At 33.6% G+C, this 115343-nt stretch carries 110 protein-coding genes, 4 pseudogenes, 1 riboswitch and 2 other annotated features (1 of these 117 running past the window's edge); of the genes and pseudogenes, 30 read left to right on the forward strand and 84 right to left on the reverse strand.

What is annotated here, in order from left to right; translation table 11 throughout:
• A partial coding sequence (locus AC1DMU_RS18835; protein ID WP_476941543.1) for an exosporium leader peptide-containing protein occupies window positions 1-272 on the reverse strand: 272 nt, incomplete at its 3' end.
• A 210-nt stretch (window positions 273-482) separates the two neighbouring features.
• Between AC1DMU_RS18835 and AC1DMU_RS18840 the strand changes: the two genes are divergently transcribed.
• Window positions 483-1034: a BclA C-terminal domain-containing protein gene (locus AC1DMU_RS18840; protein WP_088063351.1), complete on the forward strand. Its 552-nt coding sequence runs from the start codon at window positions 483-485 to the stop codon at window positions 1032-1034.
• A 407-nt stretch (window positions 1035-1441) separates the two neighbouring features.
• Here the strand turns inward: AC1DMU_RS18840 and AC1DMU_RS18845 are convergent, their stop codons facing one another.
• Window positions 1442-2056: a helix-turn-helix domain-containing protein gene (locus AC1DMU_RS18845; protein WP_097908792.1), complete on the reverse strand. Its 615-nt coding sequence runs from the start codon at window positions 2054-2056 to the stop codon at window positions 1442-1444.
• 58 nt (window positions 2057-2114) lie between these two features.
• On the opposite strand from AC1DMU_RS18845, the gene AC1DMU_RS18850 reads away from it, so the two are divergent.
• Complete coding sequence (locus AC1DMU_RS18850) at window positions 2115-2699, forward strand: LysE family transporter (RefSeq protein WP_088063349.1); 585 nt, start codon at window positions 2115-2117, stop codon at window positions 2697-2699.
• Window positions 2700-2927: 228 nt separating this feature from the next.
• Here AC1DMU_RS18850 and AC1DMU_RS18855 read toward each other — a convergent pair whose 3' ends face one another.
• Window positions 2928-3665: an N-acetylmuramoyl-L-alanine amidase gene (locus tag AC1DMU_RS18855; protein WP_088063348.1), complete on the reverse strand. Its 738-nt coding sequence runs from the start codon at window positions 3663-3665 to the stop codon at window positions 2928-2930.
• 283 nt (window positions 3666-3948) lie between these two features.
• Here AC1DMU_RS18855 and AC1DMU_RS18860 point away from each other — a divergent pair, with 283 nt between their 5' ends.
• Complete coding sequence (locus AC1DMU_RS18860; protein WP_061672984.1) at window positions 3949-4209, forward strand: hypothetical protein; 261 nt, start codon at window positions 3949-3951, stop codon at window positions 4207-4209.
• Window positions 4210-4512: 303 nt separating this feature from the next.
• Here AC1DMU_RS18860 and AC1DMU_RS18865 read toward each other — a convergent pair whose 3' ends face one another.
• Together AC1DMU_RS18865 and AC1DMU_RS18870 are read right to left on the reverse strand one after the other, a co-directional pair.
• On the reverse strand, window positions 4513-4638 hold the full coding sequence (locus AC1DMU_RS18865; protein WP_255294011.1) for a hypothetical protein: 126 nt from the start codon (window positions 4636-4638) through the stop codon (window positions 4513-4515).
• 41 nt (window positions 4639-4679) lie between these two features.
• On the reverse strand, window positions 4680-4853 hold the full coding sequence (locus AC1DMU_RS18870; protein WP_176551435.1) for a hypothetical protein: 174 nt from the start codon (window positions 4851-4853) through the stop codon (window positions 4680-4682).
• 145 nt (window positions 4854-4998) lie between these two features.
• Here AC1DMU_RS18870 and AC1DMU_RS18875 point away from each other — a divergent pair, with 145 nt between their 5' ends.
• Both AC1DMU_RS18875 and AC1DMU_RS18880 read left to right on the forward strand, forming a co-directional pair.
• Entirely contained in the window at window positions 4999-5214 is a 216-nt protein-coding gene (locus AC1DMU_RS18875; protein WP_088063347.1) for a spore germination protein, read from the forward strand.
• A 456-nt stretch (window positions 5215-5670) separates the two neighbouring features.
• Window positions 5671-6456 carry a sulfotransferase family 2 domain-containing protein gene (locus AC1DMU_RS18880; protein ID WP_088063346.1) on the forward strand — a complete coding sequence of 262 codons (786 nt, stop codon included), beginning with the start codon at window positions 5671-5673 and terminating at the stop codon, window positions 6454-6456.
• Between the two features lie 324 nt (window positions 6457-6780).
• On the opposite strand, the gene AC1DMU_RS18885 is transcribed toward AC1DMU_RS18880, so the two are convergent.
• The 5 genes from AC1DMU_RS18885 to AC1DMU_RS18905 all read right to left on the reverse strand — a co-directional run bounded on the left by AC1DMU_RS18885 (window position 6781) and on the right by AC1DMU_RS18905 (window position 13009).
• Window positions 6781-8577 (reverse strand): ABC transporter ATP-binding protein, encoded by a 1797-nt coding sequence (locus AC1DMU_RS18885; RefSeq protein WP_088063345.1) that lies wholly within the window; start codon window positions 8575-8577, stop codon window positions 6781-6783.
• Window positions 8570-10324 (reverse strand): ABC transporter ATP-binding protein, encoded by a 1755-nt coding sequence (locus tag AC1DMU_RS18890; RefSeq protein ID WP_088063344.1) that lies wholly within the window; start codon window positions 10322-10324, stop codon window positions 8570-8572. Before AC1DMU_RS18890 ends, AC1DMU_RS18885 begins: the two co-directional genes overlap by 8 nt.
• A 222-nt stretch (window positions 10325-10546) precedes the next feature.
• Window positions 10547-11143: a DUF1349 domain-containing protein gene (locus AC1DMU_RS18895; RefSeq protein ID WP_001027689.1), complete on the reverse strand. Its 597-nt coding sequence runs from the start codon at window positions 11141-11143 to the stop codon at window positions 10547-10549.
• A 33-nt stretch (window positions 11144-11176) separates the two neighbouring features.
• Window positions 11177-12061, reverse strand: a complete 885-nt coding sequence (locus AC1DMU_RS18900) for a GNAT family N-acetyltransferase (protein ID WP_476941544.1) — start codon at window positions 12059-12061, stop codon at window positions 11177-11179.
• Between the two features lie 261 nt (window positions 12062-12322).
• On the reverse strand, window positions 12323-13009 hold the full coding sequence (locus AC1DMU_RS18905) for an MOSC domain-containing protein (RefSeq protein ID WP_001045580.1): 687 nt from the start codon (window positions 13007-13009) through the stop codon (window positions 12323-12325).
• Between the two features lie 262 nt (window positions 13010-13271).
• Here AC1DMU_RS18905 and AC1DMU_RS18910 point away from each other — a divergent pair, with 262 nt between their 5' ends.
• Window positions 13272-14174 (forward strand): LysR family transcriptional regulator, encoded by a 903-nt coding sequence (locus AC1DMU_RS18910; protein ID WP_088063342.1) that lies wholly within the window; start codon window positions 13272-13274, stop codon window positions 14172-14174.
• A 102-nt stretch (window positions 14175-14276) separates the two neighbouring features.
• Here AC1DMU_RS18910 and AC1DMU_RS18915 read toward each other — a convergent pair whose 3' ends face one another.
• The 3 genes from AC1DMU_RS18915 to AC1DMU_RS18925 all read right to left on the reverse strand — a co-directional run bounded on the left by AC1DMU_RS18915 (window position 14277) and on the right by AC1DMU_RS18925 (window position 16924).
• Window positions 14277-14540, reverse strand: a complete 264-nt coding sequence (locus tag AC1DMU_RS18915; RefSeq protein ID WP_142291730.1) for a hypothetical protein — start codon at window positions 14538-14540, stop codon at window positions 14277-14279.
• A 66-nt stretch (window positions 14541-14606) separates the two neighbouring features.
• Window positions 14607-15713: a C45 family autoproteolytic acyltransferase/hydolase gene (locus AC1DMU_RS18920; RefSeq protein ID WP_088609719.1), complete on the reverse strand. Its 1107-nt coding sequence runs from the start codon at window positions 15711-15713 to the stop codon at window positions 14607-14609.
• A gap of 167 nt (window positions 15714-15880) precedes the next feature.
• Window positions 15881-16924 carry an aspartate-semialdehyde dehydrogenase gene (locus tag AC1DMU_RS18925; RefSeq protein WP_088063340.1) on the reverse strand — a complete coding sequence of 348 codons (1044 nt, stop codon included), beginning with the start codon at window positions 16922-16924 and terminating at the stop codon, window positions 15881-15883.
• Window positions 16925-17053: 129 nt separating this feature from the next.
• Between AC1DMU_RS18925 and AC1DMU_RS18930 the strand changes: the two genes are divergently transcribed.
• Entirely contained in the window at window positions 17054-17920 is an 867-nt protein-coding gene (locus tag AC1DMU_RS18930) for a LysR family transcriptional regulator (protein ID WP_060488742.1), read from the forward strand.
• Window positions 17921-17978: 58 nt separating this feature from the next.
• Here AC1DMU_RS18930 and AC1DMU_RS18935 read toward each other — a convergent pair whose 3' ends face one another.
• On the reverse strand, window positions 17979-18605 hold the full coding sequence (locus AC1DMU_RS18935; RefSeq protein WP_116300182.1) for a PRK06770 family protein: 627 nt from the start codon (window positions 18603-18605) through the stop codon (window positions 17979-17981).
• Window positions 18606-18793: 188 nt separating this feature from the next.
• Here AC1DMU_RS18935 and AC1DMU_RS18940 point away from each other — a divergent pair, with 188 nt between their 5' ends.
• Window positions 18794-19555 carry an arginase family protein gene (locus AC1DMU_RS18940; protein WP_088063339.1) on the forward strand — a complete coding sequence of 254 codons (762 nt, stop codon included), beginning with the start codon at window positions 18794-18796 and terminating at the stop codon, window positions 19553-19555.
• A gap of 36 nt (window positions 19556-19591) precedes the next feature.
• Here the strand turns inward: AC1DMU_RS18940 and AC1DMU_RS18945 are convergent, their stop codons facing one another.
• Window positions 19592-20233, reverse strand: a complete 642-nt coding sequence (locus AC1DMU_RS18945) for a DEAD/DEAH box helicase family protein (protein WP_088063426.1) — start codon at window positions 20231-20233, stop codon at window positions 19592-19594.
• 17 nt (window positions 20234-20250) lie between these two features.
• Complete coding sequence (locus AC1DMU_RS18950) at window positions 20251-21147, reverse strand: CPBP family intramembrane glutamic endopeptidase (protein WP_060488737.1); 897 nt, start codon at window positions 21145-21147, stop codon at window positions 20251-20253.
• Between the two features lie 371 nt (window positions 21148-21518).
• Between AC1DMU_RS18950 and cspD the strand changes: the two genes are divergently transcribed.
• Both cspD and AC1DMU_RS18960 read left to right on the forward strand, forming a co-directional pair.
• Window positions 21519-21722, forward strand: a complete 204-nt coding sequence (gene cspD, locus AC1DMU_RS18955; protein WP_000176365.1) for a cold-shock protein CspD — start codon at window positions 21519-21521, stop codon at window positions 21720-21722.
• A gap of 86 nt (window positions 21723-21808) precedes the next feature.
• On the forward strand, window positions 21809-21994 hold the full coding sequence (locus AC1DMU_RS18960) for a cold-shock protein (RefSeq protein ID WP_000286202.1): 186 nt from the start codon (window positions 21809-21811) through the stop codon (window positions 21992-21994).
• 38 nt (window positions 21995-22032) lie between these two features.
• On the opposite strand, the gene AC1DMU_RS18965 is transcribed toward AC1DMU_RS18960, so the two are convergent.
• Window positions 22033-22584, reverse strand: a complete 552-nt coding sequence (locus AC1DMU_RS18965) for a GNAT family N-acetyltransferase (RefSeq protein ID WP_046954301.1) — start codon at window positions 22582-22584, stop codon at window positions 22033-22035.
• A gap of 487 nt (window positions 22585-23071) precedes the next feature.
• Here AC1DMU_RS18965 and AC1DMU_RS18970 point away from each other — a divergent pair, with 487 nt between their 5' ends.
• A complete protein-coding gene (locus tag AC1DMU_RS18970; protein ID WP_088063338.1) occupies window positions 23072-23620 on the forward strand; it encodes a hypothetical protein in 549 nt (182 codons plus the stop codon).
• 51 nt (window positions 23621-23671) lie between these two features.
• On the opposite strand, the gene AC1DMU_RS18975 is transcribed toward AC1DMU_RS18970, so the two are convergent.
• From AC1DMU_RS18975 to AC1DMU_RS18995, 5 genes and pseudogenes are all read right to left on the reverse strand, one after another.
• Window positions 23672-25072, reverse strand: a complete 1401-nt coding sequence (locus tag AC1DMU_RS18975) for a protoporphyrinogen oxidase (RefSeq protein WP_088063337.1) — start codon at window positions 25070-25072, stop codon at window positions 23672-23674.
• Between the two features lie 60 nt (window positions 25073-25132).
• A pseudogene (locus AC1DMU_RS18980) lies at window positions 25133-25859 on the reverse strand (alpha/beta fold hydrolase).
• A 114-nt stretch (window positions 25860-25973) separates the two neighbouring features.
• Entirely contained in the window at window positions 25974-26123 is a 150-nt protein-coding gene (locus tag AC1DMU_RS18985; RefSeq protein ID WP_000424361.1) for an aspartyl-phosphate phosphatase Spo0E family protein, read from the reverse strand.
• A 167-nt stretch (window positions 26124-26290) separates the two neighbouring features.
• Window positions 26291-27238, reverse strand: coding sequence for a hypothetical protein (locus AC1DMU_RS18990; RefSeq protein WP_088063336.1), 948 nt, complete (start codon window positions 27236-27238; stop codon window positions 26291-26293).
• Window positions 27239-27272: 34 nt separating this feature from the next.
• A complete protein-coding gene (locus tag AC1DMU_RS18995) occupies window positions 27273-27833 on the reverse strand; it encodes a helix-turn-helix domain-containing protein (RefSeq protein WP_000581036.1) in 561 nt (186 codons plus the stop codon).
• 171 nt (window positions 27834-28004) lie between these two features.
• Here AC1DMU_RS18995 and AC1DMU_RS19000 point away from each other — a divergent pair, with 171 nt between their 5' ends.
• Window positions 28005-28892 (forward strand): DMT family transporter, encoded by an 888-nt coding sequence (locus AC1DMU_RS19000; protein ID WP_088063335.1) that lies wholly within the window; start codon window positions 28005-28007, stop codon window positions 28890-28892.
• A 39-nt stretch (window positions 28893-28931) separates the two neighbouring features.
• On the opposite strand, the gene AC1DMU_RS19005 is transcribed toward AC1DMU_RS19000, so the two are convergent.
• The 3 genes from AC1DMU_RS19005 to catA form a co-directional block, all read right to left on the reverse strand.
• Window positions 28932-29444: a GNAT family N-acetyltransferase gene (locus AC1DMU_RS19005; RefSeq protein ID WP_088063334.1), complete on the reverse strand. Its 513-nt coding sequence runs from the start codon at window positions 29442-29444 to the stop codon at window positions 28932-28934.
• A 152-nt stretch (window positions 29445-29596) separates the two neighbouring features.
• Window positions 29597-30523 carry a GNAT family N-acetyltransferase gene (locus tag AC1DMU_RS19010; protein ID WP_088063333.1) on the reverse strand — a complete coding sequence of 309 codons (927 nt, stop codon included), beginning with the start codon at window positions 30521-30523 and terminating at the stop codon, window positions 29597-29599.
• A 221-nt stretch (window positions 30524-30744) separates the two neighbouring features.
• Window positions 30745-31395 (reverse strand): type A chloramphenicol O-acetyltransferase, encoded by a 651-nt coding sequence (gene catA, locus AC1DMU_RS19015; protein ID WP_088063332.1) that lies wholly within the window; start codon window positions 31393-31395, stop codon window positions 30745-30747.
• Between the two features lie 185 nt (window positions 31396-31580).
• Between catA and AC1DMU_RS19020 the strand changes: the two genes are divergently transcribed.
• Window positions 31581-31763, forward strand: a complete 183-nt coding sequence (locus tag AC1DMU_RS19020) for a DUF4021 domain-containing protein (RefSeq protein WP_000998381.1) — start codon at window positions 31581-31583, stop codon at window positions 31761-31763.
• A 47-nt stretch (window positions 31764-31810) separates the two neighbouring features.
• Here the strand turns inward: AC1DMU_RS19020 and AC1DMU_RS19025 are convergent, their stop codons facing one another.
• Window positions 31811-34042, reverse strand: coding sequence for an MMPL family transporter (locus AC1DMU_RS19025; RefSeq protein ID WP_088063331.1), 2232 nt, complete (start codon window positions 34040-34042; stop codon window positions 31811-31813).
• 117 nt (window positions 34043-34159) lie between these two features.
• Here AC1DMU_RS19025 and AC1DMU_RS19030 point away from each other — a divergent pair, with 117 nt between their 5' ends.
• Entirely contained in the window at window positions 34160-34783 is a 624-nt protein-coding gene (locus tag AC1DMU_RS19030) for a TetR/AcrR family transcriptional regulator (protein ID WP_088063330.1), read from the forward strand.
• Window positions 34784-34907: 124 nt separating this feature from the next.
• Here AC1DMU_RS19030 and AC1DMU_RS19035 read toward each other — a convergent pair whose 3' ends face one another.
• From AC1DMU_RS19035 to AC1DMU_RS19060, 6 genes are all read right to left on the reverse strand, one after another.
• Window positions 34908-35510: an MBL fold metallo-hydrolase gene (locus AC1DMU_RS19035; RefSeq protein WP_252196041.1), complete on the reverse strand. Its 603-nt coding sequence runs from the start codon at window positions 35508-35510 to the stop codon at window positions 34908-34910.
• 269 nt (window positions 35511-35779) lie between these two features.
• The gene (locus tag AC1DMU_RS19040; protein ID WP_088063328.1) at window positions 35780-36187 is read right to left on the reverse strand and encodes a GNAT family N-acetyltransferase; all 408 of its coding nucleotides are present in this window, start codon (window positions 36185-36187) and stop codon (window positions 35780-35782) included.
• 585 nt (window positions 36188-36772) lie between these two features.
• Window positions 36773-37243 carry a DMT family transporter gene (locus tag AC1DMU_RS19045; RefSeq protein WP_088063425.1) on the reverse strand — a complete coding sequence of 157 codons (471 nt, stop codon included), beginning with the start codon at window positions 37241-37243 and terminating at the stop codon, window positions 36773-36775.
• 19 nt (window positions 37244-37262) lie between these two features.
• Window positions 37263-37955 (reverse strand): Crp/Fnr family transcriptional regulator, encoded by a 693-nt coding sequence (locus AC1DMU_RS19050; protein ID WP_142291729.1) that lies wholly within the window; start codon window positions 37953-37955, stop codon window positions 37263-37265.
• 19 nt (window positions 37956-37974) lie between these two features.
• Window positions 37975-38400: a DMT family transporter gene (locus AC1DMU_RS19055; protein WP_060488717.1), complete on the reverse strand. Its 426-nt coding sequence runs from the start codon at window positions 38398-38400 to the stop codon at window positions 37975-37977.
• Between the two features lie 181 nt (window positions 38401-38581).
• Window positions 38582-39067: a DUF2798 domain-containing protein gene (locus AC1DMU_RS19060; protein WP_088063326.1), complete on the reverse strand. Its 486-nt coding sequence runs from the start codon at window positions 39065-39067 to the stop codon at window positions 38582-38584.
• Window positions 39068-39279: 212 nt separating this feature from the next.
• On the opposite strand from AC1DMU_RS19060, the gene AC1DMU_RS19065 reads away from it, so the two are divergent.
• Both AC1DMU_RS19065 and AC1DMU_RS19070 read left to right on the forward strand, forming a co-directional pair.
• The gene (locus AC1DMU_RS19065) at window positions 39280-39882 is read left to right on the forward strand and encodes a DUF2441 domain-containing protein (protein ID WP_088063325.1); all 603 of its coding nucleotides are present in this window, start codon (window positions 39280-39282) and stop codon (window positions 39880-39882) included.
• Window positions 39883-39915: 33 nt separating this feature from the next.
• Window positions 39916-40857: a nucleoside hydrolase gene (locus AC1DMU_RS19070; protein WP_476941545.1), complete on the forward strand. Its 942-nt coding sequence runs from the start codon at window positions 39916-39918 to the stop codon at window positions 40855-40857.
• 163 nt (window positions 40858-41020) lie between these two features.
• Here AC1DMU_RS19070 and AC1DMU_RS19075 read toward each other — a convergent pair whose 3' ends face one another.
• The 4 genes from AC1DMU_RS19075 to AC1DMU_RS19090 all read right to left on the reverse strand — a co-directional run bounded on the left by AC1DMU_RS19075 (window position 41021) and on the right by AC1DMU_RS19090 (window position 44367).
• Window positions 41021-41887, reverse strand: coding sequence for an MBL fold metallo-hydrolase (locus AC1DMU_RS19075; protein ID WP_088063323.1), 867 nt, complete (start codon window positions 41885-41887; stop codon window positions 41021-41023).
• Window positions 41888-42023: 136 nt separating this feature from the next.
• Entirely contained in the window at window positions 42024-42839 is an 816-nt protein-coding gene (locus AC1DMU_RS19080; RefSeq protein WP_106383287.1) for an Imm26 family immunity protein, read from the reverse strand.
• Window positions 42840-42867: 28 nt separating this feature from the next.
• Window positions 42868-43530: an immunity protein Imm33 domain-containing protein gene (locus tag AC1DMU_RS19085; protein WP_088063320.1), complete on the reverse strand. Its 663-nt coding sequence runs from the start codon at window positions 43528-43530 to the stop codon at window positions 42868-42870.
• Between the two features lie 48 nt (window positions 43531-43578).
• Entirely contained in the window at window positions 43579-44367 is a 789-nt protein-coding gene (locus AC1DMU_RS19090; protein ID WP_088063319.1) for a class I SAM-dependent DNA methyltransferase, read from the reverse strand.
• Window positions 44368-44502: 135 nt separating this feature from the next.
• Between AC1DMU_RS19090 and AC1DMU_RS19095 the strand changes: the two genes are divergently transcribed.
• On the forward strand, window positions 44503-45240 hold the full coding sequence (locus AC1DMU_RS19095; protein ID WP_476941546.1) for a ZIP family metal transporter: 738 nt from the start codon (window positions 44503-44505) through the stop codon (window positions 45238-45240).
• An 82-nt stretch (window positions 45241-45322) separates the two neighbouring features.
• Window positions 45323-47023: a pyruvate oxidase gene (locus tag AC1DMU_RS19100; RefSeq protein WP_088063317.1), complete on the forward strand. Its 1701-nt coding sequence runs from the start codon at window positions 45323-45325 to the stop codon at window positions 47021-47023.
• 442 nt (window positions 47024-47465) lie between these two features.
• Here AC1DMU_RS19100 and AC1DMU_RS19105 read toward each other — a convergent pair whose 3' ends face one another.
• The 8 genes from AC1DMU_RS19105 to AC1DMU_RS19140 form a co-directional block, all read right to left on the reverse strand.
• The gene (locus AC1DMU_RS19105; protein WP_088063316.1) at window positions 47466-48311 is read right to left on the reverse strand and encodes a DUF2785 domain-containing protein; all 846 of its coding nucleotides are present in this window, start codon (window positions 48309-48311) and stop codon (window positions 47466-47468) included.
• On the reverse strand, window positions 48308-49060 hold the full coding sequence (locus AC1DMU_RS19110) for an alpha/beta fold hydrolase (protein WP_316245556.1): 753 nt from the start codon (window positions 49058-49060) through the stop codon (window positions 48308-48310). The genes AC1DMU_RS19105 and AC1DMU_RS19110 overlap by 4 nt, the downstream gene beginning before the upstream one ends.
• 114 nt (window positions 49061-49174) lie before the next feature.
• Window positions 49175-50179, reverse strand: coding sequence for an ABC transporter permease subunit (locus AC1DMU_RS19115; protein ID WP_088063314.1), 1005 nt, complete (start codon window positions 50177-50179; stop codon window positions 49175-49177).
• A gap of 1 nt (window position 50180) precedes the next feature.
• A complete protein-coding gene (locus AC1DMU_RS19120) occupies window positions 50181-51047 on the reverse strand; it encodes an ABC transporter permease subunit (RefSeq protein WP_060488707.1) in 867 nt (288 codons plus the stop codon).
• A 53-nt stretch (window positions 51048-51100) separates the two neighbouring features.
• Window positions 51101-52387: an MFS transporter gene (locus AC1DMU_RS19125; protein ID WP_088063313.1), complete on the reverse strand. Its 1287-nt coding sequence runs from the start codon at window positions 52385-52387 to the stop codon at window positions 51101-51103.
• Window positions 52388-52601: 214 nt separating this feature from the next.
• The gene (locus AC1DMU_RS19130) at window positions 52602-53633 is read right to left on the reverse strand and encodes an alpha/beta hydrolase (protein WP_088063312.1); all 1032 of its coding nucleotides are present in this window, start codon (window positions 53631-53633) and stop codon (window positions 52602-52604) included.
• A gap of 273 nt (window positions 53634-53906) precedes the next feature.
• The gene (locus AC1DMU_RS19135) at window positions 53907-55790 is read right to left on the reverse strand and encodes an FtsX-like permease family protein (RefSeq protein WP_088063311.1); all 1884 of its coding nucleotides are present in this window, start codon (window positions 55788-55790) and stop codon (window positions 53907-53909) included.
• An 11-nt stretch (window positions 55791-55801) separates the two neighbouring features.
• Window positions 55802-56569, reverse strand: a complete 768-nt coding sequence (locus AC1DMU_RS19140; RefSeq protein ID WP_000106412.1) for an ABC transporter ATP-binding protein — start codon at window positions 56567-56569, stop codon at window positions 55802-55804.
• 389 nt (window positions 56570-56958) lie between these two features.
• Between AC1DMU_RS19140 and AC1DMU_RS19145 the strand changes: the two genes are divergently transcribed.
• Entirely contained in the window at window positions 56959-57441 is a 483-nt protein-coding gene (locus AC1DMU_RS19145) for a DUF2975 domain-containing protein (protein WP_046959368.1), read from the forward strand.
• 118 nt (window positions 57442-57559) lie between these two features.
• Here AC1DMU_RS19145 and thrS read toward each other — a convergent pair whose 3' ends face one another.
• The 4 genes from thrS to AC1DMU_RS19165 form a co-directional block, all read right to left on the reverse strand.
• A complete protein-coding gene (gene thrS / locus AC1DMU_RS19150) occupies window positions 57560-59479 on the reverse strand; it encodes a threonine--tRNA ligase (RefSeq protein WP_088063310.1) in 1920 nt (639 codons plus the stop codon).
• Window positions 59480-59523: 44 nt separating this feature from the next.
• Window positions 59524-59747, reverse strand: a binding site (T-box leader).
• A 35-nt stretch (window positions 59748-59782) separates the two neighbouring features.
• Window positions 59783-60006, reverse strand: a binding site (T-box leader).
• A 125-nt stretch (window positions 60007-60131) separates the two neighbouring features.
• Complete coding sequence (rluF, locus tag AC1DMU_RS19155; protein ID WP_001222161.1) at window positions 60132-60839, reverse strand: 23S rRNA pseudouridine(2604) synthase RluF; 708 nt, start codon at window positions 60837-60839, stop codon at window positions 60132-60134.
• 183 nt (window positions 60840-61022) lie between these two features.
• Window positions 61023-61643 (reverse strand): YdbC family protein, encoded by a 621-nt coding sequence (locus AC1DMU_RS19160; protein ID WP_088063309.1) that lies wholly within the window; start codon window positions 61641-61643, stop codon window positions 61023-61025.
• Window positions 61644-61849: 206 nt separating this feature from the next.
• Window positions 61850-62215, reverse strand: coding sequence for a hypothetical protein (locus AC1DMU_RS19165; RefSeq protein ID WP_098133849.1), 366 nt, complete (start codon window positions 62213-62215; stop codon window positions 61850-61852).
• A gap of 132 nt (window positions 62216-62347) precedes the next feature.
• On the opposite strand from AC1DMU_RS19165, the gene AC1DMU_RS19170 reads away from it, so the two are divergent.
• From AC1DMU_RS19170 to AC1DMU_RS19180, 3 genes are all read left to right on the forward strand, one after another.
• Window positions 62348-62923 carry a hypothetical protein gene (locus AC1DMU_RS19170; RefSeq protein ID WP_046955749.1) on the forward strand — a complete coding sequence of 192 codons (576 nt, stop codon included), beginning with the start codon at window positions 62348-62350 and terminating at the stop codon, window positions 62921-62923.
• 208 nt (window positions 62924-63131) lie between these two features.
• Window positions 63132-63252, forward strand: a riboswitch (glycine riboswitch).
• A gap of 107 nt (window positions 63253-63359) precedes the next feature.
• Window positions 63360-64727, forward strand: a complete 1368-nt coding sequence (locus AC1DMU_RS19175) for an alanine/glycine:cation symporter family protein (RefSeq protein WP_000451054.1) — start codon at window positions 63360-63362, stop codon at window positions 64725-64727.
• Between the two features lie 226 nt (window positions 64728-64953).
• Window positions 64954-66147 (forward strand): S8 family peptidase, encoded by a 1194-nt coding sequence (locus tag AC1DMU_RS19180; protein WP_046955748.1) that lies wholly within the window; start codon window positions 64954-64956, stop codon window positions 66145-66147.
• 99 nt (window positions 66148-66246) lie between these two features.
• Here AC1DMU_RS19180 and AC1DMU_RS19185 read toward each other — a convergent pair whose 3' ends face one another.
• Window positions 66247-66771, reverse strand: a complete 525-nt coding sequence (locus tag AC1DMU_RS19185) for a DinB family protein (protein WP_046955747.1) — start codon at window positions 66769-66771, stop codon at window positions 66247-66249.
• A 14-nt stretch (window positions 66772-66785) separates the two neighbouring features.
• A complete protein-coding gene (locus tag AC1DMU_RS19190) occupies window positions 66786-67553 on the reverse strand; it encodes a DUF3891 family protein (RefSeq protein WP_046955746.1) in 768 nt (255 codons plus the stop codon).
• A gap of 204 nt (window positions 67554-67757) precedes the next feature.
• Here AC1DMU_RS19190 and AC1DMU_RS19195 point away from each other — a divergent pair, with 204 nt between their 5' ends.
• Entirely contained in the window at window positions 67758-68030 is a 273-nt protein-coding gene (locus AC1DMU_RS19195; protein WP_001043960.1) for an HU family DNA-binding protein, read from the forward strand.
• Between the two features lie 39 nt (window positions 68031-68069).
• Here the strand turns inward: AC1DMU_RS19195 and AC1DMU_RS19200 are convergent, their stop codons facing one another.
• The 10 genes from AC1DMU_RS19200 to AC1DMU_RS19245 all read right to left on the reverse strand — a co-directional run bounded on the left by AC1DMU_RS19200 (window position 68070) and on the right by AC1DMU_RS19245 (window position 84724).
• Window positions 68070-68612, reverse strand: a complete 543-nt coding sequence (locus tag AC1DMU_RS19200) for a cold-shock protein (protein ID WP_088063307.1) — start codon at window positions 68610-68612, stop codon at window positions 68070-68072.
• A gap of 35 nt (window positions 68613-68647) precedes the next feature.
• Window positions 68648-69397, reverse strand: coding sequence for a 4'-phosphopantetheinyl transferase Sfp (gene sfp / locus AC1DMU_RS19205; protein ID WP_046955744.1), 750 nt, complete (start codon window positions 69395-69397; stop codon window positions 68648-68650).
• Between the two features lie 64 nt (window positions 69398-69461).
• On the reverse strand, window positions 69462-70901 hold the full coding sequence (locus AC1DMU_RS19210) for an MDR family MFS transporter (protein ID WP_046955743.1): 1440 nt from the start codon (window positions 70899-70901) through the stop codon (window positions 69462-69464).
• The gene (locus AC1DMU_RS19215; RefSeq protein WP_088063306.1) at window positions 70901-71125 is read right to left on the reverse strand and encodes an MbtH family protein; all 225 of its coding nucleotides are present in this window, start codon (window positions 71123-71125) and stop codon (window positions 70901-70903) included. The genes AC1DMU_RS19210 and AC1DMU_RS19215 overlap by 1 nt, the downstream gene beginning before the upstream one ends.
• Window positions 71122-78279: an amino acid adenylation domain-containing protein gene (locus AC1DMU_RS19220; RefSeq protein ID WP_088063305.1), complete on the reverse strand. Its 7158-nt coding sequence runs from the start codon at window positions 78277-78279 to the stop codon at window positions 71122-71124. Before AC1DMU_RS19220 ends, AC1DMU_RS19215 begins: the two co-directional genes overlap by 4 nt.
• 33 nt (window positions 78280-78312) lie before the next feature.
• A complete protein-coding gene (locus AC1DMU_RS19225; protein ID WP_088063304.1) occupies window positions 78313-79206 on the reverse strand; it encodes an isochorismatase family protein in 894 nt (297 codons plus the stop codon).
• A gap of 29 nt (window positions 79207-79235) precedes the next feature.
• Window positions 79236-80852 carry a (2,3-dihydroxybenzoyl)adenylate synthase gene (locus AC1DMU_RS19230; RefSeq protein ID WP_088063303.1) on the reverse strand — a complete coding sequence of 539 codons (1617 nt, stop codon included), beginning with the start codon at window positions 80850-80852 and terminating at the stop codon, window positions 79236-79238.
• A 12-nt stretch (window positions 80853-80864) separates the two neighbouring features.
• On the reverse strand, window positions 80865-82064 hold the full coding sequence (gene dhbC / locus AC1DMU_RS19235; RefSeq protein WP_088063302.1) for an isochorismate synthase DhbC: 1200 nt from the start codon (window positions 82062-82064) through the stop codon (window positions 80865-80867).
• Between the two features lie 26 nt (window positions 82065-82090).
• On the reverse strand, window positions 82091-82876 hold the full coding sequence (gene dhbA, locus AC1DMU_RS19240; RefSeq protein WP_088063301.1) for a 2,3-dihydro-2,3-dihydroxybenzoate dehydrogenase: 786 nt from the start codon (window positions 82874-82876) through the stop codon (window positions 82091-82093).
• A 645-nt stretch (window positions 82877-83521) separates the two neighbouring features.
• The gene (locus AC1DMU_RS19245) at window positions 83522-84724 is read right to left on the reverse strand and encodes an L-lactate MFS transporter (RefSeq protein WP_060488686.1); all 1203 of its coding nucleotides are present in this window, start codon (window positions 84722-84724) and stop codon (window positions 83522-83524) included.
• 478 nt (window positions 84725-85202) lie between these two features.
• Between AC1DMU_RS19245 and AC1DMU_RS19250 the strand changes: the two genes are divergently transcribed.
• Window positions 85203-85388 carry a YkvS family protein gene (locus tag AC1DMU_RS19250; protein WP_000646791.1) on the forward strand — a complete coding sequence of 62 codons (186 nt, stop codon included), beginning with the start codon at window positions 85203-85205 and terminating at the stop codon, window positions 85386-85388.
• A 58-nt stretch (window positions 85389-85446) separates the two neighbouring features.
• On the opposite strand, the gene AC1DMU_RS19255 is transcribed toward AC1DMU_RS19250, so the two are convergent.
• Window positions 85447-85746, reverse strand: coding sequence for an ArsR/SmtB family transcription factor (locus AC1DMU_RS19255; protein WP_000214798.1), 300 nt, complete (start codon window positions 85744-85746; stop codon window positions 85447-85449).
• A gap of 330 nt (window positions 85747-86076) precedes the next feature.
• Between AC1DMU_RS19255 and AC1DMU_RS19260 the strand changes: the two genes are divergently transcribed.
• Window positions 86077-86250, forward strand: a complete 174-nt coding sequence (locus AC1DMU_RS19260; protein WP_001142749.1) for a hypothetical protein — start codon at window positions 86077-86079, stop codon at window positions 86248-86250.
• A 123-nt stretch (window positions 86251-86373) separates the two neighbouring features.
• Here the strand turns inward: AC1DMU_RS19260 and AC1DMU_RS19265 are convergent, their stop codons facing one another.
• From AC1DMU_RS19265 to AC1DMU_RS19280, 4 genes are all read right to left on the reverse strand, one after another.
• Window positions 86374-89463: an AAA family ATPase gene (locus AC1DMU_RS19265; protein WP_088063300.1), complete on the reverse strand. Its 3090-nt coding sequence runs from the start codon at window positions 89461-89463 to the stop codon at window positions 86374-86376.
• Window positions 89460-90617, reverse strand: coding sequence for an exonuclease SbcCD subunit D (locus AC1DMU_RS19270; RefSeq protein ID WP_088063299.1), 1158 nt, complete (start codon window positions 90615-90617; stop codon window positions 89460-89462). The genes AC1DMU_RS19265 and AC1DMU_RS19270 overlap by 4 nt, the downstream gene beginning before the upstream one ends.
• A gap of 15 nt (window positions 90618-90632) precedes the next feature.
• On the reverse strand, window positions 90633-90872 hold the full coding sequence (locus tag AC1DMU_RS19275; protein WP_000667347.1) for a DUF2584 family protein: 240 nt from the start codon (window positions 90870-90872) through the stop codon (window positions 90633-90635).
• Between the two features lie 183 nt (window positions 90873-91055).
• Window positions 91056-91313, reverse strand: a complete 258-nt coding sequence (locus AC1DMU_RS19280; protein WP_046955733.1) for a hypothetical protein — start codon at window positions 91311-91313, stop codon at window positions 91056-91058.
• Between the two features lie 316 nt (window positions 91314-91629).
• On the opposite strand from AC1DMU_RS19280, the gene AC1DMU_RS19285 reads away from it, so the two are divergent.
• Complete coding sequence (locus AC1DMU_RS19285) at window positions 91630-92685, forward strand: enoyl-CoA hydratase/isomerase family protein (protein WP_088063298.1); 1056 nt, start codon at window positions 91630-91632, stop codon at window positions 92683-92685.
• A gap of 177 nt (window positions 92686-92862) precedes the next feature.
• Window positions 92863-93495 (forward strand): LysE family translocator, encoded by a 633-nt coding sequence (locus tag AC1DMU_RS19290; protein WP_000572331.1) that lies wholly within the window; start codon window positions 92863-92865, stop codon window positions 93493-93495.
• Between the two features lie 71 nt (window positions 93496-93566).
• Here AC1DMU_RS19290 and AC1DMU_RS19295 read toward each other — a convergent pair whose 3' ends face one another.
• From AC1DMU_RS19295 to AC1DMU_RS19325, 7 genes are all read right to left on the reverse strand, one after another.
• Window positions 93567-95027, reverse strand: coding sequence for a CoA-acylating methylmalonate-semialdehyde dehydrogenase (locus AC1DMU_RS19295; RefSeq protein ID WP_060488680.1), 1461 nt, complete (start codon window positions 95025-95027; stop codon window positions 93567-93569).
• A gap of 36 nt (window positions 95028-95063) precedes the next feature.
• Window positions 95064-95954 carry an NAD(P)-dependent oxidoreductase gene (locus AC1DMU_RS19300; protein WP_088063297.1) on the reverse strand — a complete coding sequence of 297 codons (891 nt, stop codon included), beginning with the start codon at window positions 95952-95954 and terminating at the stop codon, window positions 95064-95066.
• A 17-nt stretch (window positions 95955-95971) separates the two neighbouring features.
• Window positions 95972-97681, reverse strand: a complete 1710-nt coding sequence (locus AC1DMU_RS19305; protein ID WP_088063296.1) for an acyl-CoA dehydrogenase family protein — start codon at window positions 97679-97681, stop codon at window positions 95972-95974.
• Between the two features lie 154 nt (window positions 97682-97835).
• A complete protein-coding gene (prpB, locus tag AC1DMU_RS19310; RefSeq protein ID WP_088063295.1) occupies window positions 97836-98744 on the reverse strand; it encodes a methylisocitrate lyase in 909 nt (302 codons plus the stop codon).
• 18 nt (window positions 98745-98762) lie between these two features.
• Entirely contained in the window at window positions 98763-100199 is a 1437-nt protein-coding gene (gene prpD / locus AC1DMU_RS19315) for a 2-methylcitrate dehydratase (RefSeq protein WP_000598118.1), read from the reverse strand.
• Between the two features lie 98 nt (window positions 100200-100297).
• Window positions 100298-101419, reverse strand: coding sequence for a citrate synthase (gene mmgD / locus AC1DMU_RS19320; RefSeq protein ID WP_002108333.1), 1122 nt, complete (start codon window positions 101417-101419; stop codon window positions 100298-100300).
• A 634-nt stretch (window positions 101420-102053) separates the two neighbouring features.
• Window positions 102054-103199 carry an MFS transporter gene (locus tag AC1DMU_RS19325; protein WP_000440677.1) on the reverse strand — a complete coding sequence of 382 codons (1146 nt, stop codon included), beginning with the start codon at window positions 103197-103199 and terminating at the stop codon, window positions 102054-102056.
• Window positions 103200-103436: 237 nt separating this feature from the next.
• Here AC1DMU_RS19325 and AC1DMU_RS19330 point away from each other — a divergent pair, with 237 nt between their 5' ends.
• Window positions 103437-103718 (forward strand): hypothetical protein, encoded by a 282-nt coding sequence (locus AC1DMU_RS19330; protein WP_060488674.1) that lies wholly within the window; start codon window positions 103437-103439, stop codon window positions 103716-103718.
• Between the two features lie 79 nt (window positions 103719-103797).
• On the opposite strand, the gene AC1DMU_RS19335 is transcribed toward AC1DMU_RS19330, so the two are convergent.
• Window positions 103798-106326 (reverse strand): PBP1A family penicillin-binding protein, encoded by a 2529-nt coding sequence (locus AC1DMU_RS19335; RefSeq protein ID WP_088063294.1) that lies wholly within the window; start codon window positions 106324-106326, stop codon window positions 103798-103800.
• 466 nt (window positions 106327-106792) lie between these two features.
• Between AC1DMU_RS19335 and AC1DMU_RS19340 the strand changes: the two genes are divergently transcribed.
• Entirely contained in the window at window positions 106793-107002 is a 210-nt protein-coding gene (locus tag AC1DMU_RS19340) for a KTSC domain-containing protein (RefSeq protein ID WP_131933606.1), read from the forward strand.
• Window positions 107003-107070: 68 nt separating this feature from the next.
• On the opposite strand, the gene AC1DMU_RS19345 is transcribed toward AC1DMU_RS19340, so the two are convergent.
• The 5 genes and pseudogenes from AC1DMU_RS19345 to AC1DMU_RS19365 form a co-directional block, all read right to left on the reverse strand.
• Complete coding sequence (locus AC1DMU_RS19345) at window positions 107071-107283, reverse strand: YqaE/Pmp3 family membrane protein (RefSeq protein ID WP_000990228.1); 213 nt, start codon at window positions 107281-107283, stop codon at window positions 107071-107073.
• Window positions 107284-107491: 208 nt separating this feature from the next.
• A complete protein-coding gene (locus AC1DMU_RS19350; RefSeq protein WP_088063293.1) occupies window positions 107492-108151 on the reverse strand; it encodes a DUF6944 family repetitive protein in 660 nt (219 codons plus the stop codon).
• Between the two features lie 209 nt (window positions 108152-108360).
• Window positions 108361-109068, reverse strand: a complete 708-nt coding sequence (locus AC1DMU_RS19355) for an SDR family oxidoreductase (RefSeq protein ID WP_088063292.1) — start codon at window positions 109066-109068, stop codon at window positions 108361-108363.
• Window positions 109069-109200: 132 nt separating this feature from the next.
• Window positions 109201-109394, reverse strand: a pseudogene (locus tag AC1DMU_RS19360) (hypothetical protein).
• 41 nt (window positions 109395-109435) lie between these two features.
• Entirely contained in the window at window positions 109436-109771 is a 336-nt protein-coding gene (locus tag AC1DMU_RS19365) for a hypothetical protein (RefSeq protein ID WP_001066867.1), read from the reverse strand.
• 209 nt (window positions 109772-109980) lie between these two features.
• On the opposite strand from AC1DMU_RS19365, the gene gerPF reads away from it, so the two are divergent.
• Window positions 109981-110196 (forward strand): spore germination protein GerPF, encoded by a 216-nt coding sequence (gene gerPF, locus AC1DMU_RS19370; RefSeq protein WP_001141565.1) that lies wholly within the window; start codon window positions 109981-109983, stop codon window positions 110194-110196.
• 217 nt (window positions 110197-110413) lie between these two features.
• On the opposite strand, the gene AC1DMU_RS19375 is transcribed toward gerPF, so the two are convergent.
• From AC1DMU_RS19375 to AC1DMU_RS19400, 6 genes and pseudogenes are all read right to left on the reverse strand, one after another.
• Entirely contained in the window at window positions 110414-110749 is a 336-nt protein-coding gene (locus AC1DMU_RS19375; RefSeq protein ID WP_088063291.1) for a YolD-like family protein, read from the reverse strand.
• 457 nt (window positions 110750-111206) lie between these two features.
• A pseudogene (locus AC1DMU_RS19380) lies at window positions 111207-111612 on the reverse strand (hypothetical protein).
• Window positions 111613-111889: 277 nt separating this feature from the next.
• Window positions 111890-112108 (reverse strand): annotated as a pseudogene (locus AC1DMU_RS19385) (hypothetical protein).
• A gap of 457 nt (window positions 112109-112565) precedes the next feature.
• Entirely contained in the window at window positions 112566-113417 is an 852-nt protein-coding gene (locus tag AC1DMU_RS19390) for a peptidylprolyl isomerase PrsA (RefSeq protein ID WP_088063290.1), read from the reverse strand.
• A gap of 177 nt (window positions 113418-113594) precedes the next feature.
• A complete protein-coding gene (locus tag AC1DMU_RS19395; RefSeq protein WP_476941547.1) occupies window positions 113595-114608 on the reverse strand; it encodes a glycoside hydrolase family 25 protein in 1014 nt (337 codons plus the stop codon).
• A 555-nt stretch (window positions 114609-115163) separates the two neighbouring features.
• Window positions 115164-115343, reverse strand: partial view of a hypothetical protein gene (locus tag AC1DMU_RS19400; RefSeq protein WP_088063288.1) — the final stretch only. 411 nt of this gene lie beyond the right edge of the window; 180 of the gene's 591 nt are visible here — the last part of the coding sequence; the start codon falls outside the window, past its right edge; its stop codon occupies window positions 115164-115166.

A 115343-nucleotide genomic window follows, 5' to 3' on the forward strand; every position in this document is an offset into this window, starting at 1 on the left:
CCTGTTACTCCCGGTGATCCYGTTAAACCGGTCGGGCCTGTTACTCCCGGTGATCCCGTTAAACCGGTCGGGCCTGTTACTCCCGGTGATCCCGTTAAACCGGTCGGGCCTGTTACTCCCGGTGATCCCGTTAAACCAGTTGGACCCGTCGGACCGGTCATTCCCGTTGGGCCCGTTGGAATATAAATTGGGGGAAGAACTGGAAACGTAGGTCCAATGTTTTCAGGTTCTATCATAGCTTTATTTATTGATAATTTATTTTCTCGCTTCACTTTAATACCTCGTTCCACATTTTTGTTTACTACTTAACAAAATAATACATCTATCATTTTAGAAGAATTTCATAACTACTTTTTTCATTCTCAAATGATTTTTACATATAGTAAACTTTTTACCGTTGCTATAACTAGTAGTATTAATATAATAAAATGATAGTTCCATTTCAAAATACTAAATCGGTTACATTCTAATTTAAAAATGAGGTGATTTATATTCAAGATAAGAATGAAAAAATGAAAAAAGAACTATTATCACTGGCTCTTGAAATTATTCTTCCATACAGACTGACAGGTCCTACTGGGCCCACAGGTAATACCGGTCCTACAGGCATTACTGGACCCATTATTACAATAAACTCTATGTTCGCTAATAATACATTAGGTGGTCCCATCTCAGTCATATTAGGTGGAACTAATATTCCACTTTCTAATAACCAAAGTCTCGGTAATTTTACAGTGAACGCTACAAATGATATATATACAATTCCTGTTACTGGAAGATATTATTTAACCTATCAAATTAATACAACAACTTCTCTACTTGCTGGTACAAGGCTACTATTAAACTCTTCGACTCCACTTCCCGGATCTATTTTTTCACCCGCAATATCAACTTCAAACTATAATAATAATTTAATAACCAATTTAATTGCTGGTAATACAATTTCCCTTCAAATATTCGGCGTATTATCCATAGTTAATTTAGTTGGAGGTGGTTCAACAGGTGCCTCTTTAACAATTATACGAATCGATTAATAAATGATTCATTCTTTTTTATAATAAACATTCTTAGCTGCTAAAGTAGTAACTATTACGTCATTCCTAAAGCTAATAATATTTCAATAATTTCACGACAGTGATTAAGCAATAAAAACAATTTGTACTATACTCATAGTAATAACCATCTATACTAAATTTTCCGTATATACATTATCAATTTACACTTCTCCCTGCCAATGTTACATTGAATAAGAAGACAGTTTCCCAAAATGCGAACCATCTCAAAACGTATTTGAGAAACATACTCCAATCCTATACGCGAGAGCAATACTATGTCGACACTCAAACGAGTGTCTTTTTTTATGAATTTAAAAAAATAAAACCATCTCTTATAGATGGTTTATCAACACACATTTCTTTATATTCTTGATGCAATTGTAAGTTTATGCAGCTGGATAATAAATGGTCATACTTAACCGAGTTAGCGTACTTCCGGAATTATGATAAGAGTGCGGTCTATCCGCCTTAAAGCAAATTGCATCTCCGCTATTTAATGTATATTGACAATCATTTATTTCAATTATCAATTCCCCTTCAAACACCGTTATAAATTCTTCGGTCCCTTCTTTATGGCCTTCCGAACTTAATTTTCCTTCTGTTTCAATTTCAACCGTATAGATTTCAAAGTTCCTATCATCTTGAAAAGGAAAAGAAGGATACACTTTATATCTCCCATTGTCTTCTGATAATACTTGAACATCATTTCGTAAAACAACTTTCGTATCTGGTTGCGGATTATTGATTAAAGAAGTAAAAGACACTTTCAAACCATTAGCAATTTTCCATATCGTTGTTAATGTTGGACTTGACTCCCCTCGTTCAATTTGTCCAATCATCGTTTTACTCACACCTGTTAATTGCGAGACCTTTTCCAAACTCATTTTTTCTTTCTCTCGTATTGTTTTTAAATTTTTCGCCAAAATAAGTTGAATTTCTTCCATAAGAAACACCCCTACACTATATACAATATAACGACCGTTATGTATAATAAAGAGCACACGTTATATTGTTCTTTTCGGTCATTATAACACACACAAATAATTAGGGGGTTTTGAAATGCCTATATTTTCTTTTTTGTTATTTGTTTTTATAAGTAGCTTCACACCCGGTCCTAACAATTTTTTAGCTATGACATACGCTAATCAACATGGTTTAAAAAGGAGTATGCAATTTTGTTTTGGAGTAGCTTTCGGTTTTTTCATCCTCACCTCCTTATGTAGCTTCTTTAATATTGTACTAATTAATATCCTACCCATAATCGAATTCCCTTTAAAAATTTTAGGTGTAGCATATATGCTATATTTAGCTTTTAAAATACTCACTAGTAAAACTAGTACAGATTCCGATGAAAAACATAATAAAAACTTATTTACAGTGGGGATTTTTCTTCAGTTTGTTAACCCTAAAGGGATACTATTCGGCCTGACTGTAGTGTCAACTTTTATTCTCCCTTACTATAATTCATATTCAAGTTTTCTACTCTTCTCATTATTTCTAGGTGTAGTCGGGTTAATGAGTACATTTAGTTGGAGCTTATTTGGTTCCATGTTCCAAAAACTTTTATTAAAACATACTAAATCTTTTAACATCATTATGGCCGTTTTATTAGTTTTTAGTGCTTTTTCAATTGTAATCAATTAAATTCAAACTCTAAATTTTATTTCTGTTTAAAAGTATGATTTACAAATATAGCTGATATACCAAATGAACCTCCCGCTTACATGCATTACTTATTTAGTTTTAAGGCGGTAATCTTCTATATCTACTCTTATTCATACGAGATAAAATAAAAAGAGGATTACTCATTATAAGTAATCCTCTTTTTTGACTATTGATTTTTAAATATTCTGTTCCACTAAACTAAAATCTTTACTTAACTTCATACCACCAGCCTTTACGATCAAGGTAATCCGTCATTCCTTTAAGTTGCGCATCTGAAGTTGGTTCAGAGATAAAATATGTTAGACCATCCGATTGTAAGATGAAGTTAGCTGTCATTTTTAGTGACGTTAATGCTCCCATTACATCGGGGGTTTCATGCGGTGAAAAAGCTCCTGATTGAATGATATTTTTTTTCGATGGCGGAGTTGTCCCGCCAGATTGCCCCGTTAACGCATAAACAATTGAATTTGCAATCTTATCTGGATTCCATTTTGACATATCTGCTTCATTATCGATAAATCCAAGTTCAATTAAGATTGCAGGTGCTTTCGTATTCGCTAATACATAAAGGTCTTTTCGCTCCTTCGCGCCACGAGTTGACCAGCCAATATCTTTTGAAAGTTGCGCTGCTATCTTTGCTGATAAAGCTTGTTGGTCATAATACAGTACTTCAACACCATTAGCATTCGTATCATATGAGTTTAAATGAAATGAAACTACTAAGTCTACATCATGTGAGTTTGTTTTAGATACAATGTTATTTAAATTTTGCGCTTGTGTTGTCCCTACTTCATCAGTATCATCATAAACTGTATGCCCTACTGCTCTTAATTTAGCAACAACTGCATCCTTAACTTGTCGATCCATAATATGTTCTTTCCGATTCCCATAATTTGCACCCTGTACAATACTATTGTGACCTCCATGTAAACTATATCTAGCCATTGTTCAACATCCCCTTTTTTATTAATATATTCAAAGCTCGTCTTATTGTCCGGTCAAATATCCAGTAAAGCTCCAGCAAACAATAATAAGGGCACTAATCTATTTTTTAATTTTTAATTCTAGATTATCTATTTTCTAAAGCAAAGGACTCATAAATAAAAACCACAACTAATATTTTTCAGTTGTGGTTTTTACGCATTTAAACTGTTTATTTTGAAATCTTTTTATTATAATACATAAAAATACGTTATAATATAAGCTACTGTTCTTTAGGAGGGGTTTAATGGCTGATAAATATAAATTTTTGATTCTCTTTGTTACAGCATTTGTTTCTTTCTTTTCCTTAATAAAAGATTTCCGTAACATTTCAAAAAGTTTCTTTTGGGGGAGCTTTGCAATCCTAACAAGCTTTATATTATTATTAACTCACGCTTTAGAATTAACTCCAATACTTCTCTATTCAGCTCAGATGGCTCTTGAGATTATTACAATACCACGTAAATTATTTCTTCCACCTGTCACTGAAGTTGCTAGTTTTTGCTAACAATTCGTATATATATAAGTTTCAACTCTACATTTCTAATTATCTTTACAAATATAATAGTGCGGTTTCTCCTTTCTAGAGAAACCGCACTATATTAAATTTTAAACTGACTAGTATAAAAATCTCATACATCGCTGTTTTTTTCATTGAGTTCGTTTGTTTTGTGTAAAAGAAAAAGCACCCAACTGGTTGCTTTTTACAGAATCATCTTTTTCTTCCGCTTCTTTTTACTTCCTTTATTTCTCCTTGCTTAACTAGTTTTTCAATATATAAATGTACTAACTTATAAACACATTCTCTTCGCTAATTTTCCTGATCTTCTTGATTTTTCATCCAGACGCACAATGCTTTGTAGTTTTTCAGCTCCTTCACCACAAGTCTTCGCATTTCCTTTTCATCGATGTCCTCAAAAAATGACAATTGATTCATACGATACGGTCCCCCTCCGTTCGATTTACTCTATTGAACTTTTACTTCATTTCCTTTTTACATTCTTCAAGAAAATCGATATCCTCTTGAAGCCGTTCTTTTGTTGAAAGTAATTCCATCACATTACCTTCTGTGCTATAAATACGTATCGTTCTTTCCTTAAACTCCATACCCAATATCCCATCATCATTTAAAAGCTTTACATTACCTCCCATTCTTTTAACCTCGCTTTCTATTCAAAGGATTATTTTATTGGTTTTTCAATTAAACTTCATTTCAAAATTCTCCGTTTTATATGAACCACTAGACACATACACCATATACTAATTTAAATACTTCCTAGGAAAGAAGGTGAAAGTTATGCCATCTATTGTCGGAAATATGGTTGTACAAAATAGTAACGGTTCTTTCAACTTAGGTGATTTTTATAATGTTTCTCCAAAAGAAAATACAAAAGCTTATAATGGTTCGGGTGCATCTAATGTTGCTTTTGTGCTTAATACATTTAACGGTGTTAGTGCAACCAACACATTTGATTCTGATGTTGCCGACCAAAGCCAAGTTGGAACCGCCTAAACTTATTTATTTCTTCTACTTCCGAATAAAAGCCAATATCCCGTTAATAATGTATATATAGTTTCTGTTTCCCCTTCATACCCGAAGGCTTATCAGTTAGCTTTTGCTAGCTGTCCTTTTTAAATACGGGCTGCACACGTATTCAGCTTATAAATTAGGCCTTGTGAGCTGCCACCTTTTAAAGGAGCACATTTAAATATATGCTCCTTTTATTCAATGTTATTTTCACGATCATGCAGAATAAAACATAAGGTATATGGTAATTCAGTGCTCATAAAACCTATTTTTTCTAAGAGTTTATCCATTTGTAAGCTCTTTTTTTCTTTTCAAATAACTCTTTTATTTTTAAATTTGTATTATTTTAAATTATCTATTCTACTTCTCTTTTCTTGTTCATATGCCAAGTTTTTTATTCATAAACTAAAAGTACTTGACATAACTGAATGGAGGCTAATAATGTCTTTTTCAAATATTATTAAATACGGACGCGTTCCCCTCTTTAATTCTAACTTCCCTTTGATTTTATTTTGGAGTCAAAAAAGTGGCTGTACCTCTCTTGCACATTGGTTTTTTTATCAAATAAATTTATTTAAAGAAGCCATAAAATACGATTCTTTCATCCATAATTATGAAAATGAAATATACAAAAACTCCTCGGACTACTTTATTGAACTAGCTGCAGCTTTATATACAAACGGAAAAGATACCTATAAATTAGTGAGAAACCCCTATACAAGAGCTGTAAGTTCATTTTTTTCACTAATTGCCCCCCCTTACATAGAAACCCCAGCATGGAATCCTATTCGGAATTTTTATTATGGTAATGAATTTTGTAATAAACCTATTTCATTTAAAATCTTTCTCTACTACTTAAAAGAGCAAATGATAGATTTAGAACAAGTAGATCCACATTTAATGCAGCAATATGAACCAGGTGAGGAAGAGTTTGTTACAAAGTATATCTACCTTGAAAATTTCTCTACTGAAATTGAGCGCTTAGAACAAACATATCAATTAAAAACTTCTCCTTTACACATACTAACCAAATCATGGCATCATCAGAAAGACAGGGCGATTTTTAGAGGTAATTTTGCAGATGCTGATATTACCGATCCTTTATTCCCACGCCTCCCAACATACGATAGCTTTTATGACCATGAAACTATCCAATTAGTACAGGATATTTTTAATAAAGATTTTAGCACGTACAATTACCCATTAACTCCTTTAAAAAATATGTGATTTTCTAATTGTAGTTTCATATATTATAGAGAAACTTAGATTCACCTATTTAAGTTTCCTCATAAAACTCTCGTAGTAAGTTGGGGCACTGGAAACAGTGTCTTTTTTTAATAAAATTCAAATTGTATTATCTAATAAATCATTAAAACATTTAAATAGAACGTGAAATACTCATTAAGGTTGCCACCATTCGTATGTTTTACTTTGTATGCAAGAAAGACGCAGTTAAAACATTTAGTGAACGAATATTTAAATAGTAATGTTTACAAATATAAAAATGCGGTTGCTCCTTCCTGGAGAAACCGCACCTTATAAAAGTTTTTATTAAATTTTAAACTGACTCGTATACAGATCAAAGTAAAACCCTCTATCTTCCATAAGAGATTCATGATTCCCTCTTTCCAAAATACTTCCATCTTTTATAACAAGGATTTGATCTGCTTTCTCAATCGTTTTCAGTCGATGAGCGATTACAAAACTTGTTCGACCTTTCATTAAATTATTTAGTCCTTCTTGAATTTGCAATTCTGTTCTCGTATCAATATTTGATGTTGCTTCGTCGAGAATTAATATATCTGCATCTGCTAAAATCGCCCGCGCAATCGCAAGAAGTTGTTTTTGTCCTTGACTTAAATTCGATCCTTCTGAAGCAATTTTTGTTTCATATTGATTCGGTAAATGTTTAATAAAAGAATGTGCAGATGCTGCCTTAGCTGCATTGATTACTTCATCATCACTAGCATCTAATCGACCATAACGAATATTATCCATAATCGTCCCAGCAAATAAGTACGTATCTTGTAAAACTACTCCTATTTTACTTCGCAACGAATTAATATCATAATCTTTTATATCTTTTCCATCGATATGAATTTGCCCTTGCTGTATATCGTAAAAGCGAGTTAGCAAATTAATGATTGTTGTTTTGCCCGATCCAGTTGGACCAACTAAAGCAATTGTCTCCCCTGGCTGTGCCTTAAGACTCACTTCTTTTAAAATCGTTTTATTTTCCTCATAACCGAATGTAACATTCTCAAGTGCAACATGTCCTTGTAAATTTTGTACCATGAACGCATCTTTTTTATTTTGGATTTCTGGTACTTCATCCATAATTTCAAAGACACGTTCTCCACCAGCAACTGCCGATTGAATCGTATTCATTAAAGTTGCGAATTGACTAAGTGGTCTTGAGAATTGACGAGAATAATTAATAAAAGCTGCAATGACACCTACTGTTGTCATTCCATTTAAAACCATTACTGATCCAGTCCCAATTACAAGCCCCATACCTAAGTTATTTATAAAGTTCATACTTGGAAAAATAAAAGCTGAAAATGTATCCGCCTTCGTAGCTGAAACTCTTAATTGTTCATTAATTTTATTGAAAGTTTGTACGGTTTCTTTTTCTTTCCCATATAACGTTGTAACATCCGCTCCTGTTATAGCTTCCTCAATAAAACCATTTAATTCTCCTAAATCTCGTTGACGCTTTGCAAAGTTTTTGCCACTATAAGCAACTAATTTTTTTGTAACGAAAAACATAATAGGTACTGTAATTAATGTAACAATTGCTAAAATCCAATCTAATGCGAACATCGCAATCGTTACACCTATAAAGGTTAATGCTGATGAAATAATTTGTACAACACTTTGTGTTAACGCTTGATTCAAATTATCTATATCATTTGTCACACGACTCATTAAATCCCCTTGAGAACGTACATCAAAGAACCGTAAAGAAAGCGTTTGGATTTTCTCGAAAATATCTTGTCGTATTTTTTGTATTGTTTTTAATGCAACGTTAACCATGACAAATGTTTGTAGCCAAGTTAACAATACTGTTACACCGTAAATCGCGATAAGTAACAAACACATTCTCGCCGTACCGTTTAAATCTTTCGGTACAATATATTGATCTATAATTACTCCCATTAAATAAGGACCTAATAACCCAAGTAACGTCGTAACAAATACTAAAAATATAACGAACGTAAGAGCAGCCTTTTGATACCCCATATAGTTCCATACTCGCAATACAGTTCCTTTAGTGTTTCTAGCTTCACCCATTTTAGGCGCGTTACGCCCACCTTTATTAGCAAATTGCCCTTGAAAATTACGCATGTTCTTTCCCACCTTCTTTATGTAAATTGCCACCTTGGGAAAGATAAATTTCTTGATATACCTCACATTGTTCTAACAATTCTTCATGTGTACCATCACCTACTAATTCACCGTTATCTAAAACGAGAATTTTATCAGCATCTATTATAGATGAAATTTTAGAGGCGATTAATAATGTTGTTGTTCCTTTATATTCTGTTCTTAATGCCGATTGAATGTTAGATTCTGATTTCGCATCAACTGCTGATGTAGAATCATCTAATATAAGAATGGATGGCTTTCTCACAAGTGCCCTTGCAATTGATACACGTTGTTTTTGTCCACCTGATAAATTCGTCGCCCCTTGTGTTAAATGATATTGATATGAATCTTCCAACTTGTTAATAAACTCAGTCGCACAAGCTGATGAAGCCGCTACTTCCAGTTCGTCATTCGTTGCATCTTCTTTACCATAACGTAAGTTCTCTTCTATGCTACCTGAAAACAATAATGCCTTTTGAGGTACAAACCCGATTGAAGCACGAAGTTTTTGTAAATCGTATGCTCTAACATTTATTCCATCAATGCATACTTCCCCTTGATCAACATCGTATAAACGCGGTAACAGTTTTGCTAAAGTAGATTTACCACTTCCTGTAGAACCGATAATTCCTACTTTTTCACCTTTACATATGTTAAATGAAATATCTTTTAAAACATATTCATTATTTTTCGTGTAACTATAACTAACATTTTTAAAGTCAATTTGTCCCTCGATTTGCTTAGGTGCAACCGCATTTGTTTCCGTCGTAATATCAACCTCAGTATTTAAAACTTGCCGTACACGATCCGCAGATGGAAATGCTCGCGCGATTTGCATAAATACCATACTTATAGACATAAGTGACATTAAAATAATATTCAAATAGTTTATAAACGCTAAAATAGCTCCTACTTGAAGCGTTCCATCAAATACTTTTTCTCCACCAATCCATAATGTTGCGACAATCCCGCCGCTTACAACTAACATAATGATTGGCATCATTATGGAAATAAGCTGCACCGCTCGAATATTTATCTTCGTTAAATTTGTATTAACATTTCCAAACTGAGTAATTTCATATTTTTGTCTTACATACGCTTTAATAACACGTACTCCAGATAAATTTTCTTGTAGCTTTGTATTCACTTTATCTAATGCTTCTTGCACTTTTTTGAACGTTCCGCTCGCTTTACTTGCAATGAATATAATCGCAAGTAATAAAATTGGAACAACCACAAGTAATATAGGAAATAACTCGCGTGCTGTTACAAAAACAATTATTATACTTCCGATAAATAACAAAGGACCACGAACAAGTACACGTAATGTCATCGTCATCGCCGATTGAATAGAAGTAATATCATTTGTCACAATCGTTAATAATTTCCCAGTTCCAAATGAATCACGATTTTCACTAGAAAATGTTTCTACTTTCGCAAATACATCTTTTCGTATGTCTGTAGCGAAATTAACAGCTGCTTTTGTAGAATACATCATACACCCAAGTCCTCCAACTAAACCGAGTGCTGCAGCTCCTATCATAAGAAGCCCCATTTTTATTACATAATTCAAATCACGATTTGCTATCCCTACATCAATAATATGTTGCATAATAGTCGGTTGAATTAAGTCCATCGCAACCTCAAGTACCATAAATAGTGGTCCAATAATCGCGAAGAACATGTATGGTTTTAAATAATGTAATAATTTGCGAAATGATTTCATACTTAATCTCCTTTTTCCTATGAAATTACCATTTAATAATTCATACCCTCCTTACTTAAGCCATATAATTTTTGATTTTTCCAGTACTTCTATTATATTATGCAAATTAATATTTAACATTATTAAATGATAAGCATTAATGACTTTCCGGTCAATAAATGTGCTTTATATTACGCAAATAGAAAAACCGTATTCTTAAGTAGAAAGAATACGGTTTTTCATCTATATCTCTTCAATTGTAAAATCTAAAAACTCAGTCTCAAATCCATTGTTTTTAGAAGGACTACACGTGTAAAAACCTATTTTAACAGGCGCATTCCCTATATCCTCCATCAAATGAGCAATTCTTATTTGTTCCCATTGACAGCTATTTTTTACATATATTATATAATCGCCACGTTTACGAACAATTCGAAAATGAAGTTGTTGGGTAGCTAATTCTGTTGGAAAGTCTTGTGTTGACCAATCAGAATATCCATTATTCGTTACGACAGCTCCTAAATGAGAAGGGCCATCCGGAATATACTCTAATGAAGTTTTCAACCAACACTTTTCCGAAATCATAACAAAAAGACCTGCTTGATCGTATTTTGAATTTGGATCCATACACAATTGAACTTCAGCTTGAAAGTCTGTCATCATTTCATTATAAAATACATGACCATTCATTACTTCAAAACCATAATGTGTTTTAAGCCAGAAATCTGTTTCTGCTTTCGAACGGACGATAAACGACCGGTTGTCATTAATTTTATAATATTCAGGGACATTCATTATAGTGAGCTGCTCAACATGTTTAGGTATATACGATATATTCATAGTTCCTCCATAATAAAGCCTTTATACAAACATTTAAAACTCCGCTAATACAGGGAATTTATAACCTTTAAAATCTAACTCTTTATTACTTCGAACCATTAAATACTTTTTAGACTGTAATTCTGTAAATTGTACATCCTCAATCCCTAATTGATCTGGTGAGAAGTAAAATTCGATTTCTGTAAATCTTTCAGCGATTTCTCCGCATATTTCATCTAAAACTGGAATTACTGGTGCAAATACTCCATATAATTTCAACTTTTCATTATCTACTTCATACACAATTAGAGCATCTAGTTTCTCTGAATAATACAATTTCTCATTCCATCCCGAATCATACATATTCAAATAAAACGAAGGACGGAAGTTTAATGTTGAAAAATTATTTGAAAGTCTTTGGCTACTATCAATAGTTTCATGTATTAACTTTCTATCCTCTTCCATATAATAATCTAATTTTCTAAGTAAGGAGTCATTATTATTCTTTTTATCATATAGAATAGTCATCAAATACTCCTGCACAACTTTAAAACCAAATGATGCATATAGTTCAGGTTTTTCCGTAAATAATAAGGTACATTCACATTTCTTATCAATTTCTTCTATCATTTTACTTATTAATTGTGTCATGAGTCCTTGTCTACGAAAATCAGGGTGAGTCATTACCGTTTGAATGCCGGCTGCATTTATTCTTTCACCATTTACTAGCAATGGTAGCGAAAATACCGCAACATTTGCAATCGCTTTATCGTCATGTAAAAATGATAAAGCTTTGTATGTATCATCCCAATAACCTCTCTCTGAAAAATCATTCAATGTTTGAATTGTAATTCCAAACACTTCTTCAAATAAAGGAAATAACTGCTCTCTTTTTGGTTCTTCTAAAAGAAATTTTTCAAAAATTTCAACATTCCCCATGTTGTCCCTCCATACGTTAATTCCATCAAATTAGATTTAGCTATATAACCTGCTCTTAATGTAATAGGTCTTACCAATCAATATACTATCATAAAATATAAAAAAAGAGTCTAATTAATTTTATGTTTTGACTATTCGAAAATAAGTCGAATAAAACAATATTAAGATTTTTGAATATTAATAAGTTTATTATATAAAAATAGTGCTTTCTACTTCGTTTTTACTCATAGAAATGCACCATTTATAAAAAAATATTTTTTATTATTTTTTTCCTTCTAGTCTCTCCCTCGTATTAATTTCTTCTCCTCTCATTCGCTTTTCAAATGTATTTCTCCAACTTGTAGAAAGTGCATGTACTTCTAAGATCCTTTTTAGCCCTTCCATATTTTGTTTTTCCTTATGCATAATACGATTAGCAAATGCTACTGTAACACCTTTTGGATCAGACTTTATTAACTTTAACGTATCAACAGGTGATACCCATCCTTCTTTTAATACACGAAAATAAAATCCTGTATATCCTGTTTCTTGAAAATAAAGTGGTAACTTTGGAATATTGTATTTCTTAGCTAATTTAAAACAAGGTTGTCTTGGCTGTGTTACTTGTACAATTGCTTCTCCAATTTGAAATGTATCACCAATACAAACATCCTCTTCACACAGACAATTAATTGTTATATTTTCTCCGAATGCTCCATATACAAGGGCTTGATTCAACTCTTTTTCCCAGTATCTATAATGTTCTCCAGAATACACACAAACTGCTTTATCTACTCCACCATGATGAACTAAGTCCGCTTGCCCATCTCCATTAAATTTTAAAAAGGATAAAAACACCGGTTCCCTTACTTGCTTCTTATTTATACCTGTATGAATTACCTTTCCGCCGTATGTAACCTCTTTTGGTAACCCTATATTTAAAGATAGTACCTCATATACTTTATTCATCTTAATCGCTCCTCTTACTTACCCTACAATTTTTCAATAGATTAATTTATACTTTCAAACTCTCTGTCTATTTTTCATTTAAAATGACAAAAGGTCAGCAAATGTAATAACCACTCAAATATCCTTGCTCCTATACTTATCTATCCTTACTTCAAAACTTTTCAATCCCTCTCTAATAAAGTGATTATAAGCTCAACAAAATCATTGTTCAATCCAATTATTTATATAATAATGATAGGTATAACCTATCATTAAACTTGAGGTGATTCCAATCGAATTAAGACAACTTGAATATTTTTTAGCTGTTTCAAAAGAATTGCATTTCACAAAAGCAGCTGAGAAACTAAATATTTCACAACCTTCTTTAAGTCAGCAAATACGTGCATTAGAACATGAAGTAGGAATGCCGCTTTTTGATCGCATTGGTAAAAAAATATCTTTAACTGATGCAGGAAGGATTTTATTATTACATAGTAAAACCATTTTTCATGAAGTCGAACAAGCTCGTTCTGCAATTCAAGATCTAAACGGATTACAGCAAGGTTCCTTAACAATAGGCTCTTTGTTAACCGTCGTAAATTATTTACTACCACCAGCTATATTAAATTTTAATCATTCATATCCCAATATAGAGCTTTCTGTATTAGGGCTTCGTACAGGAGATATTCGTGAAAAATTATTACAAAACGAACTAGATATTGGCATTACATTTCTCCCGGTGCAAGATAAGGAGATTATTTCTATCCCTCTATACAAAAGTGAACTTACATTAGTCGTACCAACCGATCATCAATTAGCTGAACGTAATCATGTATCTATTGCTGAATTACAGAACTACCCTTTAATTCTTTTACCTAAAAATTTCTTTTTAACCGAACTAATTACATCTCATTGTCAAAAATTTAACTTTAAACCAAAACCAATTTTAGAAATTAGTACGATGGAATCTTTAATCCAAATGGTTTCAAAAGGAATGGGAATTACAGTGTTACCAAAACCGTATATAGACTTTTTACAAAATAAAAACATTCAAGCAATTAAAATAGAAAATCCTACCCCAACAATAGAAATTGGGCTTATTTATAGAAAAGATAAATATATGTGTGCTGCAACTCGAGAATTTATTGAACAACTAAAAAGAACAGTACGTTCTTTACAAAGCTAAACGAACAAAAGAGATTATCCTATAAAACCGTTTCACAACGCTCTAGTAGGATAATCTCTTTTCAAAACAAAATACAACATAACTTTTAAACTCAAATAAATTTCAATGTACCTTTTTAGATATTGGAATATATTTCGTAAAATATGCCCCGACTAGTAATAAAACAATTGAAGTTAACCAAATAAAAATACCGCCAAAGTTAAACCAATATGCAAGCAAATTTAAGATTGCTAGTGTAAAGAAACAAATTGAAGTTAACGCACTCTTCAATCCTTTTACCCCTGCTTTTTTTCTTTTTTCATAAGTAATATACATTGAAACGGCAACAAATAAGATAAGAACAATCGGTAACATTACTTTTAGCAATGGCAATCCCTCCCGTACATACACCTTACTATTACCATTTTATCTCATTTATTCTTCTTGAATCAATTAATAGCATTCTTCTCTCCAAAAGTCAGTATACGTTTTATTATTAAATTTCACATTTACCTGAGAAAATGAAAGACTTCCTCCAACTTTCAATGAGTACCAGTCGTTGAATAGTGGAGATCCGAAGCAAATATTCATTATACGATTATGCAAATCAAATAAGACAGAATGCAAAGTTCCAAACCATTCTTCATAATTATGTACTGTCAGCCCAGTAGGATACTCTCTTTCTACTAATTCTTTTAAAGAATCCATGCTCACTAGTTCATTTTGATTTAAATATTCATACAATATGTGATATCTGTTTGTGGATTGTTCTAATCTTCTATTATTCAATTTTTGAATAGGTAAACTAATCGCATGGTTTGTTGATACGATAAAATCATGGCTTTCCTCATCAATTGTGGTTATTGATTTATATCCGTCAAATATTTCAATACGCGCTGCGTCTAAAGGATCTGCTACAATTAGATTAATATTACTTGCAATTGGCATTTCATCAACTAGTGATATCGCCTCCTGCACATTTTTACATTTCTCCAATAATACTCGAATTACCGCAAAGCATTGTAAACCACTTAACACTGGCTTTCGTAAGCCTTCAATATTTCCTACTGGTTGACCACATGCTGAAAATGTAACAGCTAACCCATGCTCGTTAACTCCTTCTGTTCGACCGAAATAAAAAGTAGAAAAGCCACTATGTACATATGCACCTTCAACATGTGTTGAGCAAAAACGCATATCATCTATTTTGGGTAACAAATCATAATTTCTTAATACATATGTGTGCTTTGAATCTGTCTTTTTAGGTAATACGACACAATGACTACATCCTGCTTTTAATAGTGTTTGATAATAATACATCAGATTTCTAGCAGGAATTTTCAACACTTCACAAAACCCTTCAATTTCTTCATTAATTCCTGGACAATATTGATTTAATATATTTCTAGATTCTGTCCAATAATTATCTGATACTAAATGTTCTTGCTGTATAAATTGTGGAATGAGATACGGATGATTTTTCACAAACTCTCCTTGTTGCTTTCCAATATCATAATGACTTCCTTTTAATGATGAAAAGTACCCCTTAACTTGGTACATCTAAATCCCACCTTACATCTAATTTATCCATATCATACCAAATGAATTTTATTCATTCTTGATGTTTTTTACTGTCTTTCAAATCAAATTTGGCTGGAATAAAGAAAACAATTATAAAATAAAAATTAGGAAACTGTAATCATTAACAGTTTCCTAATTTACCTATACTATATTATCCCCTCTTCCACCAACGTTTCTGCAATTTGAACCGAGTTCCAAGCGGCCCCTTTTAATAAATTATCGGAAACAATCCAAAGATGGAATCCTTTTGGTGTATCAGGGTCTTTTCTAATTCTCCCGACAAATGTATCTATTTTCCCTTCTGCATATAATGGCATTGGGTACAGCTGTTCACTAGGATTATCTTGCAGTATAACACCTGGTGCATCCAGCAACACTTCTCTTATTTCTGCAACAGTTGCTTCTTTTTCAAGTTCTATATAAACCGATTCTGAGTGCCCGGATACGACCGGAACACGCACACAAGTAGCTGCCATTTTCAAGTTTTGGTCCTCCAAAATTTTCTTCGTTTCTTGAATCATTTTTACTTCTTCAAATGTAAAATCATTATCTGTAAATATATCTACTTGAGGCAATACATTAAACGCAATCGGATAGTGTTTTTTATCTTTTTTCGCTGGCAGTATAGTACTCTTAACCTCTTCACCTTCAAGCATTGACTTTGCCTGTTCTTTTAATTCATGAATCGCATGAATTCCTGAACCTGACACAGCTTGGTATGTGGAAACAATAATTCGTTCCAATCCGAATACTTTTCGAATTGGTTGAAGTGCCGTCACCATCTGTAATGCTGAACAATTCGGAACTGCTATGATACCGTTATGCTCCTTTAAAGTGTGCGCATTTACTTCTGGAACAACGAGTGGTACATCGTGCGCCATTCGGTATTCACTTGTGTTATCAATTACGATGGCACCACTAGTGACTGCGTGATTAACAAATTGTCTAGACACTTCTCCTCCAGCGCTAAAAAAGGCAATATCTACACCTTCAAAGCTAGTTGCTTTTGCCTCTTGTATCATTATCTCTCGTCCTTTAAATTGCACTAACTTGCCAGCGGATCGTTTTGACGAAAGCAATGTAACTTCAACTATATTAAATTTAGTTTCTTTTTCTAACAGTTCAATAATTTTTTGTCCTACTGCACCTGTAGCACCAACTACAGCTACATGATAGCCCTTTTTGATCATCATTTCTCCTCCAATATAATTTAAATGAATATTTCTATAATTTCATTTTATAAAGAATTTAATCATTTGGAAAATTGAAATACGTGATATAATCATTCACAAATCATGATAATAAAAGAGGGATAGCTTATGGAAATGAGACATGTTAAAACATTTTGTGCCATCGTTAAGTATGGTAGTTTTTCTAAAGCTGCTCATGCGTTAGGTTATGCGCAATCTACTGTAACAGCGCATATGAAAGCATTAGAAAACGATTTACGTCTCCCTCTATTCGATCGATTAGGGAAAAAAGTACTTCTTACAAAAGCAGGTCATCAATTTCATCCTTATGCTCTAGAATTACTAGCTATTTATGAAAAAGCGCAAGAAATCCCTCAAAATAGTGATGATTTAGAGGGAACTTTAACGATTACATCTAACGAATCATTAGCAGTGTACCGATTACCACAATTATTACGTATGTACAAACAGGAGAATCCGAAAGTAAATATCATACTGGAAACAACTACAAACGAACAAGCAATGAATAAGCTACGTGAAGGAGAAACAGATGTTATTTTCATAATTGGAGAAAGTATGGAACATAATGATTTTATTACGCGTACTTTTTGTAATGAAGCATTTGGATGGATTTTACCTCCCCATTACTCTACACACTCTAATCCATTTTGTTTACTAAATGATACTCAATTTATCTTTACAGAACAAAGCTGCGGCTATAGACCGATGGTAGATCGGTTTTTACGTCAAAGCGGAAATATTCCAGCTAAAACATTTGAAACTTCCAACGTTGAAGTCATTAAACAATCTGTGATGTGTGAGTTAGGAATTTCAATTCTTCCTTACATTGTTGTACAAGAAAGTTGTCAAAAAGAACAACTCTGTTTTCAGCCTATCGAAACTTCAACAGTTATTCAAAGCCATGTAATCTATCATAAATCTAGATGGATTTCACCCGTTTTACAATCGTTTCTTTCCTTACTAGAGCGAGACTAAAAGGTGCACAAAAAAAGAGTAACTGCCTAATAAGCACTTACTCTCTTCCAATATTATCTTATTTATTAGTCTGTCCCCCATCTGCAATTAATTTACTACCTGAATATGTACCTTTTTGCATAAACAATTGATTAATTAACTCTTTTTGTTCCGCTTCTGACATTACTCCTTTTCCTTCGCCTAAATTCCCGCTTTGTAATTTCCAAATCTTGTTGTGATCTGCGTCCATCTTTTCATATTTCCCTTGTTTCCATCTCTCTAAAATATCTGCATATGTATTTCCTTGTACTAGATCATTACTCTTTACAATATCAAGTAAACTTTCAATTCGTTCTTGTGTGATAAAAATATAGCCCCACTTTTGATCAGCTTTCGTTTTTTGATGTGCCATTTCATGTAATGCTGTCTGTATGTTCTCATCTGTCCATTTAAAATTTTTATTAAAACCGCTATTTGGTAATGAATGATTGCCATTTTCTAAAAGCTTTGCATCTTCAGCTTTTACATTACTATCAGCTAGTACTTCTGCTGCCGGAGCAGCTGGTGATGCCTTTTTCGCAGCTGGTTTACTATTATTTAGATAATACAGCATACCATATGTTACACCTACGCCGATTACCGCCATACCAGCTAAAATACCTATTATTTTAAAAAATGTTTTCATCTTGCTTGTTTCCTCCCACATATCCCATTCATATTTTCTATTTCTCGAACCACATATATATTTCCTTATATTATATTTCTTTTCTTTATCAATTGAAAGATTATTCTGTCAAAATATCCATCTTTTTCAAATGCAGATCCATTTCTAAGCATTTCGTTTTAATTTTATAAAAATATATGCTAGCCTACATATTAAGGAGATGAATAAATATGAGTTTATTGTATAGCGGTTTAACTTTTTTAAACTTTGACGATACATATTTATTACAAAATAAACTTCATTCTTATTCACATGAGGATATTGATTTTAGTCATTTAGAGCACACAAACCTGTATTGCGAGATTCCTTCTTTAAAGAGTATAAAACGGGAGTTATATCGTAGAAAGCAAAGAGGAATCACCTTTATCGGTTCTGGAAATTATCATTATGTATCTTATTTGCTACTAAAAGAAATAGATGAACCATTTAGCCTTATTTTATTTGATCATCACACTGACATGAACTTAAAAGAAGAAAATGAACATACTCTTATTTCTTGCGGGTCATGGGTATCGTTCACACTTCAAAATAACCCAAAATTAAAGAAAGTAATTATTATCGGACCTTCTTCTTTAACCATTCATTCTAATGATTATTCATGCGTAGAAGTATTCCCGATAGATACAACTTATGAAGTATCTACACATACGATACTTTCGCATATTCATACAGATACTATATATGTAAGCATTGATAAAGATGTTTTAGATTCAAAAGTAACTATTACAAATTGGGATCAAGGACATATGAAACTTTCTACACTATTAAAATGTTTACATTCTCTTATTAGGAATAAAAATGTTTATGGTATCGATATTTGTGGTGAACTACCGGTTTATCCTTCTCAGCTCTTTCTAGCTAAATATGCAAATGCTATTAAGAAAAATGAAAAAGCAAACTTACAAATTTTAAAATCAATATATAATACATAAAAAAACAACGAGTACCTTATAAGGCACTCGTTGTTTTTATGCACGATGTTCTTTTAACCACTTCGTAATCGCATCTAACCTCGAAACATCAAAACGTCTCTCTTCACACACATTTAAACTATTTAAACTTTTCACAATTTCTAATTCATTCGATTTTACACTTTTCGCATCAATCATTTTGCAATATCCGTCTGTAACAGCATTTAAATTTTCATAATAACGTTGAAACGATTTTGATATATGTAAATGTTTTTCAAAGTTTCTTCTTCTTTTTGTCTCGTCAGATTCTTTCCGTTTTCTAAGTTCTTCATCATTCGTATATAAATAAAAATATTGATCGGGAAAACCAATTTCCCTATGTATCAGCTTTTCTTTATAAAAGTTTTCTATTAAAGATAACGGCTGATTAAATATATCAAAATGGAAACACCAATTATAACTAAGTGGTTGATAAATGTCGCCATCAAGTATTACTAATTCATATTGCTCTGATTTCTGCGCTGCTATTTTCCAGCGCTCTACTTGTTTTTCAAAATACCATGTTCTATGTTCGTTTTTTGGTCTTTCAAACAATACATTCACTTCAGGTATAATGTACGCACCATAATTTTTTTCTAACTCACGACACGTGCTACTCTTACCAACCGCACTTGCTCCCTCAAACGCTATAATCCCCATAGTTTCTCCCACTTTCATTAACTTAAATCTCTTTGCTTTGCATTTTTTCCCCATAACTGTCTCCATAAAACAATTGAAGCGATAGAAAGCATAATTGTTGTAATGATACTCCCCTCAATACCGAACGAGCCCCCATGAAGGACTTCCGATCCTTTTGTTACAGGTTTAAAAAGTGGTGTAGAATACATTGCCATTCCACTTACTGCAAAACCATAAATATTAAACTGTGCCCAATTCCACAACGAATGCCACGCGCATATCCCCCAAAGACTACTGTCCTTTAAAGCGTAAAAAGCTGCAAATACACCAACTAATATTATATTCGATATTGAAAGAATTGTAATACCTGGATTTAGTAAATGCAGAAAACCAAATAAAAAAGAAGTTACAACAATCCCAATCCATATACGGCTTCTAACAGAAAGGACTGGAAATAACCAACCTCGAACAACAATTTCTTCTGTTGCACCTTGTATTAAAAAAGCAACTAAAGATCCCACAATTCCAATTATAGCGGTTGGCGTAATTTGTTGCATTTGTAGTTGTACAATTCCTGTTAATAAAAGTATCATTACTGGTATTGAAATGAAAACAAAACCTATTAATGCACCTCTCAAATATTTTCTTATCCACTGATTTCTCCAAAAACCAATGGATGAAATTGATCTTTTCTCTACAAATCTAACCCATAAAAAAACAAAAAATACAGCTCCGCCAAACGTCAATATCATCTCAATATCACTATAAATTGCCTTCATTAAAAGTGTTTCTGCTTTCGGTAAAAACAACATAAATAACATGAACAATTCACCTAAAGTTAAAAATACAATTGCAAGTATAACAGCGAATATTGGATGAACTTTTTTTCTTCCTTCTTTAGCTGCATCAATTATTTTAAATTGAGTAAATTGCAATATTCTCGCCTCCATAACAAATATATTAATACTATATATCGTTTCTCTAATACAAACTTCCAATAAAAATGCTCTCCGTTTAGCATAAACCTAAATTTGGAATAATATATAAATAAAAGAGATAACTTTGTGCGTTTTACTATTATCACCAAGATTATTCACTGGTATTACCAGCACTTGCTATTTCCCACCATTTGTTGTAAGATAGTAATTAAGGTCAATTTAACACCATATTTCCTTTGCATATTATCAAGTATCAATCAGGATTATTTTGTACTCCTTATGGGTGTTTGATAATATGTGAACTTTTATTTTTCATTCAAATAAGGCCGATCATATTGTAATCTTTTTAAATTTTAGGAGGCATTACCATGACATTAACAGGTAAAGTAAAATGGTTTAACAGCGAAAAAGGTTTCGGTTTCATCGAAGTTGCAGACGGTAACGACGTATTCGTTCACTTCTCAGCTATCACTGGCGACGGCTTCAAGTCTCTTGACGAAGGTCAAGAAGTTAGCTTCGAAGTTGAAGACGGTAACCGTGGACCTCAAGCTAAAAACGTTGTAAAGCTATAATTCAAACAATAAAAAGGTTGTTACCAGCTCGGTTAACAACCTTTTTAATATATAACTAAAATTTTTTACATAAAAGGAGTGGTTATATGTATCGCAATCGAAAGAACGATGTAGCTGAAGTACCACCAGAACAAACCCCTGTCTGGGAATGTGAATCAGAGGATTGTTTAGGATGGATGAGAAAGAATTTTTCATTTGAAGAAGAGCCTAAATGCCCTTTATGTAAAAGTAGCATGAAAAGCGGAGAACGTTTATTACCTAAAATAGGTTAATTTTTACTTACCCCCTCTTTTATAAGAGGGGGTTTTTATTATAAATTTATATCCTCTACATCCGTTCGAACTATAGAATACAATAGTGCATCATGTTGCTTATTTCCTTGATGAATATAGCCACGTAATAACCCTTCCTTATGAAAGCCTATTTTAGATAACATTTTACAAGAAGTAACATTTTCAGGGTATGTAATAGCTCCAATTCTAAATAAGCCTAAATCTCGAAATCCATAATGAATAATTTCTCGAGCCGCTTCTGACGCATAACCATTCCCCCAATAACGAGGATGTAAGTCATATCCAATTTCAGATCGTTTACTCCATAGTTGTAAATTATTTAATCCAATTGTACCCACTAAAGTATTTGTTTCTTTTAATACAATCCCCCATCGTATTGCCTTTTTCTCAAAGTAATTTTTTGAAAAAGATTCAATCATACGTGAAGCTTGTCCAAACTCCGTAAAAGAATTCATACCGTAATAACACGTTACTTCATCCAATGAAAAGATTTCATATATTTTTTGACAATAAGATTGTTCTATTTCAACTAAACGCAAACGTTCTGTTTCTAATATAGGAAACGCCACAGGATCACTCCTTTCTTTCTACTCATTCATTATAGCAGAAAAAGTATTTATAATTAGGAAAGTCCTCAATGTCCCATTTATCAAATATTTCTAGAGAAGCTTATCCTCTTAATTCAATACAAACTAAAAATAACCCTTCTTGCTTTTGCATGATTAGAAAAAATAAAGAGGTGATCAAAATACTATGATCACCTCTTTATGCTCTATTTATTTGCAACTAATGCCCAAGAGCTGTTTGTCTCCAGTTTACACTTAAAAAACCAGTTTCTCTAAGTAGTGTATCTAACTCATTAACAAAAGGATACAATCACATTCCCTACTCTTACCTTTATTTATAAAAATTAATTGTATTATTTTCATTTTCACCACTCCGTCTTATAATTTCGATTCCGTGCTCACTTTTCCCTTCTAAAACACACCCCTGATCCATACATTTATGGTAAAATGTAGTTAACGTTATGTTTTTCTGTGGAGGTGTAAATGTTCTATGTATATATTCATCGGCTTATCCCTCTTACTCATATTACTCATATTTTTATTTGCAAAAAAGTTCGCCCCAAATTCATTCATGATGACTAGTTTTAAAGGTAATAGCTTTATGACATTTTCAATCGGCATGTTAATCGCTTCCACTCTTTCGCTTTCATATGGAATCTATCACGCAGCAACCTATCAACCTAAACATTTAGATATCACGTTACAAAATCAAAACTTTACTGTTTTCGGTAATGTTGGGGAGCTTGGATATTTCTCAGAAGAGTTACTAAAAAAAGATACAGCAGTTGAATTACATTTTGCCTCTTGGGAAACAATTCAATTAAATAATCCAGAAATAATAGTAAAATACCCTTCAGGTAAACAAGAATCATGGAAACCGAACATAACATCACTTCCAGCCAATAAATTAAAAGAGAAACATGGCATAAAAGAGCTTTATCAACTCTCATCATATTCATTTAAAGAATCTGGGAACATAGCATTAACGATTACTGAGAATAATATAACTAATAAAAAAATCTCAATTCAAGTGAAATAAATAAAACGTCCCTCCAATATACTGGAGGGACATTTTATTTATATATGTATTCTATTTTGACTGTTTCTTTAATGTTGCAATTATTTCATTTGCAGTGTTCTTCCCATTTCCAATACACGCACCAATTCCGACACCGTAATATGAAGCTCCAGCTAAATATACATTAGGATAAAGATCCGTCATTTTTTCTTGTAATATTTGAACAGCTTGATTATGTTCTAAATGATATTTCGGCATTAAATCTTTCCAATTTGTAACTTCAACTACTTCTGGTTTCCCTTTAATTCCCAGACTCTTTTCAATATCATATAAAGCGACTTGTACCAATTCTTCTTCACTATAATTTTTAATCGTTGCATATACTGGATTTGTACTCTTATAAAACATTCTTACTAATAGCTTTTGTTTTCCCGATGTATGCTTCCACTTCCGGCTTGTCCATGTACACGCATCACAATGTAAATCACTGTTTTCCGTTACGATAAATCCTGTGCCGTCCGCCGGTAATTGTTCATCAAGTATATCAAATCCTAAGTAAATACTTATAAGAGATGAGTTTTTAAATGTATGAAACTGCTCGTTTAACTCATTAGACCGTAATAAAGTTTCTGCGATATCATGCGGAGCTGCTAAAACAACATAATCAGCTTGGATTGATTCATGATTTGCAAAGGAGATTTCATAGCGATCACCTTGTTTCCTTACAGCAGTCGTTACAGCACCTTTCTTAACGACTGTCTCAGTCAGCATTTCTTCTAAACGATCAATAATCGTAGATAGTCCACCTTTAAATGATACGAACTTTTTGTTTCCTGCTGATTGAAACTGTTTTTTATTCTCTTCAAAACCTTTAATAATACTTCCATATTTATTTTTATAATCCAGTAAATACGGTAATGTCGATGCCATAGTAAGTTCATTCAATTTACCGGAATATACTCCTGAAAGCACCGGAGCAATTTGTCTTTCCACTAACTCTTTCCCTAAAAAGCTTTCTAAAAATACAGCAAGTGAAGTATCTTTTGTAAACTCTTTATTTTTCGTTATAAAATCTTTTAAAGCAACAATTTTCCCTTTCGTTGATACTAGCGTACTGCTAAACAATGACTCCACACTCATCGGTATCCCAAATATAGTGTCAGATGGAATTGGGTGTAAAGTATTATCAGAATGTATGTAAGAAATACCCGTTTCGTTATATACCATTTCTTCTTCTAAATTCAAATCTTTTACAAGCGGCATAACATGTTCATTACGAGCAACGATAGAATCCGCTCCTGATTCCATAATAAAATCCTTTTCTTCTACACTATGGATTTTACCACCTAAGTACTCTTCTTTTTCTACAAGGATTAAATTTAAATCGATATTATTATCCTTTTTTAATTTTTCTAAATAAAACATAGTAGAAAGTCCCGTTATACCTCCACCGATAACAACAACTGTTTTCATATGTACTGCGCTCCTAACCGATACAATTAATAATTCCTTTATTATTATACCCAAAAGTCCTTATATTCGACTAGCAGCTTGTGCATTCTGTAAGAAATTAGACAATATATTCGAATATATTTCTGGTTGATCGTTATGCACTAAATGACCAGCAAACGGAATAACAGCAATATAAATATTATCGTTTAATTGTTTGAACATTGTAGTAGCTGTAACTTCATCTTCTGCATCTCCCCCAGCAATACAAAGTGTAGGTATTTGAAGATTAGCTACATCACCTGTTTCATCAAATGGGTACCAATCTTTAACTTGCCACGATTCAAGTAATGCTTTCCAGTCACTTTTCTCATGAATTTCATTCATATACGTTATAACTTCTTTATTTTCCATCAATTCCTGATGACACTTTGCTTCATACTCCTGAGACTCTTCCCAATTTTCTCTTAACCGGAAAAATACCTGAAAAAGTTAATGTTCTCACTTTATCTGGATATTTTTTTGCAAATAATAAAGCGACTAATCCTCCTAGTGAAACACCAGCTATATGACATCTATCAATTTGTAAATGTACTAACGTATCATGTAAATCCTTTACAGATCGTAGGAAATAATTCTCCAACGTCCCCCCTGATCTTCCATGTCCTCTTAAATCAGGACGAATGATTTGATAGTTTTTTTCTCGAAAAAATGCTACCTGCTCTTCATACTCTACTAAACCTGTCATACCACCAGAGTGTAAAAGCATAATTGGTTCCCCTTCGCCTGAAATGTGCGTATGTAATATCATATATCTCCCTCCTTCAAAACAGAATATTCTATCTATTATCAGTATATAGAATATACATCTGAATTTCCAAATAAAAAAGAACTATAACATTTTCAAATCATGCCATAGTTCTTTTTATTTTAAAAACATAAAGTAATTAATCAATTTGTCTATTTCTTGACTTAATGCCAATACTTTTTCATGTTGAATTCCGTAATCCGATACTAAATATAAAAGTTCTTCTTTCTTTATTTCAATGACTTTTTCCAATTTCACTAATTCCATGTCGTTTTACTTCTCTCTCCAATACTAAAATATATGTATTTTAGTATAGCCTATTTACATAATTAGTAAAAGTAAAATAAGCATGTAAAATCTTACAAATAAAAAAATAATATACCTATCAACAAAAAATTTTAAATTTAACCCTTTATACAGATCATTAGACTTCATTATGTATTAATAACAAATCGGAATTTCTCTAATGTAATATCTTTATATTCTGGAGCTCTCTTTATATGATCAAAATAACTATATGAGAATTTAAAAACATGCCCGAAATCCCAATCAAACGCACTATAGTCTTTTAGCCAAAATTGATTTTCTGTTGGTAATACATAAGCACGTTTTGATTCGATTAAAGGTAAACGATCTATAGGTGAGTGCAAGTTAATTTCAGTATTCGGCATAAGATATTGACTAGCACGTAACACGTATACTAGTTTTAACAGTGGACGTATCCCTCGTTGGAATATATCTCTATGCCCTAAATCATACATAATATTAATTGCATGAGAAAAAGTAAGCAAATGACCAATTAAATCATGATGCGCTTCCGCTCTATAAATAATATTAAATTGCGAGAGCTCCTTTAAAATAAACTTAGATAATTGTTTCGGATTTTTGAATTCACTTTCTATCTCATCGTTTATACTTAATTGTTTTACTTCCTTCGTCGTAAAACCAATCCACGATCTACCAGGAATTGTTTTTCGAAACGATAATATAAGGTTAGTAATTCCCTCAATTGCTTGATTATTCCCCCATTTTTGTAACTCTTTCATAGCTAATAAACTTAATGCAGCATAAATGACATTATGCCCCACCCAATGAAGTTCATCAATTGTATGCTCCATTGATTTTATAATCAGTTTTTCAGCACTTTGAAAATCAATTTCTTTTTTACTATCGATGATTTCACCTAAGTTTTGATTGTTCAACATCATTTTTGTTTGAGAATACATACTACGATTTATCTCTTCTTCCATATTGTTATCTTTCATAAAAAAATAACTAGCAATTGCAGCTGCTCCGAAATGCGCATGCCAAATATCATTTGTTTGTTTTTTACACTGAGAAATAATTGAAAGACCCTCTCTTAAAACAGTTTTATTTTCCATCTATTTTTCCCCCGTAATAAAAATCACTTAATACTCATCCTAAAGATGGTGTCAATACAAATAAAATATGATTGGATTCATCACTTTTATTCAAAAAGCGATGTTTCACATTTGGCGGAATACGTACAACATCGCCTTCTTCTAAAAAATATTCTTTTCCTTCTAACTCCACATACACTTCTCCTTTCATAACAACAGCAATCTCTTCTTTATCTTCATGTGAATAGTGACTTTCCGTTGTGTTTGCTTGTTTATTTAAATCCATTATTAACATTTCAATTCGTGCTTTCATAAAATCCGGTGTTAATACATCATATACAATGTGATCATTGTTCTCCCGATACACTTTTTTTCGATCTTTTTTCTTAGAAATGAGTGAATCTGTATCAATCTCATTAATAAAAAGTGTAAATAGCGGTACATTTAATGCTTTCGCAATTAATTCCAATACACTTAAAGAAGGATTCGCATATCCTCGTTCAATTTGACTAATTAGTGAAGTACTAATTCCTGCATAATCAGCAAATTCACGAATTGTCATATTATTTTTCTTACGATAACTTAATACAGTTTGTCCGAGTCTATCATGTATCATAGTAAAACCTTCCTTTCGTTCATCATATTGCATGTTTCGTTGTCTTTGTGCTGACATAGTAAACAAAGGCAAATAATCCTTTCCTATCGCCTTAAGGACTTATATACTTACCTTTGTACATTATATCGTATTTAGTTCATTATAATAAACAATCTATCGGAGGGACAAACTGTGAAATCACCTATTCTTTCATATTGCATCTTATTTTTCGGCGTATTCGCCCTATCAACTTCAGCAATTTTCGTAAAATTGGCAGATGCTCCTGCGGCTATCATTGCTTTTTACCGTTTATTTTTTGCTGCACTGATTCTATTACCGTTATTACTATTTAATAAAAATAATCGAAACGAGCTAAAAACAGTAACAAACAGACAATGGGGATTCGGATTCATATCCGGGCTATTTTTAGCTGCACATTATGTACTATGGTTTGAATCATTACAATATACTTCTGTAGCGAGTTCTACAGTTATCGTAACGTTACAACCTTTATTTTCAATGATTGGTGGTTACTTTCTATTTAAAGAGAGATTTACGAAAGGAGCGGTCATTGGTTGCCTCATCGCTATTTCAGGAAGTATCGTCATCGGATGGCAAGACTTCCAAATTAGTGGAGAAGCTTTATACGGGGACATTTTAGCCTTTATTGCGGCCGGAATTATTACCACTTACTTTTTCATTAGCCAACATGTTCGTAAAGATTTATCACTTATACCGTATTCGGTAATTAGTTATGGAAGTAGCGCCTGTTTTCTCGGTATTTTTTCCTACATGCAGCAAGAATCTTTCATCCATTACTCTACACAAACTTGGTTGTGCTTTATCGGCTTAGCATTTATTGCTACAATTTTAGGGCAAACAGTTTTTAATTGGTTATTAAAATGGATGAGTGCTACTGTAATCTCTATGAGTATTTTAGGAGAAACGATTGGAACTTGTATACTAGCGTACTTTATATTAAATGAGACCATTTCTTTACAACAAGGGCTAGGCATTACATTTATTTTTATTGGTTTAGCATTATTCTTATTACAACCAAAACTACCGAATCACAACTAACAAATAAAAAAGCATGACATTAATTTGTCATGCTTTTCACTATTCATTATGTACAATTAAACCATCAGGTCTAAAACGACTCATCATAATTTCATTAATAAACTTTCCGTGAGCCTTCAAATTCCCTACTTTTATTCCCTCTTCTACAAATCCAAATTTTTCATATAGCGATTTCGCTTTCGGATTCGTTTCTAAAACACCAAGCTCTACTCGCTCTAACATTAACCAATTATCAGCTAAATCAAGCATTTTTGTAAGAAGTGTTTTCCCAATGCCTTTATTATGATATTCACTATCTACCCCCATAAACAAATCCCCCGAATGAGATCTACGTCCTGGGCTTTGGGTTAATCCAACAAATCCAACAACTTTTCCATCATACTCTGCAACAAATTCAAATTGATTTGGCGCTAAATTACGAATTCTATTTTCCATCGCATCTACACGCATACTAGGTAAGAAAACCATATAAGGTAATACATCATCTTGTATGCATATACGATGAATTGCTCTAGCATCTTGTATTTCTACCGCTCTTAGTTTGATCTCCATATTTTCTCCCCTCCATATTCATAACAATACATTATTCATTCTAGACCCCCGGGTGAAACCCCTTCTCTTCTATATTTCTTTATGTTATTTTTACATAATCATTTCAGTATAACATCCAATTTTTGAACAACTTATCCTTATCTACAATTTAGTTAACTTTTTACTCTATTATATAACTCCAGCAGATTTTCAATTGGAATACCATTTATTTTCATACCAGTTATATCACAATTTTCTATTTCCATATTTTTCAGATTACTATTACTTATCGCACTACCTTCCAAATCACATCTATTAAATGAAATAGGATGTTTACCTTCTCCAAGGTTTGTATCTTTAAAATGAACTCCACCTAAAGTCACAAAAGAAAATTTACTACCGGAAAGATTTAAATCGGCATATAAAGAACTTTTAAAATTTATATTTCTAAACTTTGATTGACTCACATTACAATTACTCATCTTCATATTCATCATATTGCTACCAACAAAGGAACTGTTTTTTAAATTCACTTGATAATACTCTGTATTTGCTAGATTACAGTTTTCATATTGGCTATTTTTCATATCATTATTTTTAATCAGGTTCTCTTTAGCTGACTCTACAGTTATTCTTTTTACATAACAATACTCATCTTCAGATTTAAAAATTATTTCATAGCCCATTTTTTCATAAAAATGATGATTATTAAGTTGTCTACTGGATGTTTCGAGATCCCAAACCCTTATGCTTGGATATTCCACTTCAATTGATTTAATAACATGTGATCCAATTCCTTTTCCTTGATAATCAGGATCTACAAAAATACGATCAATTCGACCGTATGACTTACCAGAAATCGTAACTATAATTCCTCCGATTATTTTGTCATCCACTATTACCTTAAAAGAATCCAGTTCTTCGATTGAATATCTCATCATTTCAACTGAAGAATAGCCTGGTGGTTGGATGTTATAGTCAATGACATCACCTTGACCGCATAGCCATCGTTTTGCTTCTTCATCAAATGTTCTTGTCATTATTTCTGTTAACTTTTCAGCATCTAAAATTGTAGCTTTTTCTATAGATATTATTATCATTTTTGTTTTCTCCTTCATTGTTACAAGATAATAAGTTTTGCGAACCGTATAGTTATAAAATAAAGAAAATTAAAATTAATAACTTCATTTACTATTAAACTACAAATCAACCTATATTTTCCACTGTTACTTAGCATTAATGAATAAAAAAGAGACCATGCTATATAAACATGTTCTCCTCTTTTATTCATTTTCAATTGTGTATAATTAAAAATTAGATACTACTTTAGCCACTCGTTGCAACTATTACTTAACTCCTGTAAATCCTCTATAAATCGACTCGCATGATATCCATCACAAACCGAATGATGAATTTGTAATGAAACTGGTAGCATAACCTTATTTTCTTCATTAAAATATTTCCCACAAGTTATAATTGGTAATAGAAAATCACCATCATTATTAATATTAAGATTAAATCCAGTAAAACTAGCCCAAGGTATGCTAGAAATAGGAAAAACATTTGGCGGAACATTTTCTTTTGTGAAGAGACCATGAACACCAGCATAGCACCTCATATCCTCTTCATAGTTTTTATAGAAAATGTGAAAATCATTAGAATAATCCGTCCATATACTTGAAAAAGATTTATCATCTTTATGGAAGATTGTATAACTTGGTATCATTTCCTCCCAATATCCTAAAACTCCTTCATCGTTAAAACATGTTCGAAATTCTTTATGATTATTTATTACTCTAGAAATTAAATATATAAAAACGGGATAAAATTTTATTCCTTTTTGATGTAATTCCTTTAATAACCTCGTAATATCAACATTCACAGTCATACTAAACGTACATTTCAACTTTAAATAATGTTCAAAATACTGCTCTCTATTCCAATTTTCTCTGTCAATTATATAAAACTTCATTGTAATAGCCTCCTAAAAATTTTTTATTTTAGAAGGCTAACTTTCTTGTTTTCACCAAACCTGTTCACTCCTAATAGTTAAAGTTTTTATTTAATTATATAACATCTACAAAAATTCATTCACATATTTATTGAAATCCAACCACATACTATTAATAAATCAACTGACGTTTGGAGGATTCAAACATGAATGACAAAAATGTAAATAAAAAAGATAATGCTATCGCAAACAATACACCTATTCAAAATAATAATACTGTAAACCTTAATGTAGAAGAACAAGCAATGAACGGCTTATATGGAATGCCAGAAACTGCTATTGAAGATGCTGATCATGCTGTAACTGATGATTTGACTTCAAAAAATTAATAAAATACATAGAAGAAAGCCAAGGAAAATATCCTTGGCTTTCTTAACTATGCATCCACCTTTTGTACTTCTTCACTCTTTCTTGAAAGCTTTCCTGGCCAAAAAGCAAAGCGACCTAGAACAACTGTAATTGCTGGTACAAGTAATGGTCTAACAATAAATGTATCTAGTAGTACACCAATTGCAGTTACAATACCAAATTGAACAAGAACTTGAATTGGAAGTGTACCTAACACTGCAAAAGTTCCTGCTAAAATTAAACCTGCGGATGTAATGACACTACCTGTTTGTATAACGCCATTTTTTATAGCATCCAAGTGATTTTGTGTCTTTCTGTTTTTCCATATTTCTGAAACCATAAAGATATTATAATCTTCACCTAAAGCAACCAGAAATACGAATGCATACAACGGTATCGCACCTTGAATGGCCGGCGCTCCCATACCATAATGAAGCAATAGCCACCCTGCTCCTAGTGCCGAGAAGAACGATAATACAACAGTTACAATTAAATAAATCATCGCGACAATTGATCGTAAGTAAACAAGTAATAATAAAGCTATAATACTAATCATTACTGGAATGATAACTGCTTCATCACGTTCCGTAATTTGCTTTGTATCATATAATGATGCTGTTTCTCCGCCAATCCATAGTTGATCTTCTGCATTACTAATCCCAGCATCTTTTAATACTTTTTCTACACTACTTTTCAATTTAGGGATTTGATCTAACGCTTCAATTGAGTATGGATTTTCAGCTAAAGAAACCTCATACATTTGTATTTGCTTATTTTCTTTACCCTCTTTTGGGTCTTTTACTGTATTTACAAAAGAAAATCCCTCTAGTTCTTCTTTAATAGGAAGCTCTTTTCCTTTCGTATCAACAACAACTTTTACTGGTGCTAGTTCTCCAGCTGAAAAATGATCACTAATTAACGTAAACCCTTCACGTGAAGGCATATCTTTTGGAAACGATTCTAATAAGTCATATGTGTATTGAATACGTGGTACAAATGAAGCCAATCCACCTAAAACAAATACAGTGAGCATAATTATTGTCCACGGTCTTCGTACTACGACATCTCCAAGTTTTTTACTAAAAGCACCTTTTGATTTTTTAACTTTTACAACTTTCTTTTTCTTTCTTACCCATTCCTCATTCATTGAAGTTGTTCTCGGTATAAATGGGAAGAATGCAGTTCTACCGAAAATTAATAATAACGCTGGTAAAATTGTTAAAGCAGCAATTCCCATTATGAATACAGCAACACTAAATGGTACCGCAAATCGATGAAAGGCACCGTAATGAGCGAGTAATAATGTTCCTAATCCAAGTACAACAGTTAACGCACTCATTATAATTGCTCCGCCAGAAGCTTTAATTGCAAGTTGCAATGCTTTATATTTACTTTCTTCCTCTAGCAAGTACTCCCTATATCTCGAAATTAAAAATAGACAATAGTCCGTTCCAGCACCAAACAATAATACTGTCATAATTGATATCGCTTGGGCATCTACTTTAATCCATCCGTGATCAGCTAAAAAACCAAGTGTAGGACTAATAATACCGTATGCAAAGCCCACAACAAGTAAAGGTAAAATTGCTAAAATTGGTGAACGATACAGTAAAATTAATAAGACTAATACGAGTAGTACAGTAGCAACTAACAGCTTCACATCAGCTTGACTAAATAAGCTAACCGCATCAGTTTGAATACCTACAGGTCCAGATAATCGAACATGTAAACCAGATTCACTTATTTTTTGTTTAAATGGATCTTCCTTCACCTTACTATTTACTATCTTTCTTAAATCTTCAAGATTTCCTTTTAATATATCTGTTCCGGCAGATTTATTAAAGAATACCGGTGTGACAAATGATGTACCATCTTTTGATGCGCTTTTTGATAATACTTGTTCTGGTATTGTATCAAATGGTGGTAACGTTGATTGTTCTTTTAAAGGACTGGCCTTTAATTCTTTATAAACGTCTTGTATGAGTTTATAATCCTGTGACTGTAATCCATCATCTTTATACCATACTACTAACAAAGGATTCCCTGCATTATTCGGAAACTCGTTTTTCATTAGTGCTTCCGCTTGCTGCGACATAGCTGTTTCAGGTAAATTTTTCGGATTCGGTTCTTTCGTACTGTTTACTTGTGGCAATGTAAATGAAAGTAATAATGTAATAAGAATCCAAACCGATAAAGTTATCCACTGCGTATGCTTCCCTGCTACAAGCCTCCCTAACATATGTAACGGGTGCTTTTTCATAAAAACCCCACCTTCCTTTTTTCCTCTAACATTAATTATATATACTGGTCGGTTAATTAATCAAGAATGAATAAAACTTTGTGTTATAATTATCTCAACAATACATGTCAGGAGCGAATGGATTTGGAACAAAAACAACGTCCTCTCGGAAGGCCTCGTCAAAATAAAAATACAAAGTCTACAAAAGAAACCATTTTGGAAGTTGCAACTCGGCTATTTCTTACTCAAAATTATCAAGTCGTTTCCATGGATGAAGTTGCAAAAGTTTGTGGTGTTACGAAAGCAACCGTCTACTATTACTATTCAACAAAAGCAGATTTATTTACCGCTACTATGATTCAAATGATGATACGTATACGCGAGAATATGTCTCAAATCCTTTCTACAAATAAGACTTTAAAAGAAAGATTATTGGACTTCGCTAAAGTCTACTTACACGCAACGATGGATATTGATATGAAGAATTTTATGAAAGATGCAAAACTATCATTATCTGAAGAACAATTGAAAGAATTAAAAGACGCTGAAGACAACATGTATGAAGTATTAGAAAAAGCACTCGATAACGCAATGCAAATTGGAGAAATCCCAAAAGGAAATGCTACATTTGCTGCTTACGCTTTCGTTTCTTTATTATCAATGGGAAATTTTAAGGATGAGAGCCATAATGATATTCCTTCAAATATAGATAACTTAGCAAAAGAAATCGTTTCTTTTTATTGGAACGGGTTAGGTCATTAATATTAAATAGATTTTCTTGAATAAAAGAGCATGTTCGAATTTTTTTCAAACATGCTCTTTTATTTATTTACTATTAATTAGATTATACTTCAGCTCAGTTTAACAAAAAATTCCTCTTCAACTTTTACAAATTTTGAATTTGAATCTTTATATTCTCCTTACTTAATCCCCCATGGTAACAAACTACCGATTCAATATCAAGATTTGAATACCTCTTCAAAGACTGCTGTGCTTCCTTAACATTTAAAGTTGTTGGGACGTGAATTCCTCCTAACTGTCCATTCACACTATACATCGAGTCTCCTGCAATAAGGGTTTTACTTTGTTTCAAATATAAACTAATATGACCTGGAGTGTGTCCTGGGGTATGTAGAATTAGTATCCCACCGCAATACGGAAGTTCTTGCCCATCAATCACAATATCACTCACTTTTCCTTTTGGTGGATTCTTTACTTGTTCATCCTTCAGTAAAGGAAACTCTCCTTCAATATAAGGTTTATCTAGCTCGTGCGCATAAACTTTAATATCACTTACACCATTCTCCAATAAATCAGGAAGGCTACCTATATGATCTATATCCTGATGTGTCAAAATCACAACTTTTAGCTTATCAAAAGATACTCCAACTCTCTCCATCTCTATTTGTATATCTTCAAATTGTCCAGGTAAACCAGTATCTATTAACACTGCCATTTCATCATCCCATAAAAGAATTGGGTGAATAATAAAGTGAAACTTTAATCAGTGGGGGTTTTCTTCATCCCCAACTGATTATTAGTTGAACCAATCGGACTTTTATGGGCAGTTGATCCCCCACCTAAATTCTTTGCTTTCGTTGAATTTTGAGGTGGGGGTCTTACTGCCCATTAAAGCGGGATAAATTCTTGAAACTCAAGTTGTAACATTTCTACCCCTTTAGCAATCTCCATATAGTCAGTCTCCTTTATGATGAAGTTTGAAAATATGCACAAGTACATCGGAAATATAAAGCCACACTATCTTTTATTAGGTTTTGTCATCCCAATAGAGAATACCTCAAACCCTTTAGATTCATAATAAGATTGCAATTTTTCCACACACATAAGTTGAGGAATAACCTTATTTAGTTCACAGTGCTGGATTAATCGTTCTACGATTTCTTTTCCAATACCAATGGACTGATAATCTTGCAATACACATATACCACAAATAACGCCTGTTATTACACCATCTGATATAATACGCCCCATCCCTACTAATTTCTTATCATCAAAAGCATAAATTGCATACCAACTTTGTTTACACATTTGTTCCAATTCATTGAGCGTTAATTTAAGAGAATTCCATCCTAAAGATTCATATAACGCTAATAATCCATTGAAATCTGTTGGGTGTTCAATTGTGTAATTTATACTATTATTCATGTAAATACTCCTTATCCTATCGTTTGTTTGTATTTCATAAAATTACCTTTAACAAACTTCCATAAGAACAAAATAACTCCTTCTCAACATAAAATAAAAAGAAGTTAACCTCACATCAGTTAACTTCTTTTATATAAATCTATCATTATTTTATCAACCAAAAATCATACAACTGCAGACGATAAGAACAAACAAAACTAATAAACTATTTGAGAAATAACCCATAGAATACTACCCCTTTATTTCATTATGTAAAAGATTTTAACATAAAATTATTTACAACATAATAACTGAAAAAGACATTGCATGCGTTAGTTATATATGTTTAGTAATATTTTATTTTTGGTCATATTCTTCTTGCCTAAAGCCACTTCTTATACTCCAATACTTAAGTTCATATAACCTCAAAACAATATAAATAAAGAAGACCTCGACATATCGATGTCTTCTTTTCAACTATGCTAATTGCTAACTCATGTTTTTTATTGAATAGATATAAAACCTTTACAAACAGGGCATATAAGTAAGGCATTCTCTACTACATAAATATTTAATCAGATCATTAACACCTTTCCTTTATATTCTTTAAATCTCACCCTCAGTTATTTTAATAGATTTCTTATTTGAAAAAAGATTTTTAAAAATTCCTATCCCTATAATTAATAGACCTATACCAACTAATTTATTTATTTGTAATGGAATGCTCTCCATTCCAAATAATCCAAATGTATCAATGCATAACGCAACTACTAATTGAGTTATGAGACTAATGAGCACCGTATACGCTGGACCTAAACTCTTTATTGCACCCATTATACAAATAATTAATCCGATACCAAACAACCCACTTACATAAAACAAATAATTTGTAGTGTAAAAATTAACGCTTATACTTTTCTCTGTAATGATATAAAATAGCACTGAACTTATAAGACCTATTCCAAGAACACATGTAGTTGTTAACCACTGCCCTACATTTTCATTCACTTTCGTATTAAAAACAGATTGTAAGCTAATTAATATTCCTGCTAATATAGCTAAAGTAAATCCAATCAAAATCTTCCTCTCCCTTTCATTACTCATAAATATTATCTTTAGCAACTTCCTTCATTTTAAAAAAGTCTTTAATTACAATAACTCCATTTCTCTTTTCAATTAATTTTTCTTTATAAAATTTTTGTAACACCCGAATTACGTGCCGATTACTTACTCCTATAAAATCCGCAATACTTGATATCGAAGTTGCATCCAAATCTTTTTTATACATATTCCCGTTACTATCAGTAGAAATAGAAAGTAAATAACTAGCTACACGTACTTCTACTGGATAAAGTAAATTAAGTGCTGTAAAACGAGTCGATATTTTTAATGTGTTTGCAATGTTTTCAAGCAAGAAGTTCATAAATATAGGATCATGTAATAACTTATTTCTAATTACAGCATGAGAAATAGAGATGGCTATAACATCTGAACAAGCTTCAACGACATTATGCGCTTTGCTATTTTGTATTAATTCAATATCGCCAACAACCGCCAATGGATTGATAAAACGAAGGATCAGTTTCTTTCCCTCTGGTGTAATCGTATAAACTTTTACTTTACCTTTAACAACAAAATATAAACGATCCATTGCGTCATCTATATTGCAAATAAGCTCGCCTTTTTCAAAATGATTTACTTGAAAATAAGCTGTATCTATCTCTGAAAAAATTTCAAGCATTTTATTAGTTTTCAAATAATGGATAATTAAATCTGATCTATTCTCCATTTTCATTTCCTCCTTTCATTTACATATTAAATACAACAATACCTATAATCATTACTATTGTTCCCACAATATGATATCTCTCCATCTGTATCTTTTTTATTTGAAATAATCCCTTCATTTCAATTAGAGTTGCTGTTAATAATTGAGCAACCATAAGTGTTCCAGCTGTTAATGTAACTCCCATTGCATGTATCGCTACTGTTTCTGCACAAATAATTAATCCGCCAAGTGCACCAGCTACTAAATATATTTTTTTCACATCCTTTAAATCCGCTATTTTCTCTTCTTTCTTTAACAAAAATATTGTTGTTGCAATAATGAATCCAATTAAATGCGTAATAATACTTGTCGACCATATACCGATATGTGAACTAAGTTTTGCATTAAATGTACCTTGAAGTGTAATAAATACGCCAGCTAAAATAGCAAATACAACGCCTTTCAAAAAATCATCTCCTAATCTTCTATTTCTGACTTAATTAAAAGCTATAATCCTATAAAGGCAAAAGGACAAATGTCACATCAATATGAAAATAGCTACAAATGAACAATAAAAAACACAACTCAAAATATTTGAGATGTGTTTTTTATTGTTTTATCGTTATATAATATTTTAATATTTATAACTACGCTATATTAACAGGTTTATTCTTCATAACAAACTTTCCAAATAAGAAACGCACAAGTGGCCCCATAATAATTAATTGTAATGGATACGCCAAAATGAAATTTTTAATGAAAATTGAAAAATACATCGATACAAATGAGTCTCCTTGTAGTCCACCATGTAAATACATCATAGCCATTCCGTAAAAAGACATAAAGAAAACCATTCCAATTACCATAGCTGTCGCCATCGCAACTATAATATTTATTTTCTTCGATTTATCAAACGGTAACATGAATACAAGTTTTTTCGTACAAGGTCCAACGATACATATTTCAATTAATAATGCAATAATGAATCCAATTATTAGTTCTAATGCGATCTCCTTAATATGAATTGGCCCTCCTGCTCCATTCAGTAATAAATTATAAAACGTCATTACAATAACCATCCCAAGGCACATCATCATACCAAATTGGAGGTTTTCCTTTCTTGTTGTTGGCAATTTCTATCATCCTTTCTGTTTAAGTCTTTGTCATTATATCGATTATGGAAACCTCTTCGTAAGTGAACATTTTGTGAACAAATTTAAAGCGTTATCATATATTCACTATACTTTCTGATCAAATTCTCACTCTTACTTATAAAGGTTTTATATATTTCAATGTTGAATTACTAAATTTAACATTGAAATACATTACTACTAGGAGGATAACCATGAATGACATAGAATTTTACGTATACCACATCGTTACAAGGGAAAAAATGAATATTGGACAAATCATTCATTTCGATAAAAATCAAACGAATACCCTCTTTCATTTCTTTTTTGAAAGGGAACATTTGAATTCTAACGGTGAAGATCCCATGCAAATTTTAAAAGAACATTATACAAATGAAGAATTACATATAAATAATGAAAATGCTAAAGTAGTTATGAATTATATGAATCAAACAATTAGAGCCGTTAGAGAAACGATTGTAGAAATGGTAAGACTACAAGAATTCCCTGAATACCCTTCAAGATTATCTTGTTTATATGCTGCAAAGAGCTATGAAGATACTTTAAAATGGAAAGCATTATTTGATTCTTACAATCGAGAAGTTTTGCAGATTGTTAAACTACGAGTAATTGGAAATTGTTTTGAAAGTGACGGAAATCTTTTACCGAAAGAAGATGGTATTCCTTTCTCTCAAAAAATTGAACAAGCAAGAGAGTATTGGAAAGGAAACGTTAGTAATGAACTTCCTGAGTTACTGATCAATGGAAAAATTGAAGTGGTGGAAATTATTGATGATTTTTCCGCAATTCATATTTAATTCCTAACTAAATCATATAGGATGGAGATTATAATGATGAAAAAAGTGTACTTCAATCATGATGGTGGTGTAGATGATTTAATTTCATTATTTTTATTACTCCAGATGGATAATGTCAAACTTACAGGTGTTTCAGTTATCCCTGCAGATTGCTATTTAGAACCAGCAATGTCTGCGAGTAGCAAAATTATTGATCGCTTCGGCAAAGGAAATATTGAAGTAGCCGCATCAAATTCCCGTGCAAAAAATCCATTTCCAAAAGAGTGGCGGATGCATGCATTTTATGTAGATGCTTTACCCATTTTAAATGAGTCTGGAAAAGTTGTAACACCCGTAGCAGAAAAACCTGCACATCATCATTTAATTGAAACCCTACTACAAACTGAAGAGAAAACAACTTTATTATTTACAGGGCCTCTTACCGATTTAGCGCGTGCACTATATGAAGCACCTGTAATCGAGGGGAAAATTGAGCGCCTTGTTTGGATGGGAGGAACATTTCGTACTGCCGGCAATGTACATGAACCAGAACATGATGGAACAGCTGAGTGGAATTCGTTTTGGGATCCTGAAGCAGTAGCTCGTGTGTGGGAATCAAAAATTAAAATCGACTTAGTAACGCTAGAAAGTACAAACCAAGTTCCATTAACTATAGACATACGTGAAAGTTGGGCAAAAGAGCGTAAATATATTGATGTTGATTTTCTTGGTCAATGCTATGCAATGGTTCCTCCCCTCGTTCATTTCTCAACTAACTCTACTTACTATTTGTGGGATGTATTGACTGCTGCCTTTATCGGGAAATCTGACCTTGCAAAATTACAAACAATTAATAGTATTATTCATACATATGGACCTAGCCAGGGGCGTACAGTGGAAACTGTTGACGGACGACCTGTAAATGTAGTATATGATGTAAACCACAATGGATTTTTTAACTATATAACTGAATTAGCGAAGAAAGCTTCCACTTGAACCACTATCTATATGAAAAATAAATAGAATGGCATTATTTTAGACGATAAACCCCATATTTAGAATTTGTTTGAAACTACATATTTAACTATTGAAAAGAGTATTGAATTAACTTTCAATACTCTTTTTATGCAGTTTAATTATATTTGATTAGTGTAGTGTCTTACTGATTATTCATTTCATAACCATTTACAAAAAACGTAATTGTTTCTAATTCATCTTCATTTAATTCTCTATTTACGTCTCGTTTATACGCTGTCTTTATGTTTTCTTCATCGCCTTTATGAATTTCTGTATAAGTTCCTACTGTTTTTAACAAATGCATTTCTTGTAAAAACTCATCCTGACTTATAGCTGTCCCATGAGAAAGAATATAAGTTTCAGCATCAAATGCCTCCAACTCTTCTATTAATTTAAACGTTCGTTTCATCGAATAGTTCCACTTTGAAGAGAAGATATCTGCATATATACAGTCTCCTAAAAATAAAATCTTTTCTTCTTTCACGTAAATAACAACTGAATCATGTGCATGATCTCCGCCGACATGTTTTAACACGCATGTCACTTCACCAAGGTCTAATTCAATTTGATCCTGGAACGTTAAGGTCGGAGGAATAATTTTAATATTTCTCGCTTTTTCTTCAAACTCTTTTTTAATACAATCTGCACAAAATGCAATTTCAGTACCATCTTTTACGCGTGCGTCCAACGCTTCATCTGTCCATTCATAAGATACTAGTGGCTGCATTTCTTTCTTCGTTTCTGCATGCGCAATAGTTAATGCATCTTGTAGTACAGGCAACCCAAAAATATGATCCCAGTGCCAATGCGTTAATGCTACGAAATCAGGACTTGATACATTCTGTTCTTTTAGCATTTCTAAAAATAATTGTGCATGTTCTTCTGAATTCCCTGCATCAATCATTAAAGTTTTTTCTTGTCCAACGACCATTCCTAATATAGGTCTATCTGTTTCAGAAACAGGTGTCATATACCAAAATGAGTTTCCTATTTTTTTAATTTGCTGCATAATTAGCTCCTCCATTTATTAATAATCAGTTTAAACAAATATATGTATGCCACTTGATAGATTATAGCTAGTGTTATTGAAATCTTTATCCAGCGAAAAACGGGATAATTATCAAAGGACAGAATAGATTATCGTTTTAGTTCCAATTTTTTTCGTTTCTATAATGTTCTCTTTCTATTGGTGATAACATTTTTGCAATGTTAGGACGTTTGAATGGAGATAATAAAATTTCATCAAAATAATCTTCTTTATAATATACATTCCAAGGTATAAGTCCATAATATGCATTTGCTAACTCAAGAAGAGTACCATCACTATAACTCATCGAGCCAGCAACACCAAGTCCGCTATGTTGCCAAGGAATTTCGTCTATATTAATCCTAATATCTATATTCCCTACTACCTTCCAATCACCCTTGTCTAATGAACTTGAAAGCAATGTTAGTATAGAGATAAAAGGATGATTTGAAATCTTTTCTACAGCTGGGATAGTCTCAGTATTCAAATTAAATAATCCACAAACCGGACTACCATATGACTTCCGTAATACCTGCCCAAATACATATGTATCATCTCTAAGATTCAGTAAAAATATGTCTCCCGCTTTCCACTTTTGCTTTTTAGGACGTTTGTGAGAAAGGAGTTTGTGTCCTGCTTCTGTAATTTCTACTTCTGAAATCGTTTCATTTATTAATCCATTAATAATTACAGCAATCTTAAGTATAGTAAATGCATTCGTTGTACGAATTACTACCTCACTAGAATCTTGACTAAAATCAATACGCTTGTATAAATCTTTTTCTATTTCATTTCTAAGTATTTTACGAAACTGTTTTAATGCATCATAGTTTGTTTCAACTTTTAATATCTCTGCCAAGTCCTCCGTAATAAAAAAATATGAGGTTGTAGCATCTGGAAGAAAAATATCTATTTTACCTAATGAGACAATCATGTATAATTCACCCACTCAAAAATAATAATTACTGATTTTCTTTAACACGTAGTACCTTCTCCTTTCCATTTAAATATACATCCCAATCATAGTCTTCAATTTTATAGAATCTACCTTCATCATTTCTTTCATATGCACATAAAGGTGGTTCCTCAAGAAAGTTTAAAATAGAATCATCCATATTCAAAACGACTCCAATTGGAATAATTTGAAAGTTTTTAGGATTATTGACATAGTCATCACTTTCATAGCCACTTAATATTGACCAACCAGAGTCACCTTCTTCTCTTGAACCCTCTTTAAGCATAAAGTTAAATTCTCTTTTTTCAAGTACATCATCACTAACAATTACCTTCGTATCAAAATAAAAATCCCAATCTTTTGAAGCTGGATCATTATATTCCGTATCACATATATTTTCAATTCCAAATGAAATTTTATCACCTATTTTTAAATCTAAACGATATGGCTCATTGATCAGTTCCCCTACAAACTTTTTCTCATTTCTTTCAGTGATTTCCACCCACATTCGTTCACCATGAAACCCATCTTCGTCTTCGATTTTAGTTACAAAAATTAACTTTACCAAATCTCCAACCTTTAATTTCTCCAAAACTTCTGAGCTAGGAAGATAGAATGTATAGGGCGCTTCTTTATTTATTTCATAAACATTATCTAAGTACCAAGTCATCTTTTTCTCTCCTTAAAAGCTTTTCACACTCATATTTTAAAAATAACACTATTTTTTCTTCCGGCAAACTACTACCATAGAATAGCAGTCTTCCCCTAACTCATTTCCTTCCCAATCATTATATATATGTAATAATTCAAAACCATTCACTACTAATAATCTTTCTAACTCCTGTGGATACGTATAGCGAAGATCAATCGTTGTTTTCAGTTCTTCTACTTGCATATCACCCTCATAAAATCTTCTTGTTGTTATGTAATGCTGTATTTGCTGAATTGAATCGTATGTCATTTCAGTATATAGATCGCATTTTCTTTCCTTTTCATCACTAATAGTTGTCCAATATTCTTCTGTAGATGGTTGTATTAATTCTTCTTTTGAAGGAAAACGTGTATCGAATATAAATATACCATTATCAGCTAACACATGATGAATAGATGTTAATAACTTATTTTGATCTGTATTCGTAAGAAAGTGTTGAAATCCATGACCAACCATAAATGCTAACAGAATTGTTTCTTCAATCTTTAATTGTAAACAGTCTTGTTGTAACCATTTTACTTTTTTACAATCCATAGATTTTCTCTTTGCTTCAGCAAGCATACCTTCATGTATATCTACACCAATCATTTGATATCCGTTTTCTATAAATGGAATTGTAACCCTTCCTGTTCCGCAGGCAATATCTAGAATCCATTCATTTTGTATATTTAGTTTTTGTGCCCATGATAGTAAGAACGGAAAATCTGACAGACTTTTATTTTCTATATCATATCGTTTTGGATTTTCGTATTCAGATAGACTCCATTTTGTTTGCAAACGTATTCCCCATCTCATATTTCCACTTAAGTTTAATATATAAATTATAACGAATTATTAGTTTTTTCTCTATAATCAAACATAATTACTTGGACTAATCTAACTTTCCTTTTCGTAAGCTAATAATAAGTGGAAGAATCGGAGTGTGATACGATGGAACGATTATGGATTCCAATGATTGTTACGTTTTTTTCATTTGGTGGATTACTATTAGGCGGTGCTGTCGGCATTGCTACGCGCCAACTAATTGAAGAAAAAATGCATCGTTTATATGCATTATGTGGCGGAATTTTGCTTGGCCTTTCATCCCTTGAAATTATTCCTGAAACATTTGCAAGMTATGAAATAATTGGGCCTATACTTGGTATAGCTATCGGTATTTTAGTTATGAGCTTATTAGATAACTATTGTCACCATCCAATGATACATAAAAAAGATCAACAAGCGTGGCAAACTTTCCTTTTTCTTTCTTTTGCTATATTTATTCATAATTTGCCAAGTGGATTTGCTTTAGGTACAGCTTTTATTAATCATGCTGAATCTGCAGTTCCTTTTTTAATAGCAATCGTTGTTCACCATATTCCTGAAGGATTAGCTTTAATTATCCCCTTTCTCTTTACAAAGCATAAATATATTTCATTTTTACTAACAACTTTATTACTTTCACTTATTCTCGGTACCGGTACTGTTTTTGGTATTTTGATGGAAGGAAAAGCTCTTCATCTACAAGGGCTCATTATGGGAAGTGCTATCGGTTCCCTTGGCTATGTTACAATTCATGAAATGCTTTGGAAAGCAAAGAGACAGCTCTCTTTCCTGACATTTTTAACATGGGCAACTAGTGGATTTTTACTAATAACAGTATTTACACTATTCGCTGGTCATCATTAAAGATAATAATATAATCATTTGTATATTTTTCCTTTTTCTCCAAAACATAATAGTATCTACCTAATTATAAGGAGGAAAAATTATGTTTGGGAAAACAGCGGGTGAAGCTCTAGTTGACCTTTTAATTGACTGGGGAGTAGAACATATATACGGAATGCCTGGAGATTCCATCAATTCTATAATTGAAGCTTTACGAAAAAAACAAGATAAAATCAAATTTATTCAAGTGCGCCATGAAGAAGCTGGTGCACTTGCAGCAGCTGCCTATGCGAAATTAACAGGGAAACTCGGCGTTTGTATGGCAATCGCAGGGCCCGGTGCTATTCATTTATTAAATGGTTTATATGATGCTAAACTCGATAAAGCCCCTGTTCTAGCAATTTCAGGTCAAGTAGAAACAGATTTACTCGGGACGGATTTTTTCCAAGAAGTAAACTTAGAAAGATTATTCGATGATGTTGCGGTATATAACCAGCGCATTATGTCAGCAGAACAGTTGCCTGCTGTCGTGAATCAAGCGATTCGAATGGCTTATACGAAAAAAGGTGTATCTGTTCTTACGATTCCAGATGATGTTCCGAAATTCGAAGTAAAAAGTGGTGCTCGTGTTACAAATACTTCTTTTACATTACCTGAATTATTTCCGCAAGAAGAAGATTTACATGCTGCAAAACTCGCAATAAATGAAGCGAAAAAGCCTGTAATTTTAGCTGGAAAAGGTGCGAAACATGCGAGAGACTCTTTACTTACTTTCGCAGAACACATCGGTGCTCCAATCGTACTTACATTACCAGCTAAAGGAATTATTCCTGATGAACATCCACTTTGTATCGGTGGATTAGGATTAATTGGAACGAAACCATCTTATGAAGCAATGAAACATGCGGATACTTTAATTATGATTGGTACATCCTATCCGTTCACAGGTTTCTTGCCCGAAAAAGCAAAAACAATTCATATCGATACTGATCCTGCCCAAATCGGAAAACGTTACGTAACAGATATTGGCTTAGCTGGTGATGCTGATAAAACATTAAAATGGTTAATTGAAAATGTAGAAAAACACGAGGACCATTCCTTCTTAGAGCATCATCAAGAAATGATGAAAAAGTGGGAAGAAAAATTACACAATCAAGAAGAAGATTCTTCTACTCCAATTAAACCACAACGCGTTATGCATGCACTGCAACAAGTAGCTCATGATGATGCAATATTATCAGTCGATGTCGGAAATGTAACAGTATGGACAGCAAGGCACTTTCGTATGACAAATCAGCAATTTATTATTTCTAGCTGGCTCGCAACACTTGGCTGCGGTTTACCTGGTGCACTTGCTGGAAAAATTGCTTTCCCGGATAAACAAGTATTTGCGGTTTGTGGTGACGGTGGTTTTGGAATGACAATGAACGATTTCGTAACAGCTGTTAAATATAAACTACCAATCGTTGTCGTCGTTTTAAACAATAATAAAATCGCCATGATTAAATTCGAACAAGAAGTTATGGGGAATATCGAATTTGGTACAGACTTAACAAACCCTGATTTTGCAAAATACGCAGAGGCGTGCGGAGGTATTGGATACCGTGTTGAGAATTTAGATGAACTACTTCCTGCTTTCGAAAGTGCGGTAAAACAAAATAGTCCGTGTATTATTGATGTAGTTGTAGATGTAAATGAAGCACCAATGCCAGCAAAAATCACCTTTGGTCAAGCCGCTGGTTATACGAAGCATATGATAAAAGAATTATTTGAAGAAGGTAAGATTGATTTACCACCACTTTAAACAAAAAAAGATAGCTGAAAACGATTTGTTTTATTTAGAACCAAGAAATAGGTATTTAGCATATGTATATCAATAATAGTTATATAATGTTGCACATTGTATAGACGAAAAAGAAGAGGATAGATAAAGCAGAAAGTATATGCATTATCTATCCTTTTTGTACTACATATGACCTCATTTACTAAAACAACATTTTTAGACCTTATTGAACTAACGCATGCGTTAGTTCAATAAGCATTTTTTCACAATCTTTACAGAAATGCTATCCTTTAGTTCAATGAGGAAAAACTGCCTTAATTGCAGCCCTTGCCTCTCCTTTTGTGCGTGGTGGGTGGTACTTCCATTTTACCAATGGATGGTTTCTTCTTGTTTTTCTTGACATAAAAAGGGGCCGTCCCAAAAGCCAATTTCCGATGGCTTTTGGGACGGCCCCTCTAACCCTTTAACTGAAAGAAAACCTGTTCAAAATTGCCTCAGTACTAAGTATGACAGTGTTAAGCTCATTCCCTCGGCTATCTTTTCCCCTTCTGAAATAGAGACTGCGTAAAAAATTTTTGCTGTTCACGCGAGCAATCACCTGACTGCGACTTCTCGGCAAATTGCAGCATTGCGCTAAGCCGCTAATCCAATCAGCGATTTCTTGATGTGGAAGTAACTCTTTGTCAATCATCGTATCCACGATGTTTACCAACCGCTCATCATCCTCATCGCTAAAAATGTGTCTACCATTATGAAGCATGCCAGAAATAGCGACAAGAACCTCACGCAGCATTGCGACGCTGCTCTCCTCGCACTGCACCAGCTCGACAAAAACATCCGCACCATGAGACGCGCTGTGAGCCCAGCCTCCTACTGAAATGTAACCTCGCAGATCCTTCTCCTCTTTATAATAACGGAGCATCGCATGTATTAATTGCTCAATTTCCGCTTGATTAAAAAATGGATTCTGTCTGTGACGTTGCACAATCAAAGCGATAGGTAAAGCAGAGAACGTCCTTGTAAAAACTGACTGATCATCCTCGCTACCAATACTATAGAACAAATGGTTCTCATCAGTCAGAACAGTTAAGAGGCTTCGTAACTCCTCTTCACTGAATCTATTCTCTTCTCTAATCCACATATAAAACATCGAATAAATCAGGTTATCCCGTAATTCTGGCTGAGGATCGCCAATATATTGAAGTAACAAAGGTAAGAAACCTTGATGCTGCTCACCTTCGCGTAACTGATACTCATCCTTCTCAATTCTTTGCAAATCCAGCATCAATTTAGTCCTTGTATCGCTCATTTCCCCATCTCCTTCAACATTAACATAATCTCCTCTATAACAACTTCTGGCTCATCATGATGAATATAATGTCCACTTCGACTAGCAATCCGGTACTTGCTTGACGTTGATAGCCATTGGAATTCTGCTTGGAGTCTTTGCTCAATTTCCAATATTTCTTGAGATGGCCATCCCTCTTCAACATTGTCAGGTAAACCTCTTGTAATAATTACAAGAGGGAGGTTACTTTGCTTTGAATGATCAACGATTTGCTTATAACTTTGTATTTTATCAATCTTCTCACTATTCAACATAGGATTCTCGTAATATTCCCTATTTCTTGCAAGCAGATTTTCGGGTAGAACCTTTTCATAGGCAAGTTCTTTATATTCCGGTGCAGCGTCAACCAAAATCATACCGCAGATGTTCAGTGGATAAAGGCTGGCATATAATCTAGCGACCAAACCACCAAAAGAATGTCCTACCAATATATAGGGCTTCTCCACTTCAAGCGCTAGCAACAATTCGTTTAGCTCCTCGACTAGATTATAGCAAGTCGTCGGGACGGATGCGACTTGACTCCTGCCAATACCCGACCTGTTATAGGAAAAGGTTGATGTTTCTTGCGATATTCGGTCTTGGACTTTTTTCCATGTCTCATAACTATCGCCTAACCCTGCTATGAAGATTACGCTTGGAATACTGTTACGTGAATATTTATTTAATAGTCTGTGGTTATCACATATATCAATTATCTTTTTATTTTGTATAGTTACTTTTAATCACCCAGTTCAATTATAGGATTTACACTATCGATATTTCCATAATAATTCGATTATTATTTCTTTTAAAACTTTACTGTTTTTTAACTTCAGCTATCTTTTTTATTTTTGTACCTCTCTATAGAAAGAAAAATCATTCACATTAGTTTGTATTCGTTTCTCTTCCTTTACTTCTTTATCCTTGCTCTTAAGTATTTTTATATTTCCTAGTTTAATCGCATCTTGCATACTATTACTAACTAGATTTCCCGCTAAAATCGTCATACTATAAAAAGCAATTGGTATAAGTACAATCCATGTATGTGTAGTTAAATGGCGGAAGTTTTGACCAATTAGGCCAGTCCATTCTTTTGTTACACTATCTGGATCCATTCCACTGAAGGTTATTGTTCCACCAAAAAATAATTGCAACAAACCAAGGTGTAAAAGAAGCAATAAAGTACTCACAAATTGTTGGGCTACTAATAAAAGAAATGGTGGTAACATATGCGGCCATATATGGCGCTTCAACCTCTGCCATTTACTCCCGCCGAGAACAGTAGCTGCCAACATAAATTCCTCTTTCTTAATACGTTTTACTTCTTGCGCTACATATAGCATAACTGTTGGTACAGCAAGAAATACAAGAACTATAATTTGAAATGCCACCCGCAAATACAACGGCACAACTTCCGCTCCACTGTCAAACGTTAAAACTTCATTTAACATAAAATAAGAAATCATGACCATTGGTACAATACTAAAAGGATCGAAAAATGATGAAATAACTGGAAAAGAACGTTTACCATACATACCAAGAAGTAAACCAACTCCCCCTCCAACTATAACTCGTAAAATCGCTATAATTATACTCGCTCCAACTGTCCATTTCGCGCCTTCTATTATTAATTGAACAATGTCGCGGCCTTTCACATCACTTCCAAACCAAAATTTACTTGATGGCGAAAATGGAGCTGCCTCTAGTTCTCCTTTTTCGTTATACATCATCGTAAGTTCGCGAATATTCCCATCAAAAAACACCGTATATCCAATACTAACAATCATTAGTACACTTAAAAAAGTAATACCTATCCAAAATCTCACATCTCTTTTTACAACTTGCCACATATTACACACGCTCCTTTATCACATTTTGCAAGAGTGTATGTAATATACGAAATAGTATAAAAAGCGGTACGTATAATATTACTAGACTCACTGTAAATATTTCTAATTTAGAATTTTCTTTTACAAAAACAAACATACCATATGTATTAAATATCCATTCAATAATATATAAATTGGAAAGCATAAATAATATATTTGTTTTCGCATAATAAATTGTCGTCAATAAAACATTTCTTGAAATATGATGTGTCAAAATATGCTGTAAGCTTAATCCTTTACTCTTGGCAAACAAACTATAATCTTTCTCTAACTCTTCTTTAAATCGTAATAACAACAGTTTAATAAATAATAATGTTGTTGGTATTGTAAGACATATAATCGGTAACAAACGTATCCTTTCTTCCCCTAATCCAGCTAGTTTGACCGGCATAAATCCTGTTTTTTGAAAAAGAATTACGACAAGAAGTTGTGATAATAAAATAAGTAATATATCTGGTATACTCTCAAGCGTAAGAAAAATCCCGTTCCACATTTTCTGTTTCATATGAGAACGTTGCAATACCCAAACGACAAGTACATACGCTATAAGCAAAGATAGTAAAAACGCTGATAGAAATACAATCATCGTTTCAATATAATGAATCCATATTTGTGGAAATAATTTTCTTGAGTCCCGAAATCCATATGTAATTTCACCTGGTTGAAGTAACTTTCCTCCAAGAAATACAATCGTGTTCCAAAAACCGATTAAATCCATTTGCAATCCCTTAAATAAACGTGGCAGCGCACCTAAGCAGATTATACATAAAATAGCAGCTACTAGTTGTAAACAAGTAATCCCACACCATTTAACAATTCGCATCAACATAACGATTTCTCCTTACTATCCGATAGAATATTCAGAAATCAAAACCAGATATATTACATCTCTTCAGCTATACCTTGCACTCGTTTCTTTCCACTAGGTAAAATGGCTCGATATAAACACGTAACAAAAAATAATAAACCAAATAAAATAATAAACAACGTATCTGCACGAATCCATTTCGGGAACAACATCGCTATCGCACCGAGAGATAACAGCTGGAATCCTGTCGTTAATGGACTAAGTAAACTTTGAACGCGTCCCATGAATGACTCTTCTACAATTTCATACATCCAGCCCATTATTGCAACATTAATAAATGGTAAAAAGAAAGTCGCAAAAGCGATACATACATAAAAAGACCATACGTGATTTACAAAGTAACACATACCGAAAAAGACTCCTGAGCCCGCCATACCAAATACAATAATAGGCTTAGGTGCATATTTCTTACCTATACTTGTTGCTACTATACTTCCAATTAATAATGAAATCCCTCCAACTACACCGCCCACCATCGCTAAACTTTCATACGTTGCTGGTGCTAATTTATATTTTAATATGTAAGTAGTGGATACGCTTAAAATACCATTTAATAGTCCAAATACGATAAATCCTAAAAGTAATTTTTTTAAAGTGTCATTTTGATATATATACTTGATCCCTTCTTGAAACTCTGTTATTAACATCTTCAAATTAACTTCTTTCCACTTTGTTCTACCATTTGGCAAACGAACTTTTTCTGGAATGGAGATCGTTTGAATCAAAATACCACTCATAATAAATGTGAGCGTATTTACTAAAATGCTCCCGTAAATTCCAAAAGTCCAGTACACCATCGTTGCAATTCCTACCCCAAACAAAGCATACAAACTATTTACCATTTGATTCATACCTGCTGCTGCACCGTATTGGTCTGATTCAACTACTCCTTGTATCATCGACTGTTCTGATGGAGAGAAAAATTGTATACATGCATTTTCCAAAAATAAAAATATAAAGACGAGTATAATCATTCCGTAATAAAGCGAAATTAGAATTCCGATATTACAGAGCGAACAACATATGTTGCTTACCGTACAAATACGTTGTCTATCAAAACGATCCACTACTGTCCCTACTAATAGAAAAAAGATTAATGCGGGTAATGCCATCATAATTTGTGTCATCGTTGCGTAAACTGGTTGTTTTCCGTACTGGTCTAACAAATAAAACATTAAAGAAATTCCAGCAATCATAGAACCGAGTCGCTCTAAAATATTTGCTAGAAAAAAACGGGCATACACTTTGTTGCGAAATAACTGTAGCATTTCTTTCATACTTCTAACCCTTTCTCTCGACAAAATTTTATTTTTTCAGTCATTTCTTGGAAGTTATATTATATTTTTCGACCATTATCCAATCTTTTCCTTCTGTATAGAGAACAATATAAAAAAGACTCTTGTTTTTTATCAAGAGTCTTTTTATTTAACTTCGCTTCAGTTAATACTATGCATCTAAATATCTTTATACGTCTCGCTAACTATTATAATTTTCTAAAGTTCGGATACACTTTATTTATTTTACGAATGTATCGCACATCCAATTATAAAATTTTTCTTCCTCCTCAAATTGTGGATAATGAGCTGACTTCTCAAAAGTAATAAATTCTTTTTGACCTGCTTCAATCGTATCAAAATATGTTTTTGCTGCATGATATGAAGTGTTATAGTCATATTTCCCCATAAGGAAATAAAGCGGTAGCTTCATTTTAGTCACCTTAGTAGGCAATGGATTCTTTAAATCCTTTTCTAATAAGACAGTTTGAGAATGTGATAATCCAACGTTATAACGAATTACGTCTAACAAGTTATATTCATTACTGAGTAACATTCCGATGTTATCACCATCTGGATTTTCAATGAGTCTTGATGTTCCACCATATTTCGCAACATAATTTCTCGGAGTGTATGTATCGCCATTTTTAATTTTTTCAGTCAACCCATTTAAATAGGACACCTCATCTGTATTCCCAGCTTTTTGTGCCTGTTCAACCACATATTTTAAACTATCGATTTCACTTTCTACTGTATCACTCATTTGCCCGATGCCAACATATGCTTCAAATTTTTCCGGGGCTTTATTGGCAGCTTGCATTCCGATATATGTACCGTAAGAATGACCAACCAATATTATTTTTTCTCGACCAAGACGGTTTGAAATATAATCTGTCATAGCTAATAAGTCTTCTACAAGAAGATCTGATATAAGGTTCGAATAGTCTTCAAAGAAATGATACGACTTCCCGCTCGCTCTTTGATCGTAATTAACAACTGTGAATTTCTCTTCCAATAAGTTTTGGTATTTTTGAGCATATGGTATTTCTGAAGTTCCTGGTCCACCATGTACAAAAATAATAACTGGATTGTTCCTATCTTTGCCGCGTATCATAATTTCATGACCACTGCCATTTATCTCTACTTGCTCTAATATGTTTATACTGTTCTTCCCCTTTATTTGCGAAGTCCATGTAGGAAATATTAGTGCTACGATTAATAATAGTGTAGTGATGGCACCAATAAGTTTTATTAATTTTTTTATCTTCTTCATAAGTAGTCTCCTTTCTTTTAAATTTATAAAAACATCAATTTAATTCTGTAAAACTCCCTCAAAATAATATGAATATATAACAATTTCTCTCTCTAATTTCATCTTGCTCGTTTGCACATTTTTAATATCCCATACACTTCTTAACTTTCCCCTATATAAACTCTTAATATTTTCTTAATTTTCAATATAAATTTTATAGAAAGACTCGGTCACAATGTATTAAAAATAAAGAAAAAAGCCCTTGTTTTCAAAACAAAGACTTTTTTCCTTTAACTATTTCGCTACCTCTTCTTTCGGCATTACCATACCTTTGTAAAGTTGAACAGTTATCCAGTAATAGATGAAATAAATGACTAAGAAAATCCCTATCGGCACCCACACTTTTACAAACGGGTCAACTAATATGAAGCTAAATAAGTTTAGCCCTACTAACACGTGGGAAATCCCAATGATTGCCGGGAAGATAAATAAATATGAAATTTCTTTATATATACTTTTCGTTAACATACTACGTCTCACACCAATTTTTCGTAACATTTCATAACGTCGTACGTCACGAGAAGCACCTGTTAATATTTTGAACATAAGAGAACTTGCCATCATTGCTAAAAAGGCAATTCCGAGGAAAAATCCCATAAACATTGTTCCACTCATGAAACTGTTCATAAACTGATAAATTGTCATTTTCGTAAATAAGTCTACTTTTGCACCTGTTGTTTTTTCAATTTGTTCTTTTTGTCTCTTGTCTATTTCAATTAACAACGGTTTATATTTTTTCATATCATCTACTTTTGCTAATGTTACACTATGTTCCGTTCCTTGAACTGCTTTGTAGTGTTCTTCATCTGCAATCCTTACAGGTTTTCCGTTAAATTGATTATGTGTAATTTGTATTTCTCTTACAACCGCATCTTCCCAATCCCTTGGCATACGAGGAAGTTTATTGGCTGCTTCAGGAGCTTCCAAAGCAGAATAAACAGGTTCAGTTAAAGGTTCAGCCACACGTTTACGAGCAGGTTCTTTTAAAGTTTTTGTATCAAAGTGGTCTGAAACAAGTGGTGGTTTCTCAGTTAAGTCGTTACGTAAATAATAAACCGCTTCTCCATCTACTTTATACTTATACTTGCTTTCTTCCACAATTTCCATTTCTTTTAAGGCTGCTTTATCTTGATTATTTGGATCATGAATTACGACATCATATACACGAGAGAAGTCTGTCATAATACCTACATTTTTTTGGAACGCCATCCCTGCCGTCATCGCACCTGCACCTAATGCAATTAACATCGCTACGGTACCTAATACTCTCGATAAACTATTTACTCGAAAGCGTAGCTGTGCATATGTAAAACTATTTAAGCCCGTTTCATTTCGTTTTTTATTCCCTTTAATTTTCATCACAAAAAATGGAAGCAATGAACTAAAGATAAAATATGTTCCGAGTGTTGTAACGATTGTCGCTATTATAAAACCAAGTTCAGCAAACATTTTTATATTTACCATAAAATAATATCCTGTACTTACTAGTAATACACCAAGTACAGTCATTATAATAATGCGAGTTTTACTTTTCTTCACTTCATCTAGTGTTTCATCTTCACGTATTAATTCTAATTCTGTTTTACGTAATAAACGGATGCTATTCATTAAACCAGTAATAAAAAATAGTATTAAGAAGAAAATAGCTGTAACTAAGATTGCTGGTGTATATACAGATGAATAACTACCTTTTGTTGAAATTTCCATACCATTCATTAAAAAGTTTCCTGCTACACTTGCAAGTAACATCCCTACTAAGATCCCGATAATAATACTGACAATACCCATACCGAATGTTTCAATAAATAATAACTGTGCTACTTTTTTCTTTTTCGCACCGAGCATCATGTACATACCGAGTTCTTTTCTTCTTAATGTGAGTAAGAAAGAATTGGCATATATAATATAAAATACAGTAATGAAAGATAATAGTATGGCACCTACCCAAAATACGAGTCTAATACTACCAATAAGACTATTATCCTTCGTAAATTCACTATTCATCGCCATCGTTTGGAACATGTAGAAAATACTAATACTAATAACGAGACCAATAAGTAAAACCATATAATCTTTTAACATCTTTTTCATACTATGACGTGATAATTTGAATAACATAGTCTCGCCCCCTACTTAGACTCAGCAGCTGAGCCCATATGAGCGAGCACGCCTAAAATGTCTTGATAGAAATTTTCTCGCGTTCCTTGACGTTTTAACTCTTTATAAAGAAGACCGTCTTGAATAAATAAAATACGTTCACAATAACTCGCGCTAAATGCATCGTGTGTAACCATCAAAATACTTACATTGTGATTTTCATGTAAATCTTGCATCGCTTCTAATAAGCTTTTTGCATTTTTACTATCAAGCGCACCTGTCGGTTCATCTGCTAATACGATTGCTGGATTATGTACTAAAGCTCGTGCTGCCGCCGTTCTTTGCTTTTGTCCACCAGAAACAGCAGTTGGATATTTCGTTAAAATTTCAGTAATCCCTAATTTCTTTGCAACCTCATTTACCTTCCCCGTAATCTCACTTGAAGGTACGCCTTGCAGAGAAAGTGGTAAAGCGATATTTTCATAAATTGATAAGTTTTCTAGTAAGTTAAAATCTTGAAAAATGAATCCTAATTTTTGAGATCGAAAATCAGATAATGCATTCCCCTTCATAGAAGTAATATTTGTACCAGCTATTGTCACACTGCCACCCGTTGCTTGATCCAATGTACTAATCACATTAAGTAAAGTCGTTTTTCCAGATCCAGAAGGACCCATAATCCCGACGAATTCCCCTTCTTTAATACTTAATGACACACCCCTTAACGCTTTTGACTGATTCTCATTTCTTTTCCCATACGTTTTTTCTACACGTTCTACAGTAACTACATTTGTTGACATCTCTTTCACTCCATCCCTTTTGTATAAAATTAATTTCTCACATATTTCTTATCTTTTTCTCATGTAAATCCTTAATAATTTTTAAACTTTTCAATCAGAAAGGATTACACGAGTTACGTAAACCTTTTTCCTATTCCATATTCTCACTTTTCTAAAACTCGTTCCTTCGATTTCGCTTACATTTACCTTACATTTTTGTAAGGTAAAAAATATTACAGACCATTTCATAAGGTGGATTCATTTGTAATGAGCAAGTTTTTTATTTTTATCAAAATTAATAGGATACATAAATAACAATAATAATAAGTTAAAAAACAATATAATTTTATTTTAAAACGATAAATTATATGATAAAATCATGTTGTCATTAAATAAACGAGGTGCTTTTTATGAAACAAGTTACAACACTCTTTTTAAAACTAGCTATTGTTTTTATAGGTATAGTAGTACTTGCATTGTGCATATTTTTAGTTCCTAAAATCGGGAATTTCGCTGGAGAATTGTATCCAGCTATTGCTTATATGAAATCTCTCGTTTTAATCGATATGTACGTAGCGACGATACCTTTTTACTTCGCTCTGTATCAAGTTTTTAAACTTTTAAGTTATATTGATAAGAACAAAGCGTTCTCGGTATTATCAGTAAAGGCTTTAAAAAATATAAAATACTGTGCCCTCACTATCGGTACCATATACATACTAGGTATGCCACTTTACTATCTTATGGCAAAAAAAATTGATCCTCCAAGTTTTATACCAATTGGATTGATCATTATTTTCTCCTCTATCGTGATTGCTGTTTTTGCTGCAGTTCTCCAAAAGCTCTTACAAGAAGCCATTAATATAAAATCAGAAAATGATTTAACGGTATGAAGTGAAGTATATGGCAATAAATGATGAAGGGATAGCGATTAAGCTATCCCTTCATCATTTATTATGGTTCTTTAATGAGTTTAAATTCAGTAATACATGTTAATGGTGTATTTTATTATCAATCTCTATTTCTTATTTCCTCTTTTATACTCTCCACAAACCCATTTAGTTCAATAACTTCTGACTGGTCTTCACCGTATTTACGTACATTTACAGATCCGTTCTCCATTTCCTTATCCCCAATAACAAGAACATAAGGAACTTTTTGCATTTGTGCTTCTCTTATTTTATATCCTAACTTTTCATCTCGTACATCTCTTTCAACACGAATGCCAGCTTGTGCTAATTTATCCGCAATCTCATCTGCGTATTGTACATGGACTGCATTCGAAACTGGAATGACCTTCACTTGAACCGGTGCCACCCATGCCGGGAACGCGCCTCCAAAGTGCTCAATTAATATCGCTAAGAAACGGTCTAAAGATCCTAAAACTGCTCTGTGAATGACAACTGGTCTTCTCTTTTCATTCTTCTCATCTATATAATTTAAATCAAACTTCTCTGGCATTTGGAAATCTAGTTGGATTGTCCCGCACTGATGACTTCTATTTAAAGCGTCTTTAATATGGAAGTCGATTTTCGGTCCATAAAATGCACCGTCACCTTCATTTAGTCTATATTTATAATTCAATGAATGTAATACATTTTCTAATGCCTCTTCTGCTTGCTCCCACAACTTATCATCACCCATTGAATCTTCTGGACGAGTAGAAAGCTCTACTTCATATTCGAATCCAAAAGTTTTATAAACGTAATCAATTTGCGCCATTACAGATTTAATTTCATCTTCAATTTGTTCTGGAGTTACAAATAAATGAGCATCATCTTGGCAGAATGTACGTACTCTTAATAATCCATTTAATGCCCCGCTAAATTCGTGTCGGTGTACTTGACCGAACTCACACATACGAATTGGCAATTCGCGATAAGAGTGTAATTTATTTTTGAACATTAACATATGTCCTGGGCAGTTCATTGGTTTTAATGCGAAACTTTTATTGTCTACTTCAGAGAAATACATGTTGTCTTTGTAATGTCCCCAGTGTCCTGATTTCTCCCATAATTCTTGGTTCATCATAAACGGAGTACGTACTTCTTGATACTTATACTCTTTTTGAATTTCTCTTAAAAATGCTTCTAATTCATTACGAATAATTTGTCCTTTCGGTAAATAAAATGGCATTCCCGGAGCCTCTTCAGAAAACATAAATAACTCCAGCTCACTACCTAATTTACGATGATTTCTTTTTGCTGCTTCTTCAACGAAATGTAAATAACCTTCTAATTCTTTTTGAGAAGAGAACGCAACACCATATATACGCTGAAGCACTTGATTGTTACTATCACCTCGCCAATATGCACCAGAAACGTGAGTTAATTGGAAGGCTTTCAAATAGCCTGTTGACGGTAAATGAGGTCCTCTACATAAGTCTACAAATTCACCTTGTTTATAGAGTGTTACACTTTCCCCACTAGGAATTGCTTCTAACAATTCTAATTTCAGGTGATCATTCATTTCTTGAAACAGTTTTTTTGCCTCTTCTCGTGAAACCTCAACTCGCTCTATTTTTATATTTTCATTTATAATTTTTTTCATTTCTTTTTCGATTTCCGGCAAATCTTCTACGTTTACACTACTCGGAAGATCCATATCATAATAAAATCCATTTTCAATAACAGGTCCTACACCAAGGTTTACATTACCATGCATTCTCTTTACAGCTTGCGCTAAAATATGTGCCGCAGAGTGTCTTGCAATTTCTACCCCTTCATTTGAATCTATAGTAACGATTTCTACTTCCGCATTTTCTTCAATATTTCGGCGTAAATCATATAACTGATCATTTACTTTCCCTGCGACTGCTTTCTTTTTTAAACTACTGCTAATGGATCCCGCAATTTCTTCTAAAGTAATTCCTTTTACAAATTCTTTAACGCTTCCATCCGGAAATTTCATTTCAATCATCTGTTCTTTCATTTTTCATCTCTCCATTTCATAATAAAAAGCACACTCATCCCTAAAATAGGGACGAGCGTGCTTTTACCCGTGGTTCCACCCAGATTCCCATCACAAAAAACATAATGGCTTCTTTTACGGTAACGTCGTTTACACGGCACTAGATACTTAATTTCCCCAGTACAGCTCTAAGGTGGTAAGTTATTTTTCTGCGTTAGGAAGTTCTCAGCTTTCCTTCCTTCTCTGTATAACCGGATAAAATAACTCGTGTCCTTTTCTTCGCTTATTATGAAATTGAATACAAAAAAGCATATTCATCCCTAAAATAGGGACGAATATGCTTATATCCGTGGTTCCACCCAGATTCCCATCACAAAAAACATAATGGCTTCTTTTGCGATAACGTCGCTTACACGGCACTAGATACTTAGTTTCCCCAGTGCAGCTCTAAGGTGGTAAGTTATTTTTCTGCGTTAGGAAGTTCTCAGCTTTCCTTCCTTCTCTGTATAACCGGATAAAATAACTCGTGTCCTTTTCTTTGCTTTTAAAAGTACATCCATTAATTGTTATTTACTATATCTTATTCATTTTATTTTTGCAAGTGTTTAAAAATGATTTTTTATTTAATAAAAAAAGAAACCAAAAATAGATTTTTGGTTTCCTCTTTTCAATTTTACCAATCTTGTGGTTCGTAATTTAAGTCTGAAAATAGACGTCGTTTCTCTTTCTTCGATAAATCTCTCCACTGTCCAACAGGTAAATTATTTAATTCTATATTCATAATTCTTGTACGCTTTAAAGTGTATACTTGATAACCTAAAGCTTCACACATACGACGAATTTGACGATTCAACCCTTGAGTTAAAATAATTTGGAATTCATATTTTGATAACTGTGTTACCTCACAAGGAAGCGTTTTCGTTCCTAAAATTTTCACACCAGCTGCCATTTTCTCTAGAAAATCAGGTGTAATTGGCTTATCTACTGAAACGATATATTCTTTTTCATGTTTGTTTTCAGCACGTAAAATTTCATTTACAATATCACCATCATTCGTTAATAAAATTAAACCGTCTGAGTCTTTATCAAGACGTCCAATGTGACTAATTCGTAATGGATGATTCACTAAATCGATAATATTACCTTTTACAGCTTTTTCACTCGTACATGTAATACCTACTGGTTTATTTAAAGCGATATATACGTGATCTCGAGCAATACGAAGTTGCTCTCCATTTACACGTACATCATCACCTGGATTTACTTGGTCACCAATTTTTGCAACCTTACCGTTAATAATTACTCTTCTCTCATTAATTAGTTTATCTGCTCCACGTCGAGACGCTTTTCCAGCTTCACTAATAAATTTATTGATACGCAAATTAGGCACATCCTTTTCAAAAAAATTCAAGCTCACACTGCTTCTACCGTACAATACAAAAGGGTAAGCCTTCTATTATAACTTAAATATATTAACATGAAAGGGTATATAACGTCTTCTATTAATTACTCGTTTATAAGAAAATATCTTTATTATACATTCATTTATGCACGTTTTGTACACTTAATATACAAGCCACTCTTCCTTACATACAGCTTGTTTACTTCTTATATCTTTTAAATCATCATGAATATTAGCTAGTTTATACAACTCTGGGAAAATCTCTTCTACATAATTTTGATGCGCCATTTCATCTTTCCAATAAGTTAACACTATGTAACAATTTTCATTTTTTAAAGACTTTCCAACAACTCCACCTAACATCCCTTTTGCATTTTCCATCCCTTTATTCCAAATTGTTTCTTGTTTATGTAAAAACTGCTTTTTTCTTTGTTGTTTTACATCACAAATTGCAACTCGTACAAAAGATCCTGCTGTAATTACATCGTTCAAATGCGTATCAGTTATATCATACAACGGTTGAAATAATTCAATTTCACATGAAAGAAACGTATCCTCTTGATTACTATTTAAATAAATGGTATCGTGTGCACTATTCATAAATGATTGATAAGCCCTTCTATCTTCCCATAAAGTGAATACACATGCCTCATCTTCATTCCATCCACCAAATTGTCCGTGAAATCCATCTAGATGCTGTATAGCTTGCCATTTTTCTTGTGCTTTTGAAAATAACTCTTTTTTCTCTTCTTCCACCTTACAGTAGATTGTTTTTAGTAACATTTTTAACTCCCCCTTAGGATATAATTTACCTTCCACTTATAATTTTCAGTTTACATAATATTTTTATAATCTCCTCATTACTCTTTATGTGCATATAGAACTAATCATATTTATCACTACATCTATCAAACCATCTATCTGATTTTATTTCAAATAATTCAGAATCAAAAGAAAAGATGTAACCCTTAACGAATTACAACTTTATCTTATCTCCCTTTCTTATTCACCTTTTGTTCAAATAAATAATACGTAAGTTCTCCTGGATAATGTAATACAGTTACCTTCCGCTCCCCTTTTTTAAAACTAACAGTATGTCCGTTTTCCCCTAAGTTCTCCCATCCACTAGCCTTTGTAATAGGCATTACACTTATATATTTATACTCCTCTTCCTTATCATTGTTAATATGAATTGCTGACATTGGTACTGGAAAATCTTCAATTTTAGATTCTTTGTCTAAATATATAAGTGTAAATAAACTAACTAATAACACAACCGTTGAAATATTTGAAACTAGTTTTCTTCTATTCATTTTCACTAAAAACCCTCTTTTCTCACATATTACTTTCATTATTTTACTAATCTTGATTATTTGTGTATATAAAAAATATAATTAAAATTAATTCCAGACTATATTCTCTATTATTAACAATATTATTGTTATATATTATAATTAAAGGATATTTACTTTTGGAGGTATTACCCATTGAAGAAATTATTTTTTAATAAATGGACAATAGTTATTTCTATTTTTATTATTACCTGTACGATTTTCTACACAACTAAAGATAAAAATAATAACGAAAAAACTATCGTAGAAACAATTGATACAAAAAGTTTTAAAACTAAATTACAACCAAAAATTGATGAATTAACTACAAATTATAATGACATCATCGAAAAAGATTGGTTGCCTGCCTGGGAAGAGATTAACACGAACGGAGATTCAGTAGACAGAGATAAACTATTAGTCACAATGACTGCTATTTCCAAACAATATGAAAAAATCATGAACGAAATAGACACTGTGAAAATTAAAGAAAATATATCGGAAGTACAAATACAAGAACAACTAATTTATTTCACAACTGAATTTAAGACTGCTTCTAAATTTATGAAAAACGCAGCAAATTTAATTATAGACGGAGCAAATAACTCTACTCCATCCAATGAAACAATTGAAAATACTAAACATGCTTTAGGACTTGCGGACCAACATATTGTCCTCGCTTTATCTACGTTAAATGAAGTTGAAGTTAAATTAGGACTTGCAAAAAAATAAAACTGGTTACTATTTTAACATAAAAAAAGATTGCAATTCATATTTTGTCTGTCTATAATGTTTTTATTGATTTACAATCAATATTTTTATAAATTTTATAATTCGGATGAACCATTCAGGAGAAGGTCTATTGATCTACCGACGGGGCAAAAAGTTGCTGAATCAACTTTGAAACTCTCAGGTCTTGTTTACAAGTAGAACTGCATGGGGACGAATCTCTGGAGAGACTCCCTCTCGCTTTTATATAGCGCGGAGGAAAAAGAGCACCGAAGGAGCAAATCCGCTACTATAGCGGATAATCTCTCAGGTAAAAGGACAGAGACAAGCGAAAGAAAATGCCGATTTGTATCGGTTTATTTTTCTATCCCTTGTTTCTCCAGAGACCATTTCATTTACTTGAAGTGGTTTTTATTTTTTCATAAAAAGGAGAATACAGATGGAGACAGTAAGTACAGTATTAGAACAAATCAATCACTATGTGTGGGGATTACCAACGTTGTTGTTACTCGTTGGTACTGGTATCATTCTCACAGTGCGTTTAAAAGGATTACAGTTTAGTAAACTATTATACGCTCACAAACTAGCTTTTAAAAAATCAGAAGATACATCTTCCTCTGGAGATATTAGCCACTTCCAAGCACTTATGACAGCTATGGCGGCAACGATAGGTATGGGAAATATAGCCGGTGTTGCAACTGCAGTAACGATCGGTGGACCCGGTGCAATCTTTTGGATGTGGATTACTGCTTTGTTCGGTATGGCAACAAAGTATGCCGAAGCAATTCTTGCGGTGAAATACCGTGTTAGTAATGAAAATGGTGAATATTCAGGTGGACCAATGTACTATTTAGAACGTGGTTTAGGTAAGAAATGGCTTGCAGTTTTATTCGCTATATTCGGCACAACTGCTTCTTTCGGTATCGGTAATATGGTGCAATCTAACTCAGTTGCAGAGGCAATGCGAATTAATTTCTCTTTCCCTCCTGCTTTAACTGGTATATTTATGTCGTTTTTAATCGCCATTGTTATTTTAGGCGGTGTGAAAAAAATCGGGAAAGTGACAGGATATATCGTTCCTATTAAAGCTTTCTTTTATATCATTGCTGGGCTTATTATTATTTTCTATCACTACGATCAAATTCCAGAAGCATTCTCACTTATTTTTTCTGGCGCATTCAATGGGACTGCAGCTGCTGGTGGTTTTATTGGCGCAACAATTGCATCTGCAATTCAAATCGGAATGGCGCGCGGTGTATTTGCAAACGAAGCTGGTTTAGGGAGTGCCCCTATTGCTGCAGCTGCCGCAAAAACTGATTCACCTGCAAAGCAAGCTTTAGTTTCTATGACTGGTACTTTTCTAGATACGTTTATTGTATGTACCATTACAGGGCTAGTATTAATTACTACAGGTGCATGGAAATCAGGTAAAACTGGCGTTGAAGCGACAACACTTGCGTTCCAATCTGTATTTGGCACTGCTGGTAGTATGATTCTTGGTATCGCAATTATATTATTTGCCTACTCTACTATTTTAGGATGGTCGTATTACGGCGAGAAGTGCGTGGCTTATTTATTTGGAGAAGGTGCTGTTAAATATTATAAAGCGATCTTTATTGTCATGATTGCTATTGGGGCTAATTTAAAACTAGGTATCGTATGGACATTTGCTGATATTGCAAATGGACTTATGGCGATTCCAAACTTAATTGGCCTTATTGGGTTAAGTGGTATTGTTGTTGCTGAAACGAATCGCTTTTTACAAGCAGAGAAATTGAAAGAAAGTCATAAAAAACAGGCAAGTTAATATAAAAAAAGGAATGACTCATACATAATGAGCATTCCTTTTTTCGTTTTCTAACTCAGTAAATGTCATGAAAAATATATTTATATCGATCTTTCCCTTTTTTTATTCCACTAAAAGTTTTTCACATAAATGACATAAATCGTATGGTCTAACTATATAGTTGAAAAGGAATGTGACATTAAAGTGTCGCCGAAAAACTCATCCAAGAAAAGGGAGGAAAAATCTTTTGAAAAACAAAATCATTGTTTTCCTATCTGTGTTATCATTTATTATTGGTGGTTTCTTTTTTAACACAAATACTTCAAGTGCTGAAACATCATCTACTGATTACGTCCCTAACCAATTAATCGTTAAGTTCAAACAAAATGCCTCTTTAAGTAATGTTCAATCTTTTCACAAATCTGTCGGTGCTAACGTTTTATCTAAAGATGATACGTTAGGTTTTGAAGTCGTTCAATTTTCAAAAGGTACTGTCAAAGAAAAAATAAAAAGTTATAAAAATAATCCAGATGTGGAATATGCAGAACCGAATTATTACGTTCACGCCTTTTGGACTCCGAACGACCCATATTTTAAAAATCAATATGGATTGCAAAAAATTCAAGCTCCACAAGCTTGGGATAGTCAACGAAGTGATCCTGGTGTAAAAGTAGCTATTATTGATACAGGAGTTCAAGGTTCACACCCTGATTTAGCTTCGAAAGTAATTTACGGACATGATTATGTTGACAACGACAATACATCTGATGATGGTAATGGTCATGGTACGCATTGCGCTGGAATTACTGGAGCACTTACGAATAATAGTGTTGGAATTGCTGGTGTTGCCCCACAAACTTCAATTTATGCCGTCCGCGTATTAGATAATCAAGGAAGTGGTACTCTTGATGCTGTAGCGCAAGGGATTAGAGAAGCTGCTGATTCAGGTGCAAAAGTAATTAGCTTAAGCTTAGGCGCTCCAAATGGTGGGACTGCTTTACAACAAGCCGTTCAATATGCATGGAATAAAGGCTCTGTTATTGTTTCAGCTGCTGGAAATGCTGGAAATACAAAAGCTAATTATCCTGCTTATTACAACGAGGTGATTGCAGTTGCTTCTACAGATCAATCAGATAGAAAATCTTCATTTTCTACTTATGGTAACTGGGTAGATGTTGCAGCACCAGGTTCAAATATATATTCCACATATAAAGGAAGCACGTATCAATCATTAAGTGGTACATCTATGGCAACACCTCATGTTGCAGGAGTCGCTGCTCTTTTAGCAAATCAAGGATATAGCAATACACAAATCCGCCAAATTATTGAGTCAACGTCTGATAAAATTAGTGGTACAGGTACGTATTGGAAAAATGGTAGAGTCAATGCATATAAAGCTATACAATATGCTAAACAATTACAAGAAAATAAAGCCTCTTAAGAAATAATGTAAAACTTTAATCAGTGATCTGCCATTAGTGCGGGATAAAATAGAAGGAGAGACTTTTACAATTAAAGGCTCTCCTTCTTACAAACTATATTACTCCCCCTCCTTCTGCACCATATGTAAATACAGTACAAAATCCGTCATTGTCGACGAATGACCGAGTTGACGGATCATCGCTGTTATATTTCCTCTATGATATGTACCATGATTTACGACATGTTGTACTAACTCTAAAATTGAAGTTTCTAATTTCCCTGCATATGGATTCTCGATAACAAATACAGCATTCACGTCTTGTATTGTAATTAAAAAGTCTTTATATTGATTTGCCATGTTTTTAAACATTTTTTCTAATTCATGTAACGATTTAGTTTCGATTTGTTTTCGTAAATTTTCTCGGTCTTGTATTGCTTCATTCATACTTTTACCATGCAATATGTGTAACCACACTTGATCTGTAATATAAATATGCGCAAAAGTATCCTTAATTGATGGAAATACACTCTGTATCTTTTCGCTAAAGATTGTCTCATAGCTTGGTAACTCTTTTAATCGATTGAATAATCGCGTATTAGCCCAATCATGGTAATCAAACTGTTTTAACATGTACTCTTTCAATCTAAATCGCCTCCTTATTGTACGAAACGAATGTTTTGTTTCTCCATTTCCGATTCTCTATCAGCTTTTGCAATCCCTTTTTCTTCAACTACATGTTTATTTATAGTTTTATATTTTACATACGTATGAAATTCCGTTTGAAATGGAAACGGTGTAATCCGTATTGTTTCCTCGTCCACCCATTCAGCTTGAATAGGTTTCTCCACCTTACTATTAAACATTTCCGTTCCTTCAAAACCACCTTTAAACAAATCAATTTCATCTTCCTTTTCTACGCCAGGTTTATTCATACACACATATAAAGAAAGTTCATCGCAAAACTTTAATAATCTATAATGTTTATCGAACATCGCAAATTGTTCTTTCGTTAACGTTTTCAAAATTCTTTTTTGTCGTTTCAATTCATGTTTATAAAAAGACATCATTTCTTCGTCTTCGTCATTTAATGAAAATGATAAAAAATGTTTACTACAAAGTAATGCTCCGTATGGATTCGAATCTTCAATTTCATTCAAACCAATCGTATAAAAAACAAAACGCAATGAACTTGGACAATCCATAAATGTATATGGAATATTTTTAGCATCATTCAAAATTGGTACTTTATCAAGTTCTATCCATCCTCTATCATGCTCATATATTGCATCAATTGTCTCTTTTAAGTATGTTTCATCTTCAAAAAAATCTTCTTTTATATGCTTTGCAATCTCTCCAGCTAAAAAACCATGATCATGTTGACGAATTAATATACTTTCTTTCTCATTCTTTTCACGAAAAATCATTCATATACTCCCCCTCATCCTCATATTACAGCATTTTCTATACATCAATTCTTAATTAATCCCTAATTATTAGCAGGGATTCAGTCTCTTACAACGAAATTAACATAACTATATAGTATTCTTTCTAACCATATAAATAGCTTTCTCTATACTATCCATTATACTAAAACATTCATTCTAAAAAACTTTTTATGAGGTGAAAACATGAACAAAACAGAATTAGTTAAAAACGTGGCACAATCCGCTGATATTTCTCAAAAGGAAGCTTCTGCAGCGGTACAATCCGTATTTGACACAATTGCTACTGCATTACAATCTGGCGATAAAGTTCAATTAATCGGCTTTGGAACGTTTGAAGTGCGCGAAAGATCTGCTCGTACAGGACGTAATCCACAAACTGGCGAAGAAATTCAAATCGCTGCTGGTAAAGTTCCAGCATTTAAAGCTGGTAAAGAGTTAAAAGAAGCTGTGAAATAAATAAGAAACCAGCCATTTTATAGGCTGGTTTCTTATTTTCTATTTAAGCAGATTTTTTATATTCTCTGCATGATATACTTCACAAATATAAAATATGCATTTGCAATTACTTACAATTTGATATTTTCTAGTTGGATACACATTCGCCGTAACAGAGCATCCATCAAACAATTCAATAATATTCCCAGATGGCTGATATCCTTCGTATAATACGTTTCTTCTTACTTCCATCTTTTCTATAATTTTTTCAACTGGAATATTCCCACTCTCTAATTCACTCTTAATTGTATTTGGTAAAAACGAAGTGTCCGCAAAAATTAGATTCTCAGATAACACTTTTCCTTTATAACTAACATTGGATACACGGTAAAGAAATGTTCCGTTTTTATCAAAGAAATTCTTTGCTTCTTTCGGGATGTACTGTCTATCAAATACCTCTTGTTCGAGAATTTCAAACTGAACTGTATCATTCAAAAGCTTTTCTAAAGCATGAATAGATGATGTATCTCCAGAAAATAAAATATTTTTAATTGCTTGTACATTATAAGTGAATTCATTTGTTCTATTTTCCGCTACTAACATGAGGAACACCTCTTCTATAAGATTTTTTATTTAACTTATTTATAATTTAAAAGCGCTACTGCGTCTAACTGTGTAATTTCAGTTACTTCTTTACTAAATATTGCAATTGAAGCCATATAATCTGCACTTGGCCTTATATCCTCCATCATTGTATTTTCTACTAACTCTTGCCTATCCTTAAAAACTAACAAATTTGGAGGATCATTTGGAGCTGATACAGTAATACCTACTGGTGAAATCATTAGTCCTTCACCTGTCGCTTTTAGTACCGCTTCTTTTCGAGTCCAATATGTTAAAAAACCTTCTATTTTCTGTTCATTAGGTAATTTCATAACTTGTGCTATTTCAATGTCTGTTAATACGCCCTCTGCCATTTTCATAACATCTACATTTGGATTCATTTGTTCAACATCAACGCCTACAGGTGCAGACTTTGTAAATGCAACAACAACCCACTCACCCGAATGTGAAACAGATATTTGCGGCATTCCTTCTGGTAATTGTGGTCTACCATGTTGTAACTTACATACAGGGCACATTCGATTAATCGGTACTTGAACTGGCGACATAGAAAGGATCTTTCCAAGAACTAATCTACTAATTACACAACCTATTATAAATCGTGCACGATCTGCCGAATGATGATATGAATTTGCTTTCTCTCGTTCAACATCATTTAGTAAATTGTAATGCCATGATTGTAAATCTGAAATTCTTGCCCACCATATTTGACAACTATTCTCATTAAGAGTTGGTACAGAATCTACAACTTTACTCTCTATCATGTAAACTCTCTCCTTCTAAAAAACAATATCATTTTATTTCAAAAGAATATTATTATTCTATAACTTATTCGTTTACAACTTCTTTTTCTTTTTGTAATATAGGTAACGGCTTTTTCTTCTTCTTTGCCATTACCTCTTTATCAGAAATACGTAAAGAAAATAGTAATGCTACGAGTAAAAATATTGCTGATCCAATTAACGCAGCTTGATATGGTAAGAAATCTGACTGAGCATTATTTTGTACACTATTATTTCCAAAACCGGCTAGTATACTAGCTAAAACTGCAACTCCTATCGCTGAACCTAATCGATTTTGCACATTAAATATAGTCGTAGCTCTCCCCATAGAAGGTGGCGTGATATTATTAAATGCAGAAAATTGAACTGCTCCAACAGACTGACCTAAGAAAATACCGATACCAAACAATAATGCCCGAATTTGCCATGGGTTCGTATCGTGATTTACAAAACTTAATAAAACAAAGATAATCGCCGTACAAATTAATCCAATAGAAATTACCTTTCGAGCTCCTAGTTTCTTATATGACCATGGCACAATCTGTGACGATATCATTAACCCAATCGCCTCTGGGAATGTCGTAAGACCTGATTCCAATGCGGAAACCCCTATTACATTTTGATACATAAGTGGAAAAACAAATAACGTTCCTAGTAAACCAGCGGATGAAAACAATGAAATAAGACTCATTTTTCTAAAGACTGGTTCTTTTAATAAGCGTAAATCTAACATCGGTTGCTTTACTCTAAGTTCTACAATGATAAACAATGTAATGAATACAATCCCAGCTATTCCAGTACTTATAATCTCTGAAGCCCAGCCTTTTGACGGCCCTTGACTAAGTGCATAGATAAGCATCGCGAATCCTGGTGCTGAAAGAACAAAACCGAGAGAATCAAAGCGACCAGCTGATTTTTCAATATGCTCTTTTAAAAATAGTAGACCGAATAGTAATGCTACGATTCCGAACGGTAAATTAATATAAAATGCCCAGCGCCAAGACATTTGATCTACAAAAAAACCGCCAATAATTGGTCCTACTGCCGGTGCTACAGCAATTGGCAACACAATAAACCGTGAAATTTTCGGCCTTTCCTCTGGTGAAAATGTTCGGAATAACATCGCCATCCCAACTGGTGTTAAAAGCCCCCCGCCAGCACCTTGCATGATGCGAAAAAGATTCAATGAAGTAATATCATTCGCTATTCCACATAATGCAGACGCAGTTGTAAATACGAAAAGAGCGGTTAGAAATACTCTTTTCGTACCGAAGCGATCTCCTAACCAACCAGAAATCGGAAGAAAAACAGCTAAGCTAACTAAATACCCAACATTAACCGTCCCCATTGCAGATGGAGGCACTTGTAGTTCTTTACTTATCGTTTGGAGTGCTACATTCACAATCGTTGCATCCATCGCAGCCATAAACATCGCTGTTATATATACGATGCTTACAACTACTTTTGGATTTATTTTTGCCTTCATTATCGTTTTCCTACTAATATTTTTTCGCCCACTTGTTTACTTTTCGGATTCAAATCTTCCCAGTTATTTTCAACATATTTTAAACAATCATTCCTACTAGCCTCTTCATGCACGACATTCCAACCAATAGGTACATCAAGAAAAACAGGCCAGAGAGAATACTGGCCCTCCTCATTTTTTAGTACTTTATATGTGTAATTATCATTTTCAAACGGATTCGTCATACTGTACTTACCCCTTTCTTATCCTGCAAATATTTCGCTAATACTTGTCCAATCTCTGTAAGTGGTCCTGGTTGACATAAATCTTTATGTCTACAATCAATATGGTGTTGCACAATTTGCCCCTCTAAATAATTTAGCCACGTATTTGGAGAGATAGGATCGAACCAGTCTGGTATAACAGTAGATCTAAAGAATAAAATATCTCCGTTATAAACTTTCGGTACATATTTCCCTAACAATCCTACCGAATTTACATATGTTTCTTTCAAATTTAAAATCGTCTCTTCTTCAAGACTTGCTAATGCACTTCCATCTTTACGAAGTATTTCTACTGCACTTTCCATCGTAAGTGGTTTACCATCCATGTTATCTGGATCGTATCCACCTAAAGCAAGTAATGCGATTAACGCTTCTTCTTCAGTAGGTGCTTCCGTATTCGGTAAGAAGTGACCTGGATAAGAATCCAGCATAACGAGTAATTCTACTTCTTCCCCTTCATTTTGCAGTTGCGCCGCCATTGCATGCACAACATTTCCTCCGAGCGACCAACCGAGTAAACGATATGGTCCGTGAGGCTGTACTTCACGAACGTGTTTTAAATAATCCGCCGCCATCTCCTCTAAACTTTTTGGAAGTTCTTCATTTTTAGCAATACCACGTGCTTGGACACCGTAGATTGGATAATCTGTTCCTAAAGATTTCATAAGTCCTGCATAGCACCAACTTAATCCACCTGCTGGGTGTACACAAAATAGTGGTAATTGGTCTCCGCTTGCTCGTAATGGAAGCAACACATCAAGTGCACTTTGTCCATTTCCCACTTCAAGTCTTTCAGCAAGACCCGCAACAGTAGGTGCTGCAAATAAAGTTCCGATATTTAGTTCGACCCCAAGTGCTTCTTTAATACGACTCATAAGCTGCACTGCAAGAAGTGAATGGCCACCTAAATCAAAGAATCCGTCATCAATTCCAATTTGCGGCACACTTAAAATTTCTGTAAACAAGTCACATAACATTTCTTCTTGCGGTGTTCTTGGTCCACGACTAGAAGATGATGCGATAAATTCTGGAGCCGGCAATGCCTTTCTATCTAATTTACCGTTTGGAGTTAAAGGCAACTCATTTACTACTACAAAAGCGTATGGAACCATGTAATCTGGTAAACTACCTCCAGCATACTTACGCATTTCATTCGTATCAATCATTTCATTATTTGATGCGACGATATAAGAAACTAACCGTTTATCCCCTGGTTGATCTTCCCGTACAATAACGGCTACTTGCTCAACTTTAGGATGTTTCATTATTACCGCTTCTATTTCCCCTAATTCAATTCGGAATCCACGAATTTTTATTTGATGATCTGCACGTCCTATATAATCTAGCGTCCCATCTTGACGCCAACGTGCTAAGTCCCCAGTACGATACATTCTTGTACCTGGCTTACCAAATGGATCTGCAATAAAACGTTCTGCAGTTAAGCCTGCTCTTCCTAAATATCCACGAGCAAGCCCTGCACCTGCAACATACATTTCTCCAACTACTCCAGGTGGCACCGGTTGTAAATAGTTGTCTAACACATACACTTTAAGATCAGGTATACTACACCCAATTAAACTGTTTGCTCGTAAAGAGACGATTGTTTCATCTAATTCAATATAACTAACATGTACTGTCGTCTCCGTAATACCGTACATATTAATAAGTTTTGGTGCGTTATGAGAATGTCGACAATACCAATCTTCTAATCGACTTAGCTCAAGTGCTTCTCCTCCAAAAACAACATATCGTAAAGATAATTTTTGGCCAATTTCTTCATTTTCATGATCTGCTTGCATCAATTGATAGAACGCTGATGGAGTTTGGTTTAAAACAGTTACCTTTTCTTTAACAAGAAGTTGTAAAAATTCTTTCGGCGAGCGACTTACAGTATGTGGTACTACGACTAAACGCCCACCATATAATAAAGGTCCCCAAATTTCCCAAACCGAGAAATCAAAAGCATATGAATGAAACATTGTCCATACATCGTTCTCGTCAAATTGGAACCAATGATCAGTTGCTCCTAAAAGTCTTACTACATTTTGATGAGGTATCATAACGCCTTTCGGTCTACCAGTTGAGCCTGATGTATAAATAACATACGCAATGTGCGAAGGAGATAACTGCTTCATGCGCTCCATTTCATCAATATTGTCTTCACTATATTTCTCAATTTCCCCTATTACTTTCACATCATCAACTAAAATTTTCAGTTCCTCATCACATTCAATTTCCACATCTGAATTTGTTAAAACACATGATGGTTTCGCATCGTGGAGCATAAATGAAATACGATCTGACGGATAATCCGGATCTAACGGAAGGTATCCCGCACCAGCTTTCAGAACAGCTAGTAAGCTTACAACCATATTTAAAGATCTCGGCATCGCTAAAGCAACGAGTTGATCAGGGCCTACTCCATTTGCTATTAGCAATCGAGCTATTTTATTCGCTTTTTTATTCAACTCTTCATAAGTTAACTTTTCATCTTCAAAGACGACAGCAATAGAATTTGGATTTATATGAGCCTGCTTTTCAAATAATTGTGGCAATGTCATTTCTGGTACAATTTGAAAACCACCATTCCACTTTTCTAACACTGTATTTTTCTCTGCTAAAGTTAATATTTCTAATGTGCCAATTGATTGATCCGGATATTTCGCTGCATCATCTAATAACAAAATAAATCGTTCAACTAATTTTTGAACTGTTTCACGTGTATATAAATCCGTACTAAATTCTAGTAATCCGTTTAAGCCATCTGGAGTACCATCAACTCCGTTACTCTCGCTAATTTCAAATGTTAGATCAAACTTGGCAGAACCAACGCTTTGAATTTCAAGGTTCGCTTCTATATCCGGAGCATCAAACGTTGCTTCTGGCGTATTTTGGAAAGCTAACATAACTTGAAACAGCGGATGACTATTTCGAGTACGTACTGGATTTAACACTTCAACGAGTCGTTCAAATGGAACATCTTGATTTTCATAAGCTGCAAGATTTGATTGCTTCACTCTATTCAATAATTCTTTAAAGCTTGGATCTCCTGATGTATTTGTACGTAACACTAATGTATTTACAAATAAACCGACTATGTCAGAGAGTGCATCTTCATTTCTTCCAGCAATCGGACTACCAATTGGTATATCAGTACCTGCACCTAATCTTGTAAATAGCGCACTAAGTCCTGCTTGCAACACCATAAACAAACTAACTCCGTTTTTCCGTGCAAGCTCTACTAACCTACTATGCATACCCGCATCTATTTGAAAATGAATTGTTTCTCCGTGATAACTCATTTCAATTGGACGCTGGTAATCTGTAGGTAACTCTATTTTATCTGGTAAACCTTCTAACTCTTTCTTCCAAAAATCTAATTGTGTTGAAATAAGACTTTCTGGTGTAGTTTCATTACCGAGCAGTTGTTGTTGCCAAAGTGCATAATCTGCGTATTGAACTGGAAGTGTCTCTAGCTGAACTCTGTTACTTTGACATCGTGCTTTATATGACGCTGTAAAATCTCTCGTTAACGGTTGTAATGACCAGCCATCCCCTACAATATGGTGCAATAGAATTAGTAATACATGTTCGTTTTCATTCACTGTAAATAGTTGCAGACGAACTGCTGGTTCAACATCAAGGTTAAAACTATATCTTACCGCCTCTACAAGCACATTTTCTAACTCATCTTTACATGTTTTTGTTATTATCATTTCTAGATTTAAATTTTCCATATCTAAAATTTTCTGATAGGAACTACCTAATACGTTAGGGAAAATCGTTCTAAGCGTTTCATGTTTCTCAACTACATCATAAAAGGCACCTTGCAATGCTTCCTCGTTCAACTTTCCAGAAATACGAACGACTAATGGAATATTATAAGTAGGACTTGGACCTTCTAAACAATTTAAGAACCATAACCTGCGCTGTGCAAATGAAAGTGGAACTTCATTTGGTCTACTTACTTTCTTAATAGCTGGTCTTGCAGTTTTTGCTTGATCCAATTGTTTCGCCAGTTCAGCAACAGTTGGCGATTCAAATAGTTTTCCTATTCCTAATTCAACACTTAACGTTTCACGAATTCTTGCCATTAGACGAGATGCAAGAAGCGAATGGCCACCCATTTCAAAGAAATTATCATCAATGCTAATGCGAGAAACACCAAGTACTTCTGCAAATAAATCACATAATATTTCTTCTTTCGGATTTCTAGCAACTCTCTCCTTGTTCATTTCATTAAAATCAGGAGCAGGTAATTTCTTTCTATCAACCTTACCATTTGGCGTTAATGGTAATTCTTCTAGCACAACAAATGCCGATGGCACCATATAATTCGCTAAACTTTCTGAAACATAAGAACGAATTTCTGAAAGGTTAATCCCTTCATTCCCTTCGGCAACGATATACGCAATGATTCGTTTATCATTTGGGCGATCTTCCCGTACCATTACTACCGCTTGTTGAATATATTCATGTCGTTGTAATACCATTTCAATTTCAGCTAATTCAATTCGGAAACCACGAATTTTAATTTGATGATCTGCGCGGCTCATGTACTCTAACACACCATCATTACGCCATTTCACAAGATCACCTGTGCGGTACATGCGCTTCCCTGGTTTTCCATAAGGATCTGCAACAAACCGTTCAGCCGTTAACTCTGGTTTTCCTAAATATCCGTTCGCAAGCCCTTCCCCTGCAATATATAATTCACCAATTAATCCAGGTGGTACTGGTTGTAAACCTGCATCTAATACATACACGTCTGTACTCCAAATTGGCTTTCCAATAGGAGGTATACCAATTTCATTTTCATCAATGTTCATGACAGTAGACCAAATAGTCGTTTCAGTTGGTCCATATAAGTTTGTAATAGAGCAACCTAATTCTTTTAATATATTTGCTAAATGGGCTGGAAGAGCTTCACCACCAACGAGCACATTTAGCCCTTGTAGCCTTTCTGGATATTCAGTTACTAACGCCTGCCATAACGTCGGTGTAGCTTGCATAACTGTCACTCTTTCTTCTTGTAACAGTGCCGTTAACGCAGAAGGCTCTTGAATTACCTCTTTTTGTGCAATTGTTAAACTTGCACCACTAATAAGAGGTAAATAAATCTCTAGAGCAGAAATATCAAACGCAAATGTTGTAACTGCTACTAAATGATCGTTCTCATTTAGTGAAAACATATCGTCCATAGCCAATAGAAAGTTACTTAAAGCTTTCATAGGAACAATTACACCTTTTGGATTTCCGGTTGAGCCTGAAGTGTAAATTGTATACGCAGGCTTTAAAAATGAATCATCATTTCTAAATGGTAGATTCCTATGAGAATATGCTTTTAATGCTAGTTCTGTTTCTTCTCGATCTAATTCGATTTTTTTTATATCATTTTCTATAACTAAAGTAGATGAAACAGATGAATGTGTGATGATATAAATTGGTTTTGCATCATTTACTATATAATTTATTCGCTCAGCTGGATATTCTGGATCTATCGGTAAATACGCTGCACCAGCCTTTAAAACTGCTAGCATACTTACTACCATTTCTATTGACCTTGGAAATACTAAAGCTACAGACTGATTTGGCCCTATTCCTTCTTCTACTAAATAGTGCGCTAGTTCATTCGCCCGTTCATTTAGCTCTTTATACGTAAGGTCTACTCCGTTACACGTAACCGCTATTTTATTTGGATTTTTTTGTACTTGTTTTTCAAATAATAAAGGTAGAGTGATTAAATCCTCAGCTTCCTTAGTTTCATTCCATTCGAATAAAACTTTATGATTTTCTTCTGGAAGAGTAATGTTTATATTTCCAATCGACACGTCTTTTTGATAATCATTTATCACTAATTCTAATACATTCATAAATCTCTCTTTATGCAATGCTAGTTCCGTATCACTATATACTAACGGATTCGCATCAAAATGAATCATTAGCTCATTTTGATCAAAACGTTTATATACATTTATCGATAAATCATCGACTGGTCCTGCTGATAAATTATGTGTAATACCACGATTCCCAGCAAAATTAAGCCCATAATCAAAAGGCATCACATTCACTAACGGCCCGAATAACCTTTGATTTTCACCTAGTAACTTTAAGTCTCTTCTTAATTCCTCATGACGATATTTATGATGACGACGTACTTCTCGAATCTCTTTAGAAACTTGCTGTATGCATTCCGCAAGAGTTATATTTGGAGTTACTGTAATACGAAGTGGTACTAAATTCATTACCATGCTCGGTGTATAAATAGATGCAGAACCGAGACGCCCCATCATTGGTAAACCTAAAACAATATCATTTGCACCTGTTAATTTATGCATGTAAATACTTGTTACAGCTACAATAAATTCCGGCCAATTTGTTAAAGAAACATTGATATCTTCAAGTAAAGTTTTCGTGCTAGAACTGGATAAATAAGCTGTTTCTCGTAAAAATCCATTTGATGTTCTCGGCGCTCGTTCTGCTAAACTTATGACATCCGGTTCATCTGCAAACTTTTCTAACCAAAAAGTACGATCTTCCTGAAATTGTTTAGACTCACGATACTCCATATCTTCTTGTACAATTTTTGCAAGAGAACCAAATGGCTTTTCATTCTTTCTTGTTTCTTCTATAAGTGATGTATACTCTTTCGCTACCTTTTGGCTTAGAAGTGAAAATCCATAGCCATCCATCACAATGTGATGGATGCGCTGATACCAAAAGAAACGATTATTTTCAACTTGAATAAGTGCTTCAGTAAATAAAGTATCTCTTTTCAAATCGACTGGCATAGATAAATCATTTTTCATCCATACTTTAGCAGCTTCTTCAGGATTTTCTTCTTTACGAACGTCAATAAAATGCATATGAAACTGTAATTCTTCAATAACTTGCCATGGACCAATTTCATCCTCTTCGAAGCGAACATGTAGTGCTTCTGCTTCTGTTACAACTTTACGTACTGCTAATTCGAAAATTTCTTGATTAATATTTCCGTTTATTTCAACATATTCCCCAGTATTATAAATCGGATTAAGCGGATCTAATTGCTGTGCAAACCACATACCAGTCTGCGCAGATGATAACGAATGACGAACCTTTTGACTATTAGGCATTCTTTACTACCCCTTTATTATGTAGTCTATTTGTTACAGCACCTGTGCTGTCTGTGAAGATAGTAAACTGTACCAATAGGAAACAGTTGGACGTTCTGCTAAATCTGCAAAAGTTATTTCTTTCCCTTCGCGACGCCACATCTCTACTAAACTCATAATTCTGACCGAATCAAGTCCTCTATTTAGTAAGTCCTCATCAATATCAATACTCTCTACTGGCTCACGAAGTAGTTGTGCAACTAGTTCATGCACTTCCTGTAAAGTGATTCCTTCACTCTCATCACTTTTTACACTTTGTAAATCTTTTAACAGTAAGTTTGTTGATGTCGTTACTGCACATCTATTAGATGCATACTCCAATGCTTGTTTATGATGGTCTATTGAAAAATCAGCAACTGCATCTGCTACAAAAAATGGTTCTATACCATCCATAAATGCTTCGCAAGCTGTTAAAAGGCAGCCGATATGCGCATAAATACCGCAAATAATAAGTTGATCTCTTCCCTGTTCATTTAAAATTTCTAATAGATTTGTCTTTTTAAATGCACTATATCTCCATTTTGTTAAGAATATATCATCTTCATTAGGAGTAAGTTCATCGACAATTTTCTTTTTATCTGGTCCAGCAGGAATACCGTCACCCCAGAAGTCTTGTAATAATCCACGTTGTTCTAACGTTTGTCCACCTGGTTGTGCTGTATAAACAACTGGTATACCAAGTTCCTTACATTTTTCTCTTATCACCTTAATATTTGAAATGAGTTCTACTTTTGGTGATTCTTTATCGCTATATGCATCAAGAAAATATTTTTGCATGTCATGGATTAAAAGAACCGCACGTTTCGGATCTGGCGTCCAGTTCACTTTATTTTTTGGTAGTTCTGATTCAACTGGCATTTTGTATACTGAAATAGATGGGATAGCCATCTAATCACTTCCTTCCAATTTTTATTTTTTTATCGCTTTACCGTAATAAGTTTTTCCGTAATGACTTTACGTAACTCTTTTTTGCTTACCTTTCCAACACCTGTTTGCGGGAATGAATCAATAAATTCAATTCGATCTGGAATCTTATAAGCCGCTATACCCCGTTCTCTTAAAAACATTTTTAATTCACTTACTGTCGGAGCTTGTTCACGAGCTATTACAAACGCACAAGTACGTTCTCCTAAATAATCATCAGGCATTGATACGATGGCTACATCATGTACTGCATCATGTGCTAATAAATGATTTTCAACTTCTTCCGCAGCAACTTTCTCGCCACCACGGTTAATTTGATCTTTATCTCTTCCTTCTACAATGATGTAACCTTGTTCATTTACTTTTACAAGATCACCTGTGCGATAAAATCCATCCTTTGTAAATGATCGTGCATTATGCTCTTCTGCTTTATAATAGCCACGAATTGTATAGGGCCCTCTTGTTAATAAACTACCTACTTCACCAGGTTTTACATCGTTATCATTTTCATCAACAACCCGTACTTCATCGAATGTAGACATCGGTCTACCTTGTGTATGAATAATGATTTCTTCCGGATCATTTAATCTCGTGTAATTTACTAACCCTTCTGCCATACCAAACACTTGCTGTAACGTACATCCAAATGTAGGGCGAATACGCTTTGCAACTTCGGCACTAAATTTCGCACCACCTACTTGAATCACTTCTAGGCTCGATAAATCGTTATTACGGGAAGATGCAGCATCAAGCCAAATCATTGCTAATGGTGGAACGAGCGCTGTAATCGTTACTTTTTCTTTTTCTATAAGAGCAAATGCCTCATCTGGACTCCCTCCAGTTGCTAACACTACTTTTCCACCCGCATAGAAAGTTCCAAATGTCCCTGGAGAACTCATCGGGTAATTGTGTGCTACTGGAAGAACTGCCATATAGACACTTTCTGCATTTAAATTACAAATTTCAGCGCTAACACGTAAACTATAAATATAGTCATCGTGTGTTCTAGGAATTAATTTAGAAAGTCCTGTTGTCCCTCCTGATAATTGGAGAAACGCAACATCACTTGGCTGAACTTCTGGTAATGGAACGGGATCTATATACAGATCACTTATGTTCACAAACTCTTCTTCTTCTCCCACTACAATTACATGTTGTAAAGTTGGTACTTTCTCTTTCACTTCTCTTGCTAGTTTTCGATAATCAAAGCCGAGAGCCTTATCTGAAATAACGTAAGCACTCGCCTCACCAAACTCACAAAAATAACTAATTTCACTGCTTCGATGTGAAGGTAGTGCAAAAACAGGAAGTGCTCCAATTCGAAATAGCGCAAAGCATATTTCGAAAAACTCGATAATGTTGGGTAACTGGATTACAACCCGGTCCTCTTTCTTTATTCCTAAATTCAGTAAACCTGAAGCTAAGCAATCTACTTTTTTATCAAGCTCACTATACGTTATATGCGTATTACCACTTACAACTGCAATTTCATCTCCATGCTTTTCAGCACGTTCTCTTAACAACGAACCAAATGTTTCTCCAAGCCAACATCCTTCTTCTCGATAACGATTTGCAAATTCTTCTGGCCATTCCGTGAAACCTGCTAACATTCTTTCTTCCCCCTATTTTTCATTCAGCGAATTATCACTTAACCCTAGAGCCTTCAGCATTGTTTGGAACTTAGCTGATGTTTCTGCTAACTCATCTTCTGGTTTTGACTCAGCAACAACTCCTGCTCCTGCATATAAACGAAGTGTATTTTCTTGCACTTCAGCACAGCGAATTGTAACAATCCATTCACCATCTCCATTTAAATCGCTCCATCCTAGCATTCCTGTAAAGAATTCACGGTCAAATGGCTCAATTTTTTGAATCGCCTCTCTCGCTTCTTCCATCGGTGTTCCGCAAACTGCTGGCGTAGGATGAAGAGCAATTGCTAATTCCAAAGAAGTAGTATTCGGATCCTTTAGTTCACCTTTCACTTCAGTAGACAAATGCCACATCGCTTCACTATGAATAACGGATGGTTTTTCCGGAACATGTAATGTATGACAGTATGGACGAAGCGCAGCAGCAACCGCTTCCACTACTACCGCATGTTCATGTAAATCTTTCGGAGAAGAAAGTAATTCCTCTGCTCTTCTCTTATCTTCTACTGGATCATCACTACGTGGTCTTGAACCAGCTAACGGATTAGAAATAACTTGCATACCATTACGTGAAACGAGTAATTCAGGACTTGCTCCAATTAATGTTTTATTACACTCGTTTTCATCTTCCGGTAAATTCACAGCAAATGTATAACCACGCTTATTATGCTCTGCTAATTCTCGAAGAAGTTTTTGCTTATCAATCTTTTCGGAAGATTCAACATCTAATGATCTGGATAGAACGATTTTCTTTAAATCGCCGTCCTGTATTTTTTTAATCCCTTGCTTTACACCATTCATATAAACTTCAGGATCTGGTACAGGCGTCATTTCAAATGCCAGTTTCTCATTTCGTTTTATCTCATTTGTTGTCTCTAACTGTAAACGCTCAGTAATTCTACTATGTTCTGGTACGATAAGTTGAACTTCTTTTCTACGATCAAAAGGCAAAGCACCAACAACGATAGGGTTCGGATTTCCAGCTTGTTTTGCATTACGTAATACCGCTTGTACAAGTTCTGTAAAACTTTCAATTTCATGATGTTTTACTGTAGTAAACTCTCCTTCTGCCAATATCGTTCGATTTGGTGAAGCAAAAAAGAACGAAGATTCAGTTTTATAATCTTCTAATAATTTTTCCGACAGTTCCTTTACGGCTATAAGTTCATTCATAGTATTAAAACCTCCTGAATTTTTTATTAAACTCCTAATGTAGCTCCGCCATCGACACATAAATTGTGCATTGTAATATGACTCGCTTTATCAGAGGCTAAAAACAATACTGCTTCAGCAATTTCTGAAGGTTTTGCAATTTTTTGTAACGGAATACCGAGTCTATATGTATTTTGAGAACCAGCAATTATATTTTCAGCTCCATTCTCATCAGCCCATAATAATCTTTGCATTTTAGTTTCAGTAGAACCTGGAGAAACTAAGTTACAGCGAATATTGTATGCTGCAAGTTCTAACCCTAAACATTTCATAAACATCGTCGTTGCAGCTTTTGATGCAACATACGCAGCCATCTCCATTCTCGGAGTATTTGCCGCATTTGAGCCAACTGTAACAATTGCCCCTGACTTTCTTTGCATCATATATTTACTTACTGCTCGGCACATATAGAAAACTCCTGTAGAATTTACAGAGAATGTTTTATTCCAATCTTCATCACTTAAAGAGTGAATCGCTCCCATACGTAAAACCCCTGCAACATTTACTAATATATCTATCGGTGCTATATCATTTTCAATCCGTTCTACTACTTCTTCAACAGCGGCACTATCACTCACATCTAAACGAAACGTTTTCACACGTGTTTCATTTAATTCATTTTGATTTAAGAGTACGTTTAACCCCTCTTCAGTTTGATCAGCCCCAATAACTGTAGCTCCTCTTTCTAAAAACATGTTTGCTACAACACTACCTATACCTTGCGCTGCACCAGTTACTAAAACCGTTTTCCCATCAAATTCCCCTATGTTCATTTCCTCTATCCTTTCATATAAAAATTAATCCAGTTTAACATCATCATTGATAACGATTTTCATTATCAATGATGATGTTAAAAATAATACACTTACTAAACTAATTGGTCAAGTGTACTTTTCATCAAAATTTTATTCATTGATAATGTTTTTCATTTAACATTCTTACACCTAAATGATAATCTTTCTCAATAAACTTGTCAACCTATTTTTATTTTTTAGATAAAATATCTTAGTGATTCTCAATACAATTACATCTAAAAGCATTAATAAGTACTTACATTACACATTTAATTCATACTCCTCTTTTTAAACTTGTAGAAGACCAACTGTAGATACCTTCATTTACAAAGCCTTATCAAAAACTCAAGTATATATTTTCTCAACATTTTTCTGAAAATACCGAGAAAATATATCTTGCAATTATTGATGTATGTCTTGTTTATATTTTAAGATTTAATACGTATTTCGGATATAATGTATCACTTTTTAATATTCTAATATAATCCAATTGGGTATTTCACTCGCTTTTTTGTCTCGAAAATCCCAAAGATTATATAACCTCCTTGCAATCATTCATAAAAAAAGCACCCTATTTAATAGGATGCTTTTTCGTATTTATAGTGTGATAGAAGATTTATATACTTATGCTACGCTGCGATACTCTTCTTCTTGTTCTTTTTTCTGCTTAGGTGCTTGAATTAAAATTGCGATAACAAATGATACGACACATAATACACCGATCACCATGAAGGTTGGTTTGAATCCACCTAGAAGTGCACCGATAAAGGAACCTGCAAGTGCTCCAAATCCAAATCCTTGATACACAATTCCGTAGTTCTTACTATGGTTTTTCATACCGTAGAAATCACCAACGATAGCTGGGAAAATAGTGATATTTCCACCAAAGCAAAACGCTACGCTTGCTACACATACGAAGTAGATACCATAATTTAAATCTACGAAACTTAAAACCAAGACTGAAGCTGCCATAACAACAAATGTACCAGTAACGATTTTTAAACGGCCGATTTTATCTGATAACGGTCCTAAAATAATACGACCTAATGTATTGAAGATTGCAACCATAGCCACCGCATTAGCTGCTGTCGCTGCGCTAAGCCCTACAAGTTGAACACCAATGTCTTTTACCATACCAATTAAGTATAAGCCACTCATACATGATGTAAATAACATAATAAATAATAAGTATACTTGTTTTGTGCCTAACATTTCTTTCGTTGTATATTCCTGAGTTTTTGTTTCATGAACTGCTCCTTGATCTGCAGCTTGATGGATTAAACAAGCGCCAATTACAATCATAGCTGTAACAATTAACCCCCAGTATATAAACGCTTGTGATACACCAACTGATTCAATTAACTGTGCGTTAACATATTTAAAGATTAAGCTACCTGAACCATATGCAGAGACAGAAATACCAGCAATTAAACCTTTACGCTTTGGAAACCACTTTATTAAATTGGATAGTGAAGTGATATATGCTGTACCATCTGCATAACCTACAACAACCCCTGCTAGTACATAAAGCAATATTAATGAGGAAGCTTGTGAACTAAGTATTAATCCTAGTCCTAATGCTAGTCCAGCTATCATAATAAGTTTACGAAGTCCCCATTTTTCTTGCAATTTACTCGCAAATAAAGTCGAAAACGCTAAGGAAAGACTAGTAATTGAGAAAGTTATAGCAACTGCGTTAAGACTCCAACCGTATTTACTAACTAAAGGCTGATTAAATAAACTCCATGTATAAATCGTTCCAAGTCCCATTTGTACTATGACTGTACCAAGGACAACAAGCCATGGATTAACATTTGATTTTTTCATACCTTTCCGCCTCCTCTTTCTATTTCAATGCTATTCGCTAAATTTTCTTTTTTTATGTTCATATTGGCCACCTCATTTGATTTAACACCTTCATTGTATAAGATGTTTCTGTTTATGTAAGCACTTACAAGATAGAGCGTCAAAAATATGGAATCAGTTACAGAAAACGAAGGACGAAATACAAAAAACGAATTATTAAATACGTAAATAGTTATTATTATGTTTTGCATCCATACGACTTACAGCTGTTTTATCATCTTCTTTTATAAAAATTATGTCTCAAGTTATATGATGGCTAGATTACAAAAATTCGATTTTCCTATACAACAAAAAAACTATTTTTACACTATAGTGCACTTTATTTTTTATAAAATAAAAAATATTTTATTGATAAACAAAACTAAATATTCACTAATATATCTATACGTGGTTTAATATATATAATAAAAAATATTTCTGTCTTTAATGAGGAGGTACTATGAAAGCAAACGTAGGGGATACTATACTTTTTCAACGAAATAATTTAAAGATTACAGGATCTGTATTAAAACTTTATACTGAATCGGTCTTAGTTGAAATTACAAATGTAAGCGGTGGTACTTTTGAATTTGATCGAACGATTGTAAATCATAAAAACTATAAAATTTTAAATACGAATACATAAAACAACAAAAAATAGCCCCTGCTCACCAGCAGGGGCTATTTTATATGAAAATACTTCATTAGTTTATATATCCTAAAACACTTACAATCTTACTCGCTTTTAAATTATTAATATGATAATAAATTTCTAAACCTCTTCTCTCAGCTCGTAACACTTTACCTTTCATTTTTGATAAATGTTGCGAAACAGTCGATTGTGGAATATTTAGTAATTCTGTTAATTGTGTTACATTACAAGTTTTTCTCGTACTTAATTCATTTACAATTTGTAATCGGATTGGGTGCGCCATAATTTTCAAAATATCTACATCTTCTTCTGAAACTAAACTTTTTCTCATTTCACTCGTATATGTTGTCATAAGACATTCCCCTTTTATATGAATTCCTCTTATTTAGATCTATTTCCAAAATATTTAAAACTCCGATGTGAAACCTTTATATAAAAATAATAGAATTTTAAATTTTTAAAAACAGAACGAAATACAATTCACTTTATTTATTTGGTACATATACATAATACAATGTTAATATGTGCTCTATGTGAAGTTAGCATATATTTATAATGAAGATTTTTCAAACAATTCACATCTAACTATATACTCCCTCCTAACACTATCCAGTGATTTTAACATATTTTAGGCGTTTGTATATACTATCTACAAAATAAATGTTGTTTAGGGGGATTTCAAATGCCAACAATGTTACAAGAAGAAGTTGAAGAAGCTCGTGAAACATATGTCAGTCGTATCATATTAGTCAGTGGATCAGCTTTATTTTTAGTAGGTGGTGTTATATCGGCAATTTCGGCTTTTAAAGCTTATAATCGTTTGGAAAATACACCGCCTTCTCCAGATAACTCGTAGGTGAATTGTTTTATATTGAATAACAAACAAATGCCACCTCTATTAAGAGATGGCATTTGTTTTATCATAAGTTCTATACTAGAAACCCGCAAAGAATGCTTTAAGTATGAATTACACTTGAACTTACTTCACCACAAACCTCGTCTGACTACACCCATCCTTCTGCTTCGTTACTTCTAATACAGCCGGCATTGCGTTTTTCAGCTCTTGAACGTGTGAAATGACACCGATAAATCGGCCTGATTTTTGTAAGTCAATTAAGGCGTCTACTGCTTTTGTTAATGACTCCTCATCTAATGAACCAAAACCTTCGTCGATAAACATCGTTTCGATGGAAATACCGCCTTCATACGCTTGAATGACGTCTGCCATTCCGAGCGCTAAACAAAGTGATGCATTAAATTTCTCGCCACCAGATAATGTTTTTACATCGCGTGTTTGGCCAGTATATGCGTCGTATACATCTAAGCCTAATCCACTTTGACGATTTCTCTTTTCAACTCGTTCACTTCGTTTTAAATAAAATTGTCCATTTGATAATTTACGTAAGCGTTCGTTTGCAATTTGAACAATTTGTTCTAAATACTCAATTAAGATGTAACGTTCAAATGATATACGGCTTTCGTTATCGCCTTTCATTACTTCATATAAGTCAACAAGTTCCTGGAAAGCTTTTTCTTCCTCATGAATTTGTTCATCAATACGCCTAATATTTTCATGTAAATCAGAAATATATGTTACCGCATTTTGCGCACGTTGACGTTTTTCTTTAATGATATCAAGATTGATTTCTAAATCTTTTATATGTTCACCTAAAGCTGTAATATCCATATACTCTTTATCTTTTAATTCAGCACGTAACTCTTCAATTTGTTTTGCAAGTACTTCAAGAGATGAATAATAGCTTTGAATTTCTTTTTGTAACATATCCATCTCAGCATCACTTAATTTAGCTTCTTTATACGTAATTTGATCGGTAAATCCGCTCTGCTCAAGCTCTTTCATAAAGCGCGTAAACGTCTCTTCTTTCTTCAATTTTGTACTTTCAAATTGATTAGAAGCACTTTCCTGTTCTGCTTGAATACGTATATTTTCATTTTGCCAATGTTGATACGCTTCCTGCACTTTCTTCCATTCGTCCTCCATTAATTTGAGTTCATGCATAGCTTGGTCAAACTGGACTTTCCAAGCTTGGACTGTTTGTAAGTTTTCAGGAATATTTTTCTTATCATGTTCATATGACGTACGAAGCTGCATACACTCCATTTCTGTACGGTGCTGTATTGTTTCTACCTCACGCTTTTGTTTCTGAAGTGCATCTACTTTTTCTTCTACACTCTTTATATTCACAGCAGTTTGCTTACGCGTTTCTTCACTCGCTTTTAGCGTATTTACTTCAGTTGCTAATTGTTTTCCTTTTTGAATAAGTGCACTGTATGTTTCAACTAATTCCTCTGAGCGATAGCCTCGCTTCTTAACCTCCTCTATTACCTGTTCATATTGTAGGTGATAGAAATTCCATTTCTCCTCTAATTGAACATGTAATTTTTCAGCAACATTTTTCTTTTCTCTTAAATCATTTAACTCTTTTTCATCGATCGCATTACTTTGCTCTGTAGCTTTTTTCGGATGGTTCGTACTACCACATACTGGACAAGATTCGCCATCATGTAGATGAAGAGCTAATATACCAGCTTGTTCACTTAACCAGCGACGTTCCATATTTTCATATGCGTTAACTGCCAATCGCATCTTATTATATGCCGCTTCTTTTTCTTTCTCGAATTTTTGCTTTTCTTGCCAAACATCATATGCTTGCTTTAAAACTTTGGCATCTTCTCGCATATTCGTTAGTTCCTCTACTTTAGCTACATATTGCTCAAGTGCTCGTTCTAATTGCTGTAATTCATCAGACATTAGCTGTTTTTGATTTGTATGCTCATCTAATTGTCGATCTAAGTTTTGCATACTTTCTTTTAATTTCCCTATTTGAATTTCTGCATTTTGTAAATTCAACTGTTTCTCAGCTAATGATGCAATAATCGGTTGTAACTCTTCTAATCTTTGAACAAGTTTTTTTGCATTTTCTCTCTCAGGTTCTTTATTCTTTACCGCTTCATATTTCTCCTGAGCAAGTTCAAAGCTTTTCGTTACATTTTCTTTTTTAGCGATTATTTGTTTTAATAAACTTTCAGCCTTCTGCTCATTTTGCATTGCTTCTTCGTACCATTGTTCAAATGGTAATAAGCGCTTCGCTTCTTCCGCACGTTTAAAAGATTTTTCTTTCATTTCAATAACTGTACGATTTTCTTGTAAAGTGTTATATTTCTCATTTTTTTGTTGTAAATCTATAAATTTCTCATTTATGGATTTCGCTGCATGAAAACGTGTTTCAGCATCCTTTAATTGCTTCGTTTGAACATCTTGTTCTACTTGTAATTGCTCCACCTCTGCCTTATACACATCTGTTTCTTGTTCTAATGCTTCTACTACTTGATGCGTGTTTACATGTTCTTGTTCCACCAATGTCTCTAATAATGCTCCATCGCGGATTGGTAATTTGAAAACATTACGGAAGTATAGCTCTCGCTCTTTCTGTTTTTCTTGTAAAACGTCTTTCCATTGTTTTCGTTTTTGATCAAGTAACTCACGCATTAACTTATAACGATCCGTTTTAAAAATACGACGTAAAATTTCTTCTTTGTTTTCTGTCTCAGATGTTAATAGTTTTCGGAATTCCCCTTGTGGTAACATAACAATTTGGCTAAATTGATGTTTACTTAAACCAATTAAATCTTCCACTTTTTTATTTACATCCGTTACATGGAAACGATCAACAGCTGGAACATTCTCTTCATCAATCACTTCATATAGTTCTACTGCATGTCCCGTAATTGTCTTGTTCCCTTGTTTTTTATGTCCAAGTTGTCGTTTTATTTCATAACGTTTCCCTTTTAACTGAAAGGTTAGTTCTACACTTGTATACATATTATCATCAGCAAATTGACTGCGAAGCATGCTCGTATCACTACGTTCTTCTCCGCTTGCCTCACCATATAACACATAACAAATCGCATCAAAAATCGTTGTCTTTCCAGCTCCTGTATTCCCAGAAATGGCGAAAATACGATGATCTCCAAGATCATTAAAATCGATTACTTCTTTCTGTTTATATGGCCCAAATGCTGTCATAATTAGTTGAATCGGTCTCATCCTCGTTCACCTTCCCGTTCTTGCACTGTTTGTAGTACTTCTACAAATAGACGTTCTTTCTCTTCTGATAAATCTAAGCCTTTCATTTCTTTATAAAAAGCCTTTAATAACGATAAATCATCCGTTTTATGTCTTGAAACAGTTACTTCATTTGACTCTGTGAACTCTCGTCTTTGAATAGATCTTTCAACATGCATTGCATTTGGATATACAGATCGTATTTTTTCCATTGGCTGCAAGACAGGATTTTCATCTAATAATTTTACAAACACATAATCTTCACTTACTGGATGTTGTAATAATTCATCTATTTTCGCTTCTACTGTTCGCATTTTACGACGTGGTGCAAGTAACCTTTTTTCAATTGTTGCTTCACCTTGCTCGTCCAGTTCCACAATATAATATCCTTTTTTATGTTTTTCTTCAGAAATAGAATATGCAAGTGGAGAACCTGAATATCGAATTGTCTCATTACGTACAAAATGCGCTTGATGTAAATGTCCAAGCGCTGTGTAATGAAACTTATCAAAATAATGACTATTTACGTATTCAGCACCACCAATTGAAAGTGGTCGTTCTGCATCACTTGTATTCTCTTCCGCTTCTCCCGCAGAAGTTACAAATGCATGACCAATAAATACGTGTCTTGCTTCTTTATCCATTGTTTCAGAAAGCTCATTCATAAAAATACGCATCGCATCATCATGAGAACGTACATCTTCGTTTTTCAAAACATGTCTAACTATGCTTGGATCCGCATATGGAACGAGATGGAAGTGAACCTCGCCATATTCATCATTTAATATAATTGGCTCATATGGAAATTGAAATTGTCCCACAATAAATAATCCTTGTTTCTTCATTAAACTACTTCCAAAATGAATACGATCTGGACTATCATGGTTTCCTGCAACCGCAATAACTGGTGTTTGTAAATCAATGACTATTTTTTGTAAAACATCATTTAATAAGTCTACTGCTTCCGTAGGTGGAATTGCTCGGTCATATAAATCCCCTGCAATAATTACGGCATCTGGTTTTTCTTCTTCAACAGCTTGTACAAACTGATCTAATACAATCTTTTGATCTTCAGTCATATACACGCCATGAACGAGCTTTCCTAAATGCCAATCCGCTGTATGAAATAACTTCATAGTTTCCTGCTCCTTTTAATTTACTGATTTTAGTGATACGAGTTGATAGTTTATTGTAGTTTTTCCGTTTTCCCACTCTAACTTTTGTATCATTGCACTACCAATTCTTTCTTCATTTGATTTATATAAAGGCAATATTTCTTGAACTGTAAATAAGTGATAACCATCCAATTTTAATTGAAATATGTTTTCTTCTATATGTAATCTTACTTCTTTTTCATTTGAAATAATTTTTGTGTGCATCTCAAATTTCATGACAGATACAACCCCTTTTTCTAATCTCTACACTATTAATAGTATATTGGCTATGCAAGATTGACAAGTAAATACACGGCAAAGTACACACTTTTCTACCGCTATATGTTTTTTATTTTTATATATAATACGGTATGTGAAATTTTATTTATTGTAAAAATAAAAATGTCTAATGTGACATCTTTATTTTTGTATAAAGTCTTTCATTACATAATATAAAACTGTAATGAAAACGATCGCTACAAAAAATGAAAATACTGCGATAATGTACCCATCCTTATTTAATAAAATGCAAAAAGAAATAGATATGATAAAAATCGGAAATACAAGTCGTACTTTATCCTTCACTTCCTCTGTCGTATCTGTATGATGAAAATACTGCGTTATCCCTATCATTAAAGAAGACAAAATAATCACCGACAATAGTAAAGGTCCTGGCATTCCGATTTCTCCTTTCTCTATTTCTAATGAAAAGCAATTTTTCTTTCATCATAATCACTTCAAATACTCTTTTTGAAGTAATTATGCACAATTTACACATATATAATAGCGTGTTTATCATGATAATTTCAAATAATTACAATTACAGTAATGTTGTAATATTCATTTTCAACCTTCAAAATCCTGCAAATATAACTCGTCAAAATATGCAGTGTCGAAATTAACACGCACCGTCAAGTTTAGACAAAATTTATAAAGGACATTTCAGTACGTATCAAGAATTAAGAATAAGAAGATATGTAAGGGAGGATGAATTATGACTGAACACGTTTTATTTTCTGTTAGCGAAAACGGCGTTGCATCAATTACTTTAAACCGCCCAAAAGCACTTAATTCTTTATCTTATGACATGTTGCAACCAATTGGGCAAAAACTGAAAGAGTGGGAAAATGATGAGCGAATTGCGCTTATCGTATTAAAAGGAGCCGGCACAAAAGGTTTTTGTGCAGGTGGCGACATTAAAACTCTTTATGAAGCACGTTCGAATGAAGCTGCATTACAGCATGCGGAACGTTTCTTTGAAGAAGAGTATGAAATTGATACATATATTTATCAATATAAAAAACCGATCATCGCTTGTTTAGATGGAATTGTAATGGGTGGTGGTGTCGGTCTTACAAATGGTGCGAAATATCGAATTGTAACGGAGCGTACGAAATGGGCAATGCCAGAGATGAATATCGGATTCTTTCCAGATGTCGGTGCTGCTTATTTCTTAAATAAAGCTCCAGGTTTTGCAGGCCGATATGTTGCTTTAACAGCATCTATTTTAAAAGCTGCTGACGTATTATTTATAAACGCTGCTGATTACTTTATGACATCTGATTCCTTACCAAATTTCCTTACTGAACTTGAAAATGTAAATTGGCATAAAGAAGATGATGTACATACTAATTTAAAAGAAGTTATTCGTACATTTGCAACTGCTCCAAAATTAGAAAGCGAGCTTGCTCCTTCATTAGAAGAAATGAATACTCATTTTGCTTTCGATACAATTGAAGAGATCGTCCATTCATTGGAGAAAGACCAAAGTTCCTTTGCTTTAAAAACGAAAGAAACACTATTATCCAAATCCCCTATTTCGTTAAAAGTAACATTAAAACAGTTTATTGATGGACAAAATAAGTCCGTTGAAGAATGTTTCGCTACTGACCTTGTACTTGCTAAAAATTTCATGAGACATGCAGATTTCTTTGAAGGAGTACGATCTGTTGTCGTTGATAAAGATCAAAATCCGGATTATATATATAAGCAGTTAAGTGATGTTTCAGAAGAAGATGTAAATCGATTCTTCAACTTACTTAACGCATAAGTGGTGGGGCGCCCGTTCATTCGGGATAAACATGAGGCTATATAGTAGTGGAATTTCACTACTATATAGCCTCTTTCTCATTTAATAATTTTTAATAAAATTTAATTTTATTAAATCAAAAATGTGTGCTACACTATTTTTAATCAAATATTCTAAAAATAAAAAGGAGGAGCAACTATGATTGAAAATTATTTTCTTTTCATCATTATGTCTATTTGTCTTATTATTTTACCCGGTCCTGATACTGCAATGGCGACGAAAAATACATTGGTTGCCGGTAAGGTCGGTGGAGTGAAAACAGTGTTCGGTACATGTGTTGCACTTTTAATTCATACTTTAGCAGCAGTAATCGGACTTTCCGCAATTATTGTAAAGTCAGCTCTTTTATTTTCTATTTTCAAGTACGTTGGAGCTCTGTATTTAATTTATATTGGCATTAAAGCCCTTTTAGCGGTAAGAAACAAAGAAGGCTTTGATACGAACGATATATCTTTAAATAATGAAGATGAACACACTTCTTGCTTTCGCCAAGGGTTTCTTACGAATTTATTAAACCCTAAAGTTGCAGTCTTCTTTTTAACCTTTTTACCTCAATTTTTAAATCCAAATCATAATACGTTTATTCAACTTCTCGTAATGGGTCTTACTTACCTCGTATTAACAGTTATTTGGTTCGCTTTTTATATATTTTTAATTGATAAAATTAGTGCTTTTATGAAAAAACCGAGGACGCAACGTTATATTCAAGGCTTAACAGGAATCGTCTTAATTGGCTTTGGTATTAAACTAGCTTTTGAAAAAAATAATTAACAAGACGAAAAACACCACATCTTCAGAGTGGTGTTTTTCATTTAACAACTGTTTTGGCTGTTTACTCTCTATTAAAACCAGCGCTCTGTTACAACTTTTTTACGTGTATAGAATTGAACACCATCTGTACCATTTGTACCTAAATCACCAAAGAATGAAGCTTTATTTCCTGCAAATGCGAAAAATGCCATTGGTGCTGGAACGTTTACGTTTACACCGATCATACCAGCATCGATATTATCACGGAACGTTTGTGCATGTTTACCATTTGACGTATAAATAACCGCGCCATTTGCAAATTTAGATTGATTTGTTAATTTAATACCTTCTTCTAAATCTTTAACTCGTACAATGCTTAATACTGGAGCAAAAATTTCATCTTGCCAAATTTTCATTTCTTGATTTACACCATCAAAGATTGTCGCACCTACAAAGTAACCTTCTCCAACTTCTTCCTTAATTTTGCGACCATCAACTAATAAAGTTGCTCCATCTGCTACACCGCTATTAATATAGCCTAATACGCGCTCTTTATGAGATTCACGAATTAATGGTCCAACATAATTATCTTCGTGGAAACCGTCACCTACTTTTAACTTCTTCGTCTCTGCTACTAGTACGTCGATGAATTCATCAGCAATTTCATCAACTACTGCTACTACTGAACATGCCATGCAGCGCTCTCCACTACTTGCGAATGCAGATCCAATTACACCTTGCACTGTTTTCTCAAGATTGCAATCAGGCATTACAATCGCATGGTTTTTTGCACCAGCTAACGCTTGTACACGTTTCCCGTGTTTCGTACCTGTTTCATACACGTAACGAGCTACCGGCTCAGATCCAACGAATGAAATAGCTTGAATATCTTTACTTTCTAAAATGCTATTTACAACATCTTTTCCGCCTTGTACTAAATTCAATACCCCTTTTGGAAAACCAGCTTCATAGAATAACTCTACAAGTCGCTCTGCTAAAAGTGGCGTTCTTTCCGATGTTTTTAATACGAACGTATTACCGCAAGCAATTGCAAGTGGGAACATCCATAATGGAATCATCATTGGGAAGTTAAACGGTGTAATACCAGCAACAACTCCAATTGGGTAGCGCCAAATCGATCCATCAATGCCGCTAGCAATATTCGGAAGAGCTTGTCCCATCATTAAATTTGGTGCTGATGTTGCAAGTTCTACCGCTTCAATCCCTCGCTGCACTTCACCAGTTGCATCCGTTAATGTTTTACCATTTTCTAGCGTAATGATTTTAGCAAGCTCTTCTTTGTTTTCTTGTAAAAGCTGTAAATATTTATATAATTGTCTTGAACGATTCGGAACTGGTACTTTAGACCATGTTTCGTATGCTGCTTTTGCCGCTTCAACAGCTTTTTCAACATCTTCTTTCGGAGATAGCGGAACGTAAGCGATAATTTTTCCAGTCGCCGGATTCGGAACTGCTTCTACTTCTGTACCAGTAGATTCTACCCACTCACCATTAATATGATTTTTTACTCGTTTAATTTCAGTTGTAATCATTATATTCTCTCCTTTTTTATGATGTATATAAGTCTATTATTTTTGATTAGAAATTAACTGTTCACTAACTTTCTTATATAAAGCAGCCATATCGTTTTCACCATATCCTGCCTCACTTGCTTCTTCATATACGTTTAATAGCATTTCGCTTACTGGTAAGTGAAGTTCGCTTTCTTTCGCTAAATCTACTGCAAATCCTAAATCTTTCTTTAATAAATTCACAGTAAATCCTGGATCGTAGTTTTCAGTTGCAATGAAACTTTTATAATTACGCTCATAAATTCTACTTTGACCGTAACTTACATTTAAAATATCAAACATTTTATCTAAATCCATATTATTCTTTTTCGCTAATGTTAAAGCTTCACTCACACCAGCTGAATAAAAACCAATTAATAAGTTATTAATTAATTTAACTGTTGTGCCACTATCAATCTGCTCACTAACATGGAAAACATTCGCACCTAGTACGCCCATGATAGATTCCGTTTTCTCATATACTTCTTTCGATCCACCAACCATAAACGTTAATGTACGGTTTTCAGCTCCAATTACCCCACCACTAACAGGCGCTGCTAAAAAGTCTACTTTCTTTTCCTTTGCAGCTTCCTCTAATTGTTTGTTTAACTGCGGCGATACCGTACTTGTATCAATGAAAACTACATTCGAGTGACCATTTTCAAATAATCCTTCTGCTCCAAAATATACCGCTTCAACAGCGCGAGGTGAAGGTAAACTTGTAAAAACTACATCACATGTTTCTGCTAGTTTTGAGATTGATAGACCGATAATTCCGCCTTCTTTTTCAAAGGACGCTTCTGCCTCTTTATTTAAGTCCACGCCATATACTGTGTAACCTGATTTAACTAGATTTTTTGACATCGGAAGACCCATGTTACCTAAACCGATAAAACCAATCTTTTTCATATCGCTTTCCTCCTATTTTACACAATATATTTCCCACGATTTATAATAGCTTTCGCAATTTCTCTCTTCTTCGTAAATACGTTCGTGTATAAAGGTACTAATAATTGACGGATTTCAGCTAAAATCACATGTCTATCTTGTTCTTCTGTGACAGCTGCTGAAAGTACAGAAATCGCCGCTTCTTCTACTTTACGGTATCCTTCTTCACAAATAACATCCGTTATTAATTGCTTCGTACGTTCTTTTTCCTCACCATTTTTACTTACCGCTTTTCTCGTACGTAAAAACGCTGATTCCATGACGTACACGTCCGTCAACATATTTGAAATTACACGTGAATATTCTTGTTCTTGGTCAATTTTTAGACCTGGAGTTTTAGAGAGCGTTTTCAAAGATTGTTTCAACAATTTTTTCGCTAATAAAATGTAACGATGGTTTCTTTCGACATTTGCTACATCACTTTCTACTTCAGTATCTTCTAATTGTTCGATTTGCTTCATTAACATTTTGGCAACTGTTAATCTATTAATTTCGTTCGTTCCTTCAAAAATACGACTAATTCTAGCATCACGATATAATCGTTCTACCTCATACTCTTGCATATAACCGTAACCACCATGAATTTGTACAGCTTCATCTACGATATAAGCAAGTGTTTCAGAAGCATTTACTTTATTCAGTGCACATTCAATTGCAAATTGGGACATTTTCTTCATAAGATCTTCATCGCTCTCATGAATTGCTTCATCGATTACACCTGCTGTACGATAAGCTGCACTTTCGGCTCCATATGTAGCAATGATCATATTTGCAATCTTCTCTTGAATCATCGTAAAGTCTACTAATTCCGTTTGGAACTGTTTTCGCTCTTTTCCATATTGAACCGACAAACCAATTGCTTGTTTTGCTGTTCCAATATTTCCAAAAGCAAGTTTAAGTCTAGCAAAGTTAAGAATATTAAGAGCTACGTGATGCCCTTTCCCAACTTCCCCTAAAACATTTTCAGCAGGGATGACAACATCTTCTAAAATAAGAGTCGCTGTTGAAGAACCTTTAATCCCCATTTTCTTTTCTTCTAATCCAATAGATACACCTTCACATGTTCTTTCGACAATAAACGCTGTCATTCCTTTATTTGTCTTCGCAAAAACAACATATACATCTGCCATATGAGCATTTGTAATCCATTGCTTCTCACCATTTAACTTCCAAGCTGTTCCCTCTTCATTCAATACGGCGCTTGTTTTTGCGCTTAATGCATCCGAACCAGCATTTGGCTCCGTTAAAGCATAAGCCCCAATCCATTCTCCCGATGCGATTTTCGGTAAATATTTTTCTTTTTGCTCTTTCGTTCCATAATATATGTAAGGTAATGTACCGACACCAGCGTGTATATTAAAAGAAACGCTAAACGCACCAGCGTACCCCATTTTCTCTGCTACAAGACCTGAGACAGCCTTTCCTAACTCGAACCCGCCATAATCTTCTGGTACCTCAATGCCTAATAATCCAAGTTCCCCAGCTTTCTCAAATAATTGACGAGAAACTTTATAGTTATGTTGTTCAATATTCTCCATTTGTGGAACAATTTCTTGTTTAACGAATTGTTCTGTCGTTTTTGCGATTAAATCTTCATCTCCTGAAAAATCTTCTGGCGTAAAGAAAGTATAATTCACATCTTTATTAAGTGAAAAAAATTCATCCCACGGTAACTTTGTTTTCTCCATCTGAATCCCCCTATCATTTCGGCCTTACTTGCTACTACGTATGCTCGTCTACGATGAGTGGAATTTCTTATTTTTGAAAACAGAAGGCGATGAATTGTCACATCAAGCAGTTCGTTTTGCCAAAGATGTATTCTCATCGCCTTAGTTGTTTTATCTATTGATCCTCTGATAATACTGTTTTTGCAATTCCAGTATCTAGTTCTTCAAAGTCATGATATGAAATTGTTTCATATAACTCACTTCTCGTTTGCATACTTGAAAGTGCATCTTTTTGAGAACCTGTTTCCTTAATTAAAGTAAACACATTCTCATATGCTTTCGCTGCAACACGAAGTGAAGTTACAGGATAAATAACCATTTGGAAGCCCATATTCGCAAATTCCTCTGCACTATAATACGGCGTTTTCCCGAACTCAGTCATATTCGCAAGTAAAGGCGCATTTACTTTACTATTAAATAGACGGAACTCTTCTTCTGATTGAAGTGCTTCAGGGAATATTGCATCTGCACCTGCTTTTACATAGGCGTTCGCTCTTTCAATCGCTTCATCTAAGCCTTCTACACCGCGAGCATCTGTACGTGCCACAATATATAAACTTGGTGCAACTTCTTTAATCGCTTTAATCTTTTGAACTAACTCTTCTGTAGTAACAAGTTTCTTACCATTTAAATGTCCACATTTCTTCGGTAATTGTTGATCTTCAATTTGAACAGCCGCAACTTTTGCTTCCACCATTTCTACTGCTGTTCTCGCTACGTTTAATACACCGCCAAATCCTGTATCAATATCAACAAGAACTGGTAAATCTGTAGCTCTTACTAGATCTCTTGCTCTTTCTGCTACTTCAGTAGACGTCACGATTCCTAAATCTGGTAGACCTTTACTTGCAGTATAAGCAGCTCCCGATAAATATAAAGCTGAAAAACCTGTATTTTTCGCAACAAGAGCAGCCATTGCATCATGAGCACCTGGAATTTGCAAAATTTCATTTGCTTCTACTAAAGCTCGGAAGCAATTCGCAAGCTCCTCTTGTGTTGACTGTTTATTCACAACCCAAGCCATTCTAAATTCCCCCTATTATTAATTTAAGAATAGATCTACAAATTCGTTTACATTCATATTTTCTAGTTTTTCTTCATTTAGACAAACTTCATGAATTTGTTCTTGTTGCTTACTAGAATAATGACCTGCCATATTTGCAGTGAATTTTTGAACAACTTTTGGAATCGCTTCGTCTCTACGGAAACGGTGACCAAGTGGATATTCACATTCCACATTTTCTGTTACAGTGCCATCCTTGAAATGAACTTGAACAGCGTTGGCGATTGAGCGCTTGTTCGGGTCAAGATAATCTAAACTGTACTGTTTGTTTTCAACAACAACCATCTTATTACGTAATTCATCTACACGTGGATCATTTGCTACTACATCCTCATAATCATCCGCAACGATATCTCCTTTTAACAAACCAATTGCCGTAATGTATTGTAAGCAATGATCACGATCAGCTGGGTTATTTAATGGACCTTCTTTGTCGATAATACGAATTGCTGATTCATGAGTTGTAATCGTAATACGATCAATTTCATCTAATCTTTCTTTAATTTCTGGATGTAATTTCACAGCACACTCTGCAGCTGTTTGTGCATGGAACTCTGCTGGATATGAAACTTTAAATAATACATTTTCCATTACATAAGACTCTAATGGTCTTGCTAACTTTAATTCTTGTTTATTGAATAATACATCTTGGAATCCCCAGCCTGGTGCAGATAATGCTGTTGGATATCCCATTTCACCTTTTAGAGCAGTCATTGCAAGATGAACACCGCGGCTTGTTGCATCACCTGCTGCCCATGATTTACGTGAGCCTGTATTTGGTGCATGACGATATGTACGAAGACTAGAATTATCAATCCATGCATGTGATAATGCATTAAAGATTTCTTCACGTGTTCCGCCGAGCATTTTTGCAACTACAGCAGTTGTTGCTACTTTTACGTATAATACATGGTCAAGACCAACACGATTCAAACTATTTTCTAAAGCTAGTACACCTTGAATTTCATGCGCTTTAATCATCATTTCTAATACTTCACGTACTTTTAATGGTTCTTTTCCTTCTGAAATACGAACACGGCTAATATAATCTGCAACTGCTAAAATACCGCCTAAGTTATCAGATGGATGTCCCCACTCTGCTGCAAGCCAAGTATCGTTATAGTCTAACCAACGGATCATACATCCGATATTAAATGCACCTTTCACTGGATCAAGCACATATGACGTACCTGGTACACGTGTACCATTCGGCACGATCGTTCCTGGTACAACTGGTCCTAGTAATTTCGTACACTCTGGATATTGTAGTGCTAAAATTCCGCATCCAAGTGTATCAAGTAATACGTAACGAGCAGTACTGAATGCTTCTGCGCTAGTTACCTCTTTATTTAATACATAATCCGCAATTTCTTCTAATAATGCATCTTTTTGTTTAATTTCATTTGTTTTAATCATACTATTCTTCCCTTTCTGTCGAAAATTCGTTATTATTAATGATGGGTGTCTGTCAAACACCCATCTAGCGGGCGGCGCTAACAACTCCCCAGTTGTTCTTATTTACTAAGTACATGTCGCTCGCCAACATAATTTACACGTGGACGGAACAATCGATTGTTCGCATGTTGCTCAATTACGTGCGCGCATAGTCCTACTGTTCTAGAGCTAAAGAAGATTGGTGTGTAAAGTTGAATTGGAATACCAAGCATCCAATATACTGGAGCTGCATAATAATCAAGGTTCGGATAAATTCCTTTTTCCTTCTCCATAATCTTTTCTCCAGCTTCACACATTTCATATAGTGTATAATCGCCTTTTACATCACATAACTGCTTTAAAGCTTCCTTCATCATCAGTGCTCTTGGATCCATCTTCTTCATATACACACGATGTCCAAAGCCCATAATTTTTTCTTTGTTATATAGTTTCTTCTGTAACAACTCTTCAAACTTCTCAACATTACCAGCTTCTAAAAGCATGTACATAACCGCTTCGTTTGCACCACCGTGTAAGCTACCTTTTAAAGATGCAACTGCACCTGTTAAAGCACCATATAAGTCCGATTGCGTTGATGCAATAACGCGCGCTGTAAATGTAGAGTTTGGCATTTCATGTTCACTATATAAAACAAGGGAACGATCAAAGATCTTCTCCTCAAGTTCAGTTGGTTTTTTACCTGTTAACATATAGAAGAAATTCGCGCTATATGATAATTCTTGAAGAGGCTGAATTGGCTCTTCATTATTTAAAATATGATAGCTATTCGCTACAATGTTTGGTACTTTGCTCAATAATTTGTACCCGCGGCTTTTGTTTACTTCTAACGAGCGGTTTTCGATATCATTATCGTAACCAGCTAATGCGGACACACCTGTACGCAATCCATCCATCGGGTGCGTTTCTTTCGGTAATGCCTTTAATACGTTGAATACACCTTCTGGTACCGCGTATTCTTCTTTTAATTTCTTTTCGAGTTTTGCTTTTTCATCCTCATTTGGTAGATGTTCTTCCAATAAAAGGTGCACAATGTCTAAATACTCTTTTGTTTTTGAGAGTTCGATTAAATCATACCCTTGAATTACAATTTCACCTTTCACTGTGTCAAGAAACGAAATTTTCGTCTCCGCTGCCACTATACCATCTAATCCCGGGGAAAATTTTTCTTCAGCTTTCATCATTATTTCCTCCAATCCTAATAGATCTTCGTGCACATAACTGTAAGCCTTTACAAAATCGTGAAACTACATTTCTATTTCAATGTATCAGAGTTTTTAGAAGATTTCAATTTATTTTATAATGATAAGTTTCCTATACTTTTACCGATGTAACAATACAATTTTTCAAAAATAATTTTCATATTTTATAAAGAAAGGACAGACTTCTTTGTTCGCCTTATTAAAACAAAATATAAGGATGAATCAGAAAATCCTACAGAACACATCATTCTCCCATTTTTTTTAAGAAAATAAAAAAAACGAGCTGCACACATATACAACTCGTTTCTTCATAATATTTATTTCACTATCTCTTCAATATAATTCTTATATAAAACTTATTTACTTTTAAAAAAGTTATTATTTTACATAATTAAATTAAATTCCTACGTTTCCCCGTACTAACCTACAACTAAATGATAGTTTTGAAAGTGCTAAAGATCATCAACTTACATAATTTACCATATAATTTCCTAAAGACTATTCCTAAAGAATATCCAGGCTGAATTAGACTATTAACATGCTATATTCAGAATTCTTCCTTAAACCATTGTAGAGCGTCATGTTCAATTAAAATTTTGATCTTTGTTCCTCTCGTTTACGCAAATTCTTTTTTACCTAATCGCTGTTTTACAAAAATGACAAAAATAATGAAAGCGATTAGTCCTGAAATTGCACTACCTGCAAATAAAATACGGTAACCGAACATTTGCGAAACAACTCCAAGTAAAATCGCACCAAGTCCAATCCCTAAATCAAATGCGGTAAAGAATGAAGCGTTAGCAACTCCTCTTTTACTCGGATCAACAATTGTAAGCATCGCTGCTTGTAATGCGGGCTGTGCTGAACCGAATCCAACACCGTATAATGCAGCTGCGATAACTACCCCTATTAAACTATTTGAAATCGTTAATACAACTATCGCGATAATCGTAATACATAGTGCCGGGAGTATAATAAATACTTCTCCATACTTATCTAATAGTTTTCCTGAAATTGGTCTTACAATCGTTAAAGCAACTGCATATACAAGAAAGAATGTCCCAGGATTCACATCGATTGAAGATGCAAATAGCGGTAAAAACGTCGTAATTCCTCCATATGCAAATGATAAAAAGAAAACTACAATTGTAATGGAGAGAACCGATTTTTCAAACAACTGCATTTTCCCTTTTTCTTTTTGTGGTGTGAATGGCATTTTCGTCATGAACGATAATAGGACTGCCATAAAGGATAAAAGAGTTGCCAACAAGAATAGGCCGTGAAATGAATAATGTTGTACAACCGATAATCCAATCATTGGGCCGATCGCCATTGCAATTGTCATAGCCATCCCGTACCAACCCATACCTTCACCACGGCGTGAATCTGGAATAATATCAGTTATTGCTGTTCCAACAGCTGTTGTAGAAACAGCCCATGTCACGCCATGAATAACCCGTAAAACAGCTAAAAGAACAATAGTCGATGCTAAATTATAAGAATACATCGTTATCCCAAAAAAGACGAGTCCGAAAATAATAAAAGATCTTCTCCCATATTGATCTAACATTCCTCCGATAATCGGTCGTATTACAACTGCTGCTATTGTAAACATTCCCATCATAAGTCCAACTTGTGATTCATTGCCGCCTATCTCTTTAATAAAGAGCGGGAGCGTTGGTACAAGTAAATAAAATCCTGTAAATAAAAATAACATTGCGAAAGTCATTTGAATAAATGATTTCGTCCATAATCGTTCCATTAAAATTCCTCCATAAACACGTATATTCTTGCAATTAACACCTCCATTTTACATTTTCTTAGTCCCTTTTCCCTCCGTAAATAGACGTAACTTTTTATAATAAATGGTCCACCATCAATATAAATTGGTCTTACAACTTTATAAGTATACATTAGCCTAAAGTCCTATCTATATGTACCTTTATACGCGTGAAAAGAATATACTACTTTATTATCACCACTTAGGAGTGATTATGTTATGTGGGTATCTTCAAGAGTAACAGCCGTCGTTCCTTCGACTCCTGGGATACACGTTCCAGCCGTTCATACAGCTAGTTCCGATGTAGGAATTGAACTTCCTGCAACTTGGCAACAATATCAAATTCCAGGTCAAGTTACTCCCTCATTTTGGCATCATGGCGCACATCCAAGTAGTACTACCTTTTACAACCCCAGTTATACTCCATTGCCTCAGGCTCAAGTTTTTTATCATTTTCCATCAATTTATTTTCAAAATTTCTACGGTACTTTTAACATTTAAATTTAAACGATAAAAAAGCACTTAAGATTGTAATTTTTACAAATCTTAAGTGCTTTTTTGTACTTTTTATTAACTTCTCTTATTGTCCATTATTGACAGGGACTTCTCCTGCATTCCCGCCAGTATCTGGTTGTGTGGTCGCTGGAGGTGTTGTATTTCCTTGACCTCCTCCATTATTTGCTGGAGGTGTTGTATTTCCTTGGCCTCCTCCATTATTCGCTGGAGGTGTTGTATTTCCTTGGCCTCCTCCATTATTCGCTGGAGGTGTCGTATTTCCTTGGCCTCCTCCGTTATTCGCTGGAGGTGTCGTATTTCCTTGGCCTCCTCCATTATTCGCTGGAGGTGTTGTATTTCCTTGGCCTCCTCCGTTATTTGCTGGAGGTGTCGTTCCTTGGCCATTTCCATTATTTTGTTCATTTTGTTTCTTTTCTTCTTCTTGTTTCTTTTGTTCTTCTTGCTTCTTCAGTTCCTCTTGTTGCTTTTGTTCTTCTTGTTTTTTAAGCTCTTCTTGTTTCTTTTCTTCTTCTTTGTTTTTCTCTTCTTCAGTTTTTTGCTTTTGATCTGGTTTTGGTTGTTCCGTTGTATCCGGTACGCTCGTATTTGGTGAAGAATCACGTTTTTCACCTTTTATACGTAGCTCACTACCTTCTTGAATAACACTACTTGGCATTTTAAAGCGTGATTTGTCAGTAGCAAACTCACTCATCATTTCTTTAAAGATCAACTGTGCAATTTTCGTATTTTTACTACTAATATACTCGTCTTTACCATCTTTCATATATCCAGTCCATACCGCCATCGTATATTGCGGCGTATAACCTGCAAACCAACTATCACGAGTCGCACTTTCTGGAATTTTATATTGAGCTAGTTGTTTTGAATCATAGTTTGTTGTACCTGTTTTACCAGCTACATCTAAAGAACTAATATTTGCTGCTGTACCAGTACCAGATGTTACTACTGAACGAAGCATATCAGTAATCATATATGCTGTAGAGTCAGCTATAACTTGTTTTGGTTTTTGCTCAAAACTTTGTGACTTGCCGTCTGGATAAACTACTTTCTTAACAAAATGCGGTTTTGCATACTTTCCACCATTACCAAATGTCGCATAAGCACCCGCCATTTCAGTTGGTGATACTTCGTTTGTACCAATAGCGGTAGATTCTGCCGGCGGTTTATTAAATGTAATACCTAATTTCTCAGAGAATTCCTTTGATTTATTAAGTCCTACTTCTTTTGCAGTTTTAACTGCTGGAACGTTACGTGACATTTTTAATGCTTCACGCATAGTAATTGGGCCTAAATGACTTCTGTCCGCATTTCGAAGTTCTTGTCCAGTTGAATATTTAAATGGAGAATCATCAATTTGATGGTACGTAGCCCATTTTAAATATTCAATAGCAGGACCGTAATCAAAGATTGGCTTCATCGTTGAACCAGCTGCACGATCTAATTCAATTGCCATATTATGCCCTTTAAATACTGCTTTATTTTCACCGCGCCCACTACCTATAGCACGAACCTCACCTGTTTTCGTATCCATAAATGTGAAAGCACCTTGGAATTTATCATTTGGATAATTAATAATATTTTCATTTAATATCCTATCAGCAGACTTCTGTGCATCTCGGTCTAAAGTTGTATAAATTTCTAAACCGTCAGAACCAATGTTAGCATCTGGCAATTCTTTTTCAACTTCTTTCACAACCGCATCCATAAATGCAGGATATGGCATTGCCTGAACAGTTGCAGTTTTAAGTCCATCTGTTACTTTAACTTTCGAAGCTTCTTCCATTTCTGCCTTCGTAATATAACCATGTCGATTCATTAATTTTAGTACAACATCTCTTCTTTCTGTTGCTCTTTGAATATTGTCCGTTTTCGTTGGATCATAGTTATTCGGTGCTTTCGGTAAACCTGCAAGCATCGCAACTTCTGGTAATGTTAACTCTTTTAATTCTTTACCATAGTAGTTTTGTGCTGCTGTTGCGATACCATATGAACGGTTTCCTAAGTTAATTTTATTTAAATACATTTCTAAAATTTCATGTTTTGAATATTGTTGTTCTAGCTTATACGCTAAATATATTTCCTGAACTTTACGTTTTGATGTTTTTTCCATCGATAAGAAATAGTTTTTAATAACCTGTTGCGTTATTGTACTTCCACCTTGTGAACCGTAATCTCCTTTAAGACTCACCAAGACAGCACGGGCAGTACCTTTAAAGTCTACTCCACTATGCTCATAAAAACGTGAATCTTCTGTTGCTAAAAATGCATTTTCTACTAATTTAGGAATTTGATCATACGTAACATTCGTCCGTTTTTCTTTCCCGTATTCATATACCAAATCGCCATTTTTATCATAAATTTTTGAGGATAACGGATTAACAAGTTTTGCTTTCTCAAGTTTTGGTGCATCCTTAATCATTACGAAGAAGGTAGCAACCCCCGCCACTAAACCAACAATACCAAGTAATAAACAAGTAATTAAAAACTTACGAAAGAATGAAGTTTTCCCTTTTGGTTTTTGTGTTTTAGAAGCTGGCTGTTTTTTCTTTTTAACTTGTCGTCGTTCCTCTCGAGAACGATAATTTTCTGACATGTTACTTTCTCCTGCCTTTCAATTCTCCCGTTGATTTACTTAAAAATATTGAGGTCACTTTCTAAACTGAAGTTAATTAAGAAAGTATATCGACCTGGAGCATTCAATATTTTCCTAATTCACAGATTATAAATTTTAGAATACTTCTTATACAAACTATTTTCACTTCTATTTTTCCTAATAATGCTGCCCCTTTAAGCATAGAATGTAAAAAGTGAATTTTTAATACCTCGTATAAATAATATACCTTTTTTTCAAATGGTCAATATTTTCTTATTTATAAATCAAAGGTGAAATAAAAATAGCACAACGATATGTACTTCGTGTGAACTTCCTTATAATTACGTATAACGAACATTTAATATATTGCATATAAGTATAATACCTCTTTAATTATAAGGATTTCAACACCACAACCTCAACATCTACAAGAAATTATTAAAAATGAGAAGTGAGGAGTTGCGTAATGATGAAACTATCTCCCGTGATTTCAAAAAATATAGTTGCTGTTGGCTATAATCCTTTTTCTATGATTTTGCGCATTCAATTAAAGAATGGAATGTATGATTTCTTTAACGTGCCTGAAAACATTTACACCGGTTTATTAAGCGCACAATCTAAAACTAATTATCACAATACTTATATTAAAAATTCTTACCGCTATACTAAAATTTAAACTTAAACAGAATGAAAAAAAGAAAGGAGGTAGTCCCCCTTTCTTTTTACAATCATTTCACGACTTAGCTATCTTCTATTCCTCTTATTCATTTCATCATATGCTTCAATTTGTTTTTTTAATCTCCGGTCTGCTTTTTTATCATGTACAACTAATATCGCATGTATAACTCCTGGAACCCAAAATATTAATGTTAATAGGAAGTTAATTATTGCTTGAAATGGTTTTCCACAAAATAATACGGCTACTGGTGGTAGTAGAATTGCCAATAAATACATCATCTCTTGAAAACTCCTTGTTTTGTATTTTTTATCTCTCTTCTTTTCATACGCTCACAAAACCAATTATTTTTATATTTCATAAATTCCAATTAAGCATGAAAAACTTTTCTACTCTTATATATTCTATTCAAATGCCTAAAAACCTACTACTTCAATCTTACCACGTATGTAAAATTAAAATCCCCCTTCCTTTATCAAATGTGTATTTTCATATTTTTATTTTTTCTAATCTGTCTTCTTTCTCTATTATAGTTAATCCAATCGCAGAAATAATAGTTCCTATTGCTTGTATCCAAATACCAATGAGTGCTATTATCTTCTCATTCTTCTTATCAACCATACTGCCTTCATTTTCTATTTCGTTCTTTGATACATTAATAATACCTTGATACGCTTGAAGTCCAGCACCTAAACTTTGCAAAGAATTACCTAGTATTATAATTCTCTGTATTGCTTTCATCTGAAGTAAAGCTGCTTCTACTCCTAAAAAAGCACCAATCGATTGTAAACTGTTCCCGATAATTATGAGATAATCATTCTCTTTCAATTGTTTATTTATATTAAAATATGTTCCTATTACATTTGATATATTCCCTAATGCTAATAATTCAATGCCCATTTTATCAAGCATTTCACTTTTATTCTCCAAACACATATTTTGATTTTCTCTTTCAGCTTCATTTCCGGTATCATTACTCGCTATTATTTGTAATATATAACCGAGGGCTTGTAATGAGCTTCCTACAATTACAAGATCTGATTCAACTTTCTCTTCTCCAATAAATCCTCTTGTCGTCCCAATAGCCGCAGTAAGATTTCCTCCTACTTGAAACCATGCTCCTGTCACTTTTAAACCGCTTGGATTCATTTTTATCACCTATTTAGAAATTTTCTAGTGCTTTTTTCGCCATACACAAATGACATCCTTTATCTCATATTTATTTTCTATATGTAATTTTGTGCATTCTAAAATGTGTTAATCATACAAAAAAGCACCTTTAAGGTACTTTTTTTAGACAAAGCGTATATCACTGAAAATATGCTAATTAAAAGATACGTATACAATTCAAAATATATTTACATACATTCTGGGCATGTCAATGAAGCTCCATTTTTATCTATTGTTATATTTAATATATATTGAATCGCATGATGTGACCACATTTCAGGTGTGGGTGATTCATTTACATACTGTGGTGCACATGAATACAGCATTGGGCTCCTAATACTTCCGCCCGGATCTAAAGCAACTACAGCCATACCATAGGGTAATTCAAGTGCCATAGATTTCGTGATACCTTCAATTGCAAACTTTGAGGCACAATATGGCGCCAGCTCAGCTTCTCCCTCTCGGCCCCAACTAGAACTCATATTAATAATCATTCCTTCTTTCCTAGCTACCATCGCTGGGACAAATGCCCTAATTACATTTACTACACCATTTACGTTTACATTCATTACATTTTCGAATTCTTGAGCTGTTACTTTCCACAGTGGCGCATTTTTATTAACAATCGATGCATTATTTATTAACAAGTCAGGTGCTCTATATCTATGAAGTATATAACTCGCCCAATTACTTACTTGCTGGGAGTCTGAAACATCGATTATTTGAAAATCATGTATATTACCGTAATATTTTTTCAATTCTTCAATTTTATCTTTTGAACGTCCACAGCCATATATATTCCATCCCAATTCATGAAATCGATCAACCATTGCACGACCTAATCCTTGCGTCACTCCTGTAATCATTACAACTTTTCCAGTTTCGTTTCGCTGCATATACCTCTCCTCCTTTATAAAATTTTACACTCTCCCTTTTCATTCAGCCATTTACTAAAGTATCAACTCATTTCATACTTTAGTAGGTGTTTTTATGTAAGCAAAAAGAGTAACCATAACAGTTACTCTTGCTTATATATCAAAAAAGTCATTATTTATTTCGTTATTGCTTTTATATTTCAGCTTCTCTTTCCCGCATTTCTCACACAATATATAAAAGTTACACCTAGATTACCTCTTTTAAAATCTTCATTATCCTTAATAAAACCATATTTATGCTTACAGTGAGATTCATCTAAAAAAATTTTAAACCATTTTTTCAACATAGAACAGTTAACCTCTATGAAAGAATCTTCATCTATTCTGATTACCGATTTTTATTTAAATTCTCAATCTCATTTTGCAACTTTTTGAATTGTTCAAAATGCATAGTGATAGATTGACTATTTCCATAATCAACACTATGCTTCACAAATAAAACACCAGTGTCATGAAAAATTGCTTCCAGTTCTTTTCTGATGGATACTTTCATTATATGTGCTGTTTTAATAGCCGATAAAATTGCAATTTCATTAAACTTTAATTTTATTTCATTTGGACAAAATGCTTCTTCAACCAATATAACTTCATTGCTATAAATAAGTGCAACAAGATTACTTGATTTTGCATCTGTTAAATCTACTTTTTTTATAACATTATTCATTACATTTTGCCTCCTTTGATTTTGTATATATTAATTATACAATTGTTTTTTAAAATTAATCGACCTTACATTAATTTTAACATACTTTTATTGTAGGATTAAGCTACACTTCAAACGTTTTACTATTCCACAATTTTTGTTACATGAACCATTTGGACTATAAGGCCATATAGTAATGTTAACAAATGATTGTAAAGCGGGTGAAAACTATGCCCTCAGTTGTAGGGAATTTAGTTGTACAAAATAGTAACGGTTCATTTAACTTAGGCGATTTCTACAACGTTTCTCCGAAAGAAAATACGAAGGCTTATAATGGATCTGGTGCTTCAAACGTTGGTTTTGTTGTTAATACTTTTAATGGCGTGAGCGCGACTAATACGTTTGATTCTGACCTTGCAGATCAAAACCAAGTGGGTACAGCCTAATCCTATTTTTTCATCGTTCTGTTTAGGAATTTTAAATTTGTCTATACTATAATTAGGCTGTTACACAGCTATTATTGATTTTTGGAGTACCCTATCTTTTTCTCCCTTTCCCTGGGGCTCAGCAGCTAGTATGAAGCTAGCTGCTTTTTCGTTTCATTATTTATATCCCTCATCTAAAATAACGTAAAGGAAGCTAAAATTGAAATTTCAGCTTCCTTTACGTTATTTCAATAATATCAGAAGTATTAAATACGTAAGTTTTATAAAATGCGTCCGTACATATTACAATGCGCTTTAGCGGGTTTATATGCACTACTGTCATATAACTTGTAAGGATGTAACCATCTTCAAAATATGTCACCAATATTTCTTTCTCAGACAATAATGACGTTAATAATTTATCAGAAATTCTCTCTTTTGCTTCGTTTGTTAAGAGCGGTTTTTGTACTTTAAACTTCTCTCCAATAACCTTTCGCAAACTTAACAACTGTTCCGACATTACTGTAAATGGAACCCATTCTCTTTCTATTTTCTGCACCTTTACATCATTCATTTCTTTATCTCCTTGATCATTTATCCATTCAATTTCACACATAATGGTACTCAATTATTCTTTCATAATGCTAGGCTCATATTTATCCGGCATTAACAGGTAGTGAAGCTCCTACCTCAAAATCCGCTATATGCGAGGAGGTAAGACGAAAATCAACTGCCCGTTAACGCTTAATTGGTGAAAGCTAATAAATAACGGACGATGAACACCCTGCTTATTAAAGTTTCACTTTATTTCTTATTCGTATACTATCTACACATACAAGAACATTCGTTCTAATTATACACGAACCTACGTTCTTTTGGAATGATTTAAATTATATTTTTATCCATCATTTATTTTTTCTTCATCAAGTGAGCTTTTCACTTCTTATATAATAGGCCGTCCACATATCAACAGAAAAAGCGACTTCATACAAAGTGAAGTCGCTTTTTTCTAATAACGTATATTTCCATATTTACTTTTCTATCCTGACAAGCGTTCTTTCCGGGATACAAATCTCATCTATATTAAAATGATTTATTTTTAATTTAATTCTCCCACTCGTTCCTGATCTTCATCACCAACCCAACAACTGAATAATTCAAAATAGTCCCCCTCATTTAAATAACCTTCCATAATCGAGCATAAAGCTAATAGCTTTTTTTAGCTTCTTTCTTCTCCTTTTCACTTTGCCACTCAACAAGTTCAATGCCCCAGCTCGTTGAAACTTCATACGTGTAACTTGTTTGAAATTGAAACTCTTGTACAATTTCAAGCATACTTTCATCTGAAAAGCACGACCCAAAAACAATTACATCATTAGAATCTGGATCCGTTAACGGAATTTCTACATTGCACCCTATATAACTTGCTAAACTCATTTTTACTCCTCCAATATTCATATACAAAATACTTTATATGAATATTTATCTGCTCGAATATAAAATCCCTGCCTAAACTAAAAAGTTTTAATTTTTCAAGTTTATTAACCAACTATAAATGAAAGCATATATTATAAAGAACGAACTCACAAAATTTAAGGAATTTATAACGAACCACAATTCATTCCTTATGAATTTCTATGAAAAGAGAGCAATTTAAACACTCTCTTTTCGTACATAATGTATAAAACTATTTATAAATAATTGCCCCTTATTATTACATATATTTTGGTTGTACTATTATATGTAACTCCCTCTCTGTTACTGCTTTTTTTGGGTTACGAAAATACTCTAATTCATATTATAATACTTCATACTCAACCATCCCAATCTTGATCCCTTTCGTTTCTTTTAAAATAGCTAATAAGTTGCTTATATCTTCATCATACGATTCAAAAACCTTCCCTCCACCTTCTCTTTGAAAAATTACTTTCATATTTTCTCCTCCTACGTAATATATTTATCTATTAAATAATTTCTTTAAAAGCATTCTTTCCTCTGAAAATTTCATACTAAAAAGAACATTCTTTTTTAGTAGAATGCTCTGCTTTTCACTTCATTTAACATCAATATTTTTTCAATACTATTGTATGTTTCATTCTGCAAATTATGTTTATCCACTTCAATAAAGAAAAACTTAAATCACTTCAGGTTTTAATTAGCCCGCGCCAATCAGACTACATGCAAATAGTGGAATGAAATTAAGCAAACGAAACATTATAATATCAACATTCTATGAAGCATTGATCATTCCAATTTTTAAAAAATACATAAATTCCCATTGAAATTCTTAATATTTAAATGTAATATTATATTGTCTTACTATCTATTTATAACACACACACTAACTAGAAAAGGGAACCTATATAGGTTCCCTTTTCTAATTACAATCATTATTTCTTTTCTAGAAATTCAAATGTATTTTTAAATTCTTTATCATTCACTTTAATACCAGCATCTTTCAATAAATCATTAACTACTTGCTGTTTCCATTTACCTGTCGTATCTTGTAGTCTTTGCTGTTCTAAATCTTTACGAATTTGATCTTTTACTTCATCAAATGGCTTCAATTCTTTTTTATCTGTCACTTTAATAATATGGTACCCGTAAGTTGTTTTTACTGACTCACTTACTTGTCCTGCATTTAATTTATATGCAGCTTCCTCAAATTCTTTCACCGTTTGCCCTGGAGCAAAACCAGTTATTTCCCCACCTTGTTCTTTTGAACCAGTATCCTCTGAATATTGCTTCGCTAAAGCTGCAAAATCTTCTCCATTATTTACTTTCTCTTTCACTTCTTTAGCAGTCTTTTCATCTTTCACTAAAATGTGACTTACCTTCATTTCTGGTTTATAGTTATCTTTTACATCTTTTTCTGTGACAGTCGCTTTAATCGCTTTCTCAAATGCGATTTCTGGCTTCATTTTTTCTTTTAATTCATCTTCATTTTTCAATCCAACTTGCTCTAAAGTCGATTTGAAGTTGTCACCCATTTTATCTTTTGCTTCTTCTACTTGTTTTTTTGCTTCCTCATCTGAAACTTTATATTTATCTAGCAACGCCTTACTTAACACCATTTGGTATAAAGTACTTTCCCCATATTTTTGTCTTAATTCTTTACTTAACTCTTTCTCTGTAACATTTCCTACTTTTGATGTTACTACATTGTCTGAGGAACCACATGCCGATAATGCCAGTAGTACGCATGAAATAATTGTTCCTAAAAATAGCTTTTTCTTTTTCAATTCAAAATACCTCACTTTTATTATTATATAAGAATAACTATACAATGTACTTGTGTTAACAATGTGTTTTCCACATGTAATTCATTTCATTTGAATAAACTATGTATCTTGTTCTTTTTTGTTCAAATATTAAAGGTCATCTTACTATTTATCAGTAAAATGACCCTTTACGTATTCCTATAGATTCTTAATAGTTACATGTTCTTCCAGTATCCAATTATTTTGCCCGATATCTACTGCATTTTTGGCTCTTCCCCACACACGAAAAGATTTTGATCCATCAATATTTCCTTTATAATTTATACATTCAGGCTCTGCATAATAATTCACTCCATACCCAACAGGATATTTTGAAACTGCATAAAACCATTCTACATCAAAATGTTTTACATATACCCACTGTTTATCATTGCCTAAGCAAATCATATCTTTATCTGCGTCTTCCCAATAACCATGTAAGACTAAATATGGATTTTTTTGAGTGATTGTACCTGTAAACTGAGGATTCGTAGGATTTTCATATACGTTTATGCCATATCCATCAGGATATTTTGAAACTGCAATACCAATACCATTTGATTGCTGTGTATTCTCTTTGTTAAATTGAATAGATTGATTTACTTGATCCGAACCTATAAACCAAGAAAGCGACTTATTTCCTATTAATTGATTTAAATCACCTTTCCCAATACCAGGAACATTTCCCGCATCAGTATATTGCCAAATATCACACGGATATGCTGGCTTATTTCCTCCATAACGAGGAATCCATACAAAATCAACTTCAATATTACGTGCTCCAAATGATACATACGTGTGATGCCCCACGTATAGCCCTACTTTTTTCGCACCTAAACGGCGTAATTCATCTATAAACGCTTGTGTCCCCCCTTGCATATCCATCATCGTTTGAATTTCTACGTCCACCACCCAAAACTTAGCAGATTTATCGCCACGACTCCAAAAATCTTGTGCCTCTTTCCTTGCATCAGCAATAGATATAAAGCGACAAAATGCATAATTACCAAATGGAATACTGCGTTTCTTCATTTCATTCACATAATTTTGATACATAAAATCTACCGTATTCGAGCCATCTTGAACTCTAGCAATAACTAAATCTAGCCGAGATGCTGCAATATCCCAATCAATAGTTCCATTCCATTTTGAAATATCGATAATATACCCCACTACAATTCATCCCCTTTTTAATATCATATTCAAAGCTTGTCTTATTGAAAGCCCCTTATGCCTAATACTAGCTATCTATAATATAAATAAGGAGAATCTATATTATTTTTCAAAACATATAATCTTTTAATTAAACTTCCACTAATTTTATTTATTTTTCATACAGCTCATTCACAAATTCGAGATATGCACTATCATCTATTAGTAAATAATATCAATTAATTAACCTTTCATTAGCGCTATTATTAGAAACGTTTTCATTATTACTACTCATCGATATTAATCTTCTTTAGACTAATAAACATATGTATGACAGCTAACTTACTGTGTTTCTTGYGATTATTCTATATTCACGAAAATGATTTCCCTCACATTTCTTATATATTTTCAATTCAAACAGACTACTTTTACATACTATATGAAATTCTGTAACTCTTTCATCAGTGGCAGTTTCGTTCATGATTCACAGCTTGTTAACCTGTAATTAGCTAGACAAAGTAACGTTTATGCATACAAAAAAGACATTTTCTATTAATGAAAATGTCTTCTTACAATTTAGTAAAACAGTTTTGGTGTCAACTCTGTATTTTGTAATTGTGCACTCTCACCGCTCGGAACACAGCTTGTGGAGAATAAAATTGGGATATCACAAATGTCATCGTTCATTACATCATGAAATACATTTGCAGCAACACCAGTAAATGTTTGACATAAATTTGAAATATCATCATTAAA

Source organism: Bacillus sp. 01N45 (assembly GCF_056399205.1).

Bases quoted from the DNA above. Each gene is read 5' to 3' on its own strand.
- AC1DMU_RS18850 (WP_088063349.1), top strand. From the start codon at position 2,115: ATGCCTATATTTTCTTTTTTGTTATTTGTTTTTATAAGTAGCTTCACA.
- AC1DMU_RS18855 (WP_088063348.1), bottom strand. From the start codon at position 3,665: ATGGCTAGATATAGTTTACATGGAGGTCACAATAGTATTGTACAGGGT.
- AC1DMU_RS18860 (WP_061672984.1), top strand. From the start codon at position 3,949: ATGGCTGATAAATATAAATTTTTGATTCTCTTTGTTACAGCATTTGTT.
- AC1DMU_RS18865 (WP_255294011.1), bottom strand. From the start codon at position 4,638: ATGAATCAATTGTCATTTTTTGAGGACATCGATGAAAAGGAAATGCGA.
- AC1DMU_RS18870 (WP_176551435.1), bottom strand. From the start codon at position 4,853: ATGGGAGGTAATGTAAAGCTTTTAAATGATGATGGGATATTGGGTATG.
- AC1DMU_RS18875 (WP_088063347.1), top strand. From the start codon at position 4,999: ATGCCATCTATTGTCGGAAATATGGTTGTACAAAATAGTAACGGTTCT.
- AC1DMU_RS18880 (WP_088063346.1), top strand. From the start codon at position 5,671: ATGTCTTTTTCAAATATTATTAAATACGGACGCGTTCCCCTCTTTAAT.
- AC1DMU_RS18885 (WP_088063345.1), bottom strand. From the start codon at position 8,577: ATGCGTAATTTTCAAGGGCAATTTGCTAATAAAGGTGGGCGTAACGCG.
- AC1DMU_RS18890 (WP_088063344.1), bottom strand. From the start codon at position 10,324: ATGAAATCATTTCGCAAATTATTACATTATTTAAAACCATACATGTTC.
- AC1DMU_RS18895 (WP_001027689.1), bottom strand. From the start codon at position 11,143: ATGAATATATCGTATATACCTAAACATGTTGAGCAGCTCACTATAATG.
- AC1DMU_RS18900 (WP_476941544.1), bottom strand. From the start codon at position 12,061: ATGGGGAATGTTGAAATTTTTGAAAAATTTCTTTTAGAAGAACCAAAA.
- AC1DMU_RS18905 (WP_001045580.1), bottom strand. From the start codon at position 13,009: ATGAATAAAGTATATGAGGTACTATCTTTAAATATAGGGTTACCAAAA.
- AC1DMU_RS18920 (WP_088609719.1), bottom strand. From the start codon at position 15,713: ATGTACCAAGTTAAGGGGTACTTTTCATCATTAAAAGGAAGTCATTAT.
- AC1DMU_RS18925 (WP_088063340.1), bottom strand. From the start codon at position 16,924: ATGATCAAAAAGGGCTATCATGTAGCTGTAGTTGGTGCTACAGGTGCA.
- AC1DMU_RS18930 (WP_060488742.1), top strand. From the start codon at position 17,054: ATGGAAATGAGACATGTTAAAACATTTTGTGCCATCGTTAAGTATGGT.
- AC1DMU_RS18935 (WP_116300182.1), bottom strand. From the start codon at position 18,605: ATGTGGGAGGAAACAAGCAAGATGAAAACATTTTTTAAAATAATAGGT.
- AC1DMU_RS18940 (WP_088063339.1), top strand. From the start codon at position 18,794: ATGAGTTTATTGTATAGCGGTTTAACTTTTTTAAACTTTGACGATACA.
- AC1DMU_RS18945 (WP_088063426.1), bottom strand. From the start codon at position 20,233: ATGGGGATTATAGCGTTTGAGGGAGCAAGTGCGGTTGGTAAGAGTAGC.
- cspD (WP_000176365.1), top strand. From the start codon at position 21,519: ATGACATTAACAGGTAAAGTAAAATGGTTTAACAGCGAAAAAGGTTTC.
- AC1DMU_RS18960 (WP_000286202.1), top strand. From the start codon at position 21,809: ATGTATCGCAATCGAAAGAACGATGTAGCTGAAGTACCACCAGAACAA.
- AC1DMU_RS18970 (WP_088063338.1), top strand. From the start codon at position 23,072: ATGTATATATTCATCGGCTTATCCCTCTTACTCATATTACTCATATTT.
- AC1DMU_RS18975 (WP_088063337.1), bottom strand. From the start codon at position 25,072: ATGAAAACAGTTGTTGTTATCGGTGGAGGTATAACGGGACTTTCTACT.
- AC1DMU_RS18985 (WP_000424361.1), bottom strand. From the start codon at position 26,123: ATGGAATTAGTGAAATTGGAAAAAGTCATTGAAATAAAGAAAGAAGAA.
- AC1DMU_RS18990 (WP_088063336.1), bottom strand. From the start codon at position 27,238: ATGGAAAATAAAACTGTTTTAAGAGAGGGTCTTTCAATTATTTCTCAG.
- AC1DMU_RS18995 (WP_000581036.1), bottom strand. From the start codon at position 27,833: ATGATACATGATAGACTCGGACAAACTGTATTAAGTTATCGTAAGAAA.
- AC1DMU_RS19005 (WP_088063334.1), bottom strand. From the start codon at position 29,444: ATGGAGATCAAACTAAGAGCGGTAGAAATACAAGATGCTAGAGCAATT.
- AC1DMU_RS19010 (WP_088063333.1), bottom strand. From the start codon at position 30,523: ATGATAATAATATCTATAGAAAAAGCTACAATTTTAGATGCTGAAAAG.
- catA (WP_088063332.1), bottom strand. From the start codon at position 31,395: ATGAAGTTTTATATAATTGACAGAGAAAATTGGAATAGAGAGCAGTAT.
- AC1DMU_RS19020 (WP_000998381.1), top strand. From the start codon at position 31,581: ATGAATGACAAAAATGTAAATAAAAAAGATAATGCTATCGCAAACAAT.
- AC1DMU_RS19025 (WP_088063331.1), bottom strand. From the start codon at position 34,042: ATGAAAAAGCACCCGTTACATATGTTAGGGAGGCTTGTAGCAGGGAAG.
- AC1DMU_RS19030 (WP_088063330.1), top strand. From the start codon at position 34,160: ATGGATTTGGAACAAAAACAACGTCCTCTCGGAAGGCCTCGTCAAAAT.
- AC1DMU_RS19040 (WP_088063328.1), bottom strand. From the start codon at position 36,187: ATGAATAATAGTATAAATTACACAATTGAACACCCAACAGATTTCAAT.
- AC1DMU_RS19050 (WP_142291729.1), bottom strand. From the start codon at position 37,955: ATGGAGAATAGATCAGATTTAATTATCCATTATTTGAAAACTAATAAA.
- AC1DMU_RS19065 (WP_088063325.1), top strand. From the start codon at position 39,280: ATGAATGACATAGAATTTTACGTATACCACATCGTTACAAGGGAAAAA.
- AC1DMU_RS19070 (WP_476941545.1), top strand. From the start codon at position 39,916: ATGATGAAAAAAGTGTACTTCAATCATGATGGTGGTGTAGATGATTTA.
- AC1DMU_RS19075 (WP_088063323.1), bottom strand. From the start codon at position 41,887: ATGCAGCAAATTAAAAAAATAGGAAACTCATTTTGGTATATGACACCT.
- AC1DMU_RS19080 (WP_106383287.1), bottom strand. From the start codon at position 42,839: ATGATTGTCTCATTAGGTAAAATAGATATTTTTCTTCCAGATGCTACA.
- AC1DMU_RS19085 (WP_088063320.1), bottom strand. From the start codon at position 43,530: ATGACTTGGTACTTAGATAATGTTTATGAAATAAATAAAGAAGCGCCC.
- AC1DMU_RS19090 (WP_088063319.1), bottom strand. From the start codon at position 44,367: ATGAGATGGGGAATACGTTTGCAAACAAAATGGAGTCTATCTGAATAC.
- AC1DMU_RS19100 (WP_088063317.1), top strand. From the start codon at position 45,323: ATGTTTGGGAAAACAGCGGGTGAAGCTCTAGTTGACCTTTTAATTGAC.
- AC1DMU_RS19105 (WP_088063316.1), bottom strand. From the start codon at position 48,311: ATGAGCGATACAAGGACTAAATTGATGCTGGATTTGCAAAGAATTGAG.
- AC1DMU_RS19115 (WP_088063314.1), bottom strand. From the start codon at position 50,179: ATGTGGCAAGTTGTAAAAAGAGATGTGAGATTTTGGATAGGTATTACT.
- AC1DMU_RS19120 (WP_060488707.1), bottom strand. From the start codon at position 51,047: ATGTTGATGCGAATTGTTAAATGGTGTGGGATTACTTGTTTACAACTA.
- AC1DMU_RS19130 (WP_088063312.1), bottom strand. From the start codon at position 53,633: ATGAAGAAGATAAAAAAATTAATAAAACTTATTGGTGCCATCACTACA.
- AC1DMU_RS19135 (WP_088063311.1), bottom strand. From the start codon at position 55,790: ATGTTATTCAAATTATCACGTCATAGTATGAAAAAGATGTTAAAAGAT.
- AC1DMU_RS19140 (WP_000106412.1), bottom strand. From the start codon at position 56,569: ATGTCAACAAATGTAGTTACTGTAGAACGTGTAGAAAAAACGTATGGG.
- AC1DMU_RS19145 (WP_046959368.1), top strand. From the start codon at position 56,959: ATGAAACAAGTTACAACACTCTTTTTAAAACTAGCTATTGTTTTTATA.
- thrS (WP_088063310.1), bottom strand. From the start codon at position 59,479: ATGAAAGAACAGATGATTGAAATGAAATTTCCGGATGGAAGCGTTAAA.
- AC1DMU_RS19160 (WP_088063309.1), bottom strand. From the start codon at position 61,643: ATGTTACTAAAAACAATCTACTGTAAGGTGGAAGAAGAGAAAAAAGAG.
- AC1DMU_RS19175 (WP_000451054.1), top strand. From the start codon at position 63,360: ATGGAGACAGTAAGTACAGTATTAGAACAAATCAATCACTATGTGTGG.
- AC1DMU_RS19190 (WP_046955746.1), bottom strand. From the start codon at position 67,553: ATGATTTTTCGTGAAAAGAATGAGAAAGAAAGTATATTAATTCGTCAA.
- AC1DMU_RS19195 (WP_001043960.1), top strand. From the start codon at position 67,758: ATGAACAAAACAGAATTAGTTAAAAACGTGGCACAATCCGCTGATATT.
- AC1DMU_RS19200 (WP_088063307.1), bottom strand. From the start codon at position 68,612: ATGTTAGTAGCGGAAAATAGAACAAATGAATTCACTTATAATGTACAA.
- sfp (WP_046955744.1), bottom strand. From the start codon at position 69,397: ATGATAGAGAGTAAAGTTGTAGATTCTGTACCAACTCTTAATGAGAAT.
- AC1DMU_RS19210 (WP_046955743.1), bottom strand. From the start codon at position 70,901: ATGAAGGCAAAAATAAATCCAAAAGTAGTTGTAAGCATCGTATATATA.
- AC1DMU_RS19215 (WP_088063306.1), bottom strand. From the start codon at position 71,125: ATGACGAATCCGTTTGAAAATGATAATTACACATATAAAGTACTAAAA.
- AC1DMU_RS19220 (WP_088063305.1), bottom strand. From the start codon at position 78,279: ATGCCTAATAGTCAAAAGGTTCGTCATTCGTTATCATCTGCGCAGACT.
- AC1DMU_RS19225 (WP_088063304.1), bottom strand. From the start codon at position 79,206: ATGGCTATCCCATCTATTTCAGTATACAAAATGCCAGTTGAATCAGAA.
- AC1DMU_RS19230 (WP_088063303.1), bottom strand. From the start codon at position 80,852: ATGTTAGCAGGTTTCACGGAATGGCCAGAAGAATTTGCAAATCGTTAT.
- dhbC (WP_088063302.1), bottom strand. From the start codon at position 82,064: ATGAATGAACTTATAGCCGTAAAGGAACTGTCGGAAAAATTATTAGAA.
- dhbA (WP_088063301.1), bottom strand. From the start codon at position 82,876: ATGAACATAGGGGAATTTGATGGGAAAACGGTTTTAGTAACTGGTGCA.
- AC1DMU_RS19245 (WP_060488686.1), bottom strand. From the start codon at position 84,724: ATGAAAAAATCAAATGTTAATCCATGGCTTGTTGTCCTTGGTACAGTC.
- AC1DMU_RS19250 (WP_000646791.1), top strand. From the start codon at position 85,203: ATGAAAGCAAACGTAGGGGATACTATACTTTTTCAACGAAATAATTTA.
- AC1DMU_RS19255 (WP_000214798.1), bottom strand. From the start codon at position 85,746: ATGACAACATATACGAGTGAAATGAGAAAAAGTTTAGTTTCAGAAGAA.
- AC1DMU_RS19260 (WP_001142749.1), top strand. From the start codon at position 86,077: ATGCCAACAATGTTACAAGAAGAAGTTGAAGAAGCTCGTGAAACATAT.
- AC1DMU_RS19265 (WP_088063300.1), bottom strand. From the start codon at position 89,463: ATGAGACCGATTCAACTAATTATGACAGCATTTGGGCCATATAAACAG.
- AC1DMU_RS19270 (WP_088063299.1), bottom strand. From the start codon at position 90,617: ATGAAGTTATTTCATACAGCGGATTGGCATTTAGGAAAGCTCGTTCAT.
- AC1DMU_RS19275 (WP_000667347.1), bottom strand. From the start codon at position 90,872: ATGAAATTTGAGATGCACACAAAAATTATTTCAAATGAAAAAGAAGTA.
- AC1DMU_RS19280 (WP_046955733.1), bottom strand. From the start codon at position 91,313: ATGCCAGGACCTTTACTATTGTCGGTGATTATTTTGTCTTCTTTAATG.
- AC1DMU_RS19285 (WP_088063298.1), top strand. From the start codon at position 91,630: ATGACTGAACACGTTTTATTTTCTGTTAGCGAAAACGGCGTTGCATCA.
- AC1DMU_RS19290 (WP_000572331.1), top strand. From the start codon at position 92,863: ATGATTGAAAATTATTTTCTTTTCATCATTATGTCTATTTGTCTTATT.
- AC1DMU_RS19295 (WP_060488680.1), bottom strand. From the start codon at position 95,027: ATGATTACAACTGAAATTAAACGAGTAAAAAATCATATTAATGGTGAG.
- AC1DMU_RS19300 (WP_088063297.1), bottom strand. From the start codon at position 95,954: ATGAAAAAGATTGGTTTTATCGGTTTAGGTAACATGGGTCTTCCGATG.
- AC1DMU_RS19305 (WP_088063296.1), bottom strand. From the start codon at position 97,681: ATGGAGAAAACAAAGTTACCGTGGGATGAATTTTTTTCACTTAATAAA.
- prpB (WP_088063295.1), bottom strand. From the start codon at position 98,744: ATGGCTTGGGTTGTGAATAAACAGTCAACACAAGAGGAGCTTGCGAAT.
- prpD (WP_000598118.1), bottom strand. From the start codon at position 100,199: ATGATTAAAACAAATGAAATTAAACAAAAAGATGCATTATTAGAAGAA.
- mmgD (WP_002108333.1), bottom strand. From the start codon at position 101,419: ATGATGAAAGCTGAAGAAAAATTTTCCCCGGGATTAGATGGTATAGTG.
- AC1DMU_RS19325 (WP_000440677.1), bottom strand. From the start codon at position 103,199: ATGGAACGATTATGGACGAAATCATTTATTCAAATGACTTTCGCAATG.
- AC1DMU_RS19330 (WP_060488674.1), top strand. From the start codon at position 103,437: ATGTGGGTATCTTCAAGAGTAACAGCCGTCGTTCCTTCGACTCCTGGG.
- AC1DMU_RS19335 (WP_088063294.1), bottom strand. From the start codon at position 106,326: ATGTCAGAAAATTATCGTTCTCGAGAGGAACGACGACAAGTTAAAAAG.
- AC1DMU_RS19340 (WP_131933606.1), top strand. From the start codon at position 106,793: ATGATGAAACTATCTCCCGTGATTTCAAAAAATATAGTTGCTGTTGGC.
- AC1DMU_RS19345 (WP_000990228.1), bottom strand. From the start codon at position 107,283: ATGATGTATTTATTGGCAATTCTACTACCACCAGTAGCCGTATTATTT.
- AC1DMU_RS19350 (WP_088063293.1), bottom strand. From the start codon at position 108,151: ATGAATCCAAGCGGTTTAAAAGTGACAGGAGCATGGTTTCAAGTAGGA.
- AC1DMU_RS19355 (WP_088063292.1), bottom strand. From the start codon at position 109,068: ATGCAGCGAAACGAAACTGGAAAAGTTGTAATGATTACAGGAGTGACG.
- AC1DMU_RS19365 (WP_001066867.1), bottom strand. From the start codon at position 109,771: ATGAATAATGTTATAAAAAAAGTAGATTTAACAGATGCAAAATCAAGT.
- gerPF (WP_001141565.1), top strand. From the start codon at position 109,981: ATGCCCTCAGTTGTAGGGAATTTAGTTGTACAAAATAGTAACGGTTCA.
- AC1DMU_RS19375 (WP_088063291.1), bottom strand. From the start codon at position 110,749: ATGAATGATGTAAAGGTGCAGAAAATAGAAAGAGAATGGGTTCCATTT.